Genomic DNA, 105950 nt, shown 5'->3' on the forward strand with positions numbered 1-105950 from the left:
AGAGGCGCGCCCCCGCGGCGGGCCCGGCCCAGGCTGGGCCCGCGCAGGGGATGGGGCGGGCAGGAGCCTCCAAGCGGGGTGGGGGCGCCGCGCGCGCTGGGCATGCTGGGTGCGCCGCGCGCGCTGGGCATGCTGGGTGCGCCGCGCGCGGGGCCTCTCGGGGCGTCCTCGCCTCGCTGCCGGCGCCCATGCGCTGGGCCGTCGTCTCGATGATGGTCGTCGTCCTACTCGCTCTGGCCGCCGCCGCGGGAATCATCGGCAGTGGTCTCATGGCCCCCGCGAAGACCTCCACGACCACGGTCCAGCCGGGCCAGTCCCTGTGGGACGTCGCCGCCGCCACGGGCGCGGCGGACGTGTCCGAGGCCATGGCTCAGATCGTCGACCTCAATGGCCTCGACTCCTCAACGATCCACCCGGGGCAGAGCCTCGTCGTCCCCGCCCACTGACGAATCGCCCAGAGGGGCGGTCGCTGGGTGCGCGGCTCCTTGCGGCGACGGCGGTGGGCGCCTAGGCTCCACGTCACAGGCCATGCTTCAACCCCGAGGAGCCCGCGTGCACTGTCCCTTCTGCCGCCACGACGGCTCCCGCGTGGTCGACTCCCGGACCTCCGATGACGGCCTGGCCATCCGTCGTCGCCGAGAGTGCCCGGCCTGCGGTCGGCGCTACACGACCATCGAGACGGCCAGCCTGTCCGTCCGCAAGCGCTCCGGCGCCGTCGAGCCCTTCTCCCGGGACAAGGTGATCGTGGGCGTGCGCCGGGCCTGCCAGGGCCGCCCGGTCTCCAATGATGACCTCGCGCTGCTGGCCCACAAGGTGGAGGAGGCCATCCGCGCCACCGGCCATGCCATCGTCGACTCCCATGAGGTCGGCCTGGCGATCCTCGGGCCGCTGCGCGAGCTCGATGAGGTCGCCTATCTCCGCTTCGCCTCGGTCTACTCCAACTTCAACAGCCTGGAGGACTTCGAGCGGGCCATCGCCGACCTCCGCGCGGCGCACGCCTGAGCCACCGGGAGAGCCCGCCGCCTCCTTAGCGCTCGTCGATCGCGCGGACCAGCCGCTCCACCAGGGACGGCCACGTCCAGCGATCGATCATGAGTTCCCTGCCGGCGGCGCCCATCCGGGCGCGCGCATCGGCGTCGGAGAGTTGGCGGACGATCGCTTCCACGAGCGCGTCCTGGTCGCGCCCGTCAACCACGTTCCCGGTCACGCCCTCCACGACGGTCTCGGGCGCGCCACCGCTGGTCCCCGCGATGACGGGCAGTCCCGCCGCGGAGGCCTCGAGGAACACGATGCCCAGGCCCTCGACGTCGAGGCCCCCGCCGCGCGTGCGGCAGGGCATGGCGAACACGTCCCCCATGGCCACATGCCCGGGCAGCTCGCCGTAGGGGACCTCGCCGGTCAGGATGATGGAATCGCGCACGGGGGAGCGCCGCTTGAGGAGCGCCAGGCGGCGCGCGTAAGAGCCCCATCCCACGATGACCAGGCGGGCCCCCGGGACGCGCTCCACCACGCGCGGCCAGGCCTCGATGAGGGAGTCCTGGCCCTTGCGCGCCACGAGCCGGGATACGCACACCACCGTCGGGGCGCCCCCCAGCCGGTAGCGGGCGCGGAGCGCGGCGCGGGCGGCAGGATCGGGGCGGAAGCGGTCGACGTCGATGCCGCTGGGAAGATGAGTGGTGAGGGTACCCGATGGCATGAAGGGGCGCAGGCGGCCGAGCGTGTACTCGGAGATGTAGGTGACGACGTCGGCTTCGCGGAGGATGCGGCGCAGGAGCCGGCGGGAGCCGGGCAGCATGGACCAGCCGACCTCGTGCCCGTGAGTTGTGGCGATGACGCGGCTCGCGCCGGCCCCCCTCGCGGTGCGGCCAAGCAGCCCGAGCGGCGCGGCGGCGCCGAACCAGACGGTCTCGATGCCGCGCTCGGCGATGATCCCCCGCATCCTGCTCCGCGCCCCCGGCGTGGGCAGGAGCATGTGGGTGGGCATGCGGATGACGTCGAAGGGGGCCTCGGAGTCGAAGGCCGCGGCGGCCTCGGGGCCCTCGGGGGGAGTGGAGGCCAGGACGGTCAGATCTGAGGGCGGTAGGCGGCGGGTGTAGTCGTCGAGATAGGACTGGATCCCTCCCACGACGGGCGGGAAGTCGTTGGTGACGAGGAGTGTCCGGCGCATGCCGGGAGTCTAGAAGACCTCTCCATCGAGACCGGTCGAAAACAGGAGCGAGACCGGTCGATATCACGAGCGAGACCGGTCGAAAACAGCGGCGAGACCGGTTCCCCGACCTCGCCGACGGTCGACCGCAGGACGACACCAGTGAGGACGGCGGGGCTCACGATGGCCACCGCCGCGCCATCGGCGGCGCCGTAGCGTGACGGGCCGGTCTCGCAGGTGGTTCCCCCGCCCCCTGACCCACGCCACCGGCTGGGTGAGCGGGTGGAACGCGGATGAGGCGAATCGGAGGCGCAGCAGTGGCGGCCCCTGCGGCGGCCCGGTCGGGCGCTACCTCGGCGTGCAGCGACGCTCCGGCTGGTCCGAACGGCATCACGCGACCGGTCTCGCTCTTGTTTTCGACCGGTCTCGGCGCGGGCCGCGGGTAGGTCCGGGGCCATGGCGCCGTCGTGGCGCTCGCAGCTGCCCTACGGATGCTTGACGGCTCCGACAAGACGGGAGATGACTGCCTCTGGGGCCTGGAGCCACTCCGGCATCCAGATCCGCTCGACTCTCGGCCAGCGCATCATGCGTGCGAGCACCCTTGTTGGCAGCACGTCGCGGTCGTAGGAGGTGCGTCGGCCCTCCCACTCCGGGCCGTCGAGCAGGACAGCCACCCGCGGCTCGTCGGGGCGCTCACCAGGGGCGAGGACGAGGTCGATGCGGAAGTCGGACAGGCCGATGTTGGTGCGCACGGCCAGCCCCTCCGCGCGCAGGGCCGCCGCGATCTCCTCACGGTGCCCGTCGGGGCGCGCGCGACCCTCCGCTCGCGCAGGCAGGGTCGCCGTGCCGTGCTCGGCGAGCAGCAGGTAGCGCTTGAGGTCCTGAAGCCCCGTCGAGGCACTGCGCTCCGCGCGGAGCGAGGCCGGGTTGAAGGAGCAGAAGAGAATGACTTGGGCCCGCGCCCTCGTGATCGCGACGTTGAGACGGCGCTCGCCGCCCTGTCGATTGAGGGGCCCGAAGTTGAGCGGGACCTGCCCATCCTCCCTCGCCGAGAAGGCCACGGAGAAGAGGATCGCCTCCCGCTCATCTCCTTGGACGTTCTCCAGGTTCTTGACGAAGATTCCCCCGGCCGCGTCGAGCGAGGCGGTGATCCTCGGGTCGTCGAGCTCGCGCAGGCGGGCCTCGATGAGATCACGCTGCTGGATGTTGAACGTGACGACACCGACTGATGGCCCCTCGGAATCGCTGGGAGCGGCGTCGAATCGGCGCTGGATCTCCTCAACGATGGCCTCGGCCTCCGCCTGGTTCGTGCGATAGGTCCTGCGCGACTGGCCGCGCGGGACGCTGCGCACGAAGTGTCCGTCAACGCGGCGCAGGCTGATGCCGAAGCCGTGGGGACCATCATCCCGCTCCGCCGACACGGGGCTCGGGAAGGAGGACAGCCGGCCCTGGTAGTACGCGGCGTTGGAGAAGGCGATGAGGGACTCGACCCTGCTGCGGTAGTGCCAGGACAGCCAGAACCGCGGGACGTGCGCGGCCACGCACTCGCTGAGGATCGACTCCTCGTCGACGAGGTCGTCCTCGCCGTCGTCATCTCGTGAGAGCTCGGCGAAGGACGTCGGGGGCATCTGCTTGGAGTCCCCGCAGATGACGACACTACGACCGCGCCCCATGGCTCCGATGGCGGAGGCGACCGTAATCTGGGAGGCCTCGTCGAAGACGACGAGATCGAAGTCTTGGCGGTCCGCGGGGAAGAACCGCGCCACCGAGTCCGGGGAGACGAGCACGCATGGGGTGAGGGAGGTGATGAGGTCACCGAACTCACCGATGAGGTCTCGAATCCTCCGCTTCTTGCGCTTGCGCTCGAGAGCGGCGCGCAGATTGGCCAGTCGCAGGCTCTCACTCGCCAGGGCGCGGCCCCGGGCGACAAGAGCGTCCTCGACGAGCGCCTCGGGCAGCATGCCGCGGATCTCGTCGAGCACCTCTGCGTACTGGGCCACAGTGGTGTTCTGCCGTTCGGCATCGAACTCATCGAGGCGGCCCCGCTCCCGCTGCAATTCCAGCGTGGCATGGATGAGGCCGATATCGAGGGCAGCGGAGGCGTCCGAGGAGAGCACCTCGCCTCGCCGGAGCTGGTCGAGGCAGGAGGCGAGGCCGAGGCGGCGGAACTGCGCCCCAGCGCTGAGGAACTCGCTCCAGCCGCGCAGGACCCGTTCTTGGCGCGGGGCGGGCATCGGCAGGAGGGTCTCGATAGCGCTTCGCCCGATGCCGACCCGGCTCAGGGCCGTCAGCCCCTCACGGGCCTGAGCGTACGCGCGCAGCCATCCTGCGATTTCTGCGCGGTCCGGTCGGATCGCGCACGCGGCGACAATCATCCGCGCCCGGCTGTGCTGCCCCGCGGCGGCCAGGTGGGCCCGTTCGAGCAGTTGGCGCAGCCTGTTCCCGGAGGCTGCGGCCATGGGCTTGTCGAAGGGCGTCCAACTACGGATCATCGCAGCGGTCCACGGGAGCACAGTGGAGTGCTGCCGGCGCAGTTCGTCACGTTGGGAGGCGAGGGCGATGAGTTCTTCGACGATGCCGAGCAGCGCGGCCGCGTCGTCGGGCATTGGCTTGCCGCTGCGGTGGCCAGCGAGCCGGGAGAGTGCTTTCTCGGCCTTCTTGGACTTGCCGAAGAAGGCGTGCTTGGCGTCGATGAGACTCTCCCTGACCTCCCTGAGAGGCTCGTCGAGGACGCTCTCCCGGTAGTAGGTGAGGGCCGGGTGCGTGTCAGTGGCCTCGGCATCGAGTTGGTGGAGGAGCCACTGGGCGTCGCGCACCCATAACGGGTGAGCGATGAGGTTGAGAACACGAGCGTCGAGGACGGGATCGGCGAGGATGAGGGCGGCAGTCTCCAGCTCAGGATCCGGCATCGTCTCGACGTCGGCTAGGAGGTCGTGGTCGACGTTCGAGATGACGCTCTTCCAGCGCGCGGTGGCGGCGAGGACTTCTGAGAGGCAGGCGTCGTCGAGAGGATCGGAGATCACGGGCTCGGAGCCGACGAGCACGTCGTGGTAACGGTCCAGGCACGTGCCGACGGATGGGATGGACGTGCGCAGACCAGCGATGTCGTCGTCCGTCATCGCGGCGAGCTGCGCGGACGTGATCGTGAGGCTCCCGACCTTGTGATGGGAGTATGCGATCTCGGCAACTCGGGCACTGTAGAAGGACATACCGCTCGGGCTGCGCCCGTGGAGGGCGGCGCGGTACTCGGCGAGTCTGGCGTTGTCGGCTCCGGCCAGAGCCCTGCGGGACTGCATGGTGACGCGGTCCGGGTGGGCCTCGAGATCCATCGCGGCGAGGATCTTCCTGCGCACGGCGTCCGGGGACTGCTTGCGGTCGTGGAGGTCGAGGAGGAGCCCGCCGATGCCCGCGTCGCGCAGGCGCCTGGCCACGACCTCAAGCGCCGCCTGCTTCTCGGCGACGAAAAGGACCTTGCGGCCTTCCGCGATGGCGCTGACGATGACGTTGGTGATCGTCTGGGACTTGCCGGTGCCGGGAGGGCCCTCGACGACGATCGTGTGCCCGCTGAGCGCCTGGGCGACGACCTCGGCCTGCGAGGCGTCGGCCGCCACCGGGAGCCGGGGCAGGAGCTGCTCGAGGTCGACCACCGGGGCAGGGGCCTGTGGGTCGGCGAACTCCTGGTCGGGCGTCTCGATGAGGTGGCGGACGAGGGGATTGCGGGCGATCTCCTTCCACGACTCCTCGAGGTCCTTCCACAGGCGGAAGGTGCCGAACTGGAAGATGCCGAGGTACGTCGTCGCCTCGACATGGAAGGGCAGGCGGTTGTCCGCGAGCACTCGGCGCACGACCTCGAAGAGGCGCGGGATGTCCAGGCCGGTGGCATCTTCCTCTGGCTCACTCAACTCCGTGAGGTCGAGGCCGATATCGATCCGGAGGCGCTCGACGAGGGAGTAGTTGGGGGTGGTTGTGCCCGAGGGATCGATCCGCAGGCGGAACGGGCTGTGGGCTGAGCGGCGCTCGAGATCGACGGGGACGAAGACAAGGGGGGAACGGATAGTCTTGCCGCCCGTCGTCCAGACGAGTGAGCCGAGGGCGAGGTAGAGGTTGTTGGCGCCGGTCTCCTCGGCGAGGGTCCTGGCGGTGGAGCGCAGACGGCGCAGGATCGGGTCATAGGTGCCCTCACCCAGGTCGATCTCGACCTCGCGGTGGTCCGCCAGCAGCGGGGCGAGCTGTGGAGGATCGAGCTCCGCGCGGAAGAGACCGCCGATGCGGCGCACCTCGGCGGCCCGCTCGCCAGCAGGCCTCAGCGTGATGTCACGCCCGGTATTCACGAGGTCTTCGAAGGATCCGATCACCGCTTCGGGAACCGCGAGCTCGACAATCTTGTGGCTGTGGATCGCACTATCCGAGCAGTTGATGAGGCGGTTGCGCAGGCTGAGATCAAGGAGCCGCGCCTTCCATGCCTCGACCCGATCCGGGGCCTTGCTCCGCGTGGGACGGGGCCGAGTGGTGTGAAGGAGCTCGCCGGCCAGTAGGACGGTGTTCGGCCGTGGCGTGGCGACATAGGTGCTCTCAACGATCTCACCGTCGTCGTTACGGGTCCTCAACGGCATGGGGAGCACCCCGCGCTCGCGGGCCGCCCGCACGGGGATCACGACATCGATCTCGGCGGCGTCGACGCCGATGAGGCGACGGGCCGCTTGATGGAGATGGTCAGCGGTGGCTGAGGCCTCGCCGGTAAGGAGAGTCGTCTCGACCAGGCGGATCTCTCCGAGGTCGATCTGGTTGAGCAGTTCCCACCCGGACATCGTGAGATCTTCGGAGAGATGGTGCTGCGTGCGCCAGTAGCCAAGGAGAGCGTGTCCCGGAAGAAGGATGATCAGCGGCTCGATCTCGAGGTACTCCAGAGCGCTCGCCAGGAGGATCGTGGTGTCGAGGCAGGTGCCGAGACGGTAGTCGAGCACGTCCTCCGCAGTGCGCACCCGCTGGCCCGACTCTCCCCAGGTCGTCGGCGGAACCGCATAGGCCACCTCGGCATCCTGGATGGCACGGCAGACTGCCGCGACGATGGAACTCACCCTCGCGGGGCCGCCCTCGTAGCCGTTGAGGGACGGCGAGCCTGTGGCAGCGCTGAGCAGCTGAGCGGCTTGGGAGCAGAGCGGCGCGAGCCTGGGCTGCTGGGGCTGGACGAAAGCGGCCAACGTGGCGGCAGCCTCCGAGAGACGGCCCCGCATCACCCACTGGCGCGGAGTGAGGACATCCGGACCATCAAGGAGGAGGTCGCGTCGCGCGCCTGCCGACTCGAGAAGCAGGTGGAGACGCGAGGGGCTCTGGGCGTCGACCTGGAGCAGGGCCGCTCGTTCCGGGAGGATGCTGACGGTGAGTTCCTCCCCCTGCGCGCTGAGCCGAGTCAGGGTGACGGGATGACCGGAGGCAACGCTCTCGCCATCAACCTCGACGCTGATGGTGACGCGGACATCCTCGAGGGGAACCCACTGCCGAGCCCCCTGTTCATCGAGGTCGGCGCCACGGGTATCGACCGGTCGCAGGTGGATGGTGGCGGTGAGGCGCGACCCGGCGACGGCGTGGGCATAGGAGACGACCGAGGGAGCGTCGACGGAGACCGCGAGGAGGTCGAGCCCGGTCCCAGTCGGCCGCGGCAGGGGCGGTGGCTCGGGCACCGCGACGCGCGCCGCCTCGTCCTGGGCAGGGGACAGCGGTTCGGCGGCGGATGGAACCGCACTAGACGCGGTGTGCTCGGCGCGCTTGCCCGAAGGCATCGGCTCCTCGTGCGCTGCGTCCGGCTCCTCGAGAGAGCCTGCTCGGGGAGCGTCCAACGGTTCGACAAGGGAGTCGGACCCGGCGGCGGGCTCCGCCCCCAACGTCTCCATCCTGGTTCCGGTATCCGCGTGAGCCGCGAGTTCCTGCCAGACCTGGTCGGATGCCTCGACATCCCCGATGAGCCGGAGGACCTCAGCGATCTCGCTCAGCGCCAGCAGCATCTCGGAGCGCTCAAGGCTGGCGCCGTGGGCGAGCCGGTTGCGCGCCATCCAGATGGCGTGGATCCTGCGGCGCAGGCCTGGCTCGACATTGAGAATCGACTTGCCGCCCCTGTCGCGCCCTGTCAGGGCGAAGAACTGAGTGGAGAGATCATCGAGGTCGGCATCCCACGGCGCCCCGTCCCACGGCGTCGTGGACAACCGGCCCTGGTTCGGGTATTCCTCAGCCAGGCGTCGGCGGACATAGGGGCCGAGGCTCTCCGAGAGCGCCTGAAGGACGCGGGGGAGAGGCTGTCGTTCATCAGGCAAGGGACGGTCCTAGCGCTCGGGAATTGGGCGTGCATAGTTTCGCACGCGAGTCCCCTGCGGAACAGCGGACGTCGGAGGACGTGGGATGGCTTCCGGGGTGCCACCTCGGCGCGCAGCGACGCTCCGGCTGGTCCGAACGGCATCACGCGACCGGTCTCGCTCTTGTTTTCGACCGGTCTCGCTCTTATTTTCGACCGGTCTCGCTCCTGTTTTCGACCGGTCTCGGCGAGGGGGGGGGAGGAGGAGGGGGGAGGAGGGGAGGGGTCAGCCCTCGTCAGCGGTCCGCAGGATCTCGGACAGACGGCGGGCGGCGGCCATGACCACGGCGCCGTGCACGCGGCCCGGCTGGCGGCCCATCCGCTCGATCGGCCCGGAGATCGACACTGCCGCGATCACCTTGCCGCTCGCCCCGCGCACGGGGGCCGAGACCGAGGCGACGCCCGGCTCTCGCTCGCCCACGGACTGCGCCCAGCCGCGCCGGCGCACCGCTGAGAGCATCGTGGCGTTGAAGCGCGCCCCCACCAGGCCCCTGTGCAGCCTGTCCGGCTCCTCCCAGGCCAGCAGCACCTGCGCCCCCGAGCCGCCCAGCATGGACATCGTCGCCCCCACCGGGATCGAGTCGCGCAGGCCGATGGGGCGCTCGGCGTTGGCCACGCACACGCGCACGTCCCCCTGGCGGCGGTAGAGCTGGGCGGACTCGTGCGTCTTGTCCCGCAAAGCCGCCAGCACCGGGCCGGCGGCCGTCAGGAGGTGATCCTCGCCGGCGGCCGAGGCGAGCTCGGTCAGGCGCGGGCCGAGGATGAAGCGCCCCTGCGAGTCGCGCGAGACCAGTCGGTGGTACTCCAGGGCGACGGCGATGCGGTGGGCCGTCGGCCTGGCCAAGTGGGTCGAGGAGACGAGCTGGGCGAGTGTCGCCGGGCCCGCCTCCAGGGCGCTCATGACGAGGGCCGCCTTGTCGATGACGCCCACACCGCTGCTGATCTCTGATTCCAAGGCTTCGTCCATACTCTGATACTGCCATCCCGAGGGCTGAGATCTCAAGTAATGTCGAGGATCTACGGCAACGGTGTGTCACGAAAGACAGTGAGCGACGCTGAAACGGCGCCGAGCGACGCTGAGTGAAGGGGTAACGCGATGGGAATGACTCTCGCCGAGAAGGTATGGCGGGACCATGTGGTCAAGAAGGGGGCGGACGGGGCCCCGGACCTGCTCTACATCGACCTCCACCTCATCCACGAGGTGACCAGTCCGCAGGCCTTCGAGGGGCTGCGCCTGGCCGGGCGCTCGGTGCGCCGCACGGACCTGACGATCGCCACCGAGGACCACAACACCCCCACTCTCGACATCGACCTGCCGATCGCCGACGTCACCAGCCGCGCCCAGATCGAGACGCTTCGGGCCAACTGCGCCGAGTTTGGGGTCCGCATCCACTCCCTGGGTGACGCCGACCAGGGCATCGTCCACGCCGTCGGCCCCCAACTGGGCCTGACCCAGCCCGGCATGACCGTGGTCTGCGGGGACTCCCACACCTCCACCCACGGCGCCTTCGGGGCGCTGGCCTTCGGCATCGGCACCAGCCAGGTCGAGCACGTGCTCGCCACCCAGACCCTGCCGGTGGCCCCCTTCAAGACCATGAGCGTGACCATCGACGGCGAGTTGCCGTCCGGCTCGGGGGCTAAGGACATCATCCTGGCCATCATCGCGAAGATCGGCACCAACGGGGCCCAGGGCCACGTCATCGAGTACCGGGGCCGCGCCATCGAGGGCCTCTCCATGGAGGCCCGCATGACGATCTGCAACATGAGTATCGAGGGCGGCGCCCGCGCTGGCATGATCGCCCCCGACGAGACCACGTTCGACTATCTCAAGGACCGCCCCCACGCCCCGCGGGGCGCCGACTGGGACGCCGCGCTGGAGCACTGGCGCACCCTGCGCACCGACGACGACGCCGTCTTCGACACCGAGGTCGTCCTCACCGCCGCGGACATCGAGCCCTTCGTCACCTGGGGCACCAATCCCGGGCAGGGCCTGCCGATCTCCGCGTCCGTCCCCGACCCCGCCACCATCGCCGACGAGACCGAGCGCCGCGCCGCCGAGCGCGCCCTGGAGTACATGGGCCTCGCCCCCGGAACTCCGCTGCGGGACATCGCCGTGGACACCGTCTTCCTCGGCTCGTGCACCAACGGGCGCATCGAGGATCTGCGCGCCGCGGCCGAGGTCGTGCGCGGCCGCACCAAGGCCCCGGGCCTGCGCATGCTCGTTGTCCCCGCCTCCGCCCGCATCCGCCTCCAGGCCGAGGCCGAGGGCCTGGACCAGGTCTTCAAGGGCTTCGGCGCCGAGTGGCGCAACGCCGGGTGTTCCATGTGCCTGGGCATGAACCCCGACCAGCTCACCCCCGGGGAGCGCTGCGCCTCGACGTCGAACCGCAACTTCGAGGGCCGCCAGGGCAAGGGCGGGCGCACCCACCTGGTCTCGCCCGTCGTCGCCGCCGCCACGGCCGTGCGCGGGAGGCTGTCCACCCCAGCGGACCTGGAGCCGGTGGCCGGGCGGGCCGCCACTGCCGGCCGGGCCGCCTGAGGGACACCGGGACGAGACAGAGAAGCAGGATCACCATGGACAAGTTCATCCGCCACACCGGTATCGGCGCCCCGCTGCGCCGCAGCGCCGTCGACACCGATCAGATCATCCCGGCGGTCTACCTCAAGCGCATCACCCGTACCGGCTTCGACGACGCCCTCTTCGCCGCCTGGCGCGCCGGCGAGCCCGACTTCATCCTCAACCAGGAGGCCTACAAGCGGGCCTCCGTGCTCGTTGCCGGCCCTGACTTCGGCACCGGCTCCTCCCGCGAGCACGCCGTGTGGGCCCTGAAGGACTACGGCTTCAAGGTCGTCCTCGCCCCGCGCTTCGCCGACATCTTCCGCGGCAACGCCGGTAAGCAAGGGCTCGTGGCCGGGGTCGTCAGCCCCGAGGACTGCGAGCAACTGTGGAAGATCCTCGAGAACGAGCCCGGCACCGAGATCACCGTGGACCTTGAGGAGCGCTCCGTGACGTGCGCGGGCCTGCGCACCACCTTCGCCATCGACGACTACGTGCGCTGGTGCCTCATGGAGGGCCTCGACGACATCTCGCTCACCCTCACCGAGGAGGAGGCCATCAGCGCCTACGAGGCCGCGCGCCCCTCCTTCAAGCCCGCCACCCTGCCCGCCCGCCACCTGCCCCCCGCCGAGGTCGTTCCCGCCCGCGGTGCGGAGATGCCCACACCCTGAGGGGGTCGGCCGGGCGCCTGGCCTCGCCTATGCTTGGTTGGCCCGCCGTCCCTGCGCCGGGCGGAGCGCGGACCCAGCCGCGCGGCGTTAAGGAGGTAGGCATGGTCGACGGTCTTCTTCAGGTTGAGGGCGGCCGCCCGCTCAGCGGTGAGATCACCGTGCGCGGCGCGAAGAACCTCGTCCCCAAGGCGATGGTTGCGGCGCTGCTCGGCACGACGCCGTCGGTGCTCGGCAACGTCCCCCTCATCCGGGATGTCGAGGTGGTCTCCGGACTGCTGACCCTCCACGGCGTCCAGGTGGACTACGACCAGACCGCCGGCATCCTCCGCCTCGACCCCTCCCGCGTGGAGGCGGCCCATGTGGCGGACATCGACGCCCACGCCGGCTCCTCGCGCATCCCGATCCTGTTCTGCGGGCCCCTCCTGCACCGCCTCGGCGAGGCCTTCATCCCCGACCTCGGCGGCTGCCGCATCGGGGACCGCCCGATCGACTTCCACCTTGACATCCTGCGCAGCTTCGGCGCCGTCGTCGACAAGCTCGAGGCCGGCATCCGCCTGACCGCGCCCGATGGCCTGCGCGGCACCGTCATCGAGCTGCCCTATCCCAGCGTCGGTGCCACCGAGCAGACCCTGCTCACCGCCGTGCGCGCCGATGGGCGCACCGAGTTGCGCGGCGCCGCCGTCGAGCCCGAGATCATGGACCTGGTGGACGTGCTGCAGAAGATGGGCGCCATCATCTCCGTGGACACCGACCGCATCATCCACATCGAGGGCGTCGAGGAGCTCGCCGGCTACCGGCACACCGCCCTGCCCGACCGCATCGAGACGGCCTCCTGGGCCTCCGCCGCCCTGGCCACCGGCGGCGACGTCTTCGTCCACGGCGCCCACCAGAGCCATATGACGACCTTCCTCAACATCTTCCGGAAGGTCGGCGGCGCCTTCGACGTGCGCGACGACGGCATCCGCTTCTACCACCCCGGCGGGGACCTGCGCTCCATCGTCGTGGAGACCAACGTCCACCCCGGCTTCATGACCGACTGGCAACAGCCGCTCGTCGTGGCCCTCACCCAGGCCGACGGCGTCTCGATCGTCCACGAGACCGTCTACGAGAACCGCTTCGGCTTCACCAAGGCCCTGTGCAAGATGGGCGCGGCCATCCAGGTCTACCGCGAGTGCCTGGGCGGGACCGCCTGCCGCTTCGGGCAGCGCAACTTCTACCACTCCGCCGTCATCTCCGGGCCCACGCCCCTGCGCGGCGCGGATATCGTCGTGCCCGATCTGCGTGGCGGCTTCTCCCACCTCATCGCCGCCCTGGCCGCCCAGGGGACGAGCCGCGTGGAGGGCATCAACCTCATCGACCGCGGCTACGAGCACTTCATGAGCAAACTGGGCTCACTGGACGCCAAGGTGACCCGCCTGGCCTGACGCCGCGCGACACGAGGGCGCCGCGCCCGGTGAGGCGGCGCGGCCGGGCCCGATCCGGCTAGAGTCGTGCCGTGCCTCAGAAGCGTCCTATGAGCCTGTTCTACCGCTTCGCCTCGCGCGGAGCGATCATCCCCTTCCTCAAGATCGTCTCGCGCCAGCGCGTGACCGGTGTCGAGCGCTTCCCCGCCGACGGCGGCTTCATCGCCGTGGCCAACCACCTGTCCAATATCGACGCCCTCACCGCCATGCGCACGCTCGTGGACGCCGATATCCCCGCCTACTCCCTGGCCAAGGCCAGCCTGTTCAAGATCCCCGTGGTCGGGCAGGTGCTGCGCGCCGGCGGCCAGATCCCCGTTCAGCGCGGCACGGCGAGCGCCTCCGACGCCCTGCGCGAGGCCGAGAGGGTCCTCGCCGACGGCGGCGTCATCATGATCTTCCCCGAGGGCACCCTGTCCCGCGACCCCTTGAAATGGCCGATGGTTGGCAAGACCGGCGCGGCCCGCCTGGCCATGAGCACCGGCGTGCCCGTCATCCCCATGGCGCAGTGGGGCGGGCAGGACATCATGGACACCTGCACCGACGCCTTCCACCCCTTCCCGCCCAAGCCCGTCACGGTGCGCGTGGGCGAGCCGCTGGACCTCACCCGCTTCGGCAGCGACACCGACGACCACGACGCCGTGCGCGCCTGCACCGCTGAGATCATGCGCGCCATCACCGCCGAACTCGAGGTCATCCGGGGCGAGAAGGCGCCCCGCCCCTTCGACCCGCGCTACGACATCGACCACGGCCCCGGGGCCTATGGCGAGCGCCGGCCCGACCCGGACCCGGAGCCGGCCCCCGGGGTGGCCGCCCGGCCCGAGCCCGGGGCCGGTGATGCCCCGGGCGGCCGCGTCGAGTCGGAGGAGGCCGGGCTGTGACCGGCCAGGGGGTGCCGGCCCGCGCCGCCATCATCGGCTCAGGGGCCTGGGGCACCGCCTTCGCCTCCCTCATCGCCGAGGCCGGCGGCAGCGCCACCATCTGGGCGCGCCGGGCTGAGATCGCCGAGGAGATCAACGCCGGCGCCAACGAGCGCTACCTGCCCGGCCTGCGCCTGCCCGCCGGCGTGCGGGCGACGACGGACATGGCCCAGGCCGTCAGGGGCGCGCAGATGCTGGTCGTCGCCGTGCCCTCCCAGGCTGCCCGGGGGATCGTCGCCCCCCTCGCCGGGCGCCTTGAGGAGGGCGTCGCCGTCGTCTCCCTCATGAAGGGCATCGAGTTGGGCACCGGGATGCGCATGAGCGAGGTCCTGGGCCAGGCCCTCCAGGCGGGGCCTGAGCGCCTCGCCGTGGTCTCCGGCCCCAACCTCGCCGACGAGATCGCCGCGCGGCAGCCCACCGCCACCGTCATCGCCGCGGCGGACGAGGGCCTGGCCGCGCGCGTGGCCGCCGCCTGCGCCACCGCCGCCTTCCGCCCCTACACGAACACCGACGTGCTCGGCGTTGAGTTATGCGGGGCGGTCAAGAACGTCATCGCGCTGGCCGTCGGCATGGCCGCCGGCCGGGGCTACGGCGACAACTCCAAGGCCACGATCATCACCCGGGGCTTGGTGGAGATCACCCGCCTGGGTCTGGCCCTGGGCGCGAGCCCCGAGACCTTCGCGGGCCTGGCCGGGATGGGCGACCTCGTGGCCACCTGCTCCTCGCCACTGAGCCGCAACCAGTCCTTCGGCCGTCACCTCGGCGAGGGCATGAGCGTTAACGAGGCCGCCTCGGCCTCGCGGGGCGTGGCCGAGGGCGCCAAGTCCGCGCGCGCCGTCCTCGATCTCGCCGCCCGGCACGGCGTTGAGATGCCGATCACCGCGGGAGTGGTGGCCGTCGTGGAGGGGGCGGCGAGCGTCGAGGAGGTCAATGACGCGCTCCTGGCGCGCCCCCGCAAGACCGAGGGCGTCCACGGCGAGCGGATCGACTAAAGGGGCGCCCTCCCGCCCGGGAGCGGGAGGGCGGGACGCACCGCTCAGGGATGCTTGACGTCCACGACCAGGCGCGTGGGAGAGTTAAGCGCGAAGATCCGGTAGGACCGCGATGTGGTGCCCAGGACCAGTTGGTACTGGGCCTCGACGGTCGGGTCGTAGTAGACCGAGGCGATCGCCGGCATGCCCACCTCCGCGCTGAGGGTCTTCTGCACCGACGCGATCTCCTCAGCGGTGGAGGGCATGCGCGCGCCCGTTCCGAAGATCCGCAGGATGTGGTCGCCGGAGGGCTGGATCGGGTCGCCCTTGCCCTGCGTGCCCGCGTCGGCGACCCAGTCCGCCCGCCAGCCGGGCGTCCCCTCGCCGCTCAGGTCGACGACGACGCGGTCGTAGTCCTCATGCGTCCCCGTGCGCACGCCGGTCACCAGGAGGCTCGCCGCGTCGCTGGCCGCCTGCGCGGAGCCCGTCTCCACCCAGAGCGCGTCGGCGCCCGTGGCGGATGACTCCGAGGCGGTGGCGATCGTCGTGGCGGTGGGCAGGGGCTCGCCGGTGGAGGTCGGCCCGGTGGCGGCGGCGCCATCCGCGGCGGCGCTGGTGGCCGGGGCCGCGTCCGGGGCGCTGGGGGTGGGGGGAGCGGGGTCGGCGGCGGAGCCGCAGGAGGCCAGCGCCAGGGAGGACAGGGATACGAGGCCGGAGGCGGTGAAGATGCGGCGGCTGGGCGCGGTGGTCATGGTTCCTCCTCGTGGGCAGTGGTGGGACGACAATAGCGCCTTGTGTCCCATGGCACGTCCCGGGCCGCTCGCGGGCCGAGCCGGTAAGCGCCTCGCGGCCTGAAAGGAGATGAATGATCGTCCGCTCAGTGGGATGAGAGGGAGGGGTGAGCAACAATGCCATCTATTTTCGGTCTCGTTGTGATAACTCCGCTGAGTTAATCTTCGGCCGGGGGTAGATTGATGGTCGGTGTTTAGGGCGCCCATTCCCCTGGGGTGCCCGCATGCCTCCTCTGTCGTATTTAGGGTTGAAAGATGTGGAGGAATGCTCTTGCCATCCCTATCCCATGACCGGATCTCGCGTCATCGCCGAGGTCGAATGACGTCGAGGGCGTCGATTATCCTGGTCGTCGTCGCTATGGCGTCATTGTTGTTCGTGCTCCCGGTGCTCCCCGGCGCGCTGCCCCGCGCGTCGGCCGTCAACTCCTGTGCTGGCAGCTTGTCTGAGTTCGCCTGGCAGCCGGGGCCCAACATCGTCGACGTCAATGGTGAGCAAACTTACCAGAGCAGGGGCGGCCAGCTGGCCCGCCTCCAGTGGAAATGGACGGTTGACGCCGACGCCAATCCAGGCGACACCATCACGATGAAGCTCCCAGAGCTCGTCGAGGTCTACCCCCTTCTGAAGCCTTTCGACGTCTATGACGGCTCGGGTGAGAAAGTCGGCACTGTCACCTGGGGGCCTGGCAAGGGCGCCACGGTTACGCTCACCCTCGGTAGTTACGTGAGCACCCACGGCTCGGTGTCGGGGTCCGCGTTCATCAACATCGTGTGGACGCAGGGGGCGGCTGTCGGCAAGCACGACCTCCTCTTCAAGGGGTGCAGGGGTGAGGCGACGCTGAAGTCCGAGCTCCTGCCCGAGCCTCCGGCCGGCACATTCGCCGTCAGTTCCAAGTACGGCCAGGTCGACTCAGGGAGGAATCAAGTCGTCTGGAGTCTCGGTATTGGCAGCGCCACGAAGCAGAACTACTCTGATGCCCAGCCGGTGATCGAGGATCCGGGTGGTGAGGGCTATGTTCTCAGCTGCGATAAATTGACTATTGACAACATCACGCCGCGCCCGTACACCGAGGTGGTGTACGGAAAGAACTACCTCGACAAGAGCAGGTATAACTGTGAGAAATTCGGTGAGCGCGGCATCAGGGTGACGATCAACAAGAACGCGGATGGCAACTACATTGATCGCTACGAGTCGTACTTCATGAAGATCTATGGAACTCTCGACCCCAATTACAAGGACTACGCGAAGCTCCATAACACCGCGAAGGTTAAGAACGGCCCCGATGTCGTTAAAGGCCCCGACTATGATGTGCCCGGTGAGGCGGAGGTTCCTGACGCTGGCGGAGCGGGCTCCGGCAAGCAGGTCAAGTTCTCCATCCAGAAGGAAGTGAGCGGGCCCGCCCCCGGCGGGACCAAGTACTCCTTCGAGTACAAGTGCCTGGCGGATCAGTTCGCCCCGCTGGGTACCGTGTCCGCCGGCGAGAAGACCACCAGCGCCACAACCAAGTCCTCAGCCAGGTGCACGATCAGGGAGAAGGATGTCCCCAGAGGCGTCACGGTGGCCTATGAGATCCAGAATCCCGAGTCAGGGGCCACGCTCACCCCGGGCCAGAATGGTGAGACCATTCTGACGTTCAGGCTGGATTCTGAGGCCGATGTCAAGATCAAGGCGACCAACACCTTCCCCGCTGAGCTCCCCGCTTTCTCCGTGAAGAAGGAGACCTCCGACGGCAGTTTCGTCGTCGGCTCCACCGCGAGCACCCTGCGCCGCACCTACAGTGTGACGGTGACGAACACGGGTACGGGTCGGGGGACATCCCCGGAGGTCGTGGACATCCCCTCCACGCCCCAAGGATTCTCAATCGACAAGGTCGAGGTCGACGGCGTCAAGGTGGAGAAAAATCAGGCTGGGTACTACGTGACCCGAGGCGATGAGCTCGACGTCAAGGCCTCCAAGACCCACGAGGTGGTCATCACGTACAGCCTTGATCCCACGGCCATGGACTCGGGAAGCTTCGAGCTTCTCGGCCAGTGCCAGACGGGCGGGGCCGCCGCCGACTCCACGAAGGGCCTCTACAACAAGGTCACCATGGACCAGGACTCCGATGGCGATGCCAACAACGATGCCTGCACCGTTGGTGAGGACCGCCGAGGACGGGTCACGTGGACCAAGATCGACGCCGACACCCGCCAGCCCCTGGCCGGATCCGAATGGGAGATGAGCGGCGAGGGCATCCCCGCCGGCACGGTCATCACCGACTGCGTCGCTGATAACGCGGACTCATGCGCTCCTCAGGGCGGCAACGGCGCGACGGCTCTCTACGACCGCGATCCGAAGCCGGGCGCTTTCGATGTCCAGAACCTCCCCCTGGCGAACACCTGGCGGAAGCTCAAGGAGTCCAAGGCTCCCGCGGGCTATGTGCTTAACAAGCGCGCGCAGAACTTCATCACCCACGAGGGCGCTCCTCATCACAAGTTCACTAAGCCTTTCGAGAACTCCAAATCGCCGGTGCCGATGCTCCCGCTCACCGGTGGGATGGGATCGGATGTCTTCCTCATCAGTGGAGGCGTCGTCTTCCTCCTGGGAGTCGCCTGGGAGGCAGCCCGCAGGGTCCGATCCAAGCGACGGCCCGCGTCCCTCTGAGCCTGTGACGGCAGTGAGCGGCGGGTAGCCTGGGCCCATGTCTGAGACCCTGGAACCCGCCGCTCCCTCCGCCGCAGAACCCGCCGTCGACGCCCCCGGGGCGCCTGCCGCCCGCGCTCGTCCCGCGTCCGGCAGGCGCCCTCGCGTCGCAGTCGTCTTCGGGGGGCGCAGCGGTGAGCACACGATCTCCTGCGCCACCGCCGCCGGGGTCCTGTCCGCCATCGACCGGGATCGCTACGAGGTCGTGCCCATCGGCATCACCATGGAGGGGCGGTGGGTCCTCGTCGATGACGACCCCGCCGCCCTGGAACTCCGGGACGACGCCCCGCCCGTGCGCGTCACCGCCGAGGGCATGGGCCGCGGCGAACTCGCCATGCGCATGGGAGGGGGAGCGCCGGTGGCCCTAACCAAGACCGGCCCCAGCGTCCTGGAGGAGATCGACGTCGTCCTGCCCCTCCTGCACGGCCCCTACGGCGAGGACGGCACCATCCAGGGAATGCTGGAGATGCTGGGCCTGCCCTACGTGGGCTGCGGAGTCCTGGCCTCCGCGGCGGGCATGGACAAGCAGGTCACCAAGGTCCTCCTCGCTGATGCCGGGATCGCCACCGCGCCGCACGTCGTCGTCGGCCCGCGCGCCTGGAAGCGCGATCCCGAGGCGATCCTCGCCGCCTGTCAGGAGCTCTCCTACCCGCTCTTCGTCAAGCCCGCCCGAGCGGGCTCGTCCCTGGGAATCACCCGCGTGGAGTCCCCCGAGCGCCTGCGCGCCGCCATCGAGGCCGCCCGCGAGGTGGACCCCAAGGTGCTCGTGGAGTCCGGGATCGAGGGCCGCGAGATCGAGGTCGCCGTCCTGGGGGGCCACGGCGACGACGCCCCGCGCGTGGCCGAGCCCGGCGAGATCGCCATGGACGCCGCCCGCGGCGCCGGCGAGTTCTACGACTACGAGACGAAGTACCTGGCGCACGACGCCGTCGCCATGGTCTGCCCGGCGCCCATCACCGCCCAGGAGCGCGAGCTCCTCATGGGCACCGCCGCCCGCGCCTTCGAGGCCATCGGCGCCGAGGGCCTGACGCGCGTGGACTTCTTCCTGACCCCCGACGGGCGGGCGATCGTCAACGAGGTCAACACGATGCCCGGGTTCACGCCCTTCTCCATGTACCCCTACATGTGGCGCAAGAGCGGCATGACCTACCCCGAGCTCGTCACCGAGCTCATCGAGCTGGCCCTGGCCCGCCCCGTGGATGTCAACCGCTGAGGGAGCGGGCGCGCAGGGCCCGCGCGCCCAGGGGCGGGGCGGGGACGAGGCGCGCCTGACCGTCGCGGACCTCGGCGAAGAGGGCCTGCTCGCCCGCTTCGCCCCCCTGCTGCCCCACGCGGCGGGCGAGGTCGTCGGCACGGGCGATGACTGCGCCGTCCTCGCCGCGCCGGACGGCCGCTACGCCGTGAGCACCGACATGCTCGTCGAGGGACGGCACTTCCGACTCGATTGGTCCACGCCGGAGCAGGTGGGCCGCCGTGCCGCCGCCCAAAACCTCGCTGATGCCGCCGCCATGGGGGCCCGGCCCACCGCGCTGACCGTGGGGCTGGCCATGCCGGGGACCACGCCGGTCGCCTGGGTGGAGGGTATGGTCGCCGGCCTGGGCGAGGCCTGCGCCGAGTGCGGCGCCGGCGTGGTCGGCGGCGACCTCGTGGGCGGCCGCGCCATCGTCATCTCCGTGACCGTCCTGGGTGATCTCCAGGGCCGCGCCCCCGTGACTCGCTCCGGGGCGCGGCCTGGGGACGCGATCGTCCACGTGGGCGCCCCCGGGCGAAGCGCCGCGGGACTGGCCCTGCTCAGCGCTGGGATCGGGATCGGGGAGGCCCCGGGCCTCGCGGGGCGGGGGCCGGCGCTCGCGGGCCTTCCTCGCGCCGTCGACGCGGGCACCCGCGCTGAGGCACTCGCCTGCCTGGAGGCCTTCCGCGCGCCCCGGCCGCCCCTGGAGGCCGGCCCCGCCCTGGCGCGCTCCGGCGCGAGCGCGATGATGGACGTCTCGGACTCCCTGCTGCGCGATGGCGACAGGATCGCCCGCGCGAGCGGAGTCATCCTCGATTTCGACGAGCCCGCGACAGGAGAGGGCGCCCTCGCGGACGCGGTGGCCTCGCTCATGCCGGTGGCCCGCCTGCTCGCCGATGACGAGGCCGCCGCCTGGGCGATGGCCCGCGCGTGGGCTCTCACCGGGGGAGAGGACCACGGGATGCTGGCCACGGTGCCCGCGGAGGCCCTGGGCGCGCCCGCCGGCGCCGACAGGCTCCCGGACGGGGCGCGGGTCATCGGGCGCGTGCGCGAGGCGGGCGACGGCGAGTCGCCGGGCGCGCGCGTGGGAGGGCGCGCCCCCGGGGCCGGCCTCGGCTGGGATCACTTCGGCGGGTGAGGCCCCTCAGCGGCCTTCGCCCGCGCATGACGAAGGCCGCCGCCCCAGGGGGCGACGGCCTCGACGTTGGGCCTCGGCGGGTGGGCGCGCGCTCAGACGTTGCGCGTGACCTTGCCGGCCTTGAGGCAGGACGTGCACACGTTGAGGCGCTTGGGGGCGCCCTTCACGAGCGCGCGCACGCGCTGGATGTTCGGGTTCCACCGGCGGTTGGTCCGCACGTGGGAGTGCGAGACGCTCTTGCCGAAGATGGGGCCCTTGCCGCAGACGTCGCACACAGCAGCCACGGATCTCTCCTGATCTTCCTAGCTTCAACGCTGGGGCCTCCTCGGCCCCGCGCCAGGTCTTACCGCCCGAGGCCGCGCCTCGGGCAACCAGGACACAATAGCGGAACCGCGCGCCGGGCCCCAACCAGCGCCGGCGTGGGCTCAGGCACACGACGACGGTACCCTGGTCCCCAGGCACGCCGCCGATCGGGCGCGCGCATGAGCAACTGGGGAGGACGCCGCCATGGGACCACGCGCCATCAACGACCCCGGCCCCGCCCCCCGCCTGGACGCCCCGGCCCTGCGCCGCTGGCTCGCCCTGGCCGCCTCCGTCGCGGAGCGCTCCCGGAACCTGGTGGACTCCCTCAACGTCTTCCCCATCCCAGACGCCGACACCGGAACCAACGTCCTGCTTACCCTGCGCTCCGCCCTCGACGCCGTCGGGCTCCTGCCCCCTGGCGCCGATGCCGCCCAGACCAGCCGGGCCATTGCCGACGGCGCCATCCGCGGCGCGCGCGGCAACTCCGGACTCCTCGTCTCCCAGGCCCTGGCCGCCCTGGCCGAGGCCTTCGCGAGCGCCCCCGATCCCGCCGGGCTGCGCCCCGTCGAGCTCGTCCACGCCCTGGAGCAGATGGCCTCCAGCACCTGGGCGGCCGTCTCCCGGCCCGTCACCGGCACCCTGCTCACCGTGGCCTCCGACGCCGCCTCGGCCGCCCGCGACGCCCTCGCCGCCGCCGGCCCTGAGCAGCCCGCCACCCCGGTCCTCATCGCCACCGCCGCCGCCCTCGGCGCCCAGGAGAGCGTCGTCGAGACCGGCGGACTCGGGCACGGCCCCGTTGACGCCGGCGGCGCCGCCCTCATGCTGCTGCTCACCAGCCTCGCCGACACCCTCGACACTGCCGCCGGCCCCGCGCCGGGCCCCGTCCCCAGTCCCGCCACCGACGTGTCCCTCCAGATGCTCACCGATCTCGCCGCCGGCGCCCCCCACCAGGGCGCGCCCGAGCACGTGTCCACCGGAGAGTTCGAGGTCATGTACCTCCTGGAGGCCACCAGCGCCCAGGCCTCCCGCCTGCGCGCCACCCTGGAGGGCATCGGCGACTCCGTGGGCGTCGTCGGCACCCCCGACGCCCTCGGCGTGGGCCTCTTCCAAGTCCACGTCCACACCGACACCCCCCGAGCCGCCCTGCCCCGGGCCGGCCGCGCCCGCCAGATCTGCGTCCACCATCTCGCGCCCACCCCGCTCATCGCCGAGGCCGACGAGCCCCCCGCCCCCTGGCTGGAGGCCGGCGGAGGCGACAGCCGTGTCGTCTCCTTCGAGCGGCTCGCCGCGCGCCGCGCCCGCCGGGGCGCCGATGGGCCGGTCCCGCGCCCCTCCCACCCACGCCCCGCCTCGCGCATCGGCGTCATCGCCTGCACCCGCGCCCCCGGCCTCATCGAGCAACTCGCCCGCGCCGGTGCCGCTGTCGTCCTCGATCCCAGGCGCGAGGGCATCACCCGCGCCGCCGGGGACCTCGGCGCCGACGAGGTCATCGTCCTGCCCTGCGACGACGCCGCCACCACCGCCGCTCACGAGGCCGCTCGGGCCCTGGCGGCCCGCGCCGCCAGCGCGTCCCCCGGCGGGGCGGAGGGCACCCACCTGACCATCGGCGATACCGACGACGAGGCCCAGGTCCTCGCCGCCACCGTCGCCCTGGCCGGCCAGGCCGAGCGCCAGGGCGCCCAGATCGGCGATCTGGCCCGCCGCGCCTGGCGCGCCGCCGCCCACGTGCGCACCACCGCGCTGAACGGGGCCGCCGCCGAGCCCGACGCCGTCGCCCGCGCCGTCACCGCCTCCCTGCGCGCAGACGACGAGATCCTCACCGTCATCCTGGGCCGCTCCGCCCTCCCCGACGTCGGCTTCATGGCCCGCGAGGCGGCCCAGCGCCCCACCGGGGCCGCCGCCGACCCCTACGGCGGGGAGGACGGCGGCGGCGCCGCGGACAGCGCGGACGCCGTCGAGGTCATCGTCCTCGCCGGCGACCAGCCCACCCCCGACGTGCTTCTCGCCTTCGAATGACGCGGTGAGGAAGCGCCCATGAGCCCGAGCCCGCCCCACGGCCCAGCCGCCGGCGCCCCCGGCGCCACGCACCGTCCGCCCGGCTCCGTCCCCTTCCTGCTCCGCCCGCTTGACAAGGTCCTGGGCAAGCGCACCGCCGACCAGCTCGCCAAGCAGGGCGCCACCACCGTGGCCGGGCTCCTGCGCCTCCTGCCGCGCCGCTACGACACCTGGGGCGAGCTCACCGACCTCGCTACCCTCGCCGAGGGAGAGCAGGCCACCCTCCAGGCCGAGGTCGTCCGCTCGGCGGCCCGCCGCACGCGCTCCGGTCGGCCGCCAGCCATCCTCGAGGCCACCGTCACCGACGGCTCCGGCCTCATGGACGTCGTCCTCTTCGGCGCCGCCGGGCTCATGAGCGCCCACGCCGCCCAGCTCGCCCCCGGCTCCACCGTCCTGCTCAGCGGCAAGGTCGGCATGCGGCAGGGCCGTCGCCAGCTCGCCAGCCCCCGCTTCCAGGTCCTCACCGATCTCGACGACGCCGAGCGAGAAGCCCTCCTGGCCCGCCCCGTCCCCATCTACCCGGCCACCGACGCCCTGCCCTCCTGGCGGGTCGCCAAGGCCGTGCGCGCCATCCTCGACCAGCTCGGCCCCGAGGACGTCCCCGACCCCATCCCCGCTGACCTGCGCGACTCCGAGGGCCTCATCGACGCCCTGACCGCCTACCGGTGGGTCCACATGCCGCAGGACCCCTCCCAGTGGAAGGCCGCCCGGGCTCGCCTGCGCCATGAGGAGGCCCTCGTCACCCAGACCGCGCTGGCGCAGCGGCGGGCCGAGCACGCCGCCACCCGCACCGCCGTCGCCTGGCCCGAGCCGGAGGCCAGCGGGAGCCTGCGGGCCGCCCTCGATGCCTCCCTGTCCTTCTCGCTCACCGAAGGCCAGAGGCGCGTCGGTGACGAACTCGCCGCCGCCCTGGACTCCGCCACCCCCATGCAGCGCCTCCTCCAGGGCGACGTCGGCTCCGGCAAGACCCTCGTCGCCCTGCGCGCCATGGCCCAGGTGGTCGGTGGCGGGGGGCAGGCCGCCCTCCTCGCCCCCACCGAGGTCCTGGCCGCCCAGCACCGCGACTCCCTCGCCGCGCTGCTCGGCTCCCTGGCCAGCGCGGGCACCCTTGAGTCCTCCCTGCTCACCGCGCCCGGCCAGGCGCCCGCCCCCACCACGGCGCTCCACCTGCTCACCGGTTCCACCCCCGTCCCCGAGCGGCGCCGCATCCTCGCCGCGCTGGCCGCAGGGGAGCCCGGCATCGTCGTGGGCACCCACGCCCTGCTCTCCCAGACCGTTCGGATGCCCTTCCTCGGGCTCGTCGTCGTCGATGAGCAGCACCGCTTCGGCGTGGCCCAGCGCGACGCCTTGCGCGAGCGCCCCGGCATCACCGACCCCGCCACCGGCCAGGTCCGCACCCCCCACCTGCTCGTCATGACCGCGACCCCCATCCCGCGCACCATCGCCATGACCGTCTTCGGGGACCTCGCCACGAGCGTTCTGGACGAGTTGCCCGCCGGGCGCAGCCCCGTGGAGACCTTCCTCGTGCCCTGGGAGCGCCAGAGCTGGGTGGAGGGGCTGTGGCGCCGCGCCGCCACCGAGATTGCCGGCGGCGGGCGGGTCTACGTGGTCTGCCCCCGCATCGAGGCCGGCGACGGTGCCACGACGGGGGAGGAGACCCCGGAGCTCCCCGCCGGGGACCCGCTCGATGGCCCCGCCGGGGGAGCGGGGGATGGCGCCCCCGACCGGGCGCTCGCCGCCGTTGAGGACTGGGCTGAGCGCCTCGCCCGCGAGCCCGCCCTGGGCGGGGCCGGGGTCGGCGCCCTGACCGGTCGCATGACCTCGGCGGAGAAAGACGCCGCCATGCGGGCCTTCGCCTCGGGAACCGCCCCCGTGCTCGTGGCCACCACGGTCATCGAGGTCGGGGTCGACGTCCCCGAGGCCACCATGATGGTCATCCTCGACGCCGACCGCTTCGGCCTGTCCCAGCTCCACCAGCTGCGCGGGCGCGTGGGCCGGGGCGGCAGGCCCTCGGTGTGCATGGCCGTCACCGGGGCCGAGGTCGGCTCGCCCGCCTACCACCGGCTGCGCGCCTTCGCCTCCACCCTCGACGGTTTCGCGCTGGCCGAGGCCGACCTCGATCTGCGCAGCGAGGGCAATGTCCTGGGCTCCGCCCAATCCGGGCGCCGCAGTGACCTCGACCTGCTGCGGGCGCGCCGCGACGCCGCCCTCATCGAGCGCGCCCGCGCCCAGGCCGAGGCCATCATCGCCGCCGACCCGGCGCTGGCCGAACACCGCGCGCTCGCGGCCGCCATCGCCGACCGCCTCGACGACGAGGCCCGCGCCTACCTTGAGCGCTCCTGAGTGCCGCCGCTCATGGGGGAGGGGCCCTCCGCCGCCGAGGAGCCCGGGGACTGCCGCCGATGGCAGCAGGACGCCCGGGGCGGCGACGCGGCCCGCCAGCACGGGCGATCAGCCGTCGTCGGGGTCGGGCTCGGCGAACCAGACCGTGGTCTCGCCGTACTTCTTCAAGGCGAAGCGGCGCAGGCCCGCGGGCCACTCCGGCTCGCCCGAGCGCGCGGCCCGCTCGACGACGACCACCGAGGCCTCGGCCAGCCACGGGTCCTCCGCGCGCGTCAGCGGGGCGAGGATCGCGCCGAGGCCCGCCGCGTCCATGCCGTAGGGCGGATCGATGAGCACCAGGTCCACCGGCGCCCCCGCGACGCCGGCCAGATACCCCGCGGCGCTCGCCTTGACCGCCCGCACGCCCGCCAACCCCAGTGAGCGCGCGTTGCGCCGGCACGCGGCCACCGCGCCCGGCGCCGAATCCACCAGCGCCACCTCGACGGCCCCTCGGCTCGCCGCCTCCAGTCCCAGGGCCCCCGAGCCCGCGCACAGGTCCAGCACGCGAGCGCCATCGACCACCCCCAGGTGCTCCAGGCGGGAGAACAGGGCCTCGCGCACGCGCTCGGAGGTGGGGCGTGTCCCCGACACCGGCACCTCAAGCCGCCGGCCACCGGCGCTGCCCGCCACGATCCTCGTCATGGGCCGGAGCCTACGCGACCCCGCGTCGGCCCGCCCGGCTCCCTCCGGCGCGCGTCCCGCACGCGCGCCGGCCCCGCCGCTAGCGTGGGGCCATGCCCATGCCGTCCGAGTCCGCCCCACCGCCCCCGCCGGCGGCGCCCCTCGCGAGCGCCCTGGCGGTCTACCCGGGCAGTTTCGACCCCATCACCCTGGGGCACCTGGATGTCATCCGCCGTGCGGCCGCCCTCTTCGACGAGGTCATCCTCGGCATCGCCCACAACGCCGCCAAGGCCGGGCGCCACCTGCTCGACATCGACACCCGCGTGAGACTCGCCCGCGGCGCCGTCGAGGGCATCGAGGGCGCGCGCGTCGAGATCATCCCCGGGCTGCTCGCCGACTTCTGCCGGGAGCGAGGGGCCAGGGCCATCGTCAAGGGCCTGCGCAACGGTGCCGACCTCGACGCCGAGGCGCCCATGGCGCTGGCCAACCGGGAGCTCGGCGGGCCCGAGACGGTCCTGCTCATCGCCTCCCCGGCCCACGCCCACGTCTCCTCCTCCCTGGTCAAGGACATCGCAGCCCACGGCGGCGACATCGCCCCCTACGTCCCGCCGGCCGTTGCCACCGCGCTGTGCCAGCGCCTGGCACCACTGCCGGGCCCTGACCGCCCGCACCCGGGCCCTCAGACCACCTCACCCGCCCGATCCTGAAGGACTCAGCCGTGACCAAGCAGCACGACGCGTCAGATGACCTCCTCGACATCCTCGACGCCCTCGACGAGCTCATCGCCACCGCGCGCTCCATGCCGATGAGCGCCTCGGCGATCGTCAACCGGGACGACGCCCTCGACCTCATCGACCGCGCCCGCCGCTCCGTGCCCACCGCCATCCACCGCGCCCAGGCGATCGTCGCCGACGCCGACGCCGTCCTGGCTCGCAGCCATGACGAGGCCGAGCGCATCGTGGTCCACGCCCACGAGGAGGCCGAGCAGATCGTGGCGGGGGAGAACATCGTGCGCATGTCTAATGACCGCGCCGACGAGATCATCGCCGCCGCCGAGGAGCGCGCCTCCTCCCTGCGCAGGGGCGCCGATGAGTACTCCGACCGCTCCCTGGCCACCCTGGAGGCCGAGATCGCCAAGATCTCCGAGCAGATCCGCTCCGGGCGCGAGGTCCTCGCCTCCCGCCTGGGCGCCTGGGACGGCATCATCGGAGGCCAGGGCGACTCCTCAGACTCCCAGCGCTCGTCGTGGTGACGCCACCGGCGCGAGGGGTCCTTCTCACGGCGGCGCTCGCCATCAGAGCGCGCGCGGGGCGCCGCCCAGCGAGTACATTCGGCGCGTTCGCACTCCTGGAGGAATCATGAACGGACTCGTCGTCGACATCCTCGACCTGCCACCGACCATCGGCGCCACCAAGCAGGTCCACCTCGACCTGGTCGCGCCCGAGGACCTGGGCGCCGAGGTCATCGGGGCGGAGCCCGGCAGCCCCCTGGTCGTCGACGCCGCCCTGGTCTCGATGGAGGACGGCGTGCTCGTTCGCGGCACCGCCCAGGCGCGCATCCACGGCGAGTGCGTGCGCTGCCTGACCAGCATCGACGAGGATCGGGAGATCACCTTCGACGAGCTCTACCTCCTGCCTAACAAGGTCGCCGAGGCCCGCGCTGACGAGGAGGATGAGGAGGCCGACGACCTCTTCGTGGCCGGGGAGACCACCATCGACCTCGAGCCGGCCCTACGGGACGCCCTCATCCTGGGCCTGCCCATGCGCCCCCTGTGCCGCCCCGACTGCGCGGGCTTGTGCTCGCAGTGCGGGGAGCGGCTCGACGACCTGCCCGCCGACCATCACCACGACATCATCGACTCCCGCTGGGCCGCCCTGTCCGAGTTGCTGCCCGGCTCCGACGAGGAGCGGGACTGATGGGGCGCCGCACCCCGCCCCCCGCCCGTGACGACGTCGAGACGCTCCTGTACCGCTGGGGCGAGCGGATCGACCCCGACCTGCTGGACCTCGCCCTGACCCACCGCTCCTGGGCCCATGAGAATGGCGGCCTGCCCACCAATGAGCGCCTGGAGTTCCTCGGCGACTCCGTGCTCGGCATCGTCGTCACCGAGCGGCTCTTCCGCTCCCACCCCGACTCCCCGGAGGGCCAGCTCGCCAAGATGCGCGCCGCCACCGTCTCCGAGCCGGCCCTGGCCGCCGTGGCCCGCGACCTGGGCCTGGGGGAGTTCATCAAGCTCGGCAAGGGGGAGGCCCTCTCCGGGGGGAGGGACCGCGCCTCCATCCTCTCCGACACTGTCGAGGCCCTCATCGGCGCCACCTACCTGACGGCCGGCCTGGAGCCCACGCGCGCCGTCGTCGAGAGGCTCGTCTCCCGCTTCCTGGCCACCGCCCGCACCCGCGGCGCCGGACTGGACTGGAAGACCAGTCTCCAAGAGCTCGCGGCCGCCCACTCCATGGGCCTGCCCTCCTTCTCGGTCGACGGCGTCGGCCCAGACCACGACCGCTCCTTCTCCGCGCGCGCCATCATCGACGGCGAGGTGATGGGCGAGGGCGAGGGCCGCTCCAAGAAGATCGCCGAGCACGCCGCCGCCGAGGCCGCCTACGCCGCGATCCTCGCCGCCAAGGGCGATGGCGGCCTCGATCTGCCCGGCGTCAACGAGGCCCTCAGGCAGGACCTGGCCGACCACTCGCGGCGCGCGGCCACTGCGCGGACGACCGCGCGCACAAGGGACTGAGCCCGTGCCCGAGCTCCCCGAGGTCGAGTCCGTCCGCGCGGGCCTCGCCCGGCACCTGACGGGACGGCGCGTCGCCGACGTCGAGATCCTCGATCCCCGGCCCCTGCGCCGCCAGGAAGGCGGGCCGGAGGCCTTCGCCCAGGCGCTGCGCGGGCGCGTGATCACCGGCGCCGTGCGCCGGGGCAAGTTCCTGTGGCTCCCCTTCGACGACGGGCGGGCCCTGTCGGCCCACCTCGGCATGAGCGGCCAGCTCCTCGTGCGCGGGACCGCCGCCCCGGCGGCCGCCGCGCCCGGGGCTCCTCTCAGCCCTTCGGGCGAGTCGCCGCCGGACCTGACCGCCACTCGCGCCCCGAGCCTCGTGCGCGATCTGTCCTCCCACCCTCGGCACCTGCGCATCCGGCTGCTCTTGGCCTCCCGGCCCGGGGATGCCCCCGGCGGTGCGGCGCTGGACCTCGTTGACCAGCGGATGCTCGGCGGCATGCGCGTCACCGAACTCGTGCCCACCCTTGATGGCGCCCCGGGCGGGCAGGGCTCGCCGGAGCCGCTGGTCCCCGCCGATGCCGCCCACATCGCCCGCGACCTCCTGGACCCGGCCCTGGACTGGGAGGCCGCCGTCGCCAGGGCCCGCTCCTCGCGCCGCGCCATTAAGACCGTCCTCCTGGATCAGGGCATCATTTCCGGGATCGGCAACATCTACGCCGACGAGGGGCTGTGGCACGGGGGAGTCCACGGCTCGCGGCGGACCTGCGCTCTCAGCCGGCAGGCGGTGGAGCGCGTCCTGAGGGCCACGGGGGGCGTGATGGAGCGGGCCCTGGCCGTGGGAGGCACCAGTTTCGACGCGCTGTACGTCGACGCCGAGGGCGCCCCCGGCTATTTCGCGCGGTCGCTGGCCGTCTACGGGCGGGCGGGTCGCGAGTGCCGGCGCTGCGGCGCCACCCTCCGCTCCGAGGTGATCGGCGGGCGCTCCCACACGTCCTGCCCCCGCTGTCAGAGGCGTGCGCGGGACGCGCGGGTGACCCGCGCGGGACGGCCTTTGTGACGTAGGTCCTCAGACGCTGCTAGTGTCAGGCTCATGCCGAATGCTGCAACGCCCGGGACGGTCCGCGTCATGATCGTGGACGACCACGAGATCGTCCGCCGCGGGATCGCCGAGATCATCGATCGAGCCGATGGCATGGAGGTCGTGGCCGAGGCCGCCTCGAAGGCGGAGGCCGTGCGCCGTGCCGAGCTCGTGCGCCCCGACGTCATGCTCGTCGACCTCCAGCTGCCCGACGGCACCGGTATCGAGGTCATGCGGGAGATCCGCGACTCCGTGCCCACCGCCCTGCCCATCGTCCTGACCTCCTTCGACGACGATGAGGCCCTCGCCGAGGCGCTGGAGCTCGGGGCTCGCGCCTACCTGCTCAAGACCGTGCACGGCGCGGAGATCAGCGACGTCGTGCGCGCGGTGGCCTCCGGCCGCGTCCTGCTGGATGAGCGCACGGTCACGCGCCGCCGCGCCGACCACGATGACCCCACCGCCGAGCTCACCAACGCCGAGCGCAAGGTCCTTGAGCTCATCGGCGACGGCCTGTCCAACAGGGAGATCGGCGAGAGGCTGGGCGTGGCGGAGAAGACCGTCAAGAACCACATCACCTCGCTACTGGCCAAGATGGGCCTCCAGCGCCGCACGCAGGTGGCCGCATGGGTGGCGGGGCAGCGGGCCTCCGGCTGGCGCAACAAGAACTGAGACTCCGCCCGGGCCCGGCTGGGCGGCCCGTGGCCCCGGATCTAGGCGTGGTCCAGCGGTACGATCCAGGTGAAGATCGTCCCCCGTCGGGGTCCATCCGAGCGCGCCCTGGGCCCGATGGAGAAGTTGCCGCCGTGGCGCCTGGCCCGCTCGGCCATGTTGGCGGTCCCGGAGCGGCGCGTGACCGCGGGATCCACCCCGATGCCGTCGTCGCGGCAGGCGATCGCGACGAGCGGCCCGGACATGCCCGCCCAGCTCTCCTCGATGCGCTCGGAGGCCGGTAGCACGCCGTTGATCCGCACGTGGATCGTCGCCGAGGAGGCCCGGGCGTGGCGGGCCACGTTGCTCAGCCCCTCCCGCACGACGGCGACCATGTCATCGGCGACGTCGTCATCCACGGAGGCGGCGATCGCCCCTGACAACTCGGGGTGGGCGCCCCCGCCCTCCTCGGTGAGGGAGTGGCCGTCGACGGTGATGAGCAGGGAGGGCGCGAAGCCGAGCGAGGTGCGCGCCAGGGAGGCCTCACGCCGCAGCCTCTCGACGAGGCCGACCTCCTCATCGCGGTCCCGCAAGGAGTGAACGATGGCGCGGATCTGGCTCACCGAGTCGTCGACGGCGGACAGGACCGAGTCCAGGATGCCGCGCATCGCCTCGCAATCGGCGTCATCCTCGCGCAGGCGGTCCCGGGCGGCCGTCACCCGCATCCCGGTGGCGAAGAGTTGCTGGATCGCCAGGTCGTGGAGGTCCCGCCCGATGCGGGCGCGCTCATCGAGGAGGTTGGCCATCTCCTCGGCGTGCTGGGCGTCGGCGAGCTCGAAGGCCATGGTGGCCTGACCCGCGACGAGCTCGGCGATCTCCAGGTCGTGCTGCGTGAAGGGGGCCTCCCCGGGCTCGCGCAGCAGCAGCATGACGCCGACCCCCCGGTCGCGGTGGATCATCGGGGCGTAGAGCGCCGGGCCGAAGCGCGCCAGCGCCTCCACCTTGAGATCCGCCGCGCCCCAGGCGTCGATGAGAGAGGGGACGATCAGGCCGGTGCGCCGCGCGAGGGTGGACATGGCGCGCCCGGTGGGAGGGAAGTAGGTGCCGATGAGTTCGTCGGCATGGTGCCCATCGGCGATCTCGCAGATCCAGGTGTCGCCCACGCTGGGCAGCACGAGGGCGGAGGTGCCGGCGTGGGCCACCTCCCGCACGCGTCGCGCGATGAGGGTGAGGGCGTCGTCCTGCTCCGCCCCGGACAGCAGGAGGGTGGTGATCTCCTGGGACAGGGCCATCCACTGCTCGCGGTCCCGGGCCTGGCGGTACAGGCGGGCGTTCTCGACGGCGATGGCAGCCGCCTCGGCGAGTGTCACCACGGCGTGGATGTCGGCGCGCCCGAAGCCCCCCGGGCGGTCGCCCAGGTAGAGGCGGCCGAAGAGCCGCCCGTGGGCGCGGACCGGCACCGACAGCATGGCACCGGGCTCCTCCCCCTCGATGACCCCGGTGAACGCGGTGGTGCCCGACAGGTCGTTGACGACGACGACGCCCCGGGGGACGCCCTCGACCGGCCTTCCGTCCATGAGGCCGGGAGCATCCGGGTCTTCGATGGCAGGGGCGCCGCCGAGGACCCTCTGGAGGATCTCGGGGCGATCCCCCACGAGGTTGGGGACCCGGCCGGTGGACGGGGGAGCGGCCGCGTCAGGTTCGACGACGGCGTCCTTGCTCACGGCGATCGTGCCCCATGCGGCGCCGGTGATCGAGCAGGCCGAGTCCACCAGGCGCCGCAGCGCCTCGGTGACCCGCAGCGAGCTGGTCAGGCGCAGGGCCGCCTGGACGACGTCGGCCGCGCGCTCCCAGGGCGGCCCATCGTCCCGGCCCCCCCTGGCCGCCGCGGGCGCCTGGTGGGCGTGTACGGCGTAGGCCAGGGGGCCACCTGGGCGCGGCTCCCGAGCCTCGTCATGCTCAGTCATCGGCGTCCTCCTGCGAGAGCGACCAGCGGTAGGCCTGAGAGTTCCTCATGAGTTCCTCATGCGTGCCGCGCGCCAGGACGGTGGCGGGCTCGCCGCGATCGCGGTCCGATTTCCCCGGGCGGCCCAGCACGAGGATCTCGTCGGCACCCGCCAGGGCGCTCAGCCGGTGCGTGATGAGCAGGACGCCCCGCTCCCGGCTGCCGGCGTCCAGCAGATCGGCCACGAGACGGTCGGCTGTGGCGGCGTCGAGATGCTCCCCGGGCTCGTCGATGAGGAGCAGCGGCGCGGGGGCGGCCAGGGCTCGGGCCAGGAGCAGTCGGCGCCGCTCCCCGCCTGAGATGCCGGTGGCCCCGGTGCCCAGGGGCGTGTCGAGCCCCGCGGGCAGGGCATCGAGCCAGGATGCCAGCCCCGCCCGCTCGAGGAGCGCGGTGGCGCGCTCGGGCGCCAGGGTTCCGTCGGCCACCCTGAGGTTCTCCAGGACGCTGGTGCCGAAGACGTGGGCGTCCTCCGCGGTGAGCGTGAGCCGGCCGGCCACGTCCCGTCGCTCGGCGCCCCAGGGGGGAGCGCCGTCGATCGTGATCTCGCCGGCCTTGGGCTCGATGAGCCCGGCGAGGGTGAGCAGCAGGGTGGTCTTGCCGATTCCGGAGGGACCGATGATCGCCAGGCGGCGCCCGGGGGCCAGGTCGAGGTCGATGCCCGAGGCGACGACCGGCCCTGCGGGCCAGCCGACGGACAGGCCCCGGGCGCGCAGCCGGGGCCCTCCCTCCACGACCCCGGGGAGGGGTGACGGCTCGGGCACGCGGGCGGCGGAGGCCTCCGCGGCCTCCACGAGCTCGACGACGCGCCGGGCGGCTCCCGCCGAGCGGACGAGCTGGACGCTGGCCGGGCCGAGCGCGGCGACCGCCTCGAAGGCGGACAGGGGCACTAGGACGATGACGGCCAGCATGACCGGCGAGAGCTGTCCACTGCTCACCGCGGGTATCCCCGTCAGGAGGGCGCCGATGACGGCCAGTCCCAGGGCGGCGATATCCAGCGCGGCGGCGACCGCCGCTGGCTGGGCCCCCGCGTCACGGGAGGCGGCAAGGCGCTTCTCGGCGCGCGCCACCTCCTCCATGAGCCGCGGCATGCGCCCCGAGACGCTGAGTTCGGATCCGGACTCGATGGCGGTAAGCGCATGGGCAGAAAGATCCGTTGCCTGCTCCTGGCGCGCCAACTCGGCCGCCCTGGCCGAGCGGATGGTGATGGCCGGCCCGACGATCCCGGACAGGAACAGGCAGGCGGCGAGGATGAGACCCGCGGGCCAGTGGACGATCGTGATCCCCGCCACGGTCCCCGTGCTCACGGCGATGGCTATGGCCATGGGCAGGTAGGCGCGGATGACGATATCCCCGACGGCGTCGATGTCCGCTCCCACACGGGCCAGGACATCGCCGCGGCGCAGCCCCGCCACTGTGTCGGTGCGCGAGCCGGCCAGGGTCTCATAGAGGCGGGCGCGCAGCGCGCTCATCCCGCTCAGGGCGGTGGAGTGCGAGATGAGGCGCTCGCAGTAGCGCAGGACCGAGCGCGAGGTGCCGAAGAGCCGCACCGCGACGGGCGCCACGCCGAGCGCGGCGATATCGGGGATCTCGGCCGCCCGCGCGATGAGCCATGCGGCCACGGCGCTGAGGCTGACGGCGCTGCCCAGGCCCAGGGCCCCGGCGATGACGGACATGGCGAACCGGCGGCGGTCGAGCCCGAGCAGGTCCACGGCGCGCCGCAGCGCTCGCCGCTCGTCGATGGTGAGGGGGGACGGGAGCACGCTCATCGCCCCTCACCGGTCCCAGCGGGGGCGCTCGCGGCGATCGCCTCGCCGGGCGCGGTCATCGCGGCGTCGAGATCGAGGGCCGAGCGGACCTCGATGACGTCGTCGGCGATGGCGATGAGGGCCTGACGGTGGGCGATGACGATGATCGTCCGCCCAGCGGCCCGAAGCGCCTCGACGGCCCGCAGCACATGGGCCTCGCTGGCGGCGTCGAGGTGGGCCGTGGGCTCGTCGAGCACGACGAGGGGCCTGGGCGCCAGGAGGGCGCGGGTGAGCGCGAGGCGCTGGCGCTGGCCGACGCTCAGGCCGACCCCGCCCTGGCCGATTGGGGTCAGCCAACCGCGCTCCAGGGAGGCGATGACCTCATCGAGACCGGTCTGGGTCGCGGCCCGCTCGACCGCCCCGGGAATGGGGGCGCCGGCGGCCTCGAGCGCGGCGGCCTCATCCTCGCCCAGGACGTGGTCGAGGATCGTTCCCGGCAGGATGGCTGGGCGCTGGGGCACCCAGGAGATCTGCTCCCACCAGGTGGTGGGGTCGATGTCCGCCAGGTCGATGGGCGCGTCGGCGAGCGCCCCTGGGGAATCGCCGGGCGGGGGGCTGATGAGCACGCGGCCGCGGTCGGGGGGCAGAAGGCCGAGGAGGACCTGGGCGGTGGTGGTCTTGCCGGCCCCGGAGTCACCGGTGAGCGCCACGAGCCGGCCGGGGCGGATGACGGCGGTGAGGGCGTGGGGCGCCCAGGCGCCCCGGGCGGCGACAGACAGGTCCTCGACGCGGATGGTGGCGGTGGCGAGGGAGGGCGCGGCAGTGGTGCCGCGCTCCGGGACGGGGGTCTCGAGAATGGAGAAAACGGCCTCGGCGGCGGCCACGCCGTTGGCGGAGGCATGGAAGTGGAAGCCCACTTGGCGCAGGGGGTTGAAGATCTCCGGGGCGATCATGATGACGAGGAGGCCGGTGGCCAGGTCGAGGTCGCCGTACAGGAGCCGGAATCCGACCTCGACGGCGATGATCGCGACCGACAGCGTGGTGATGAACTCGAGGACCGCGCCGGACAGGAAGGCGACGCGCAGGGTGGACATCGTGGTGGCGTTGTAGGCCTCGCCCAGTGCCCGCACGCGCTTGACCGGGCCGATCTCGCGGCCCAGGGCCTTGAGCGTCGGCAGGCCCGCGATGAGGTCGAGCACCTGGGATCCCAGTTGCTCCATCGCGGCGAGGCGCTGCGTGGAATGCTTCTGGGTCAGACGGCCGATGAGGATCATGAACACCGGGATGAGGGGGATCGTGAGCACGACGGCGATGGTCGACGGGATGTCGGCCGCGAGCATCACAGCGCCGGTCATCGGGGTGACGGTGGCGGCCAGGAGGAGCTGGGGCAGGTAGCGGACGAAGTAGGGCTCGAGGTCATCCAGCCCTCTGGTAAGGAGGGTCGTGGTGTCGGCGCCGTGGGCGGACTGCCACCGGGGGCCGAGCGCCGCCGCGCGGGCCAGGACGAGGCGCCGAAGCTCGATGATCGTGGAGGTGGCCGCCCGGTGGGCCCGGCCCTCCTGGACGAGCACGACCAGCGCGCGCGCTGCCGCCACGCCGGCCAGCGCCGCGATCAGGCCTCCCTGCTCGCCCAGGCTGGCCTGGTCGAGGATGACGGGGGAGATGATCCGGGAGATGAGCCAGGCCTGGGCGACCACGAGAACCGCTGTGAGGACGCCTGTCGCAGCGGTCAGGACCACGTAGCGCCTAGCGGAGCGCGCGTAGCGCATGAGGCGTGGGTCAAGGGGTTTCACGGCGTCCATCCTAGGGGGAGGCTCTTGAACAACGGTTTATAGGGGTTGACTATTTTGCAGGGCGACTGCGCGGCGTGACGATGATCGCCGCTCGGCCCATCGAGGCCGAGCGGCGATCATCATGCGCGGTGCGCGGGTCCTCCCCGCAAAGGGCCTTCCCCGGCGCGCGGGTGGGTAGGGCTCAGTAGCCGATCACGGCCTCGGGCTGGGCGGAGTCGCGCACCTTCGTGGGATGCAGGCCGCCCACGCCGGGGGTGATGTCCTCGACGCTGACGCGCCCGGCGAACACCTTGTAGGACCAGATCGTGTAGAACAGCACGACCGGGACGAACACGGCGGCCGCCACCGTCATGATCAGCAGGGTGACATCGGCGGAGGCCGCCTGCTGGATCGTCAGGGAGTAGGCCGGGTCGATGGACGAGCGCATGACATCGGGCGCCATGGCGGAGAAGATGAACGCCACGGCGAAGGCGATCGCCGCGAAGTGCAGCCCGAACGCCATCCCGAAGCGGCCGCGGTGGCTCATAAGCAGGGAGCCGACGAGGCTGGCGGCGGCGACGATGAGCGGCAGCCAGGCCAAGGCGTTGGGGGAGTAAGCCACCTGCGCCCACAGGGCCCACACTGCGGTGAGCGCCGTGGAGGCGCAGCCGGAGCGCACGGCGAAGGAGCTGGCGCGCTCGCGAAGCGCCCCGGTGGTCTTCAGGGCGGTGAACAGCGCGCCATGGGTGAGGAAGAGCGCGCAGGTCACCGCGCCGCCCAGAAGGGTGAACGGGGTGAGCAGCGAGAAGAATCCTCCGGTGAGCTGATGCGAGGCTCCGCGCAGAAGCGAGCCGGCCGGGACGCGTGACGGGTCCACGGCCGCCCTGCTCGCCGTCTCGATGACCTCGATCTTCATGCCCTGCACCAGGTTGGCGAAGGCCACGCCCCACAGCACGGCGGGAATCCACGCGCTGATCGTGTGGGCCCAGTCCCACCAGTCCCGCCAGCGCTGGGAGTTGATCTTGATGCGCCACTCGATGGCGCAGATGCGCACGATCAGGCACAGCAGGATGAGGAACAGCGGCAGATAAGCGCCGGAGAAGAGGGTGCCGTACCACTCCGGGAAGGCGGCGAAGGTCGCGCCGCCGGCGGTGAGCAGCCAGACCTCGTTGCCGTCCCAGTGAGGCCCGATCGTCCCCATCATGGCGCGGCGCTCGCGCTCGTCGCGGCCGAGGATCCTCAGGAGCATGCCGACTCCGAAGTCGAAGCCCTCAAGGGCGAGGTAGCCGGTCCACAGGACGGCGATAAGGATGAACCAGAGAGCCGAGAGCGTCATGGTCGTGTTCTTCCTTCCCGACTTCAGTACTCGAAGGACAGCAGGGCGGGGGCGCCCGCGGTCCTCGTGGATTCACTCTGCCCGGAGGCCTTGGACGTGGAGGCGGTCGCCGGATCGACCGGGGTGCGCACGCCCTCGTGGATGTAGCGGCGCAGGAGGTAGAACCAGATGACCCCCAGGATCGCGTAGAGGAGGGTGAAGATCACCATGGAGGCCAGGACGGTTCCCGAGGAGACCACGGTGGAGACCCCGTCGGCGGTGCGCATGTAGACCTGGGAGACCGGGTCGGCCAGGTTGGGGGCGATGAGCCAGGGCTGGCGGCCCATCTCCGTGAAGATCCAGCCGAAGGAGCAGGCGATGAAGGGCAGCCACATCGTCCACAGGGCCGCCTTGCCCAGGGCCGGGCTGCCGATGAGCCGGTCGCGCCGGATGAGCCACAGCGCGACGGCGCCGATGGCCACGGAGATCATGCCGAGCCCGATCATGAGGCGGAAGGTCCAGAAGGTGATCATCTCGTTGGGCGTGTAGTTGCCCGGGCCGAACTTCTGCTCGTACATGGCCTGGGCGTCTTTGAGGCCCATGACCTTGGCCTGCGGGTCGTTGGTGGCCATGAAGGAGTAGACGCCGGGGATCGTCAGGAGGTGCGACGCCGTGCCGTCGGTGCACGAGCCGAAGGCCGCGACGGTGAATCCGGCCCCCTTCTGAGACTCGCACAGCATCTCGGCGGCGGCCATCTTGGCGGGCTGGACCTCCGTGATGATCTGCCCCTGGGCGTGGCCCGAGGCGGCGCACAGCAGGCCGGAGATGATCATGGTGACTGCCCCGAAGCGGGTGAGCCGCCGCCACAACTGCCGGGCCTCGAAGTCCTGGCCGGCGCGCACCGCGCGGGTCATCCACCACACGGCGACTCCCACGATGACGGCCCCCGCCACGAGGAAGGCGCTGGAGATGGTGTGGGCCAGGGTGGTCCACAGCAGCGGGCTGCCCAGCACCTTGAGGAACCCGTTGACGCCGTCGAGCTCGGCGCGCCCGGTCTCCGGGTTGAGGACGGCGCCCACGGGGTGCTGCATCCAGGAGTTGGCCGCCAGGATGAAGAACGCCGAGACGTTGGTGCCCAGGGCGACCAGCCACATGCACAGGTTGTGCAGCTTGGGGGACAGGCGGTCCCATCCGAAGATCCACAGGCCCAGGAAGGTTGACTCCATGAAGAAGGCCAGGAGCGCCTCGAAGGCCAGCGGGGCGCCGAAGATGTTGCCGACGAACCGCGAGTACTCCGACCAGTTCATCCCGAACTGGAACTCCTGGACGATGCCGGTGGCCACGCCCAGGGCGAAGTTGATGAGCAGGATCTTGCCGAAGAACTTGGTGGCGACCTTCCACTGCTCGTTGCCGGTGCGCAGGTAGATGGTCTCCATGAGGGCGACGAGCGGGGACAGGCCGATCGTCAGGGGGACCAGGATGAAGTGATAGACCGTGGTGATACCGAACTGCCATCGAGCCAGGTCGAGGGAGTCCAGCGCCATCGGCGCGAGGGTCATGATCGCACCTTTCGGAAGAGGTGAACGGAAATATAAGTGACGCCATTTGGTGTGATGGCGGCGCATAGGGGCGGGGTCGGTGTCAGTGTAGGGCACGCGCTGACGCCGCGTCGCGATTTCGATGGCGCGCGAGGCCCTGTTTCTCGCCGTTTTTGGTGGGCCGGCCCTGCGGCGCCCCGGCGGGGCCTCCCGACGGTGTGGTCAGATCTCGCGGAGCCCCTGGGCGGAACCGCCGCGGAGGCCGACGTGCGCTACGCCTCGGGCGTGATAGGCCCGGCCGCGCCGTCGGGCGCCAGGGGGTGTGGAATACTCTGACCCGGCCCCGACCCCCCTCGTACAGGTGGTCGGTGCCCGACCCTCGTCGGCTACCCCGGCAGTGGAGACTTGCGCCGCATCGCGCGCCGCCGCACTCCCGCGCCGAGCGGGTGCCCCGACGAGCCGGCGCCACACGGCGCAGACGCAGACTTTCTCTGCCCCTCGCCGAGGGGCTGACAGCGCCCCGGCGCCGCGAGTACGGGCGGTGCGCGGGCATCCGGAGAGTGCACACGATGCCACGAGCCAAGAAGACCAACGAAGCCGCCACCGAGGCCGTCGAGCCCATGAGCGCCGTCGAGCCCGAGGAGGCCCCCGCCGCGCCGGCGCGCCGGCGCCGCAAGGCGACTGCCGCTGCTGCGGCCCCCCAGGCCGCGCCCGAGTCCCGGGCGGAGAAGAGCCCCCGGCGCGCCCCGGAGGCCGACAGGGCCGGGGCTCGCGAGGCCGAGCCGGACGGCGCCTCGCAGGACGACCAGCCCATGCTGCCCGTCGCCTCCCTGCTCTTCCAGGCGCCCGACCCCGCCCGCGCCAGGCGCCGCCGCCGGGCCACCTCGGCCACGACGACCCCGCAGGAGGCGCCCGCCATTGAGCAGCCCGCCGCCCGCGGGCGGGGCGCCGATGATGATGCCGCCCAGGCCGACGGGCCGCAGGGCCCCGATGCCGCCTCCGAGGACGCCGCCGCGCCCGCGGGGAAGGGGCGCCGCCGTCGCAGGGCGACGGCCCCGGCCTCCGCGCCCGAGCACGTGGAGGAGACCGCGCCGGCCGGGCGCCGCTCGCGCAAGAAGAAGGCGGCGGACGCCCTCCCGGAGGCCGACTCCCCTGAGCCCCAGGACGCCCCGATCCCCGCCGAGGATGAGGCCGCCGAGTCCCCCGACGGCGCGAACGAGGCGGATGCCGCCGATGACGCCTCGGAGGCCGAGTCGGGTCAGGGCAGGCGCAAGCGCCGCCGCGGGGGCCGGGGGCGGCGCTCCCGCGCGCAGTCTGCCGAGGACGGCTCCAGCGATGACGCCCCCGGCGCTGAGGGCGCTGACGACGGCGAGCCCGATGGCCGGGCCGTGGGCGCGCCGGTGGGGGCAGCGGAGGACTCCGACGGCGCTCAGAGCGAGGAGGGCGGCGGCTCCTCGCGCCGCCGTCGTCGCCGCTCGCGCACCCGCTCCGACCGCGAGGCCAGGGAGGGCCGGGGCAGGGACGTCCGCGATGAGGTCACCGCCCTCAAGGGTTCCACGCGCCTGGAGGCCAAGCGCCAGCGCCGCCGGGAGGGCCGCGCCGCCGGCCGCCGGCGCCCGATCGTCACCGAGGCCGAGTTCCTGGCCCGGCGTGAGAGCGTCGACCGGCGCATGATCGTGCGCGAGCAGGATGGGCTCAACCAGATCGCGGTACTGGAGGACGGCCTGCTCGTCGAGCACTACGTCGCCCGCCACACGCAGGCCTCGATGGTCGGGAACATCTATATCGGCCGCGTGCAGAACGTCCTGCCCTCGATGGAGGCCGCCTTCGTCGACCTCGGCAAGGGCCGCAACGCGGTTCTCTACGCCGGCGAGGTGAACTGGGACGCTGCGGGCATGGAGGGCAAGCCCCGCCGGATCGAGGACGCCCTCTCCAGCGGAGACACCGTCCTCGTCCAGGTCACCAAGGACCCCATCGGCCACAAGGGGGCGCGCCTGACCAGCCAGATCACCCTGGCGGGCCGCTACCTCGTGCTCGTGCCGGGCGGCACGATGACCGGCATCTCGCGCAAGCTGCCCGACACCGAGCGGGCCCGCCTGAAGAAGATCCTCAAGCGGGTCGTCCCCGACTCCGCCGGCGTCATCGTGCGAACCGCCGCCGAGGGCGCCTCGGAGGAGCAGCTCGCCGCTGACGTCAAGCGCCTCGCGGACCAGTGGGCCTCGATCGACAAGCGCGCCAAGGCCGTCCTGGGCGGCTCGGGGAAGGCCCCGGTCCTCCTCAAGGGCGAGCCGGAGCTTGCGCTGCGGGTCGTGCGCGATGTCTTCAATGAGGACTTCGGCCAGCTCGTCGTGGCGGGACGGGATGCCTGGCGCACCATCTCCGAGTACGTCACCGAGCTCAGCCCCGATCTCGCCGATCGCCTCCAGCACTGGGTGGAGCCGGAGGACGTGTTCACCGCCCATCGCATCGACGAGCAGCTCGCCAAGGGCTTCGACCGCAAGGTCTGGCTGCCCAGCGGCGGCACTCTCGTCATCGACCGCACGGAGGCCATGACCGTCATCGACGTCAACACCGGCCGCTACACCGGCGCCGGCGGCACCCTGGAGGAGACGGTCACCCGCAACAACCTCGAGGCGGCCGAGGAGATCGTCCGCCAACTGCGCCTGCGGGACATCGGCGGCATGGTCGTCATCGACTTCGTCGACATGGTCCTGGAGTCCAACCGCGACCTCGTCCTGCGCCGCCTCGTGGAGTGCCTGGGCCGGGACCGCACCCGCCACCAGGTCACTGAGGTCACCTCCCTCGGCCTGGTGCAGATGACGCGCAAGCGCGTCGGCCAGGGACTGGTCGAGGCCTTCTCCACCACCTGTGACTGCTGCGGGGGCCGGGGCTTCATCGTCCATGAGAGCCCCGTCGAGAACCAGCAGGCCGACCTGTCCGCCTCGGGCTCCCGCTCATCGGGTCGCAAGGGGCGCAAGGGTAAGGATGGCTCGGCGAAGCCCTCCGAGCGCGCCTCGGGCAAGACCAGCGCCAACCGCTCCGATCAGGCGGAGGACGCCGGCGACGACGAGGCGGCGCGCGCCGCCGTCCGCGGGGCCCTCGCTCAGATCGCCGCTGCCGCCGAGCAAGCGCACGAGCAGTCGCAGGACGCCTCCCCGCAATCCGACGGCGACTGATCGGGGCCGGGTGGGCCCAACGTCCCACCGCCTGGGCGTTTCGCCGGAATCGACGTGAAGAATCACGGATCCAGACCCTCATTGTGATGGCGGGCCCCCGAGGAGCCCGTAGCATTGGATGTGATGACGCAATGCCATCAACCGGGGGGATGATCCTCCGGCAAAGTGCGCAGACTCGGGGGAGGGGCAATGGCGGCGGCCACCGTCAGGAGGATTGGCATCGCCGCGATCCTGCGTTGGATCGTGGCATTCGCGATCGGCATCCTCATCGGGCTGATGGCCTACACCTTCGTGTACGCCAAGGGGTTCTCCTACCTCAGCAATGACCCGAAGGCCTGCGTCAACTGCCATGTGATGGAGGACCAGTACAAGTCCTGGCAGGCGGGGCACCACCGGCACACCGCCACCTGCGGGGACTGCCACCTGCCGCACGACAACATCATCCACAAGTACTGGGTGAAGGCGGAGGACGGCTTCCTCCACGGCTTGAAGTTCACCACCGGCGACTACCCCGAGAACATCGTCATCCGCGACGTCAACATGGATGTCGCCAACCAGGCCTGCGTGCACTGCCACGCCGATGTCACCGATGACATTCGCCATGGGGCGCTCAACCGCAACGAGGTCTACGACTGCGTTCACTGCCATTCCGGGATTGGCCATGAGTAGAGAGGATCAGGCCATGGACACCGCCGACCAGAGCCCCGAGGGGCTCGCAGCGGAGGTCGAGCGCGACAGCGCCACGAGCCCAGCGAGGGACGCGCGTCCCGGTGAGAGGGCGGCGCGGCACAAGCGCTCCTTCTTCAGGGGGCCCGTGTTCATGGTGCTGCTCATGGCGGTGGTCGCCGGGGCGACCTTCGTCGTGACCATGCTGCTCATGAGCATCAACAACCACCAGGCTGAGGGCTCGCGCGCCTTCTACAACGTCGCGCAGCTCGATGAGACTTCCTACGACCCCGCCGTCTGGGGTCAGAACTACCCCGTCCAGTACGCGGACTACAAGAAGACGGCGGAGTTCACCCCCGCCGAGCACGCGGGCAAGATGGTGCCCCACTCGGTGGAGGGCGACCCCCGCACCGAGGTCAAGTCCCAGAAGTTGGAGGAGGACCCCCGACTAGTCAAGATGTGGTCCGGGTACGCCTTCGCCGTGGATTACCGGCACGCCCGCGGGCACGCGTACACCACGGTGGACCAGCAGTACACGCTGCGCAACGCCAAGGACCAGCAGCCCGGCACCTGCGCGAACTGCCACGTCTCGGCCCCGGCCCTCTATGACAAGCTCGGCAACGGCGATCGGGAGGCGGGCTTCGAGGCCACCGGCACGATGAAGCTCTCGCAGGTCCTCGCCGACGAGTCGGTGTCCCACCCGGTGGCCTGCATCGACTGCCACGACCCCAAGACCATGGCGCTGCGGGTCACCCGCCCGTCGTTCATGCGCGGCATCAAGGCCCTCAAGGCCAGCCAGGGCGTGAGCGACTTCGAGGTCAACAAGGACGCCACGCCCCAGGAGATGCGCACGTACGTGTGCGCCCAGTGCCACGTTGAGTACTACTTCAAGGGGGAGAACAAGGTCCTGACCTTCCCCTGGGACAAGGGCATCGACATCGACAACATCTACTCCTACTACCAGGAGCAGGGCTTCACCGACTGGACCCATGAGAAGACCGGGGCGCCCATGCTCAAGGCCCAGCACCCCGAGTTCGACATCTGGTCCAACTCGGTCCACGCTGCCAATGGCGTCGGCTGCGCCGACTGCCACATGAACTACAAGCGCGTGGGCTCCGGCAAGGTCTCCAACCACCATGTCACCACGCCGATGAAGGACGTCAACGCCTCCTGCGGCACCTGCCACAAGACCGGCGACGGTGTCATCGAGAAGCGGGTGCGCACGATCCAGGCGAACTTCATCTCCTCGCGCGACCGCGCCTTCGACACCCTGGTCGGTCTCATCTCCGACCTGGAGGCGGCCAAGTCCGATGGCACTTCGCCCGAGCAGATCGCCCTGGCCCAGCAGTACCAGCGCAAGGCGAGTTTCTACCTCGACTACGTCTACTCCGAGAACTCCTACGGCTTCCACGCCCCGGACTACGAGCAGCGGATTATCAACCAGGCTGAGCACGCCGCGCAGAACGGCCGCCTGGCGCTGACGGGCAAGACCGCCGAGGAGCTCAAGGACTCGGACGTTTCGACCGCCAATGCCGAGCACTACCCCTCGGATAAGGCGGCGAGCGGCGCCTCCCGAGGCAGCGGCCACTGATGGCGGGCGCTGAGAGCGGCGACGCGCGGGCCGGTGCCCCAGAGCCGGATGACGACCGCCTCAGGCGAGTCCGCGAACTCCTCGATGAGCTGAGCCCGCAGGAGCGCCAGGAGCTCCTGCGGGCGGGGGGACGGGCCGCGGGGCCCGGGAGCGCTGAGGAGACCTCCGAGGACGGCGCCGAGGGATCGGAGGACGGCGCTAACGCCGCCGATCCAGAGGAGCCGGACGAGTCCGAGGCCTTCTACGCCGGCCTGGAGGACGATGACGACCTCATCGGCTCCAAACTCGCCTCGCGCCGCGCCAAGCGGGGCAAGGACGAGCCCCCGGAGTCGGCTGGCTCAACGCCGAGGCGGCGCGCGCCCTTGTCGAGCGCGGAGCGCATCGCGCTCATCGCCGCCGTCGTCCTCGGCATCGCCGCCGCGATCTGGTACAGCAATGTGGGGGGAGTCTCCTCCGGCTCTCCCCACGGGGGCGCCATGGCCAGCGCTGGCGCGCAGGGCGGTGCCTCCAAGCCGGGCACCGAGCAGTGGGCGGCGGAGGTCTCCACCATCCAGTCGCAGATCGAGGCCGATCCCACGAATGCCGATCTGAAGATCCGGCTCGGGCGCGCCTACGCCGGCCTCGGTGACTACGACCGGGCGATCGAGACTCTCACCGGCGTCACCGATGAGGACCCGGCCAAGACGGAGGCCTGGTACTACCTCGGCTTCATCCACATGAGCACCAAACCGCCGAACGAGGCGGCCGCCCAGGCCGCCTGGCAGAAGGTCATCGACCTCGACCCCGACTCGGAGATGGCCGGCAAGGCGCGCTCGCATATGGCCAACCTGGGCTCGCAGGGCGGCACGGCCGGGCCCCAGGGCTCGCCCGCCGCCCCCACTGGAAGCGCGACCGCCACCGCCGAGGCGGCCCGATGACGTCGGTGTCCGTCCCCGTCGCTCTCCTCGCGGGTCTCATGGCCTTCGCCTCACCCTGCTTCCTGCCCCTGGTGCCCGCGCTCCTCGCCCACCTCGCCGGGCGCGGAAGCGCCGCCGCGGCGGAGATCCCCTCACTGCGGCGCGCCCCCGTGCTCACCCGGGGCGACCTCGCCCCGGGGAGGGGCAGCGGTGCGGCCATCCCCCTGCGGGCCCCGGCCGTCAACGGGGCCGCGCGCCCCGCCACGCCCCGCGTCGTGCTCAACGCCACCGCCTTCGTGCTCGGCTTCTCCGCCGTGTTCGTGGGGCTGTGGGCGCTCGTCGTGTCCGGCGCCGTCGCCCTGGGCCCGCACCGCCGGGCCCTGCGCCTGGTGGGCGGCGCCCTTCTGGTCGTGATGGGCTTGCACGCCGTCGGACTGCTGCGGATCAGGGCGCTGGATCGCGCCCTCGGCGGTGGGCTCGGCGATGCCGGCCGCCCGGGCGGGGGAGCGACCCCGCTCAGTTCGCTGCTCATGGGCATCGGCTTCGCCCTGGGGTGGTCGCCCTGCATCGGCCCAGTGCTCGGCGCGATCATCGCGCTCGCCTCCCAGGCGGCCTCCGCCTGGCAGGGGTTCGCGCTCATGGCCGTGTTCTGCGCCGGGCTCGGCTCGCCGGTGATCGCCCTGGCCCTGGGCATTGACCGCGCGGCGGCCAGAACGGCGTGGCTGCGCGCCCACGGCCGCGCCATCCGGATCGCCTCGGGGGTCCTGCTCATCGTCGTCGGGGCGCTGATGACCATGGATCTACTGGCCCCGCTCTCCGGTCTCGTGAGCACCCCACTATGAGGAGGACTCCATGACAGATAAGGCGCCCAAGGCCGCTTCAGGCGCTGAAGGGCCCGACTCGGCCGCTGAGGTCACCGCCCCCGACATCAGCGGCGGGGAGAGGGACGTGCCGGTGGTCGAGCTGTTCCTCTGGCTCTACCGGCTCTTCTACTCCAAGACACTCGGCCTGACGGTCATTCTCCTGTTCGCCCTGTACGCCTTCATCGGCTCACTCCTGCCGCAGGCCACGAAGGAGGTCCTGGCCGACCCGCGGGCCAAGGAGACCTTCCTCAAGGCCAGGCGTCCCGCCCTGGGGCGGATGACGACGGCCCTCGACGCCCTGGGCCTCTTCCACGTCTTCACCTCCATCGGCTTCTACGTGGTGGTCTCGCTACTGGCCCTGAGCATCATCGCCTGCACGGTCCACCGCGTCCCCGAGCTGGTCAAGCGCGAGAAGGAGCCCCGGGTGCATGTCGCCCCCCGGTTCTTCGACAAGGCCCGCTACCGCGCGCGCGTGCCCAGCCCCGATGGCGTCTCGGCGTCTCTGGAGGCGACCCGGGAGGCGCTGCGCAAGGCCCGCTGGCGGGTCATCCCGGATGACCGCGACCCCGAGCACTGCCTCTACGCCGACCGCAACGCGCGCTCGGGCATCGGCACCGTGCTGGCGCACGCGGCCTTCGTCCTCATCCTGGGCGCTTTCGTCGTCTCCTCCACCTGGGGCGTCGAGGAGGACCTGACCGTTCCCGTCGGCTCCAGCGTCGAGATCGGCCACGGAACGGGGCTGAGCGTGCGCGCCAACTCCTTCACCGATTCCTACACCGACACCGGACAGCCCATGGACTACGTGTCCGACCTGTCCATCCTGAGCGGGGAGACCGAGGTCGCCCGCCAGGAGGTGCGGGTCAACTCGCCGCTGTCGATCGGCGGCTACCGGCTCCACCAGGCCTCCTACGGCACGTCCGCGGATGTCACCATCGCCGACGCCGACGGGAACGTCCTCGCCAAGCGCAGCGTCCCCTTACGGTGGCAGACCCCGAAGAAGACCGAGGTCTATGGGCGGGCCGACCTGCCCGATGGCAGGGTCATCTACGTCTTCCTGCCCGCCTCAGGGCAGGCGGTGTCCAAGATCGCGCCGGGAACCGCCGTCTTCGGCCTGGCCCCCGACGGCTACACCGACCCGCAGTCCCAGCAGCGGGCGGAGGCCGGGGCCACGGCCCAGCTCGAGGACCTCTCCGTCACCTTCGAACGGGAGCGCCAGTACACGGGGCTCACGCTTCGGCGGGACCCGGGCACCCCGATCATGTGGGCCGCCTCGGCGCTGCTGATGATCGGCATGTCGATCACCTTCCTCATGCCCTACCGACGCCTGTGGGCGCGCGTGGAGCCTGACGAGAAGGGCACCGGGAGCGTCATCCGCCTCGGGTCGGTCTCACGCCTCGACATCACCTTCGAGCGCATGTTCGCCGCGCTCGTCGGGCGCATCGAGTCCGCCGTCGGGTCCCAGGACGATCCCGAGGACCCCGATCCCGCCACCACTGCCAAGGAGAGCAAGGAGAAGGAGCCCAGCGACCATGGATAACGTTCTCAGCATCGGCCAGTTCCTCTTGACCTCGGCCATGGCGATCCTCGTCCTGGCCGTCGTCTGCGACGCCGTCGTCCTCACGGGGCGCGGAGCCCGGGCGCAGGCCGTCCCGGCCCCGGCGAGCCCGGGCGGGGCCCACGGCGGCAAGGCCTCCGGCGGTGCGGTGGGGAGCCGGGCGAGCCACTCGGCCCATTGGGCGCGCGCCTCACGCCCGGGCCTGCCCAGGGGGCTGGCGCTGTACGCCACCGGCTTCACCGCCATCGCCCTGGCCCTCATCACCGCCTATCTGGCCCTGCGCGCCAGCGCCACCGGGTACAGCCCCTTCGCTAACCAGCATGAGTTCGCGGTGTCCTTCACCTTCGGCATCCTGCTCATGTACCTCATCGCCGAGTTCCGCTACCGCGTGCGCTGGCTGTCCATCGTGGTCCTCCCGGTGGTCATCGCCCTGCTCATCTACGCCGACAGCCAGGACAAGGCGATCAAGCCGCTCGTCCCGGCCCTGCGTAACTCCCTCATGCTGACCCTCCACGTGTTCTTCGCGGTACTGGCTTACGGGGCGGCCTGCGTGTCCTTCGCCGCGGCGATCCTCTACCTCCTCCACCCCCATCTCAAGAGGTTCCGGTCCCTTCCCTCGCGCGAGGTCCTCGACGACGTCGGCTACAAGGCCGCGACCGCCACCTTCCCGCTGCTGACCATGATGACCGTGCTGGGCGCCGTGTGGGCGAACACCGCGTGGGGCCGCTACTGGGGCTGGGATCCTAAGGAAACCGCGGCCCTCGTGACCTGGCTGGTCTACGGCGCCTACCTGCACGCCCGGGTGACCAGGGGCTGGCAGGGATCGCGCAGCGCCTGGCTCCTCATCCTCGGGTTCGCCGCGGTGCTCTTCGCGTACTTCGGGAACCACTTCTTCGGAGGGCTGCACTCCTATGGCTGACAGTGAGGTGAGGGACGACGAGGCCCTCCTGGACGAGTGCGGGGCGAGCCCCGCCCTGTCGACGGCGCCCGAGGGCGGGGCAGGGGGCGCCGAGCCGGGCCCGCGCTCCCACCACCGCGTCCCCGTGTGGCTGAGCAACATCCTCGTCCTGGCCGTGGCCACGGCGCTCATCCTGAGCGGCGTGTGGCTGACGGGCTCGTGGCGCACTCAGGGCTCCGCCGCCCCGGCCTCCGGCCAGGGCGACGGCGGGGTGACGATGCTGTCGACGGGCGCCCCCAGGGGCGCCGCACCCCAGGTGGGTCAGGAAGCCCCCGCCTTCAAGGCCACGGACATCAACGGCGCCCCGGTGGACCTGACCGATCTGCGGGGCCGGCCCGTGTGGCTGCTTTTCGGCGCCACCTGGTGCACCGATTGCCGCACCGAGGCCCCTGATGTCCAGGCGATCTCCCAGGAGTACGGGGATCAACTGGCGATCATCGCCGTCCATGTCCAGGACAAGACCCAGACCGTCGCCGACTACGTCCAGCGCCTGGGACTGACCTACACCACTGTGGTGGACACCGACGATGCGATCTCCTCGGCCTACGGCGTCTACGGGATCCCCGCCCACTGGTTCATCAACGCCGACGGCACGATAGCGGCCACGCGGGTCGGCGCGATGTCCCCGGACCAGATGCGAGCGCAGGCGCGCGCCCTCATCGGCTAGCCCGGGGGAGCGCCCGTGCCGAAGAACACAGGCGCGCCGCGGTCCTGGGCTTGGAGCCCCGGGATCATTTCACCTAAAGTAGTCAGCCGGTGCGCGTCGCACCGTTTGCCCAGGAGAGCGCCCTCCCGGTGCGGGCCGGTCAGGCCCACCGGAGGCGCTCCGCAGAATCGGAAGAGATGAGCATTCCCGTGGTCTACGCGATCGTCAAGGCTGGTGGCCGTCAGGAGAAGGTCTCCGTCGGCGACGTCGTGGTTGTCGACAAGCTTGCCGGTGAGATCGGCGACGAGGTCACCCTCGCCCCCGTCATGCTGGTGGATGGCGACAAGGTGACCGCCTCCGCCGCTGACCTTGCCACGTCCTCCGTCAAGGCCGAGATCGTCGGCGACGAGAAGGGCCCCAAGATCAACATCCTCAAGTTCAAGAACAAGACCGGCTTCCGCAAGCGCCAGGGCCACCGCGCCCAGCTCACGGCCGTCAAGGTCACCGCGATCAAGTGACGCCCGGCGCCACTGAAGAATCGCATCAGTCAAGAGAGAGAGAAGCCTGAGATGGCACACAAGAAGGGTCTTGGTTCCTCCCGCAACGGCCGTGACTCGAACGCCCAGCGCCTCGGCGTCAAGCGCTTCGGCGGCCAGTTCGTCAAGGCCGGCGAGATCATCGTCCGCCAGCGCGGCACCCACTTCCACCCCGGCAGCAACGTGGGTCGCGGTAACGACGACACGCTCTTCGCCACCGCGGCCGGCAACGTCGAGTTCGGCACCCGCCGCGGCCGCCGGGTCGTCAACGTCGTGCTCCCCGAGGCCTGAGCCTCGCGCACCGGGACTCTCGCGAGGGCGAACGGCTTCGGCCGTCCGCCCTCGCGCTGTTCCCAGGGCCGGGCGCGGCGCCCGCCCCAGCCCAACCACCCCCCGGCCCCATCCATGAGGAGAGACCATGCCCAGTTTCATCGACCGAGTGGTCCTCCACGTCGCCGGGGGCGACGGCGGTGATGGCTGCACCTCCATCCACCGGGAGAAGTTCAAGCCCCTGGCTGGCCCCGACGGCGGCGATGGCGGCCACGGGGGTGACGTCATCCTCGCCGTCGACCCCCGGACCACCACCCTGCTCAGTTATCACCGCTCCCCGCACCGCAGCGCCGGGAAGGGCACTCCGGGCATGGGCGACTGGCGCCGCGGCGTCGACGGCAAGGACGTCATCCTGCCCGTGCCCGAGGGCACGGTGGTCAAGGACGACGAGGGGCGCGTCCTGGCCGACCTCGTGGGCGCGGACGCCCGCGTTGTCGTCGCCCAGGGCGGCACCGGCGGGCGCGGCAACTTCTCCCTGGCCTCCTCCAAGCGCCGCGCCCCCGGCTTCCACCTCCTGGGCGAGCCCGGCCAGGTCCGCGACATCACCCTGGAGCTCAAGACCATCGCTGACGTCGCGCTCGTCGGCTACCCCAGCGCCGGCAAGTCCTCGCTTATCGCCGCCATGAGCGCGGCCCGCCCCAAGATCGCCGACTACCCCTTCACCACCCTCGTGCCCAACCTGGGTGTCGTCGAGGCCGGCCAGACCCGCTACACGATCGCCGACGTCCCCGGCCTCATCCCCGGCGCCAGCGAGGGCAAGGGGCTGGGCCTGGAGTTCCTCCGCCATATCGAGCGCTGCGCCGTCATCGTGCACGTCCTGGACTGCGCCACCCTGGAGCCCGGCCGCGATCCTCTGAGCGACCTGGACACCATCGAGGCCGAGCTGGCCGCCTACTCCGAGCGCCTCGGCGATGACAACGACCCCCTCTTCACCGGCCGCGTGCCGCTGATGGAGCGGCCGCGCGTCGTCGTGCTCAACAAGGCCGACGTCCCCGACGCCGCCGAGCTCGCCGAGTTCGTCACCGACGACATCGCCGCCCGTGGGCTGCCGGTCTTCACGATCTCCGCCGTGGCCCGCACCGGCCTGCGCGAGCTGTCCTTCGCCCTGGCCGAGCGCGTGGGCGCCGCCAGAGCGGCCCAGCCCGCCTCCGCCGCCGAACTCGCCCAGCAGCGCGAGGCCGCCCGCCCCGTCATCCGGCCGGCCGCCGTCGGACGGCGCGGCAAGGAGGACATCGCCGTCGTGCGGCCCATCAACCACCCCACCGAGGGGCGCGTGTACCAGGTGCGGGGGGAGAGGCCCGAGCGCTGGATCCTCCAGACCGACTTCTCCAACAACGAGGCGATCGGCTACCTCGCCGACCGGCTCGCCACCGGGGGAGTCGAGGACCTGCTCGTCAGGGCCGGTGCACGCGCCGGGGACGCCGTGCTCATCGGCGCCATCGACGGCGGCGTCCTGTTCACCTGGGAGCCCACGATGACCACCGGCGCCGAGCTCCTCGGGGCGCGGGGGACGGATATGCGCGTCGAGGACTACCACCGGCGCACCAACGCCGAGCGCCGCACGCGTTACCACGAGCGCATGGACGCCAAGGAAGCCGCCCGCCAGGAACTGCGCGACGAGGCCGCCGAAGGCATCTGGACCGACGCCTCTTCCTGGTCCCGCGGGGGCGGCGGCGATGATGAAGAGGCGGGGTCGTGAGCGCGCGCCCCGCCGCGCTGCCCGAGGGGTCCCGCGTCGTCATCAAAGTGGGATCCTCCTCGCTGACCCGTGATGATGGCGGGCTCGATCTGAACCGCATCGATGTGCTCGCCAGGCTCGTGGCGGGCATGAGGCAGCGTGGCCACGACGTCGTGCTGGTGTCCTCCGGCGCCGTCGCGGCGGGCCTGCCCCCCTTGGGGATCGAGCGCCGCCCCGACGACCTCAGCATGCTCGCGGCGGCGGCCTCCGTGGGCCAGGGCCACCTCATGGCCCGCTGGCAGGCGGCGATGAGCAACCACGGGGTGGTCATCGCCCAAGTGCTCCTCACCGCGCAGGACGTGGCCGTGCGCAGCCATTACCGGACCGTTCGCGCCACCTTCGACACCCTGCTCGGCCTGGGCGCGGTGCCGATCATCAACGAGAACGACGCCGTGGCCACGACGGAGTTCAACCTGGGGGACAACGACCACCTGGCCGCGCTCGTCGCCCACCTGGTGACGGCGGACGTCCTCATCCTGCTCACGGATGTGGACGGCATGTGGACCGCCCGGCCCGGCACGCCCGGCGCGGCCCCCATCCGCTATGTGCCCCGAGGCAGGAGCCTGGAGGACGTCGATGTCACCGGCTCGGGATCGGCCCTGGGCACCGGTGGGATGCGCACGAAGGCCCAGGCCGCCACGATCGCCCGCGCCTCGGGGACCGCCACGATCATCGCCTCGGCGGATGACGCCGCCCGCCTGCTCGGGCCCGGGGGAGTGCCGGCTGACCTCGGCACCTGGTTCGAGCCGACCGGCCCCCACCGGCCCAGTCGGCGGTTGTGGATGGCCCACGCCTCCCGGGTCGAGGGGCGCGTGCTCATCGACGCCGGGGCGGCCGACGCCCTCACGGTGGGTAAGAAGTCCCTCCTCCTGCCCGGGGTGGTGGGGGTCAACGGCGAGTTCGAGTCCGGCTCCGTCATCGAGATCATCGGCCCCGGGGGCCCTGTGGCCCGCGGGATCTGCCGCTACGCCTCGAGCGAGATCGAGGAGGTCCTCGACGCCCGCGGCAGTGGGGCCCCGATGCCCGACCACCTCGCGCCCGTCGTGCACCGCGACGACCTCGCCGAGCTCCCGCGCCTGGCGGGCTGAATCACCGCCGAATCACCGCTGAGTCACTTCGGGGTCAGAGTGAGGGTCCCCTCGGGGCGCTCCAGCATGATGGAGCCATCGGCCAAGCGGGTGACGGAGCGCGCCACGAAGAGGCTCCCATCGCGGTTCGTGATCGTGTAGCCGTGTGAGTCCTGGCCGATCTCCCAGCCGTCGTACTCGGGCAGGCAGGGCGCCGGCGCGCTGGCGACGGCGGATCCGACATAGGTGTGGTCGGCGTTGAACGTGGCTTCCAGCCCGACACACTCGGGCGCGGAGGCCTGGGAGATCGTGAAGGTGGAGCCGCTGAGCGCGGCCGACAGGGCGCCCTTCTCCGAACTGATCGAGGCCTCGGTCGACGCGCGGTTCTCCGTGGCCAGGGCGGAGGGGGCCGGTGACGCCTGCTCAGTGGAGGAGGGGTGGGCGGTGGGGTCCTCGGGGATCGCGCTGGCGCCCACCGCGGGAGGGGGCGTCTCCGGCTGAATCGACGTCGGCGCGTGGTCGGCGCCCGGGGCCCGGTCGGGCTCGCGGGTGGGACCACCGCCGCCGGCGGCGCCCGGGGGGACGACGATCGTCGGCTCCGGGGAGCCTGAGGCCCCGCTGGGGCGCCCGTCGTCGGCCGGCACGCTCTGGCAGGCGGCCAGCGGCGCGAGGATAGCGAGCGCCACGGCGCGCAGCGGCGCGCGACTTCGAGGTCTCATGCGCTGACTCCTCAGGGGACTGGTGCTTCCGCCTATCGCGTGAGCGGTGCCGACGGCACGGGCTGGACGCCGTAAGACGCCACAGCCGCCACTGCGCGACCAGGCGTCATGGCAGTCTACCTCGATGAGGGCCCCCTGCCCAGGGTGAGTATCGTCCGGGGTCAGCGTCTCGACGCCCTCGACCACCCCGTCCCCTCGGGCGCCTCCCGGGGAAACGTAGACTGGTCCCATGACGACGACGCGGTCCACCCAGTCCAGCACCATCGCGGCCCACGCCCCCACTCAGGACCCTGCCGAGGTTTCTGCCGAGGCTCTCGTCCGCGAGGCGGCCCTCGCGGCGCGTCAGGCCCAGCGCGAGTTCGCCGGGGCGACACGGGCGGTCAAGGACGCCGCCCTGCTCGCCATGGCCTCCGCTCTGCGCGCCCAGAGCGGCAGCATCCGCGAGGCCAATGAGGAGGACCTGGCGGCCGCCCGCGAGGCCGGCATGAAGGAGGGGCTCGTCGACCGCCTGGCCCTCGACGAGGCCCGGATCGAGCGGATCGCCGCCTCCGTGGAGGAGGTCGCCGCCCTGCCCGACCCCGTGGGCCAGGTCGTCGACGGCTCCACCATGCCCAATGGGCTGCGGGTGCGCCGACTCCGCGTCCCCATGGGCGTGGTCGGCATGATCTACGAGGCCCGCCCCAATGTCACCGTCGATGTGGCCGCGCTCGCCGTGAAGGCGGGCAACGCCGTCGTCCTGCGCGGCGGCAGCGCCGCCGGGCGGAGCAACGCCGCGATCGTCGCCGCGCTCCGGGCCTCCCTCGCCGAGCAGGGACTGCCCCAGGATCTCGTGACCACCATCGATCCCGCCGGGCGCGAGGGGGCCCAGGCGCTCATGCGCGCCCGCGGCCTCATCGACGTGCTCGTGCCCAGAGGCGGCGCCGGGCTCATCCGCGCCGTCGTCGAGAATTCCTCCGTCCCGGTCATCGAGACCGGCTCGGGCAACTGCCACGTGTACGTCGACGCCAGCGCCGACCTTGAGGCGGCCGTGGGCATCATCGTCAACGCCAAGACCCAGCGCGTCGGGGTGTGCAACGCCGCCGAGACCCTGCTCGTCCACCAGGACATCGCCCAGGAGTACCTCCCCGCCGCCGCCCGGGCCCTGTGGGAGCGCGGAACCACCCTTCACGCCGACGACGCCTCCCGCGCCATCCTCGCTGCTCCCGCCGCCGGGCAGGGCGCCGAGCGCCACCTCGTCGCGGCGGTCGAGGAGGACTGGGGCACCGAGTACGGCTCGCTGGACCTGGCCGTGCGGGTCGTCGACGGCCTCGAGACGGCGATCAGCCACATCCGCCGCTACACCACCGGCCACACCGAGGCGGTCCTCGCCCAGGACGTGGCGGTCATCAACCGCTTCATCGCCGCCATGGACTCAGCGGCCGTCATGGTCAACGCCTCCACCAGATTCACCGACGGCGGCCAACTGGGCCTGGGCGCCGAGTTCGGGATCTCAACCCAGAAACTCCACGCCCGCGGCCCCATGGGCCTGGCGGAACTGACGACGACCACCTGGGTGGTGGAGGGCGATGGGCATGTGAGGCCCTGAGCCGTCTCACACGGTGATGACCTCGATGCCCGCCCGCCGCAGTGGCCCGAGCTGCTCGGGGGTCGCGCCGGAGTCGGTGAGCAGCGCGTCGATGCGATCGGCCCGGCAGATCAGCGCGAAGGCGGCCACGCCCAGTTTCGTGTGATCGGTGACGATGACGACCCTGCGCGCGCAGCGCACGAACGCGGCGCCGACCGCCGCCTCGCCCTCGTGCTGCGCGTAGGCGCCCAGGGCGTCAATCCCCTCGACGCCGAGGAACAGCGTGCCGATGGTGATCTGGGGGAGGATCAGCTCGGCAAGCGGGCCGGTGAGCTCGTAGGAGCGCGCCCGTGCCACACCGCCGGTGACCACCACGCGCACGCCCTGGCGCACGGTGAGCTCGGAGGCGATGTTCACCGCGTTGGTCACCACGGTGACCGGATGATCGGGGTCGGCCGCGCCCTCCAGGAGGGCGATCTCGCGGGCCACCTCCGTCGTCGTGGTCCCGCCATTGAGGCCGACGGTGTCGCCGGCGGAGACCATGGCCGCCGCCGCGCGGGCGATCCTGGTCTTCTCATCGGCCATCCGGGAGTTGCGGTAGCGAAGAGGGAGCTGCGCGGAGGTCGGGTTCGCCGAGGCTCCGCCGCGCGTTCGGGTGAGGAGCTGCTGATTCGCGAGCAGGTCGAGATCGCGCCGCGCGGTGGCCGCTGAGACGCCGAGGCGCGAGACGATGTCATCGATATGGACGCCGCCCTCCTCGACGATGATTTCCAGGATCGCTGAGAGTCGTTCATGCCTGGACATGAGGTTCCTCCTCGTCTCATCAGGGCCCTGCGGGCCGCGCGGCACGGCCGGGGCGCCTCCCGCGGCGGGTCGCGGCGGCGCTGTGCCGCGACCGCATGGAGCCGGCCCAGGAGTTGGCCCAGGAGCCGTCTCAGGTGCCGCCCCAGGTCAGGAATACAACAAATAATGGCACTTCGAGGCGCTCAGCACGCCCGAGCCACGCGGCTCAAGGCTTGAGGAAAATGCCACGAGGCGCACTGGCGCGTGTGGCAAGGCCCCCGATTTGTGTGCGTCATGGCAGGATGGTGGCACCCCGCGTGCGTGCGCGGGACTGACCGGAGGAGTGTTCGTGCCCAAGAGTGCTGGTGAGGCGGGCGTGGCGCAGGGAGCGCCGCGCCAGTTGCGCATCGGCATCATGGGCGGCACCTTCGATCCCATTCACCACGGGCACCTGGTGGCGGCGAGCGAGGTCCAGCACGCTTTCGACCTCGATGAGGTGATCTTCGTCCCGACGGCGACGCAGCCCTTCAAGAAGGACCGCCGAGTCTCTCCTGCGGAGCACCGCTACCTCATGACGGTCATCGCCACCGCCTCGAACCCGCGGTTCACCGTGTCCCGGGTCGACATCGACCGCGGTGGCACCACGTACACGATCGACACCCTGCACGACATCGCCGCGAAATACCCTGGCGCCGCGCTCTACTTCATCACCGGAGCCGACGCGCTCGCGCAGATCCTCACATGGAAGGACAACGAAGAGATCTTTGAGCTCGCCCAACTCGTGGGCGTGACCCGGCCGGGCCACGTTCTGACGGATATGGGCCTGCCTGAGGACAGGGTTTCCCTCATGGAGGTCCCCGCGATGAGCATCTCATCAACGGACTGCCGTGAGCGGGTGAGCGACGGGGGGCCCGTGTGGTACCTCGTGCCCGACGGTGTGGTTCAGTACATTCGCAAGTACGGCCTTTACCGTAGGGCCGGGCGGGCGTCATTGACGACGTCGATGACCGCGCGCGTCGCGCGAGAGCAGTCGCTCAGGAAGGAGAACGAAGGTGAGCCCGGAGCCCACTGACGCCAGGACATCCGATTCTAAAGGCGACCCGGACCACTCCAGCCGCCGGTCCATCCGGCGGGCGGAGCGCGAGGCGGAGCGCGAGGCGATCCTCACCGGTCAGCAGCCCCTTCTGACCCGCCGGGAGATGAAGCGCCTGCGCGAGGAGGCCGAGGCGCTGCGCGCTGCTGTCGCGGCGGGCGAGATCACCATCGAGCAGGCCCGGGCGCTCCAGGACCCACTGGCCGACGACCACAACGTCGTGATCCCCTCGGTAACGGCGGCATCCTCGGCTCCGGCGGCGTCTGAGGCGGCCTCGGCTGAGGCGGCCTCCTCATCCACGGCGGCGTCGTCGGCTGAGGCGGCGTCCTCGGCCACGGCGTCCTCGGCTGAGGCCGCAGCCGGTTCCCACGACTACTCCGCCTCCGAGGGCGCGCTCGGCGTCGGTCACGGTTCGGGGCCCGAGGGCCCCGACGAGCCCGTCGCGACACCCGGCGGCGTCGTCGCCGAGCCCGCCCAGACCGAGGAGAAGGAAGCCTCCTCAGCGCCGGTCGACTCCTTGCGGCACGACTCCGCGCCGCCCGCGGGACGCGCCGGGGACTCAGCCGATCACTCGGCGCCGGCCGATGGGCATCGCGGCCCAACGAGCCATGCGGCGGCCTCCCGGGCACAGGAGCCAGCGGCAGGCCATGATGACGGCCGCTCCGCGGGCGTGGAGCTCCCGTGGGTGCGGGCCTGGTACGCCAGTCACCAGGCCGCCCCTCCCAGCACCTCCTCGGCCGCCGCGAGCGAGCCCGTTGAACCGTCCCCGATGCCTCAAGATGACGCCGAGGAGGCTTCCCCGTCCTCTGAGTCCCACGAGCCCGGGCGATCCCAGGACGGGCAGGCGCAGCGCGAGCAGCAGATCGGCTCCGCGTCCTCGCTGAGCGCCGACCAGGTCGTCGAGATCTCCGGGTTCGAGACCGGGGTCCTCCCCGCGGCCGAGCTCCCGCTCGCCCAGGACGGCCCGCGATCCACTGATGGGGCGAGTCAGGCGGTGCCGACGGCAGGCCTGGGCCCCGGCAGCAACGGCGAGCAGAACCCGCCGGCTTCCCCCCCGCGGCGCTCGCTTATGGAGCGGGGCGCGCAGGCCGACTCGCCGGGCGCCGCCCAGCAGCCCGCGTCGCCCCAGCGTGGCTGGCAGCCGCCTCAGGCCGACCGGGGGTATGAGCCCACCTGGCGGAGGGACGCGCGAGACGGCTCCGCGCTCAGCGCCCCGCAGGCCGAGGCCTCACCCGTTTCGGATGAGGTGAACAACCCCGCCTCCCAGTCCGGCAGTACGACGGCGGAGCCCTCAGCCCCCAGCGCGATCCGCCGGCCGATCGTGCGCATCCCAGCAGCCGCGCAGGGCGTTCGCACGATGAACGCCAGCACCGGCGAGCTCGGTTCCGTCCAGCCCGTCGATGAGGACTTCGATGGGATCGACTCCCCGCAATGGCGCGCCCTGCGCTCCGGGGACGAGGCCCCGCTCGAGGCCGAGGCCCCCTCTCCCGGCAGCCCCGCCGACACCGTGGTGACCACGGTGCCCGCGGACCTCAGGGACGATCAGGCGGACGATCCCGGTCACGTGGTCCCGTCACCCTATGGCTCCTACGCCGGTTACAACGAGCCGGCCGAGCCGTCGGAGCCCGCCGTGGCTGAGCCGCAGGCCGGCCATGCCTCCTTCGGAGCCCGGTCTTCCACTGAGTCGTGGGAGGATGTCACGCGTCCAGGCAAGGACTCCTCCGGATCGCCGGCCAGCCGCCGGACGCTCGCCGTCCTCCTCGCCTTCGTCCTCGCGGCTGTCGTCCTGATCATCATCTGGGTCGTCATCTCGCAGGTCGGGGGTTCCTCCGTCAACGCCGAGGCGGTGCCCGGCTGGAGTCCCCTCCTGACCTGACCGGGCGATGGCCGCAGGGCCATCGCGTGGTCGATCAGGCCAACGCCAATCCGTCCCCCTCGAGAAGGAGCCCCATGGCCGCGACCGAACGCGCCGTCGAATTGACCATCGCCGCCGCGCGCGCGGCCGCCGAGAAGAAGGCGGAGGAGATCATCGCGATCGACGTCTCCGAGCGCCTGGCACTGACCGACGTCTTCCTCGTGCTCTCCGGCGGCAACGACCGGCAGGTGCGGGCGATCGTCGACGCCGTCGAGGAGGCCATGACGCGCGCGGGCGCCAAGCGCCGGATGCGCGAGGGCATGGAGGAGGCCCATTGGGTGCTCCTGGACTACGACGAGATCATGATCCACGTCCAGCAGGCCGAGGACCGGGAGTACTACGCGCTGGAGCGCCTCTGGAAGGACTGCCCCGTCATCGGGCTGCCCTTGGCGCTCCCCGAGGCCGTCCAGGCGGCCGGGGCCCCCGAGGTCGGCGACTGATCCCGGATCCATCATGATCGACGTCATCCTCTGGCGCCACGGGCAGACCGACTACAACGTGGCGGGCCGTGTCCAGGGCCGGGTCGACATCCCCCTCAACGCCACAGGCAGGGCCCAGGCCGAGGCTGGCGCCGAGCGACTCGCGGACGTCCTGCGCTCCCTCATCGGCGCGCGCGAGCCGGGGGCCGGGCAGACGGCCGCGTGCCGGATCGTCTCCTCGCCACTGGCCCGAGCCCGTGCCACGGCGCAGGCCCTGGCCGCGCGCCTCGCGGTCGAGGTGACCACGCATCCCGGCCTCGCCGAGCGCGACTTCGGGCGTTGGGAGGGGCTCACAGCCGAGGAGATCAGGGCGGGTTGGCCCGATGCCCATGCTGTGTGGCGCACCGGCCAGGACCCCCAGGGGGTCGATGTGGAGCCCCGCCGCGCCGTCGGCCAGCGCTTCAGCGAGGCCGTCAGGAGCCTCGCAGACGCCGCGGGGGAGGGGCCACTCGTGATCGTCGCGCACGGGTCGGCCATCACCCAGGGCACGACCGCGCTGCTCGGCATGGACGCCTCCAGCTGGTTCGGGCTGCGGGGCCTGGACAACGCCCACTGGGCGAGGCTGCGCTCCTCCTCTCGCGTTCCCGGGTGGGAGCTCCATGACTGGAATGACGGCGCTGAGCCGACGGCGCTGCTGCCCTGACACTCCGGTCTCCGCGCGGTTCGGTGAGCCAGCACACGCGCGGCGGATTTGCCCAGGAGGCCGCGAGTCCATAGAGTTATCCGCGTCGCCCAGAGGGTGGCGCCCGTGAGGGGCTATGGCGCAGTTGGTAGCGCGCTTCCATGGCATGGAAGAGGTCGGGGGTTCGAATCCCCCTAGCTCCACGATCCGATCGGCTATGCCGGGCGGATGTCCCTTCGGGGCTATGGCGCAGTTGGTAGCGCGCTTCCATGGCATGGAAGAGGTCGGGGGTTCGAATCCCCCTAGCTCCACTCCTTTACGCAAGGTCCGAACCCCCGCCGTCATCGATGGCCTTGGTTCGGGCCTTGTGCGCGTGTTGGGCCCAGATGAGGGCCGCGGCGTCGGGCTCATAGGGCGCCTCGCCTTGGCTGGGGCCGGGATCCTATTGGTCTTGCGGGAGTTGGCCGCGTTCGGGTCGATTCGTCCTGAGCCCGCTCCCGAGTACCCCGCGGGGGTCTGACCGGGGTTCGGTCGTGTTGGAGCCGGGGTTCGGTGCCCGCCGCCGTTCGGTTGTGTTGGAGCCGGGGTTCGGTGCCCGTCGCCGTTCGGTGTGGCCGTTGAGAGCAGCGCTCGGCCGACTGCGGCATCGGTGGACTGGTGAAAGCAGCGTGGGGAGCGCGGCTTTCGATGGTCCAGCGCGGCTTTGGACGGCCCAGCGTTGCTACGGACGGCGCGGCGCGGTGCTGCTTCAGGTGTTCCAGCGCGGCTTTCGATGGTCCAGCGCGGCTTTGGACGGCCTAGCGCTGCTTTGGGCGGCCCAGCGTTGCTACGGACGGCGCGGCGCGGTGCTGCTTCGGGTGTTCCAGCGCGGCTACGGGCGGCCCGGCGCTGCTCTCGATGACCCCGGCGATGGGAGGCAGTCGAACCCTCTGCGCATGTCAACCCCTCGCTGAGACCGGTCGACAAGCGCCTCGAAGCCGGTTCCGAGTTCTCGGGTTGAGCCTCGCTCCCCGGGCCGATCGCGCGCCATCGAAACCCCCATGCCAGGTGCCGCCCGTTCCAGCGCTTCCGCTACCCCTTCATCCCCGCGCGGGCTCGACATCGCCCTCGACGCCAACGCCCCCCGGCGGCCACGAAACCTTTGTCCCGCGTGGGCTCGACACACCCCCACCCCATGAGGGTAGCCTTACCTGTGGCGTGAGGGCGCCCCGCCCGATTGCCGGATGAAGGAGACCGCATGAGTCCTGCCCACGAGCGCCCGGGTACCGGCGCGCCCGGCATCGATGAGCGCGCGCGCCGCACGGCCCGCAGGCTTCTCGCGGGCGCCGGGAGCGCCACCGTGAGCGCCTACAGACTCGACCCTTCCGGGGCCGGCGCCTACGTCGCGCACGCGCTCGACGTCGATGGCTTCATCCTCATCGCCATCCGCCCGCAGCCCGGCACGCCCCTCGCCGATGCCCCGGACGACCGCCTCATCGACGTCCGCCTCGACATCGTCTTGGACTCCTCTGAGCCCGGCATCCGCGTCACCGCCGCCAGCGCCCATGTCCTGGGCTCCCTCCGTTGGGTGCCCTCTAACTGGGTCGAGACCGTCCTCGCCGAGAGCGCCACCCCCGCCTGCCACTGCGCAATCACCGGGGAGGACCCCCTCGGACGCGTCAGCGAACTGGCCCGGACCCCCGGCGCGCGCCTCGCCCTCGTCCAGGGCAGTCGCGTCATCCTCCACGGCCCCGACGGCGTCTCGCGCCACATGGTGGAGGACCTCGCCGGCCAGGGCGACGAGGAAGCCACGACACCCGGGACCGCCTGGTCCCCGCTGGAGGTCCTCGACGCGCATGAGGCCGTGCGGTCCCTTGGAGACCTGTCCCTGCGCGCCCTGTGCGAGGCGGTCATCGCTGACGAGGCGCCGGGCTCGCTGTGCTCGAGGCGGCCCAGCGCCGGGGTGACCCGCAGCCTTATCGAGCGGGTCCTCGTCGTCGACGCCGACCCCTGGGGCGTCACGCTTATGCACGTCGGCGCCGACGAGACCCGCACCGTTCTGGTGGCCCTCCCCGGCGCGCCCCTGGCCCCGGCTGAGATCACCCCGGTCCTGGGCGCCCTCGCCGACGAACTCCTGCCCGCGCGCTTCGAGTTGGGCTGAGCCACGCCCGCGCGCGCCCGGGCTCGCGCGTCAGGAGGCCTCGTAGGACAGGCAGGCGGCGGTGTCACCGCCGATGCTCACGCCGTCGGCGGTGCACATGAGGTCGGAGTTGTGCACGCACTCGAGGCGCTGGCAGGCGCCCACGTGCCCCTCGGCGACGGGCAGGCCTGCCCGGGCGTCCAGGGTGATGAAGGTCGAGCAGGCGGCCTCGCCGTCAACGGTGATCGCGAAGGCGGTGCAGCCCCCGTTGTTGAAGGCGCAGGAGGTGGTGGTGCAGGTGGAGATGGGGGCGACGGCGGCCATGATGGGCTCCTCTCGGATGGCGCCTCGCGGCGCCGGTGAATTGGATATGAATAAGGTGACTCAGTTCCACCGGTGACGCCAAGGAAGGTGGCCCTCAGGGCGCCTGCGGGGAACAGGAAAGTGGCGGAATTCCAGGCATATCCCGAGCTGATCCGCGTGGGCGCGTCGGTGGTGCCGGCCGTGTCCAGCCGCGCGAGTTGAAGCCTCTGGGTGTTGCCAAACAAAGCCAGGTGAGCCTGGGCTGCGGTATTTTCGCAAGCGCGATACCCCTGCGCTGACCTGTCGGCGCGGAACGGACTTGGTCAGCGGCGCGGTGATGGCGGCGATACCCCTGTGCCGACCGGTCGGCGCTGATGGGGGCGTGTGTCCCGGATGATGGACCGCTCGCTGGCGGTGATGCGCGCGGGGCTACGGTGCCGAGGATCGTCCCGGGGCGCGCTTCGCGCGCGATCCCACGGCATCCTCGATTCCCCGCGCCGGGCACCGCCCCGGCGCCTCACCCCAGGAAGGCACAGCATGTCGTCCAGTACCGACGGCGCCTCAGCGGCGCGGGCACCCGAGCGAGAGCAGTGGAGCGGCCAGCTCGGCTTCCTCTTCGCCGCGATCGGCTCGGCCATCGGGCTGGGCAACATCTGGCGCTTCCCCGGCGTCGCCTACACCAACGGCGGCGGCGCCTTCATGATCCCCTACATCATCGCGCTGCTTTTCGTCGGGATCCCCTTCCTCTTCCTCGACTACGCCCTGGGCCACCGCCTGCGCGGTAGCGCCCCAGCGGTCTTCCGCCGCCTGAGCAGGCGCTTCGAGTGGATCGGCTGGTGGCAGGTCTTCATCTGCTTCGTCATCATGACCTACTACGCCGTGGTGGTGGCCTGGGCGCTCAGTTACGCGGTCTTCTCCGTCACCCTGGCCTGGGGGGATGACGCCGGTGGCTTCTTCTCCAAGTACGTCGGCCTGGACCAGTTCGGCGACGCCGCGCCGTCGTTCTCGGCCACCCCCATGGCCGGGGTCATCATCCCGCTGGTCATCGTGTGGGCCTTCGGCATCGTCACCATCTCGCGGGGCGTGAGCAACGGCGTGGAGAAGGCCAACAGGATCTTCCTGCCCCTGCTGGTCGTCATGTTCCTCGGGCTCGTGGCGCGCTCCATCCTCCTGCCCGGCGCCACCGGCGGGCTCAACGCCCTGTTCACCCCGGACTGGTCCTCCTTGGGCGATTTCAAGGTGTGGATGGCCGCCTTCGCGCAGATCTTCTTCTCCCTCTCCATCGGCTTCGGCATCATGCTCACCTACGCCTCCTACCTGCGGCCGCGCTCCAACCTCGTGGGCACGGGCCTCGTGGCGGCGTTCGCGAACTCCTCCTTCGAGATCCTGGCGGGGATCGGGGTCTTCTCGACACTCGGGTTCATGGCCCACGCCCAGGGCATCACCGTGGGAGAGATCGACAAGATCTCCGGGCCCTCGCTGGCCTTCATCACCTTCCCGACGGTTATCTCCCAGATGCCCGGCGGCCCGATCTTCGGCGTGCTCTTCTTCGCCTCCTTCGCGATGGCGGGGCTGACCTCCTTCATCTCCATCATCCAGGTGGTGGTCCCCGGGTTCTCCGAGAAGACCGGCATGTCCATCCCGCGCACCACCCTCCTCGTCTGCCTGCCCTCGGCAGCCCTCTCACTCCTGCTGTTCGGCACCGCCTCGGGGCTGTTCGACCTCGACATCGTCGACGCCTTCATCAACAACATTGGCGTGGTCGGCTCGGCCATCATCATGTGCATCGGCGTCACCTGGGTGCTGCGCCGCGCCAAGCCGCTCCAGCGCCACCTCAACCTCGTCTCCGAGACCCGCGTGGTGGGCGGCTGGTGGCGATTCCTCATCGCCGTCGTCACCCCGCTCGCCCTGGCCTACATGCTCTTCCAGACGGTGCGCTCCTACGTCCAGGACGGCTACGAGGGCTACTCCGATGCCATGATCGGCGCCTTCGGCTGGGGAATGCTCGCCCTGGGCGTCGTCATCGTCGCCGCGCTCACGCTCGCCAGGTGGCGAACCCCGGTGGATGACTTCACCCCCATCGACCTAGATGCCCCTCTCGCCACCATCGAGAAGGAGAACTGACATGACCGGCGCCGCCATCATCCTCATGCTCGTCGCGATCATCATCATCTGGGGCGGTCTGGCCGTCTCCGTCACCGCCCTGTACGTGCGCGGGCGCCGGGAGGAGCGGGAGGCCCGTGAGAAGGCCCTCGCCGCGGCCCACGAGCACCTGCGCGGCGGGCAGGACTCCTGATCCCGCGGCGCCACTGTCCGGGCGCGCCGCGCCGGGCCCCGATCCGTTTCCGCGGACCGGGGCCCGTGGGCCACAATCGCCTCATGACCACCTCATCCGACGCGCCGGCGCTCCCCGCGCTGGTGGCCTTCGACCTCGACGACACCCTCGCCCCCTCCAAGTCCGCGATGCCCGAGCCCATGGCCGCCGCCCTGCGCTCACTGCTGGACGTCGTCCCCGTCTGCGTCATCTCCGGGGGCCAGATCGGCCAATTCCGCGACCAGGTCCTGGCCCACCTCGGCGCCGACGACGCCGAGCTCTCCCGGCTCCACCTCATGCCCACCTGCGGCACCCGCTACTACGCCTATGGCGCCTCCTCCGACACTGCCCGCGCCGATGACCAGGACGCGCGCGCCATCGAGGGCATGCCTGGCTGGCGGCTCGTCTACGCCAACGACCTGAGCCCACAGCAGATCGAGGAGGGCTTCGCCGTCGTCGAGGCTGAGGCCCGACGACTGGGCCTGTGGGAGGAGCGGACCTGGGGCGACATCCTCGAGGATCGCGGCAGCCAGATCACGTTCTCCGCCCTCGGTCAGGAGGCGCCGCTCGACGCCAAGCGCGCTTGGGACCCGACGGGGGAGAAGAAGGGCGCCCTGCGCGACGCCGTGGCCGCCCGCCTGCCCGGGCTCGAGGTCCGCTCCGGCGGCTCGACCAGCGTGGACATCACCCTCAAGGGAGTCGACAAGGCCTACGGGATGACCCGCCTCGCGGAGGTCACCGGCATCCCCGGTGAGCGGATGCTCTTCGTCGGGGACCGCCTCGACCCCGAGGGCAACGACTACCCGGTGCTCGCGCTCGGCATTCCCTGCCACGCCGTCTCCGGCTGGGAGGAGACCGCCGTGTTCGTGGCCGATCTCGCCCAGCGCATCGCCGCCGGGGGCGCCTGAGGGCCCTGGCTGATGACCCACCAGGACGAGGCTCCCCACGAGGCCGGAATCAGCGGCAGGCCGGCCCGCGCCGCTTCGCCGCTGGCCGCGCTGATCAGAACGGTCACGAGGCCCCGGCGGGTCATCTCGCGGGTGTGGTGGTCCCGCGGCGCCGGTTTCCGCCGCGTCGTGCGCGCCCTGGGGCTGCTGCTCGTCTCCGGGACGATCAGCCTCGGCCTGGGCGCCGCCACCGCGCAGGCCTCCTCGCCCGTGGGCCCGCACGAGGCCCACTGGTCCACCAACCTCGACTCCGTCGTCGTCCTCGACCTCGGCCCGCTGGGCAGCGCCTCCATGGACTCCCCGGTCCCGCCGCTCGGGGCGCGCGTCGTGCTGGGGGAGATCCCCTCCTCCATGGGCGTGGCCCCCGTGGACACGGCGAGCCTGGGCGAGTCCCTGTCCCAGGATGCCAACGCCTACCTCACCCTCGCCTCCCGCCCCGGGCTGACCATCGACCGCGGGGTCCACGCGCTTATCGACGACGCCCTGCGCAGGGCCGGACTGATCGAGTCCCTGCTCCTGACCGCCGTTGCCGCGGGCCGCCTGAGCGCCAAGGGCCGCCTGCGCGCGCTCGTCGGCATGGGGCTGCGCCGCCGACCCGCGGCGGCCCTGGCCGGAGTGGGCGCCCTGGCCACGATGACCGTCATGCTCGCCCCCGTGCTGCGCCCCACCACCGTGCCCGGCGAGACGATCCCCGCCCTGGAGGGCACGTCTTTTGCCTCGGCGCGGCTGTCGGGCCGCATCGCCGACATCGCCGCCGCCTACGGCGGCACCGTCACCGGCTTCATCAGGGACAACCAGGCCTTTTATGCCCGGGCCCAGAGCAATCTGCGCGCCGCCTGGACCGCCTCGCAGCGCGTCGGGGGCAGGATCGACGTCACCGCCTCCTCGGGGGGCTCCGACGAGGCCTCGATCCAGTCGGCCCTCTCCCAGTCCCAGGCGGCCCACGAGGCCGCGGCCGCGCGGCCCGCCGCCGGCCCCTCACCCAGCGCCGCCCCCAGCGCCACGGATGCCGCCGCCCCGCCGTGGGCAGGCCCCTCGCCGTCGCCCTCGGCCGGCTCCGCCCCCACCATTCCCGCCACGCCGAGTCAGGCCCTGGCCACCCGGGCCAACGAGGCGCCGGTGACCGCGGTGATGTCCACGGACCTGCACTGCAACCTCGACGTCATCTCCTTCACCGGTCTGCTCGACCAGCTCGCCCGCCCCGACGTCCACATGGACGACGGCGACCTCGCCATGACCGGCTCCAACCCCGAGCAGGTCTGCGTCGACGCCCTCAGCCGGGCGGTTCCCTCCGGCGTCGCGCGCGTGGCCACCATCGGCAACCACGACTCCGAGGCCACCGCCGAGCGCCTGCGGGGCCAGGGGTGGACCGTCACCGGCGGCAAGCCGGTCAAGGCGGGCCCGCTGACGGTCCTCGGGGACGACGACGTCGAGCGCACCACCGCCGCGGGCACCACCCAGCGCGGGGCGGAGGACGCCGCCCAACTCGGCCAGCGTCTGTCCGACCAGGCCTGCCGGGCCGCCAATGCGGGGAGCGCCGTTGACGTCGTCCTCGTCCACCGGCCCCAGGCCTTCGCACCCCTCCAGGCCTCCGGCTGCGCCCCCCTGCTCCTGGCCGGCCACGTCCACGAGGAGCGGGGGATGACCGCCGTCGACGGCGAGAGGGGACGGGTCAACGCCCTCACCTCCGGCGCCGGCAAGGGCGGCACCTCCATCGGCCCCGTCACCCAGGAGGCCTGGCTCCACGAGCTCGCCTTCACCTCTGATGGCGCGCTCATCGCCTGGCGGGCGATCATCCTGCGCCCCGACGCCTCCGTCACCGTGGGCGCCTGGCAGGGACCTCCCCAGCCCACCGGCGCGCCTGTCGCGACCGGTGGCGCCACGGCGGCCCCGGGTCCGACCGGTCCGACCGGTCCCGCCCCGACGCCCGGCACCGCGCCCAGCCGGGGCGCCGCCCCCGCGGCTCCGGCGAGCGCCGGGGACGCGGGGCCCGATCCCACCGATGAGGCAGACACGCGGGGCGCGACGAGGGCCGAGGGCTGAATGGTCGCGTCATCGAGCGCCCTCAGGGTGCACAATGAGCCGGTCGCGTCACCAGGCGCGCGGCCGTCGATGACCCGAGCAGCGAGAGGAGCGCCGTCATGGCCCACGTGCCGACTCAGGCGGAGATCGACGCGATGAGCGAGGAGGAGCTGGAGGCCTACCTCGCCAGCGCTGAGGGCCCCGACTCCACCATCCTCGAGGTTGAGGGCACCGGGGCCACCGCCTCCTCCGGAGCCCCCCGCGGCTACGCCTGGCTCCTCGTCATCGGCTCGATCGTCGCGCTCGGGGCCTGCTGGGAACTCACCGCCGCCCATATCAAGCAGATCAAGGAGCCCCTTGAGAGCCTGTCCTGCGACATCAACCCCCTGGTCTCCTGCGGGGCATCCCTGGACATATGGCAGGGCAACCTGTTGGGCGTGCCCAACGCCCACATCGGGGCGATGGCCTTCGCCGCGCTCCTAACGCTGGGAGCGCTCCTCCTGGGCGGGATGCGCCTGCCGCGCTGGGTGTGGCGGGGCATGGTGGCCGGGACCATCGGCGGGATCCTCTTCGTCGCCTGGTTCCTGTTCGTCTCCGTCATGGACCTGGGCAAGCTCTGCCCCTTCTGCATGCTCATCTGGGCGGTCACCATCCCCGTGGCCACCTCCACCTGGGCGTGGGCCGCCGCCGGTGGGCACCTGGGCGTCAGCCCCGCGACCGCTCGCCGCCTCGTGGCCTGGCGCTGGTGGGGCGCGGCCGTGCTCTACGCGCTCGTCGGCCTCGTGGTCGTCGCCGGCCTGTGGTCCGAGTGGATGACGCTGCTGCGATGAGTGCCCCCGCCCGCCCCGGCATCGAGGAGAGCCCCGCGCGCGCGGCGGTGCCCGCGCGCCCCATCGACGCGGCCGTCCTCGCTGATTCGACCGTCGCCCAGGATTACCTCAAGGCGGTGTGGGCCGCCACGGAGCGGGGCGGCGCCGGCGCCTCCATCACGGGCCTGGCCCAGCGCATGGGGGTGGCGGCTTCCACGGCATCGGAGAACGTCTCCCGGCTGGTCGACGCCGGCCTCCTGGAGCATGAGCCCTATCGCGCCGTCACGCTCAGCGCCGCGGGCATGCGGCGCGCCATGGGCATGGTGCGCCGCCACCGCCTCCTGGAGACCTACCTCGTGGAGGCCCTCGGCTTCGACTGGGACGAGGTCCATGAGGAGGCCGAGGTCCTCGAGCACGCCATCTCCGAGCGCCTCCTCGATCGCATCGACGCCGCCCTGGGGCGCCCCTCGCGTGACCCCCACGGTGACCCGATCCCCGCTGCCGATGGCGCCATGGCGGTGCCCGCCCTGCGCAGCCTCGACGCGCTGCGCGTGGGGGAGACCGGCTCCGTGGCCCGCATCCAGGACGACCCCAACACCCTCCAGGCCCTTGACCGCGCTGGGATCGGCCTGGACTCGCGGATCGTCGTGACGGGCCGGGGCCGGGCCGACGGCGGCTCGGGCCCGCGCCCCAGCCGCGTCCGCCTCGTCAGCGCCACCGGGGAGGGGCGGGGGGGAGCCCCCGAGGCGGTGGCGGCATCCGGTGGAGCACCAGGACCGGGGGAGGCCGTGATCCCGGCGGGCTCCCTGTGGGTCCTCGCCGAGGACTGAAGGATCAACGGGGCCGGGCACGGCCCGCGGCCGGAGCGCCGCCGCGGGCGCCATCCGCCCGAACCGCCGCCTGGAGCGAAGGCCCCCGACCGTCGCGCGCGGCGCCTTCGTCTGGGAGGATTGGGTGCATGAGCACCCTCTTCACCAAGATCATCAACGGCGAGATCCCCGGCTCCTTCGTGTGGGCGGATGAGCACTGCGCCGCCTTCGCCACGATCGAGCCCCACACCGACGGGCACGTCCTCATCGTCCCCTTCCAGGAGATCGACTCCTACGTGGACGCCCCCGACGAGCTCGTCGCCCACCTGGCGGTGGTGGCCAGGCGCATCGGGGCCGCCCAGACCCGCGTCTTCGGTGCCGCGAGGGCCGGGGTCATGGTGGCTGGCTACGGCGTCGACCACCTCCACGTGCATGTCCTGCCGATCCGCGACGAGGCGGACTTGCAGTTCTCCTCCGCCCGCCAGGACGCCGCCCCTGAGGAGATCGAGGCCGCCATGGCGCGCCTGCGCGCCGGACTGGATGAGGACGGCTGGGGGGAGTTCGTCATCACCAGCGCCCCGGGTGCCCCGGGCGCCCGCTGAGCGGGACCGCGCGCCCGGACGTGACCGGCCCCTCAGAGGGAGGGGGCGCCCACCGCTCGGGCATGGCGCGGGCAGGGCCCGGCCGGGCGATAGGCTGGCCCCAGCCACGATCCCTGGGGGATGAAGCCCCTCAGGGCATGATGATCAGGGAAAGAGCGCAGAGCACCATGACCCAGAACCCCGTAGCCGCCCCGGAGCCCACTGACGCGCCTCCCTTCCGGTACACGGCGGCGCTCGCGGGCAGCATTGAGACCTCCTGGCAGGACCGTTGGGAGAGCGAGGGCACCTTCTGGGCGGACAATCCCACGGGCGATCTCGCCGGCCCCGGAGCGAAGCGCGAGAAGTTCTTCATGCTCGACATGTTCCCCTACCCCTCCGGCAAGGGCCTGCACGTGGGCCACCCCCTGGGGTACATCGCCACGGACGTCATCGCCCGCTTCACCCGTATGACCGGCAAGAACGTCCTGTACACGATGGGCTACGACGCCTTCGGCCTGCCCGCCGAGCAGTACGCCGTGTCCACCGGCCAGCACCCGCGCGTGTCGACCGAGGCCAATATCGCCAACATGCGCCGCCAGCTGCGCCGCTTGGGCCTGTCCCACGACTCGCGCCGCTCCATCCAGACCATCGACGTCGACTACGTGCGCTGGACCCAGTGGATCTTCCTGCAGATCTTCAACTCCTGGTTCGACCCCACCGCCGAGCGCCGCGACGGCCGGGGCACGGGCGCCGCCCGCCCCATCGCCGAGCTCGAGGCCAAGCTCGCCTCCGGCGAGGTGCCCACCCCGGACGGCCGGCCATGGGCGGAACTGGGCGAGGCCGAGCGCGCCGAGATCATCGACTCCCACCGGCTGGCCTACGTCTCCCACGCGCCGGTGAACTGGTGCCCTGGCCTGGGCACGGTGCTGGCCAACGAGGAGGTCACCTCCGAGGGCCGGTCCGAGCGCGGCAACTACCCCGTCTTCAAGCGCAACCTGCGCCAGTGGATGATGCGGATCACCGCCTACGGGGACCGCCTCGCCGAGGACCTGGACACCGTTGACTGGCCCGAGAAGGTCAAGCTCATGCAGCGCAACTGGATCGGCCGGTCCGAGGGCGCCGAGGTGACCTACGCGGTGCCCGGAGCCGCGCTCGCGGGAGCCTGCCAGGACTCGCTCACGGTCTACACCACGCGCCCGGACACCCTTTTCGGCGCCACCTTCATGGTGGTGGCCCCCGAGCACCCGATCCTGGGCGGTGCTCCCTTGGCCGCCTCGGCCCGCACCCAGGCCCAGATCGACGACGACGCCGCGGCCCTCACGCTGCCCGCGGCCTGGCCCGAGGGAACGAAGGAGGCCTGGACCGGCGGGCACGCCACCCCGGCCGAGGCGGTGGCCGCCTACCGCGCCTACGCCGCCGCCGCGACGGATGCCGAGCGAACCGATGAGGGTCGGGCCAAGACCGGTGTCTTCACGGGCCTGTTCGGCATCAACCCGGTGGATGGGCGTCAGGTGCCGGTCTTCGTGGCCGACTACGTCCTCATGGGCTACGGCACCGGCGCGATCATGGCGGTTCCCTCCGGCGACCAGCGCGACTGGGACTTCGCCCGCGAGTACGGGATCGACGTCGTCGCCACGATCCAGCCGCCGGAGGGCTTCAGCCTGGAGGAGGCCGCCTGGACGGGGGACGGCCCGCTCATCAACTCCGCCAATGGTGAGATCGACCTCAACGGCATGGGCAAGGATGAGGCCAAGGCCGCCATGACCCAGTACCTGGAGGCCAAGGGAGTGGGCCGCGGCGCGGTCACCTACCGCCTGCGCGACTGGCTCTTCTCCCGTCAGCGCTATTGGGGCGAGCCCTTCCCGATCGTCTGGGACGAGGACGGACTCGTCCACGCCGTCCCGGAGTCCATGCTGCCGATCGAGCTGCCGGAGGTCACCGACTACTCCCCGCGCTCCTTCGACCCCGACGACGCCGACTCCTGCCCCGAGGCGCCGCTGTCCAAGGCCACCGAGTGGGTGGAGGTCGAGTTGGACCTGGGCGATGGGCCCAGGAAGTACTACCGAGAGACCAACACGATGCCGCAGTGGGCGGGCTCGTGCTGGTACGAGATGCGCTACGCGGACCCCACGAATGAGACGGCGCTCATCGACCCGGCCAACGAGGCGTACTGGATGGGCCCCCGGCCCGAGGGGGGCAACACCTCCGGCGGCACGGACCTGTACGTGGGCGGGGTGGAGCACGCGGTGCTGCACCTGCTGTACTCGCGCTTCTGGCACAAGGTGCTCTTCGACCTCGGCCACGTCTCGTCCTCGGAGCCCTACCACCGCCTGTTCAACCAGGGATACGTGCAGGCCTACGCCTTCAAGGACGCCCGGGGGCAGTACGTGCCCGCGGAGGAAGTGGAGGAGAGCGCCGGCGCCGACGGCGAGCCGTCCTTCACCTGGCAGGGCGAGCCTGTGACCCGCGAGTACGGGAAGATGGGCAAGTCCCTGAAGAACATCGTCACCCCGGATGAGATGTACGACGCCTACGGGGCGGACACCTTCCGCGTCTACGAGATGTCGATGGGCCCCCTGGATGTGGACCGCCCCTGGGAGACGCGCGCCGTGGTGGGCGCGCAGCGCTTCTTGCAGCGCCTCTGGCGCAACGTCATCGACGAGTCCACGGGTGAGGTGACGGTGGTCGATGAGGCCGCCGACGACGCCACGCGCCGACTCGTGGCCCGCACGATCGTGGGGGTGCGCGAGGACTACGAGGGGATGCGCCTGAACACGGCGATCGCCAAGCTCATCGTGCTCAACAACCATCTCACGTCTCTGGGCGCGGTGCCGCGCGAGGCGGCGGAGGCCCTAGTGCTCATGGTCTCCCCAGTGGCCCCGCATATCGCGGAGGAGCTGTGGGGCAGGCTCGGGCACGAGGCCTCACTGGCCCGCGAGCCCTTCCCGGCGGTGGCGGACGAGGCGCTGCTGGCGGCGGAGAAGGTGACCTGCGTGGTGCAGGTCAAGGGCAAGGTCCGTGACCGCCTGGAAGTGGACCCGGGGATCGACGCCGCCGAGCTGGAGCGCCTGGCCCTGGCGGCACCCGGCGCGATGCGCGCCCTGGACGGCAGAGCAGTGCGCAAGGTCATCGTCAAGGCCCCGAGGCTCGTGAGCATCGTGCCGGAGTGAGCCGGGCTCCGCTGCTCGGCGCGGATGCCCCTGACAAGCGGGTAATGCGAGCGGCGGTGAGCTGATGCGCTGGGATGCGCTCAACTCACCGCCGCTCGCACCGTTGAGGGCGGTGCGCCGCATGCCCCGCCTTGGAGCCCCTGCCCACCGCGCCGGAGGGCAGGGGCTCCAAGGCGGCGGAGGCCGTCAGCGCCGCCGTCGCCCAGGAAGGTCCCGTTGACGGCGGCGCTCAGCCTCAGCGTTTCCGCAGGACGTTGCCGAGGACGGAGCGCACGATCTGGCGGCCGACGGAGCCGATCGTCTTCTCGATCTCCCGTTGCCGGCGCTCCGCGGCCCGCTCGGCGGCCAGGCGCTGGCGCTCGGCCTCCTTGGCCGCCTGACGCTGGAGCCTCTCCAGTTCCTTGGCCTGGCGCTCGGCCTCCTTCTGGGCGGCCTTCTGCGCCGCGGCCTCAGCTCGCTCCGCCGCCTTCGCGGCCGCGGCCTCGGCCTTCGCCCGCTCCTTCTCCTCAGCGGCGGCGGCCTTCTCCGCCGCCACGCGGGCCTCCTCGGCCGCCAGGGCGGCGGCGGCCTCCTCGGTCTCAGCCGCGATGCGCTTCTCCAGCAACTCGTAGGCCGACTCGTTGTCCACCACGGTGGCGTACTTGCCGGCCAGCGGCGAGCCGGAGAGCAGTGACTGCACCGTCGAGTCCTGCCCGGCGCCCATCACCGAGGCCGGGGCGTCCACCACCACGGCCGTCACCGGGGCCGGGCGGCCCTTCTCATCGAGCACCGAGACCACGGCTTGGCCCGTGCCCAGCGAGGTGAGCACCTTGGTCAGGTCTAGGGGCGAGGTCGGGAAGGTCGAGACCGCCTTCTTCAGGTTCGCGGCGTCGTCGGGGGTATGCGCGCGCAGCGCGTGCTGCACCCGCGATCCCAGCTGCGCCAGCACCTCATTGGGCACATCCGTGGGCGACTGGGTGATGAACACGATGCCCACGCCCTTGGAGCGGATGAGCCGGACCGTGCGCGTGACGGCCTCCATGAAGGCCTTCGTCGCGTCAGCGAACAGCAGGTGCGCCTCGTCGAAGAAGAACACCATCTTCGGCTTGTCCAAATCCCCGACCTCCGGCAGCACCTCGAACAACTCGCCGAGCAGCCACATCAGGAACGTGGAGAACAGCGTGCCCTGGGACTGGATGTCCTCCAACTCCAAGGAGGAGACGATGCCGCGCCCATCGGGGGACACGCGCATGAGGTCCTGCACGGACAGGCCCGGCTCGCCGAAGAACGCGTCCCCGCCGCTGGCCTCCAGGGCGGCCAACTCTCGCAGGATGACCCCCGCCGTCGCCTCGGAGACACCACCGATGGTCTTGAGCTCGGCCTTGCCGGCGTCGGTGTTCACCAGGTAGTTGATGACCGCCCGCAGGTCCTTGAGGTCCAGCAGCGCCATCCCCTGCGAATCGGCCCAGTGGAAGACGAGCTGCAGGGCGGAGGTCTGCGTCTCGTTGAGGCGCAGGACGCGCGCCAGCAGCACCGGACCGAACTCCGTGATCGTCGTGCGGATTGGCGTGCCCTTGCCCTGGCCCCCCAGGGTGAACAACTCCATCGGGAACGACGCCGGCTTCCAATCCTGGCCCGTCGACGCCGTGCGCGACTCCAACTTCGGACTCGTGGCCCCCGGCTCGGCCATGCCCGTCAGATCCCCCTTGATGTCGGAGAGGAACACGGGCACCCCCGCCGAGCTCAGCCCCTCGGCCAGCAACTGCAGGGTGCGGGTCTTGCCGGTGCCCGTCGCGCCGGCCACCAGGGCGTGGCGGTTGAGCAGCGCCATGGGGATGCCCACGCGCACGCCCTTGACCGGGACGGGATCGCCCGACGCGGGGGCGGTCTCCAGGTAGGTGCCCACGGGGAGCATGCGCCCGTCGAAGGCGTAACCGTCGCGCACCTGCGCCGCGTAGCCCTCCGGCTCGCTCGACGACGGCGCCGCGGGAGCCTGCGCAGGGGCATCGGGGGCGGCCGGCTCGGGCTCGGCGGCTGGCTCGGCGGGCGCCTCGGCGGGCTTGCCCTCCGCCTTCCGCCCGGTTCGAGCAACTGGCGCGTCCTGGGGAGTCCCCGTGGCGGCGCCGCTGGCCAAGGCGGCCTCGAGGGCGGCCTGGGCGGCGGCGGCTTTCGCGGCGGCGGCATCGGCGGCGGCCTGGGCGGCCTCGGCCTTGAGACGAGCGATGTCAGGCGTGTCAGTCATGGCGCCATGGTAGAGGAGGGAGTCCGGGAAACGTCGGCGCACGCGGTCCCGAGTCTCTGACGGCGCGGCTGAGCAGGGCTATCGTCGGAGCATGAGCCTCGCCGTCGTCACGGACTCATCGTCGTGCCTGCCGGCCGATCTCGCGCGCGCCCGCGGCATCGGCGTCGTCCCCCTGCACGCCACCACGGGGGACGGGGACCGGCCGGGCAGCACATCCCGGCCAAGTCCCGACGAGCTCGCCCACGCCTACGCCCACGCCGCGCGGGGCGCCGATGAGGTCCTCGCCCTCCACCTGGCGGCCTCGCTGTCGGGCACCGCCGACGCTGCCACGCGCGCGGCCGAGAAGATCAATCAGGCCCTGGGCCGACGGGTCGTCACTGTGCTCGACTCCGGCACCACCGGCGGCGCGCTCGGGCAGGCCGCCATCGCCGCCAGTGGCGCGGCCACCGCGGACGACGGTGTCGAGCGCGCCCGCGACCTCGTCTCCCGCAGCGCCGTCCTCTTCCTCGTGGACGACCTCGCCCACCTGCGCCGCGGCGGGCGCCTCGACCGCCGCACCGCCCTGCTCGGCGGGGCCCTCGGCGTGCGCCCCATCCTGCGCGTCACCGCCGACGGGATCCGCCCCGTCGAAGCCGTGCGCGGCGCCAAGCGGGCGCGCGCCCGACTGGCCGAGCTCGCCGCCGGCCTCGCCTCCCAGGGCGCCGGCGCCATCGGCCAGACCGGCCTCATCATCCACGCCGACGACGGCACGGCCGCCCGGGCCCTGATCGACGCCATCGCCGCGGGCGCGCCCGGGGAGGAGCCCCATGGGCCCACTGGGGCGGATGCCACCGCCGCCGAGGCTGAACTCCAGGCGGCGCCACCGGCCGGTGGGCGGACCGATGAACCGGCGCGCTTCTGGCCCTTCGACCCCGCCCTCTCGGTGCACGTCGGCCCCGGGGCCCTCGGCTGCGTCATTATCTCGCCCGGCAGCCGGGGAACCACAGGCCCCGCCATGCGCACCTGAGACCGCTCTCTTCACAGGCGCCCTGCGAGACGACTCCCGCGCTCCTTAACCTCGGAGGCATGAGCGGCAGCCGGATCGCGGGCGGGCGGGCCTCGCGTAAACGACCCATCGAGGACTACGTGCGCATCGCCTGCGCCACCGATCCCCAGGACCCGCCCATCAAGCCCCGACGAGTCGCCATCACGCCGCGCGCCGCCATCGCCGGAGGCCTTCTCATCATCGTCCTCGCCCTCCTCCTCGCCATCCGTTCCGTCCTCGTCTCCGCCGATGCGCGCGCCCCCGCGCTCGCGGCGGGCACGACCGGCACCCCGGGCGCCACCGGTGCGGCGAGCCCCACCAGCGCCCCTCCTGGCCCGGTGACCCCTGGGGGAGGCGCCGCCGGGCCGGCGGGCGGCGGCGCGGCGGGCAGCGCCGTCGTCCACGTCACCGGCGCGGTGGCTACTCCCGGCGTCGTCACGCTCCCGGCGGGCGCGCGCATCGGCGACGCCCTCGACGCCGCTGGCGGGGCCGCCCCCGACGCCGATGTGGAGCAACTCAACCTCGCGCGCGTCCTCGTCGATGGCGAGCAGATCCGGGTTCCCCGCCAGGGTGAGACGCCGCCACCCGCCGCGCCCGGCCCCACCGCGCCCGGCCCCACCGGGCCAGCCGCCGGGGCGGGCGCCGTCCGAAGCAGCGGTGGTAGCGGGCGAGTCAACATCAACACCGCCGACGCCACCGCGCTCGAGGCCCTGCCCGGCGTCGGCCCGGCCCTGGCCAAGCGGATCGTCGACTACCGTGCCGAGCACGGACCCTTCGCCACCGTCGACTCCCTCATCGACGTCCCCGGCATCGGCCAGGCCAAGCTCGAGGCCCTCCGAGGATCGGCCACCGTATGAGCGCCCATCCGGCTGCTGAGCCCGCGGTCCCCGCCCTCGACCTGCGCCTTCTCGCGCCCTCCCTGGCGGCCTGGGCCTGCGCGTGGGGCGCCACGGGACTGACCGGGGCCCGCGCTTGGCGGGCCTGCGCCGTCGGGGCCGTCGTCGCCCTCGCGCTCGCGGCCGCGCTCATCGGGCCGGTCGGCCATTACCGCCCGCCCCGCCACCGCCACGACCCGCGCCCCGGCAACGCGGGCACCGCCTCCGCTGGCCCCATCGCCGCCGGAGCGCTACTGACCTGCCTGACGGCGGCGGCCGTCCTCGGCGTGTCCTCAGCGGGCCAATGGGCCCGCGCCCGGGACCCGATGACGCTCGCCGTCGAATCCGGGCGCGTCGTCACCGTCGAGGGGACCATCAGCGAGCAGCCGCGCGCCACCGCCTCGCCGCGCGCCACGACCATCCTGACCGCCCTGGACGGGGTGCGCATCGACGGCAGCCCCTCGGGGCTGAGCATCCGAGTCTTCGCGGACGCGTCCTGGCTGGAGGCGCCCCTCGGTTCACGCGTCACCACGCGCGCCAGGCTGCGCGCCCCGGGCCCGGGCTCCTCCGACGGAGCGATCCTCGGGAGGGGGAGCGCTCCTAAGAGGCTCGGCGACCCCGAGGGGGTGCTGGGCGTCGTCGGCGAGATCAGGGAGGGGCTGGCGAGGGCGACCGGCCGCGCCGGTGGCGGGGCCCCCGGGCGTTGGGTCGGGGGAGAAGACGCCGGCGCCCTGGCGCTCGTGCCCGGGCTGGCCCTTGGTGACGACCATGCCCTGCCCGCCGACCTGCGAGAGGACATGCGGACCGTCTCGATGACCCATCTGACCGCGGTCTCCGGGCAGCACGTCGTCATCGTGCTCGGACTCGTGCTCACCGGCCTGGGCGTCCTGCCCAGGCGCTGGCGGGCGCTCGCTGGCGGGATCGTCCTGGGATGCCTCGTCCTCCTCATGAGGCCCAGCGGCTCCGTCCTGCGCGCGGCGGCGATGGGTGCGGTCCTCCTCGCCGGCGTGGCCGCGGGGCGCAGATCAGCCTCCCTGCCCGCCCTGTGCGCGGGGATGATCGTGCTGCTGCTCGTCGACCCGTGGCAGTCGCGCGACTACGGCTTCGCCCTGTCCGTGGCGGCCACCGGTGGGATCCTGCTCGGCTCAGGGCCGATCATGACCGCCCTGTCCCGGCGTCTGCCCCGTTGGGCGGCGGCGCTCATCGCCGTGCCGGGGGCGGCGCAACTCGCCTGCGCGCCGCTGCTCATCCTCCTCCAGCCAAGAGTCGGGCTGTGGGCTGTTCCCGCGAACATGATGGCGGCCCCGCCAGTGCCCCTGGCGACGGTGGCGGGGCTGCTAGCGGCGCTCATGGCGCCGGTATGGGGGACAGCAGCGGCTTGGATCGCCCTGCCGGCACTCGCCTCCTGCGCCTGGATCGCCGGTGTGGCGCGGTTCTTCGCCGCGCTTCCCGGTGCGACGATCCCCTGGCCCGGGGGCGTCGGGGGAGCCCTCCTCCTCGCGGCGGTCGAAGCGCTTCTCATCGTCCTCATCCGTCGTCGTCCCCGTCCCCATCCCCACCCCTTATGAGCGAGACCGGTCGAAAACAGCGCCGAGACCGGTCCCGACCAGTGAATGGGGAGCGGGGCGTGCCGCGCCATCGGCGCGGTAGGCGTGTCGAAGGCGTTGGACTGCGGCCGTGGGCCGTGCCTCATGGCGCCCGCCGACGACGTCGGCCAGGGAGTGCTGCTCCTCGTCGATGAGATCCGTCGCCTCAACCGGGCGCAGGAGGACTCGTTCCTGCCCCATGTCGAGGACGGGGCAATGGTGCTCGTCGGGGCGACCACCAAGATTCCGAGCTTCGAGCTCAACGGGGCGCTGCTTCAGTTGCGCAAGTCGATGCGCGGCAGCGATCCCGACGCTGCTCTCCACTGGCTGAGTAAGGATGCCGCCGAGAAGTGAGGAACCGCTTTTCAGCCCCTGAGGTGATCGTCCGCTTTGCCAGCGAGCATGGGGGAGGACCGACCCCGGTTCCCTGCGGATCGCCCTCGCGATGCGGATACTCCCATCGAGACCGGTCGATATCAGGAGCGAGACCGGTTCGGGAGTGGGTAACTGGTTGTGGTGTTGCTCGGCGTCGTCGGAGTGGTCGGCGCCGGGGTGGGGTCCTTGGTGCTGGCCGTTAGGATCAGTAGTCCTGGGGCCAGGGCGCAGCAGGCCAGGAGGGCTAGGGCGATGGGGCGCGGGGGTCATGGGTTCTGGGGCCTTCCAAGCGAGGAGTCGATGCGGTCGTGGACCAGGGCAAGCGCGAGGCCCCAGGTCGGCCCCAGACGACGGCGGCATCGCCGTCGGGCCCCAACCCTAGGGCCCCACCCACCCTGCCCCACCAGCACCGCCCTGCGGACAGCGAACCGGTCTCGCTCCTAACAACGACCGGTCTCGCTCCTAACAACGACCGGTCTCGCGATTAGGATGGGGCGTGAAGGATCTCAATGGCGTGGGAGGAATGACCGGCATGAATGCTGACGGCGCCGCCGCAGTCGATCCGCAACTCGACGCGGCGCTCGCCGCGCGCGCGAAGATGGAGCGGCTCCTGGCCGCCCCCACGCCCTTCGCGAATGACGACGGCTCGCCGATCCCCGAGGTGACCGCCGCCATCACGGCCACCGATCTGCCGCGCCACGAGTACATGCGCGGCGTCGTCGCCGCCCTGACCGCCACGCGCGTCATCGTCCCCGTCGCCGCTCACGCGCTCACCGCCCCCACCGGCGCCACCGCCCCCCATGCCGTCCACACCAACGACGCCAGCCGCGACGCCGCCACCCTGGCCGTCACCCTGCCCGACGGCCACATCGCCCTGCCCGTCTTCACCTCCGCGGCCGCCATGAGCGCCTGGCGCGATGACGTGCGCCCTGTCCCCGTCGATCCTCATCGTGCCGCGGCGGTCGCCTGCGAGCACACTGACCAGCTCTGGGTCCTCGACCCTGGGACCCTCGACCTGCGCCTGCCCCGGCCCGCCGTGGTCGCGCTCGCCGGGGGAGAGGATTGGATCCCCTCCTGGGCTTCCGACCCCATCCAGTCCGAGGTCCGCGCCCAGCTGGAGGCGGTCGACGGCGTCACCGGCGTCGCGTTCGCTCCCGGAGAGGCCTCCGAGCTGCGGGTCTTCATCCGCGTGGACGCCGGCCAGGGCATGCCCGCCGTCGCCGCCGCGCTCGACGGCTGTCAGCGCGTCATGGTCAATCCCGCCTGGGGTGAGCTCATCGACACCATCGAGCTCTGCCCCATCCCCGCCTGACGCCCCATCGGCGGCCGGCCGATGCCCCTGGTCCGTCATCAGGGCGCCCGCCGTCCCCATCGGAGCGGCGCCGCGGGCATTCTCGGCCGCCGTCGTGGCGGCCTGGGGCATGAGAGCAGAGGAATGGGCTGCGTGAGCAGCACCACGTGGGTCTCCTGGAATCGCGCCGCTCCCGGCTTGGGATGGACGCGCGCGTTCTGGTAGCCTCAGTGGTTGACCGGCCGGGGTCCATCCCCGGCGCGCAAGCGGAGCAATCCCACCTGGGTCCCGTCAAGGGGCCGGGTTTCCTGCCGAGGGCATGCCCCCGGCGCTGGCGCAATGGGCTCGTGCCCGCGCGTCGGCGTGCTCGTACGAGCATATGAGGCCTCCGCTAGCGATGCGCAGCGGGGGCTTTTCCCGTTGCCACGGAATCCGAACAAGGAGTGAGGAACAGCCATCAGCGAGCCCCGTATAAACGAACGGATCCGCGTCCCCGAGGTGCGCTTGGTCGGCCCCAGTGGCGAGCAGGTCGGCGTCGTCCGCGTGGAGGATGCCCTCCGACTGGCCGAGGAGGCCGGTCTCGACCTTGTCGAGGTCGCCCCTGACGCGCGCCCCCCGGTGTGCAAGCTCATGGACTACGGCAAGTTCAAGTACGAGTCGGCCATGAAGGCGCGCGACGCCCGGCGCAACCAGGCGAACACGCAGCTCAAGGAGATCCAGTTCCGGCCCAAGATCGACGATCACGACTACGCCACCAAGATGGGGCACGTGCGCCGATTCCTCGAGGGCGGGGACAAGGTCAAGTGCATCGTCCGCTTCCGCGGCCGCGAGCAGTCCCGTCCCGAGCTCGGTGTGCGCCTGCTGGCGAAGGTCGCCGAGGAGGTCGGCGAGCTCGCCACCATTGAGTCCCATCCGCGCCAGGATGGCCGCCAGATGGTCATGGTGCTGGCCCCCACCCGCAAGAAGGCGGAGGTCAAGTCCGACCAGCGGCGCCGTCGTGAGGAGGCCCGCGCCTCCCGCCGCGCCGAGAAGCACGCCGCCAAGGCCGCGCAGGCCGCCGCTCAGGCGGCTTCGGCCGCTCAGGCGGCTGAGGCCCCCGCCGCGAAGTCGCCCGCCGCCAAGGCGGCCGAGCCCAAGCCCGCCGCCAAGGCGGCCGCGCCCAAGCCCGCCGCCAAGGCGGCCGCGCCCAAGCCGGCTGCTGCCAAGCCCGCGGCTCCCGCCAAGGCGCCCGCGCCCAAGCCGGCTACTCAGGCGAAGCCCAAGGCACCCGCCAAGCCGGCTGCCCCGGCGAAGGCCACCGAGGCCTGAGGCCTCACCCAGACCCACCCCCCGGCCACAGCCGGTGGGGTCCGCAGCCCGGGGCCAGCCGGTCACCGAGCCGACAAGAGGAAACCGACAATGCCGAAGAACAAGACGCACTCCGGTGCCAAGAAGCGCTTCCGGGTCACCGGCAGCGGCAAGCTCATGCGCGAGCAGGCCAACAAGCGCCACCTGCTCGAGGTCAAGTCCTCGCGCCGCAAGCGCAAGCTGTCCGCGGACCAGCCGGTCGCCCCCGCCGACCTTCGCCAGGTCAAGAAGATGCTCGGTCGCTGACCGGCCCAACGTCTGAAGGAGACATCGCATGGCACGTGTGAAGAGGGCTGTTAACGCCCGCAAGAAGCGTCGTTCTGTTCTCGAGAAGGCCTCGGGCTACCGCGGCCAGCGCTCCCGCCTCTACCGCAAGGCCAAGGAGCAGGTCACCCACTCCGGCGTCTACGCCTTCCGTGACCGCCGCGCGCGCAAGGGCGACTTCCGCCGCCTGTGGATCCAGCGCATCAACGCTGGCGCCCGCGCCGAGGGCATGACCTACAACCGCTTCATCCAGGGCCTCGGCCTGGCCGGCGTGGAGATCGACCGCCGCATGCTCGCCGAGCTGGCCGTCAACGAGCCTGCTGCCTTCAAGGCGCTCGTCGAGACCGCCCGCAAGGCCCTCCCCAAGGACGTCAACGCCCCCAAGGCCTGACGCCCACGCCTCAGACGGCGCCGCCGCCCTCCCCACGAGGGCGGCGGCGCCGTTTTAGCTCACGCGCTGATCGCTCCCCGGGGCTCCCGTAGGCTTGCCGTCATGACGCCCGCGACGCCCATCGACCATGACGACACCCCGCAGATCCTCGACAACCCGGCCTCCCAGCGCATCGCCCGCGTGGCTGGGCTCGCCCGCAGGCAGGCCCGCTCCAAGCATGGGCGATTCCTCGTCGAGGGGCCTCAGGGGGCGCGCGAGGCGGTCCGCTGGGCGCCCGAGCGGGTCCTCGACCTCTACATGACCGAGGCCGCCGCCGATCGTCACCCAGAGATCTGGGCCGAGGCGAGGGGCGCGAGGCTCTACTGCCATCTGACAACTGCGGAGGTCATGACCGCGATGTCGGCCGATGCCCAGGGAGTGCTCGCCGTCGTCTCGATGGGGGAGAGCAGCGGCGCCAGCGCCCTGGAGGGAGCCCTTGAAGGCGCGGGCCTCGTCGCCGTCCTCGCCGAGGCCCAGGATCCCGGTAACGCGGGCACGATCATCCGCGCCGCTGACGCCGCGGGCGCCGACGCCGTCATCCTCCTGCGCGGCAGCGTGGAGGCCACCTCCCCGAAGGTGGTGCGCTCGACGGCGGGAAGCCTCTTCCACCTGCCCGTCATCACCGGTGTGAGCCTGGAGGAGGCCGTGGTGGCCCTGCGCGCGGCGGGCCTGACGATCCTGGCCGCGGACAGCCGTGGGGACACGGACCTCTTCGAGGCCGAGGGCTCGGCGGCCTCCGGCGGGCTGCTGACGGCCCCGAGCGCCTGGCTGCTCGGCAACGAGGCCCACGGGCTCACGCCCGAGGCCCTGAGCCGCGCGGACGCCGTCGTCTCCATCCCGATCCTCGGGAGGGCCGAGTCCCTCAACGTCGCCGCCGCGGCGGCCCTGTGCCTCTACGCCTCCGCCCGCGCGCGCCGTGCCGCGGCCAGCCGCGTCTGACGGCCCCCGCCGCTCCTCGGGCGCAGTCCGCTCCGTGGACGACGGGAGACGGCGGGAATGATCCGGGGCAAGGTTGCGTTGCTCCTGCTCGCGGGCATTCCGCCCGCAGCCTCAGCACCGCCCCGAGAACGAGGTCAGCGTGACAGCACCCATGGATACCGGCGCCGGGCCCGTCGGCGGATCCGGAACCACCGGCCCCGCCGCCCCTCTCATCCGCATCAGCGGCATCACCAAGCGCTTCGGCGACTTCACCGCCCTTGACGACGTCTCCCTGGACATCCACCGGGGCGAGGTCGTCGCCGTCATCGGAGCCTCCGGCTCGGGCAAGTCCACCCTGTGCCGCACCGTCAACCGCCTTGAGACCATCGACGCCGGCACCATCGAGATCGACGGCGAGCTCCTCCCCGAGGAGGGCAGGGACCTGGCCAGGCTTCGCGCCGAGGTCGGCATGGTCTTCCAGTCCTTCAACCTCTTCGGCCACCGCACCGTCCTGGACAACATCACGCTCGCCCCGATCAAGGTGCGCCGCATGGACCGCGCCGACGCCGAGGCCCGCGCCCACGAGCTCCTCGCCCGCGTGGGCCTGGCCGATCAGGCGGGCAAGCGCCCCTCCCAGCTCTCCGGCGGCCAGGCGCAGCGCGTCGCCATCGCCCGCGCCTTGGCCATGGACCCCATCGCGATGCTCTTCGACGAGCCCACATCCGCCCTCGACCCCGAGATGATCAACGAGGTCCTCGATGTCATCCGCGACCTGGCCACATCCGGGATGACGATGCTCGTCGTCACCCACGAGATGGGCTTCGCCCGCTCCGTGGCCGACAGCGTCGTCTTCATGGACGCCGGGCGCATCGTCGAGCAGGCCCCTCCCGAGGAGTTCTTCACCGCGCCGCGCACCGACCGCGCCCGTGACTTCCTCGCCAAGGTCCTCTCGCACTGATCATCGATCCTCCTCTCCGCACCATTGATGAAAGGACCCGCCATGACTCTCCCCACGACGCTCCGATCGATCACCCGCCCCGCCGTCTCCCGGCGCGGCCTACTCACCTGCGCGGGAGGCCTCGGCGTCGCCCTGACCCTCGCGGCCTGCTCCGACACCGGCGCCGACGGCAAGGCGGTGGCCTCCTCGACCGCGGGGGCCGACTACGACACCGCGGTCAACTCCGGCCCCGTCGCGGCCGACGACGTCGTGGCGGCCTCCACCTGGGCCAGCGCCATCAAGAAGGCCGGCAAGCTCCGGATCGGCGGGTCCAAGACGGCCCGGGTCTTCTCCATCGAGGACCCCACCACCCACAAGGTCACCGGTTTCGACGCGGCCATCGGCCAGGCGCTCGCCCGCTACATCATCGGGGGCGACCGCGCCGCCGACCTCGTCGAGATCACCCAGGCCACCTCCGACACCCGCGAGACCCTGCTGACCAACGGCACCGTCGACACCGTCATCGCCACCTACACGATCACCGAGGAGCGGGCCCAGAAGATCTCCTTCGCCGGCCCCTACTACTCCTCCGGCCAGGCCGTCGCCGTCCACAAGGACACCACCGGCATCGCCTCCGTGACCGACCTGGCGGGCAAGACCGTCGCCGTCCAGTCCGGATCGTCCTCCCAGGCCGCCCTCGCCAAGGCGTGCCCCGACGCCAAGCCGACCCCCTTCGACGACAATTCCGCCTGCCTGTCGGCCCTGCAGACCAAGCAGGTCGATGCCTATGTCGTCGACGAGTCCCTCCTGCTGGCCGCCGCCGAGAACAGCGCCGACATCAAGATCGTCGGCCAGCCCTTCACCGAGGACCCCTACGGCCTCGGGCTGCCCAAGGACTCCGACGCCCAGGCCTTCGTCAACGGCTTCCTGACCGCCATCGAGGCCGACGGCACCTGGACCAGGATCTGGCAGTCCACCATCGGCGCGATCATCGGGGGCGATGTGCCTCAGCCCCCCGTCATCGGCTCCGTCGCCGGCGCGCGCACAGCCGCCCCGGCCGCCTGATGCGACCGCCCGTTGGGCCGGCGCGCCGGCCCAACGGGCCGCTCAGCGGCAAGGACGCGCGGCAGGGAAAGGAGAACCGCCCGTGCATGTCATCCTCGACAATCTCGGCCTGATCGGTGAGGGACTGAGGACCACCCTCATCATCTCGCTTCTCGCCTACGCGGGGGCGCTCGCCGTGGGCACGATGATCGCCATCTTCCGGGTCGGCCCGATCCCTCCCCTGCGAGCGCTCGGCGCGGCCTGGGTGGCCGTGGCCTGCAACATCCCCACGCTGTGCCTCATGATCCTCGCCGCCTTCGCGGCCCCGCGCGCGGGGGTGCCCATCAGCCTCTTCTGGGCGGCCGTGCTCGCCATCGTCTTTTCCGCCTCGGGGTTCGTCTGCGAGGCCGTGCGCAGCGGGATCAACTCCGTCCCGCGCGGGCAGATTGAGGCGGCCCGCGCCCTGGGGATGCGCTTCGGGGCGATCATCGGCCAGGTGGTCCTTCCCCAGGCCCTCGCCCGAGTCATCCAACCTCTGGTCAACATCTTCATCTCCTGCCTCATCGGCTCCTCCCTCACCGCGGCCATCGGGGTCAGAGAGCTCACCAGCGTCACCCAGCAGCTCAACCTGTTGTACGCCGAGGCCGTCGTCTGCTTCCTGGTCTCCGGGCTCATCTACCTGGCCCTGGCCTTCGCGGCCACGCGCCTCGGCCACGCCCTGGAGCGCCGCCTGGAGAACTCGCGGGGGGCGTCCGCATGAGCGCTCTCACCGCCATCACCGGCAGCCTCACGGACAGGGCGCCCGACTCCCGGCGGGGGCGCGCGGCCGGGGACGCCGCCCTCCTCTTCGACACCCCCGGCCCACGAGGCCGGGCCAGGATCCTGCTCGCCTCACTGGCGGTGACCGCCCTCGTGATCGCGCTCGTCGCCGTCGGTATCCACCACCTCTCGGGCGCCGGGCAGCTCGACTACGCGAAATGGCGCTACTTCCTGGGCGAGTCGATCGTCAGCTATCTGGGCCTGGCGGTCCTCGACACCCTGCGGGCCGCCGCCGTCTCAGCGCTCCTGTCCTTCCCGATCGGCATCGCGCTGGGCTGGGCGCGGATGGCCCGCTCCACGGCGCTGCGCGGCGCCGTCGGCCTGTGGATCGACGCGATGCGCGCCATCCCCATGCTGCTCCTCGTTTACTTCTTCCTCCTGGCCGTGCCCCACTGGGGCCCCACCCTGCCAGCGATGTGGATGCTCGTGGTCCCCATCGTCATGTGCACATCCGCGACGACGGCGGAGGTCTTCCGCTCCGGCGTGCGCTCCCTGGACGCCGGCCAGTCCGAGGCGGCGGCCGCCCTGGGGCTCAGTTCGGGGCAGACGATGCGGCTCGTCCTCGCCCCCCAGGCCCTGCGGCTCATGCTGCCCACCCTGATCACCCAGATGGTGACGATCCTCAAGGACACGTCGCTGGGGTACGTGGTGGCCTACGGCGAACTCATGTACGCCACCAAGGTGCTCACCAACGCCGCGGGCTTCGACATCTACCTGCCCGCCTACGTCGTCGTTGCCCTCATCTACGTGGTCATCAACTGGGCGCTGTCCGCCGCCGCGCGCCGCATCGAGGCCCGTAGCCGCTGACCGCCCGCAGCCCCCGAGCGCGCTGGGGAGGGGCTGGCGCTCACGCCCCCTGGGCGGGCCCCGGCTCGGGGGCCGCCTCATCGTTGGCGGACCAGAAGGCCGTGAGCGCCTCCAGCAGCGCTGAGGGATTCTCCAGTTGGGCGGAATGGGCGGCGTCGGGGATGAGCGTGAAGGACGCGCCGAGCCTCTTAGCCCAGGGCTCGTACCACTGCACTGGCCACATCGTGTCATTCGCGCCGACGACGACGTTCAGCGGCAGCCCGGTGGCGCGCAGTGGCTCGGTCATGTCGGGGAAGCGCGCCACGATCTTCGCGATCCCCCTCAGGCCGGCCATGGGGGTGGCCAGGGCCCGCAGGCGCAGCACCTCCAGATGCGAGTTCCCCTGGGGCTCCTTGGGCATCCTGGGGTGGATGAGGCGGTGCGCGATCCTCGCGCCGAGAGGGCCGTACAGCAGGCGCATCCCGTGCATCATCCACATGCGGGGCCCGGGCTTGGGGCCCGAGGAGAAGATCGTGAGGGTGCGGAAGAGCGTCGGGTCGGCGATGGCCGTCGCCCGGGCGATGATCCCGCCGAAGCTGTGCCCCACGAGGTGCACCGGGACGTCCTGGGCCCCGAAGGACCTGGCGACGGCGAGGGCGTCCTCCACGTAGTTCTCGATCCGGTACTCGCGGGTGCGCTTGGGGGCCGCCGAGTCCGCCTGGCCGCGCTGGGAGTACGCCAGGGCGGTGTAGCCGGCGTCCTGGACCATGGGCAGGAAGGAGGAGAAGTCCTCCTTCGAGCCGGTGAAGCCGGGGATGAACAGCGCGCGCACGGGCTCGGCGCCGCCCTCCCCGGCGGGGGCCGCCTGGGCGAGAGTCGCGGTGAGCCCGCCCGCCGGCGCGGGGATGGCCAGTATCCGCAGGTCTTCGTCGAGGGGCTCCGGTCCGAAGGGGGCGTGCGGGACCGCACCAACGATAGGCGTCAGCATGCGCAAGAGCCTACCGGCCGTGGCATTCGGAGTCGTGCAAGACGGGTCCCAGGGTCCGGCGGGGCTCGGGGGCGGGACGGATTCGTCCCCGTCGGGCCGGGGCACTACCCTGGGCCCAGCACCAGCGGCCACGCCGTCGGGCGCGCTCGCGCGCGATCCCGGCACTCCGGGCGGCGCCGCACCGCACTGGACCTTTCGAGGAAGGCGCCCGCATATGAATGACGCAGCCGCCGCGACCGGCGCACTGTCCCCACTCGACGCCGACGGCATCAGCGCCGTCGTCGAGCAGGGCCTCGCGGCCATCGCCGCCGCCGACTCCCTGCCGGCGCTCAAGGAGGCGCGACTGGCCTACACCGGCGACGCCTCCGCGCTCGTGGCCGCCAACCGCTCCATCGGCGCCCTGCCCAAGGAGGACAAGCCCACCGCCGGCAAGCTGCTCGGCGCCGCCCGGGGCCGGCTGAGCGCCGCCCTCGCCGCGCGGACTGCGGAGCTCGAGGCCGCCGCAGAGGCGGACATGCTCGCCACCGAGGCCGTTGACGTCACCATCCCCACCGGCCGCGTCCCCGCAGGCGCCCGCCACCCGTTGGACGTCCTCATGGATGAGGTCTCCGACTTCTTCGCCGCCATGGGCTGGGCCATCGCCGAGGGGCCGGAGGTTGAGCACGAGTGGTTCGACTTCGACGCCCTCAACTTCGACGCCGACCACCCGGCCCGCCAGATGCAGGACACCTTCTACATCGACGGCGCCTCCGTGGGCGCCGCCCCCGGCGAGCCCTCGAACCTCGTCATGCGCACCCACACCTCCCCGGTGCAGGCCCATGTCATGCTCGCCTCCGATCCCCCCATCTATGTCGCGTGCCCCGGCAAGGTCTTCCGCTCCGACGAGCTCGACGCCACCCACACCCCCGTCTTCCACCAGGTCGAGGGCCTGGCCGTGGACAAGGGCCTGACCATGGCCCACCTCAAGGGAACCCTCGACCACTTCGCCCGCGCCATGTTCGGCCCCGAGGCCCGCACGCGCCTGCGCCCCTCCTTCTTCCCCTTCACCGAGCCCAGCGCCGAGATGGACCTGTGGTTCCCGCAGAAGAAGGGCGGGCCCGGCTGGATCGAGTGGGGCGGCTGCGGCATGGTCAACCCCAATGTGCTCATTGCCTGCGGTATCGACCCTGAGGTCTACACCGGCTTCGCCTTCGGCATGGGCCTGGAGCGCACCCTCATGCTGCGCCACGGCATCGCCGACATGCATGACATCGTCGAGGGGGACATCCGCTTCTCCCAGCAGTTCGGAACCACTGGAAAGGGCCACTGACATGCCGTACGTCCCCCTGGAGTGGCTGCGCGAGCACGTCGACGCCCCCACCTCCACCACCGCCGAGGAGCTCGCCTCAGCCCTCGTGCGCGTCGGCCTGGAGGAGGAGCGGATCGTTCCCCCCGCCATCACCGGCCCTCTCGTCGTCGGCAAGGTCCTCACCCGCGAGGCCAAGGAGCAGTCCAACGGCAAGGTCATCAACTACTGCCGCGTGGACGTCGGCCCCGAGCACAATGACGCCCCCGGCACCGGCAAGGAGCCCAGCGACCTGCCCAGCCGCGGTATTGTCTGCGGCGCCCACAACTTCGAGGCCGGGGACACGGTGGTGGTCTCCCTGCCCGGGGCCGTCCTGCCCGGGGGCTTCGCCATCGCCGCCCGCAAGACCTACGGCCACGTCTCCGACGGCATGATCTGCTCCGCCCGGGAGCTGGGCATCGGGGAGGACCACTCCGGCATCATCGTCCTGGACCAGTGGCTCGCCGCCCACGGGCACGACGGCGAGGAGCTGCCCGCGCCGGGCACCAACGCCCTGCCCCTGCTCGGCCTGGGGGAGGAGGTCCTGGAGATCAACATCACCCCGGACCGCGGCTACTGCTTCTCCATGCGCGGAGTCGCCCGCGAGTACTCCCACTCCACCGGCGCCCGCTTCACCGATCCCGCCGACGGCGCCAACACCGGCCTGTTCCCCGTGGGTGTGGCCGATGCCTCCACCAGCGCCGGCGAGGGCTTCCCCGTCCTCATCGCCGAGGACCCCGCCCCCATTCACGGCCGCCCCGGCTGCGACCGCTACGTGGCCCGCCTCGTGCGCGGCATCGACCCCACGGCCCAGTCCCCGAAGTGGATGGCCGACCGCCTCACCGCCGCCGGCATGCGCCCCATCAGCCTGGCCGTTGACGTGACCAACTACGTCATGCTCGACCTGGGACAGCCCCTCCACGCCTTCGACGCCGACAAGCTCGTCGCCCCGATTGTCGTGCGCCGCGCCCGGCCGGGGGAGTCCCTCACCTTCCTCGATGAGGTCACCCGCGCCCTTGACCTCGAGGACCTGGTCATCTCCGACTCCGACGGCGGACAGGGCGCGCGCCCCCTCGTCCTGGCCGGGGTCTTCGGCGGCGCCGACACCGAGGTCAGCGACTCCACGCGCAACGTGCTCATCGAGGCCGCCCACTTCGACGCCGTCTCCATCGCCCGTTCCTCGCGGCGCCACAAGCTGCCCACCGAGTCCTCCAAGCGCAACGAGCGTGGCGTGGACACGGCCCTGGCCGCCGTCGCCGCCCAGAGGGCCGTGGACCTGCTCGTCGAGTACGGCGGCGGCAGCGCCGAGCCCGTGGCCACCGACATCGACCGCACCAGCGCGCCCGAGCCGATCGTCATCCGCGCCGACGCCGCCGAGCGGCTCACGGGCGTGGCCTACGGCACCGCGCGGGTCACCGAGTTGCTTGAGATGATCGGCTGTGCCGTCGCCCCCGCGGGCACCGACGGCGCCGGCCGCGAGCTCCTCGCCGTCACGCGGCCCACCTGGCGCCCCGACCTCGTGGGCGCCGCCCACTTCGCCGAGGAGGTCGCCCGTCTCGACGGCTACGACGCGATCCCCACGATCGTGCCCACTGCGCCCGCCGGGCTGGGCCTGACCCCCCGGCAGAAGGCGCGGCGCGACGCCGTCGCCGCTCTCGCGCGCGCCGGCCTGACCCAGGTCCTGTCCTACCCCTTCATCGGCGATGCCCACGACCGCCTCGGAATCCCCGCGGATGACCCGCGCCGCCGGGCGGCCCGGCTGGTCAACCCGCTGGCCGAGGACGCCCCCGCGCTGCGCATCTCCATCCTCGACACCCTCGTGGACACCGCCCGCCGCAACATCTCCCGCGGCCTGCCCGACGTCGCCGTCTTCGAGGTCGGGGCCGTCACCCGTCCGGCGGGGACCGTGCCCGCGCCGATCATCGGCGTGGACCGGCGCCCCACCGACGATGAGCTCGCCGCCCTCGAGGCCGGCATCCCCGCCCAGCCGCTCCACATCGGCGTTGTCCTGGCGGGGGATCGTGAGCGCGCCGGCGTGCTCGGCCCCGCCCGCCCCTGGGACTGGGCCGACGCCGTGGAGACCGCGCGCGCCGTCGCCCACGCCGTGGGCCTGGGCGTGGAGGCCGCCGCGCCCGCCGCTCCCGTCGCCCCCTGGCACCCCGGGCGCGTCGCCGAGCTCCGCCTGCCGGCGACCAGGGCCGGCCGGGAGGTCATCCCCGGCCAGGTCGTCGCGCACGCCGGCGAACTGCACCCTCGGGTGGCGCGCGCCCTCGGCCTGCCCGAGCGCTCCTGCGCCGTGGAGATCGACCTCGACGCCCTCCTCGACGCCGCCGAGGGCCGGGGCGTCCCCCAGATGGGCTCGATCTCGACCTTCCCGGCCGCCAAGGAGGACATCGCGCTGGTCGTCGACGAATCCGTCACCGCCTCCCAGGTGGAGGCGCTCATCCGCGCCACCGCCAAGGACCTGGCCGAGGACGTGCGCCTCTTCGACGTCTTCCGCGGCGAGCAGCTGGGCCAGGGGCGCAAGTCGCTCGCCTTCTCCCTGCGCCTGCGCGCCGCCGACCGCACTCTGACGGCCGAGGACACCGCCGGCCTCCGCAAGCGGATCGTCAAGCGCGCCGCCAAGACCCTGGGGGCCGAGTTGCGCGCCTGAGGCCCTGCGAATTCAGGGCCTGGAGTCCCAGCGTGATCCTGGTCTTCGTGCTTGACTTTCCGTCATGACGATCCTCCTGACTTCCTCGTCCCGCCACGGCACCACTGACTCGATCGCCGGCGTCATCGCCCAGCGCCTGCGCGAGGCGGGCTTTGACGTCGATGAGGCTCGCCCTGAGGAGGTGACCAGCGTCGAGGGGTATGACGCCTTCGTGCTGGGCAGTGCGATCTACATGACGCGCTGGACCGAGCAGGCCACCGACTTCACGCGCCGCTTCCGCGAGGAGCTCTCCGCCCATCCCGTGTGGGCCTTCTCCGTGGGCCTGTCGGGAGTGGACAAGGGCGGGGTGAGCGATCCGCTGCGCATCGGGCCTGTGCTCCTGTCCCTCAACGCGCGCGAGCACGTGACCTTCTCCGGGCGCTTGGACCCGGCTCAACTCAACCTCCGCGAGCGCACCATCGCCAGGATGGGCGGCGCCTCCGAGGGCGACTTCCGCGACTGGGGAGCCGTGCGCGCCTTCGCCGACTCCATCGCCTCCTGCCTGCGCGGCCGGCCCTGAGGGAGCCCGGCTCCGTGAGGCCCCGGCCTCGCCGTGTGCATGTCTATGCAATGGCGTGTATGGTTCACGTATGACGTGGACAGCAGCGGTCGCGGGCGCGACCGGATATGCCGGAGGCGAGGTCCTCAGGCTTCTCGCCGCGCACCCCGAGATCGAGATCGGCGCTGTGACGGCCAACTCCTCGGCCGGGGCGCGTCTCGGGCAGATCCACCCCCACCTGCCCGAGTTGGCGATGCGGGAGGTCGAGCCCACCGAGGCCGGGCGCCTGGCCGAGCATGACGTCGTCATCCTCGCTCTCCCGCATGGGGCCTCCGGGCGGGTCACCGCCGCCATTGAGGATGCCGCTCGGTCCTCGGGGCGCTCCCCGATCCTCCTCGACTGCGGCGCCGACCACCGCCTCACCTCGGCCGCGGCCTGGGAGCACTACTACGGCGGTCCCTTCGCTGAGCCCTGGGCTTACGGCATGCCCGAGCTCCTCCACGCCGGCGAGACCAGCCCAACCGCCCAGCGTGCCGCGCTGAGCGCCGCCACGCGCATCGCCGTCCCCGGATGCAACGTCACCGCCGTCACCCTCGCCGCCCAGCCCGGCGCCGCGGCCGGCCTCATCGACACCTCCTCGCTCACCGCGGTCCTCGCGGTCGGCTACTCCGGGGCGGGAAAGTCCCTCAAGCCCCATCTCACCGCCGCTGAGGCCCTCGGCTCCGCCCAGGCCTACGCCGTGGGCGGCACCCACCGCCACATCCCGGAGATCGTCCAGAACCTCCAGGTCGCGGGCCTTCCTGCGGGAACCACGCGCCTGTCCTTCACCCCGGTGCTCGTGCCCATGAGCCGGGGGATCCTCGCCACGGTCATCGCCCCCCTGACCGCGCTCGCGCTCGGCGCCGACGACCCCCAGGCCCGCCTGCGCGAGACCTGGATCGACGCCTACGGCTCAGGCGGCGACGGCGAGGCCCTCATCGACGTCCTGCCCGAGGGCGCGTGGCCCACCACCGGCTCCGTCCTCGGCTCCGGCCTGGCCCATGTGCAGGTCGCCGTCGACGCCGCGGCCGGGGTGGCGACGATGATGTGCGCCATCGACAACCTCGGCAAGGGGACCGCCTCTGCTGCCATCCAGTCCCTCAACCTCGCCCTGGGCCTGCCTGAGACCACGGGCGTCATCATGTCAGGAGTAGCGCCGTGAGCATCACAGCCGCCAAAGGATTCCGCGCCGCGGGAGTCACGGCCGGGCTCAAGGCCTCGGGGAATCCCGACCTCGCCCTCGTCGTCAATGACGGCCCGCTGGCGGTCGCCGCCGGGGTGTTCACCACTAATCGGGTGGTCGCCGCGCCCGTGACCTGGTCCCGCCAGGCCCTGGCCGCCGGCCCCGCGGCGCGCGCCGTCGTTCTCAACTCCGGCTCCGCCAACGCCTGCACCGGCGAGCACGGGGCCGCCGATGCCGCCGCCACCGCCGCCCACGTGGCGGGGCTCCTCGGCTGCGAGCCCACTGACGTCCTCGTGTGCTCCACCGGCGTCATCGGCGAGCCCATCGACATGGGCTCCCTGCTCCCCGGCGTGGACGCCGCGCTCGCCGCGCTGGCCGCCACGCCCGAGGCCGGCCACGAGGCCGCCGTCGCCATCATGACCACCGACACCGTCCCCAAGGAGGCCGCGGCCGTCCGCGACGGATGGGCTATCGGCGGCATGATCAAGGGCGTGGGCATGCTCGCGCCCGGGCTGGCGACCATGCTCTGCGTGCTCACCACCGACGCCGTCGTCGAGCCCGGCGCCGCCCAGGCCGCCCTGGCCTGCGCCGCCGCGCGCACCGTCAACCGCATCAACTCCGATGGCTGCATGTCCACCAACGACACCGTCCTCCTCCTGGCCTCTGGGGCCTCCGGGATCACCCCGACGGATGCCGAGCTGGCCGATGCCGTCCACGAGGTCCTGGGTGCGCTGGGCCGCAGGCTCGTCGCCGACGCCGAGGGCGCCACTCACGACATCGCCATCACCGTGCTGGGCGCGGCCAGCGAGGAGGCGGCCGAGGCCGCGGCCCGCGCCGTCTCGGTCTCCAACCTGCTCAAATGCGCCATCGCCGGTGAGGACCCCAACTGGGGGCGCGTCCTGTCACAGCTCGGGACCGTTCCCGAGGAGGCCTGCCCCTTCAACCCTGATGAGGTGGACGTGACCATCAACGGCGTCACCGTCTTTCGCCATGGCGGCCCGGGCGAGCCCCGGGACTCCGTGGACATGCGCCCCCGGGAGACCCGGATCGACATCGACCTGGGGGCGGGATCGGCCCGGGCGACCGTCTGGACCAATGACCTCACTCACGGCTATGTCACCATCAACGCCGACTACACCACCTGAGCATTCGCGATGAGCATCGAGACATCCCAGATCAGCCCCCAAATTAAGGCCGAGGTCCTCCTTGAGGCCGTGCCATGGCTGCGCAGCTACAAGGGCGCCACCATGGTCATCAAGTACGGCGGCAACGCCATGATCGACGAGGGCCTCAAACGGGCCTTTGCCCAGGACATCCTCTTCCTCCACCAGGTCGGCGTGCGGCCCGTCGTCGTCCACGGCGGCGGCCCCCAGATCAACGAGATGCTGGGCCGCCTCGGCATCGAGTCGGAGTTCCGCGGCGGGCTGCGCGTGACCACCCCGGAGGTCATGGACGTGGTCCGCATGGTGCTCACCGGCTCGGTCCAGCGCGAGCTCGTCTCCCTGCTCAACGTCGACGGGTCCGCCGCCGTGGGCATCTCCGGGGAGGACGGCGGCCTGCTGCGCGCCAGCCAGCGCTCCGCCACCGTCGACGGGGCCAGCGTGGACGTCGGCCTCGTCGGCGACGTCGTCGAGGTCAGCCCCCAGCCGATCATCGACCTGCTCGATCAGGGCCGCATCCCCGTCATCTCCTCCGTGGCTCCGCTGGTCAGCGACTCGGCGACCGTCCTCAATGTCAACGCGGACACCGCCGCCGCCGCCATCGCCATCGCGCTGAGGGCCCGCTCACTGGTGATGCTCACCGACGTCGAGGGCCTTTACGCCGCTTGGCCGGACCGCTCGTCGCTCGTCCCCTTCATCTCCGCCCGCGCCCTGGAGGCGATGCTCCCCAGCCTCGCCAGCGGCATGATCCCCAAGATGGAGGCCTGCCTGCGGGCCGTGCGCGGGGGAGTGGGGCAGGCCCATGTCATCGACGGGCGCCAGGCGCACTCCATGCTCCTGGAGATCGTCACCGATGAGGGAGTGGGCACCGTCATCCACCCGGGGGACAGCCCCGCGCCACCACTGGACGGAGGGAAACGGCTATGACCGAGACGACCACCACCGCGCCGCGGAGCGCGGGCGGCAACGCCGAATGGCGTGACCGCTATGCCAGCGCCGTCATGAACACCTTCGGCACGCCCTCGCGCGTCCTCGTGCGGGGCAGCGGGACGAGGGTCTGGGATGCCGACGGCGCTGAGTACCTCGACCTGCTCGCGGGCATCGCCGTCAACTGCCTCGGCCACGCCCACCCGGCGGTCATCGAGGCCGTGAGCGCCCAACTGGCCTCACTGGGGCACGTCTCCAATTTCTTCACCACCCCCGCCCAGGTCCGCCTGGCCGAGGAGCTCATCGCCCTGACCCTCCCGGGCGCTGAGCCCGGCGCCTCCCGTGTCTTCCTGGCCAACTCCGGCACCGAGGCCAACGAGGGGGCGCTCAAGATCGCCCGCCGCCACGGAGGCCCCTCCCGGCCCCGCGTCCTCGCCCTCGAGCAGGCCTTCCACGGGCGGACCATGGGCGCGCTCGCCATGACCCACAAGGCCGCCTACCGCGAGCCCTTCGAGCCCCTTCCCGGGGGAATCGAGTTCGTGCCCGCCGGGGACGTGAGCGCCCTGAGGGACGCCATGGGGGCCGATGTCGCGGCCCTCATCGTCGAGCCCATCCAGGGCGAGGCCGGCGTGCGCCCCATGCCCGACGGCTACCTCGAGGCCGCCCGTGACCTGACCCGCGACGCCGGCGCCCTGCTCATCATCGACGAGGTCCAGACCGGCATGGGCCGCGCGGGCGCCTGGATGGCCCACCACCTCCTGGCCCCCGGCGTCGTCCCCGACGTTGTCACCCTGGCCAAGGGCCTGGGCGGTGGGATCCCGATCGGCGCGGTGGTGGCCACCGGCCAGGCGGCCGAACTCCTCGGCCCGGGGCAGCACGGCACCACCTTCGGCGGCAACCCGGTGTCGGCCAGCGCCGCCCTGGCCGTCATCAACACCCTGCGCTCCGAGGGCCTCCTGGCTCGCGCGGCGGACCTGGGCCGCAGGTGGGCGTCGGAGATCGCCCGGGTCCCCGGCGTCGCCTCCACGCGCGGACTGGGACTGCTCATCGGCGTCGCGCTCAACCCCGCGGTCGGGCCCGCCCCGGCCATCGCCGAGGACCTCGCCCGGGCCGGGTTCATCGTCAACGCCCCCGGGCTCGACACCCTGCGCCTGGCGCCGCCCCTCATCCTGTCCGATGAGGACGCCGACGCCTTCACCTCCGAGCTCTCGACCCTCCTCGCCAAGCGCCTGGCGAGCGCCTCCGAGGGCGCCTCGACGACTGCGGGGAGCCATGACTGAGCGCATGAACGATCCCGGCGCGCCCGCGACCAGGGCCGAGCACCTCGCCCAAGCCGTTCCGACGGCGCCGGCCACGAAGGCCGCCAGGCACGCCCTCATCCGTCAGATCCTGGGCCACTCCCAGATCCGATCCCAGGCCGAGCTGCGCGAGGCCCTCGCCGAGCGGAGCGTGAGCACCACCCAGGCCACCCTGTCCCGGGACCTTGTCGAGCTGCGCGCCACGAAGATCCGGACCTGCGACGGCGCGCTCGTCTACTCCGTCCCCGAGGCCGGGGCGCCCGGGCAGCTGCGCTCGGCGCAGGCAGTGGTTGAGGGCGCCGATGAGAACGACCTGGGCCCCTACACGACGCACCGCCTGGCCCGCTGGTGCGCCGACCTGCTGGTGACGGCCGAGTGGTCCGGCGGCCAGCTCGTGCTGCGCACCCCGGCCGCCTCGGCCCAGCTGCTGGCCAGCGCCGTCGATGACTCGATGCTCCCCGGGGTCCTGGGCTGCATCGCCGGGGACGACACCGTCCTGGTCATCACCCGCTCCGAGGAGATCGCGGCCCGCGTGGCCACGCATCTGCTCGCCTTGGCCGACCCATCGGGACGACGCTGACGGCCGATCCCCTCCCCGCCCCCCGAAGGAGCGCCACGCCCTGCCCGGGCGCTCCCTCCAACCGACAGGCCGGCCCGCCGGCACAACCCCTCCTATGGAGATCCCTCATGAACAAGAACACTGATCGCGTCGTCCTGGCCTACTCCGGCGGGCTGGACACCTCAGTCGCCATCGGCTGGATCGGAGAGCAGACCGGCCGAGAGGTGGTCACGGTCTCGGTTGATGTCGGGCAGGGCGGCGAGGACCTCGATGTCATCCGCCAGCGCGCACTCGACTGCGGCGCCGTCGAGGCCTACATCGCCGACGCCCGCGATGAGTTCGCCACCGACTACTGCATGCCGGCGCTCAAGGCCAACGCGCTCTACGAGGGAACCTACCCGCTCGTGTCCGCCCTGTCCCGGCCGGTCATCGCCAAGCACCTCGTGCGCGCCGCCCGCGAGTTCGGCGCCTCGACGGTGGCGCACGGCTGCACCGGAAAGGGCAATGACCAGGTCCGCTTCGAGGTCGCCATCACCTCCATGGCGCCGGACATGGACTGCCTGTCCCCGGTGCGCGACCTCGCCCTGACGCGCGACGTCGCCATCGACTACGCCGAGAAGCACAGCCTGCCCATCGAGACCACCAAGCACAACCCCTTCTCCATCGACCAGAACGTGTGGGGGCGCGCCATCGAGACCGGCTTCCTGGAGGACCTGTGGAACGCCCCGACGAAGGACGTCTACACCTACACCGATGACCCCACCTACCCGCCGCTGCCCGACGAGGTCATCATCACCTTCGAGGAGGGAGTGCCCGTGGCGATCGACGGCGCCGCCGTCACCCCGCTCCAGGCCATCCAGGAGCTCAACCGCAGGGCAGGCGCCCAGGGTATCGGCCGCATCGACATGGTCGAGGACCGCCTCGTGGGCATCAAGTCCCGGGAGATCTACGAGGCGCCCGGCGCCGTCACCCTCATCGAGGCCCACCGGGCCCTGGAGGCCGTCACCCTCGAGCGCCTCCAGCGCCGCTACAAGCGCCAGATCGAGCAGACCTGGGGCGAGCTCGTCTACGAGGCGCAGTGGTACTCGCCGCTCAAGCGCTCCCTTGACGCCTTCATCGAGGACACCCAGCGCTACGTCAGCGGCGACATCCGGATGGTCCTCCATGGCGGGCGCGCCACCGTCAACGGGCGCCGCAGCGAGACCGGGCTCTACGACTTCAACCTGGCCACCTACGACTCGGGCGATACCTTCGACCAGTCCTCATCGCGAGGATTCATTGAGATCTACGGCATGCAGCCCAAGCTCGCCGCCGCTAGGGCCGAGCGCCTCGGCGAGGGCGCGGGCTTCTGATCCCGGTGAGCGCGCGGCCAGTGGCGCGGGGGGGCCACTGGCCGCGCGCGGCCCATCGGGACGCGCTGGAGCGCTATGTGGGGCTAACATCTGAGGAGCTCCGTCGTCCGGCATCGCCCGCGGGAGCGCCGATGGACCAGGACCGACAGACACGGATGACAAGAATGCAGCGTGAGGAGATCGACGCCCCCGCGGGGCGCGCCCAGGGGCGCTCGGTCATCCCCGGCCTCGCCGTGTGGGCCTTCTTCCTGACCTTCTCCGGGCAGGGCATCCGCAACGTCGTGGGCTGGACGCCCTTCGGCATCATCGCGGCGATCAGTGGAATCGCGCTGTACGCGGCCTTCCGCCTCGAGGGGCACCGGATCGTGTGGCGCGCGCTGCCCCGCGCGATATGCGCCTACTGCCTGTGGTGCGTGGCCAGCATCGCCTGGACCCAGTTCCCCGACGAGACCCTTCTCGCCTCCGCCCTCATGGTGGCGACCACCGCGGCCGGCATCCTCCTGGCCTGCGCGCTCTCCTTGCGCCAGCTCACGGTCGCCCTGGGGCGCTCCCTTGAGGCCACGATTGCGCTGAGCCTGGTGCTCGAGGCCTACGTGGCGCTCGTTCTCAAGCACCCTCTCATCCCCCTCTACATGAGGGGATGGGAGAGCGTGCCCATCTCCTACTTCTGGAGCGAGGACCGGCTCCTCCAGGGAGGCCCGATCCAGGGGATCGTCGGCAACCGCAACCCGCTGGCCTTCATCGCCCTGCTCGCCCTCATCTGCGTGGTCGTGAGATGGAGAGACCGGCAGATCAGCCGCTCCCACCTCATCGTGTGGTCCTCGCTCTCGGTGCTCACGCTCGTCCTGACGCGCTCGGCCACGGTGACGGTGGCGGCGGTGATCTGCGCGATCCTCGCCGTGGTGATGTGGTGGCTGCGGCACGTGCCCCGGGAGCAGCGCTACCAGGCGATCCTGCGAACCGCCGCGGCCTGCCTGTTGATCGGCCTGATGGCGCTCCTCTTCCGCCACGACCTGGCCATGCTGCTCAACCGCAGCCCCGACATGTCGGGCCGGGCGATCATCTGGGAGCGCGTCATCGACCTGTGGAAGCAGCACTCCATCCTGGGATGGGGATGGGTCATGTACTGGCAGCCCTGGCTCCCGGTGTTCCAGACGCTCGTCGTCCGCCCCGACGGCACCCCGACCATGAGCGCGCATAACGCCTACCTTGAGGCGCTGTTCCAAACGGGCATCGTCGGATTCGTCCTCATCGTCGCCGTCGTCCTGCTGCTCCTCGTGCGCACCGGACGGCTCGCCCTGGTCTACCTCGATTCCGCGCCCTCGGTGCTGCTGCCGCTCCTCGTCTCCGCCGCGCTGGCGATCCAGGCCCTGACCGAGTCCCGCCTGCTGTCCGAGGGAAACTGGATGGTCGCCTGCGCCATCGGCACGTGGCTGGGCCTGCACCGCCTCACCGTCAAGGAGGCCGAGCGGCCCAGCCGGACCAGGATCGGGGAGGACCCCCTGCCGGTGAATGCGTCATGATGGGGGCATGACGCCTCCGATCGACCGCGCTCCCGACGCCGCAGATGCCGCCCCTTCCAGTAACCCCCCGGAGGGCCGGGGCGCTATCAGCCTGTGGGGCGGGCGCTTCACGGGCGGCCCCGCCCAGGCCCTGGCCGCCCTGAGCGTGTCCACCCACTTCGACTGGCGACTGGCCCGCTACGACATCGCCGGCTCTCGCGCGCACGCCCGCGCGCTGGCGGGCGCGGGCCTGCTCGATGACGACCAGCTCACCGGCATGCTTGAGGCCCTGGACCGCCTTGAGGACGACGTCGTCAGCGGTGCCTTCGCCCCCACCCCGGCGGATGAGGACGTCCACACGGCCCTCGAGCGCGGCCTCATGGAGCGCGCCGGTGGGGACCTCGGCGGGCGCCTGAGGGCGGGCCGCTCGCGCAACGACCAGATCGCCACGCTCATCCGCATGTACCTGCGCGACCAGGCCCGCCACGTCGCCGGACTCACCCTCGACGTCGTCGATGCCCTCGTCGACCAGGCCGCCGCCGCTGGGGAGGCGATCATGCCGGGCCGCACCCACATGCAGCACGCCCAGCCCGTGCTCGTCGCCCACCACCTGCTCGCCCACGCCTGGCCGCTCATGCGCGACGTCGAGCGCCTGGAGGACTGGGACGCCCGCGCCGCGGTGAGCCCCTACGGCTCCGGCGCCCTGGCCGGCAACACGCTGGGGCTGGACCCCGACGCCGTCGCCGCCGACCTCGGCTTCGACGCCTCGGTGGAGAACTCCATCGACGGCACGTCGGCCCGTGACGTCGTGGCGGAGATGACCTTCATCCTGGCGATGACGGCCGTGGACGTCTCGCGCCTGAGCGAGGAGATCATCATCTGGAACACCAAGGAGTTCGGATTCGTCACCCTCGACGACTCCTACTCCACGGGCTCATCGATCATGCCGCAGAAGAAGAACCCGGACGTCGCCGAGCTCGCCCGCGGCAAGGCGGGGCGCCTCATCGGCAACCTCGCCGGCCTTCTCGCCACCCTCAAGGCCCTCCCGCTGGCCTATGACCGCGACCTGCAGGAGGACAAGGAACCGGTCTTCGACGCGCTCGACACCCTCGCGGTGCTCCTTCCTGCGGTTTCCGGCATGGTCGAGACCATGACCCTCAACTACAAGCGCATGGCCGAGCTCGCCCCGCAGGGCTTCTCCCTGGCCACGGACGTGGCCGAGTGGCTGGTGAAGAACGGGGTGCCCTTCCGTGAGGCGCACGAGATCTCGGGGGCCTGCGTGCGCGAGTGCGAGGAGCGCGGCATCGAGCTGTGGGACCTCAGCGATGAGGACTTTGCGGCCGTCGACGCGCGCCTGACCCCGGGCGTGAGGGAGGTCCTGTCTGCCGAGGGCTCGGTGGCGGCGCGTCGCGGGCACGGCGGCACCGCCCCGGTGCGCGTCGTCGAGCAGTTGGCCCGGGCGATCGAGCGCAGTGCCGAGCTGCGGGTCTTCAGCTGGGAGGGCTCGCTCCTGGACGGTCCGGCCGGGCCGGGTGCGGAGCCGGAGGACTGACGGTGGGCGCGGAGCCCGGGCTCCGGCCGCAGGGGGCCGGCCTCGCCGAGGAGACTCGGCGGGTCCTGGCCCTCGACTCCCTGGAGGCGGCCCCGCGGCTCCTGGGGGCGGTCTTGTCCGCCACCGACTCCGAGGGAACCGTCTCGGTGCGCTTGACCGAGGTCGAGGCCTACCGGGGTGAGCGGGACCCCGGCTCCCACGCCTACCGGGGCCTCACCGCCCGCAACGCCTCGATGTTCCGCGCGGGCGGTGTCATCTATGTCTACTTCACCTATGGCATGCACCACTGCGTCAACGTCGTCACCGGGCCCGAGGGCATGTCCCGCGCCGTGCTGCTGCGCGGCGGTGAGGTAGTTGAGGGGCTCGACCTGGCGCGATCACGCCGGTTGACGGCGCGCGCCGACCGGGACCTGGCCCGTGGGCCCGCGCGCCTGTGCCGGTCGCTGGGACTGACTCGCGACGACGACGGCGTCGCACTAGGTGCGCCCGGCTCCCGCGTGAGCCTGACCCTGGCCGGGCCCGGCAATGCTCCGGCGCCGAGCGCTATCCGCATGGGCCCGCGCACGGGCGTGGCCGGTCCCGGGGGAGACGGCCAGGCCTTCCCCTGGCGCTTCTGGATCGACGGGGAGCCCACCGTCTCGCCCTACAAGGCAGCCGCGCCCAGGCGGGCCAGGCGAGGAAGAGCCGCGCAGGGAGGGGCGTGATGCCCGGGGACTACTGGAACCCCAACACGGCCTTACATGATGAGCTTCTCGCCGACGCCATCGGACTGTTCGGGCGCTTCGAGACGGTGATATACGTCACTGTCCTACGCCACCTGCCGCTTAAGGCCGGCCTGGAGCGCCTGGCCGAGATCCGCCGGGCGGCGGCGCAGATCCTCCCGGGGTCACGGGTGTGGCGTCGCTTCTACCGCCGCTACACCCTCGCCTGGGACCGGCCCGGAGGGGGCTCGTGCGCGCCGCCGTCAGGTCGCGTCCCTCTCTGTGACGGCGGGGCCCACTGTCACACGGCATACCAGCGATGTGCTACGTGATGCTACAATCCATTCGTGGGAGCAGCGCGAATCAGTCAACGAGACCTGCGAAACGACAGCGCTGTTGTGCTTCGCCGTGTGGAGGCCGGCGAGGATATGACGGTGACTCGCAGGGGCGTCCCAGTAGCGCGCCTTTCCCCGATCGCCACCGATGGCGACCTGAGATGCGTCAAGCCCGCCGGACGCCGCCACAGGTTCTCCGAATTGCGGCGGGTTCGACTCGAGGAGAGCACTGAGGACCTCCTCGCTGGGATCCGTGACGAGCGATGAAGTGGTACCTCGACACCTCAGCGGCTCTCAAACTCCTTGTGGAGGAGGCGGAGTCGGCGGCACTGGCTCAGATGATCGACGAGCAGAACGCTGATCTTGTCAGTGCCCTCCTGCTCGAGACCGAGCTACGCAGGGCGGCCTCGCGCAACCGCCTTCTCACTCAAGGGGCCGTCACGGAACTCCTCGAAGGGGTCTCGCTCTATGACATGCCGCGTTCTCTCTACACGGAGGCGGGTCTTGTCGGAGGACGCAGTCTGCGCTCGTTGGACGCTCTCCATCTCACCGCGGCGATCCGATGCGGCGCCACGTATCTCATCACCTACGACAAGCGTCTCATCGACTCGGCGCGCGACATGGGGGTTCAGGTGCTGGCGCCGGGCGCGGACCCCCCGCTGGACGGCGATTGAAACGGCTCACGGCGCCCAGCGCGCGCTCCGGGCACGCGGCGGCGCGGGGAAGCGGGCGCCGGACGTGGCAGACTTGCGGCGCCGGGGCCTCTCTCCCCGGACCCGGGCTCCACGGGGCCTTGGGTGTCAACCATGGGAAGGCGACACGATCGTGACCGACGTCCTCGACGAGCTGCAATGGCGGGGCCTCATCGCCCAGCACTCCGACATCGACGCGCTCCGCAGGGCTCTCGACGACGGGCCGCTCACCTTCTACATCGGATTCGACCCGACCGCGGCCTCGCTCCATCACGGCCACCTCGTCGCCGTGAAGGTCATGCGCCACCTCCAACTGGCCGGACACCGCCCGCTGGCCCTCGTGGGCGGTGCCACGGGCCTCATCGGCGACCCGCGTGCCAAGGGCGAGCGCTCCCTGAACACCAAGGAGGTCGTCGCCGAGTGGACGAACTCGCTTAAGGCCCAGCTCGAGCACCTCCTGGACTTCGACGGCGACAACCCCGCCCGCATTGTCAATAACCTCGACTGGACCGCCGAGATCAGCGCCATCGACCTGCTGCGTGACCTTGGCAAGCACTTCCGCATGGGCACGATGCTCGCCAAGGACATCGTCGCCCGTCGCCTGGCCAGCGAGGAGGGTATCTCCTTCACCGAGTTCAGCTACCAGATCCTCCAGGCCAACGACTACCTCGAGCTCTACCGCCGCTACGGCTGCACCCTGGAGCTGGGGGGCAACGACCAGTGGGGCAACATCGTCGGCGGCATGGACCTGATCCACAAGGTCGAGGGCGCGTCCGTCCACGTCATGACGAACCCGCTCATCACGAAGGCCGATGGAACGAAGTTCGGCAAGTCCGAGGGCGGGGCCATCTGGCTGAGCCCAGAGATGCTCAGCCCTTACGCCTTCTACCAGTTCTGGCTCCAGGTCGACGATGCGGATGTCGTGCGCTTCCTCAAGGTCTTCACCTTCCTTAACCGGGAGGAGATCGAGCGCCTGGAGGCGAGCGCCACCGAGAACCCCAAGGCCCGCGAGGCCCAACGGGCGCTCGCCCGAGAGGTCACGCGCTGGGTCCATGGCGAGGAGGCGCTCGCGCGGGCCGAGGCGGCCACGGCGGCGCTCTGGGGCCGAGGCGATCTGGCCGGGATCGACGAGGCCACCATGGCGGCGGCCACCGCGGACCTGCCGAGCTCGGAGCTCATCGTGGGGGAGTCGACGATCGTCGACTTGCTCGTCGGCGCCGGGCTGGAGAAGGGGCGCGGAGCCGCTCGCCGGACGATCGCTGCCGGCGGCGCCTACCTCAACAACGCCAAGGTGACCGATGAGGAGGCTGTGGTGACCGAGGCTGACCTGCTCGCCGGGGGAGTGGTCCTCGTGCGCAAGGGGCGCAGGACGCTCTCAGTGGCGCGCAGTAAGTGACGCGGGGGCTCGCGGTCGCGTGGTCGAAGCCCTCTGATCTGGGAAAAGTCGGTGGCGGTGCCTATGTGGGCACCGTCACCGACTTGTTATTTGACGGCGCGGCGGGCGCTACGTAATCTACTCCTCGGCCAAACGCGGCGCCGGGGTCATCCCGGGGTCGACCGGCCGGAACTGAACAGAGGGGCGCGAGATCGGGATCACCGATCCTCGGTTTGATCCAAAGCGCTCCATTCTGTTAAAGTTCCCTCCGCGCCTTCTTGTGATGGTGGCCCTGTTGTGGGGTTGTTGTTGTGGGGTGGGTGTGTTGTTTGAGAACTCGATAGCGTGTCATGCTTGTTTATGTCTTGTTTTTTGTTTGGCCTGTGCTGCTGCTGTTTTTGGTGGTGGTGTGGGTTGGGCCTGGTCTTTTTTTCTGGGCTTGTATGGAGTGGGCGCGTTCTTGGTTTGCTTTGTTTTTGGTGGGCTTGGGGCGTG

At 71.8% G+C, this 105950-nt stretch carries 87 protein-coding genes, 2 tRNA genes and 1 pseudogene; 74 read left to right on the forward strand and 16 right to left on the reverse strand.

Annotation, left to right across the window (positions count from 1 at the left end; genetic code table 11):
* The first annotated feature begins 188 nt into the window (after window positions 1–188).
* Together GVV75_RS04090 and nrdR are read left to right on the forward strand one after the other, a co-directional pair.
* The gene (locus tag GVV75_RS04090; protein WP_159523468.1) at window positions 189–446 is read left to right on the forward strand and encodes a LysM peptidoglycan-binding domain-containing protein; all 258 of its coding nucleotides are present in this window, start codon (window positions 189–191) and stop codon (window positions 444–446) included.
* A 106-nt stretch (window positions 447–552) separates the two neighbouring features.
* Entirely contained in the window at window positions 553–1002 is a 450-nt protein-coding gene (gene nrdR / locus GVV75_RS04095) for a transcriptional regulator NrdR (RefSeq protein ID WP_159523484.1), read from the forward strand.
* A gap of 25 nt (window positions 1003–1027) precedes the next feature.
* Here the strand turns inward: nrdR and GVV75_RS04100 are convergent, their stop codons facing one another.
* The 3 genes from GVV75_RS04100 to GVV75_RS04110 all read right to left on the reverse strand — a co-directional run bounded on the left by GVV75_RS04100 (window position 1028) and on the right by GVV75_RS04110 (window position 9459).
* Window positions 1028–2167 (reverse strand): glycosyltransferase family 4 protein, encoded by a 1140-nt coding sequence (locus tag GVV75_RS04100; protein WP_159813599.1) that lies wholly within the window; start codon window positions 2165–2167, stop codon window positions 1028–1030.
* Between the two features lie 464 nt (window positions 2168–2631).
* Window positions 2632–8454 (reverse strand): DUF4011 domain-containing protein, encoded by a 5823-nt coding sequence (locus GVV75_RS04105; RefSeq protein WP_159813601.1) that lies wholly within the window; start codon window positions 8452–8454, stop codon window positions 2632–2634.
* Between the two features lie 264 nt (window positions 8455–8718).
* Window positions 8719–9459, reverse strand: coding sequence for an IclR family transcriptional regulator (locus GVV75_RS04110; protein WP_159523466.1), 741 nt, complete (start codon window positions 9457–9459; stop codon window positions 8719–8721).
* Between the two features lie 129 nt (window positions 9460–9588).
* Between GVV75_RS04110 and leuC the strand changes: the two genes are divergently transcribed.
* From leuC to GVV75_RS04135, 5 genes are all read left to right on the forward strand, one after another.
* Window positions 9589–11031, forward strand: coding sequence for a 3-isopropylmalate dehydratase large subunit (gene leuC / locus GVV75_RS04115; RefSeq protein ID WP_159523465.1), 1443 nt, complete (start codon window positions 9589–9591; stop codon window positions 11029–11031).
* Window positions 11032–11066: 35 nt separating this feature from the next.
* On the forward strand, window positions 11067–11720 hold the full coding sequence (gene leuD / locus GVV75_RS04120; RefSeq protein ID WP_159523463.1) for a 3-isopropylmalate dehydratase small subunit: 654 nt from the start codon (window positions 11067–11069) through the stop codon (window positions 11718–11720).
* Window positions 11721–11821: 101 nt separating this feature from the next.
* Window positions 11822–13144: a UDP-N-acetylglucosamine 1-carboxyvinyltransferase gene (murA, locus tag GVV75_RS04125; protein ID WP_159523461.1), complete on the forward strand. Its 1323-nt coding sequence runs from the start codon at window positions 11822–11824 to the stop codon at window positions 13142–13144.
* Window positions 13145–13233: 89 nt separating this feature from the next.
* Window positions 13234–14061 (forward strand): lysophospholipid acyltransferase family protein, encoded by an 828-nt coding sequence (locus tag GVV75_RS04130; RefSeq protein ID WP_159813603.1) that lies wholly within the window; start codon window positions 13234–13236, stop codon window positions 14059–14061.
* The gene (locus GVV75_RS04135; RefSeq protein WP_159813605.1) at window positions 14058–15092 is read left to right on the forward strand and encodes an NAD(P)H-dependent glycerol-3-phosphate dehydrogenase; all 1035 of its coding nucleotides are present in this window, start codon (window positions 14058–14060) and stop codon (window positions 15090–15092) included. Before GVV75_RS04130 ends, GVV75_RS04135 begins: the two co-directional genes overlap by 4 nt.
* A 44-nt stretch (window positions 15093–15136) precedes the next feature.
* Here the strand turns inward: GVV75_RS04135 and GVV75_RS04140 are convergent, their stop codons facing one another.
* Window positions 15137–15823 (reverse strand): AMIN-like domain-containing (lipo)protein, encoded by a 687-nt coding sequence (locus GVV75_RS04140; protein WP_159813607.1) that lies wholly within the window; start codon window positions 15821–15823, stop codon window positions 15137–15139.
* A 478-nt stretch (window positions 15824–16301) separates the two neighbouring features.
* Between GVV75_RS04140 and GVV75_RS04145 the strand changes: the two genes are divergently transcribed.
* From GVV75_RS04145 to thiL, 3 genes are read left to right on the forward strand one after another with little or no spacing between them, the layout of a single operon-like run.
* Window positions 16302–18503 carry an Ig-like domain-containing protein gene (locus GVV75_RS04145; RefSeq protein ID WP_159813609.1) on the forward strand — a complete coding sequence of 734 codons (2202 nt, stop codon included), beginning with the start codon at window positions 16302–16304 and terminating at the stop codon, window positions 18501–18503.
* Window positions 18504–18540: 37 nt separating this feature from the next.
* Window positions 18541–19755 (forward strand): D-alanine--D-alanine ligase family protein, encoded by a 1215-nt coding sequence (locus tag GVV75_RS04150; protein WP_159626220.1) that lies wholly within the window; start codon window positions 18541–18543, stop codon window positions 19753–19755.
* Window positions 19742–20911, forward strand: coding sequence for a thiamine-phosphate kinase (gene thiL / locus GVV75_RS04155; protein WP_159813611.1), 1170 nt, complete (start codon window positions 19742–19744; stop codon window positions 20909–20911). The genes GVV75_RS04150 and thiL overlap by 14 nt, the downstream gene beginning before the upstream one ends.
* Before the next feature lie 92 nt (window positions 20912–21003).
* Here thiL and rpmB read toward each other — a convergent pair whose 3' ends face one another.
* The gene (gene rpmB / locus GVV75_RS04160; protein ID WP_017178316.1) at window positions 21004–21195 is read right to left on the reverse strand and encodes a 50S ribosomal protein L28; all 192 of its coding nucleotides are present in this window, start codon (window positions 21193–21195) and stop codon (window positions 21004–21006) included.
* Window positions 21196–21418: 223 nt separating this feature from the next.
* Between rpmB and GVV75_RS04165 the strand changes: the two genes are divergently transcribed.
* Together GVV75_RS04165 and GVV75_RS04170 are read left to right on the forward strand one after the other, a co-directional pair.
* Window positions 21419–23230 (forward strand): DAK2 domain-containing protein, encoded by a 1812-nt coding sequence (locus tag GVV75_RS04165; protein WP_159813613.1) that lies wholly within the window; start codon window positions 21419–21421, stop codon window positions 23228–23230.
* Window positions 23231–23248: 18 nt separating this feature from the next.
* Window positions 23249–25612 (forward strand): ATP-dependent DNA helicase RecG, encoded by a 2364-nt coding sequence (locus GVV75_RS04170; protein ID WP_236266054.1) that lies wholly within the window; start codon window positions 23249–23251, stop codon window positions 25610–25612.
* Between the two features lie 108 nt (window positions 25613–25720).
* Here the strand turns inward: GVV75_RS04170 and rsmD are convergent, their stop codons facing one another.
* Window positions 25721–26293, reverse strand: coding sequence for a 16S rRNA (guanine(966)-N(2))-methyltransferase RsmD (gene rsmD, locus GVV75_RS04175; protein WP_159813615.1), 573 nt, complete (start codon window positions 26291–26293; stop codon window positions 25721–25723).
* A 92-nt stretch (window positions 26294–26385) separates the two neighbouring features.
* Here rsmD and coaD point away from each other — a divergent pair, with 92 nt between their 5' ends.
* From coaD to GVV75_RS04205, 6 genes are all read left to right on the forward strand, one after another.
* On the forward strand, window positions 26386–26979 hold the full coding sequence (gene coaD / locus GVV75_RS04180) for a pantetheine-phosphate adenylyltransferase (protein WP_236263310.1): 594 nt from the start codon (window positions 26386–26388) through the stop codon (window positions 26977–26979).
* A gap of 11 nt (window positions 26980–26990) precedes the next feature.
* On the forward strand, window positions 26991–27524 hold the full coding sequence (locus tag GVV75_RS04185; RefSeq protein ID WP_159523445.1) for an ATPase: 534 nt from the start codon (window positions 26991–26993) through the stop codon (window positions 27522–27524).
* 106 nt (window positions 27525–27630) lie between these two features.
* Window positions 27631–28188, forward strand: coding sequence for a YceD family protein (locus tag GVV75_RS04190; RefSeq protein ID WP_159813617.1), 558 nt, complete (start codon window positions 27631–27633; stop codon window positions 28186–28188).
* On the forward strand, window positions 28188–29006 hold the full coding sequence (gene rnc, locus GVV75_RS04195) for a ribonuclease III (protein WP_159813619.1): 819 nt from the start codon (window positions 28188–28190) through the stop codon (window positions 29004–29006). The genes GVV75_RS04190 and rnc overlap by 1 nt, the downstream gene beginning before the upstream one ends.
* Before the next feature lie 4 nt (window positions 29007–29010).
* Complete coding sequence (mutM, locus tag GVV75_RS04200; protein ID WP_159813621.1) at window positions 29011–30045, forward strand: bifunctional DNA-formamidopyrimidine glycosylase/DNA-(apurinic or apyrimidinic site) lyase; 1035 nt, start codon at window positions 29011–29013, stop codon at window positions 30043–30045.
* 33 nt (window positions 30046–30078) lie between these two features.
* Complete coding sequence (locus GVV75_RS04205) at window positions 30079–30735, forward strand: response regulator (RefSeq protein WP_159523437.1); 657 nt, start codon at window positions 30079–30081, stop codon at window positions 30733–30735.
* Window positions 30736–30776: 41 nt separating this feature from the next.
* Here GVV75_RS04205 and GVV75_RS04210 read toward each other — a convergent pair whose 3' ends face one another.
* The 5 genes from GVV75_RS04210 to GVV75_RS04230 all read right to left on the reverse strand — a co-directional run bounded on the left by GVV75_RS04210 (window position 30777) and on the right by GVV75_RS04230 (window position 39110).
* On the reverse strand, window positions 30777–32681 hold the full coding sequence (locus GVV75_RS04210) for a sensor histidine kinase (protein WP_159813623.1): 1905 nt from the start codon (window positions 32679–32681) through the stop codon (window positions 30777–30779).
* Window positions 32674–34485, reverse strand: coding sequence for a thiol reductant ABC exporter subunit CydC (cydC, locus tag GVV75_RS04215; RefSeq protein WP_159813625.1), 1812 nt, complete (start codon window positions 34483–34485; stop codon window positions 32674–32676). Before cydC ends, GVV75_RS04210 begins: the two co-directional genes overlap by 8 nt.
* Window positions 34482–36257, reverse strand: a complete 1776-nt coding sequence (cydD, locus tag GVV75_RS04220) for a thiol reductant ABC exporter subunit CydD (RefSeq protein ID WP_201288701.1) — start codon at window positions 36255–36257, stop codon at window positions 34482–34484. Before cydD ends, cydC begins: the two co-directional genes overlap by 4 nt.
* Before the next feature lie 181 nt (window positions 36258–36438).
* Complete coding sequence (gene cydB, locus GVV75_RS04225; protein ID WP_159626203.1) at window positions 36439–37572, reverse strand: cytochrome d ubiquinol oxidase subunit II; 1134 nt, start codon at window positions 37570–37572, stop codon at window positions 36439–36441.
* Window positions 37573–37595: 23 nt separating this feature from the next.
* Window positions 37596–39110 carry a cytochrome ubiquinol oxidase subunit I gene (locus GVV75_RS04230; RefSeq protein WP_159523429.1) on the reverse strand — a complete coding sequence of 505 codons (1515 nt, stop codon included), beginning with the start codon at window positions 39108–39110 and terminating at the stop codon, window positions 37596–37598.
* Between the two features lie 548 nt (window positions 39111–39658).
* Between GVV75_RS04230 and GVV75_RS04235 the strand changes: the two genes are divergently transcribed.
* From GVV75_RS04235 to proB, 12 genes are all read left to right on the forward strand, one after another.
* Window positions 39659–42265 carry an Rne/Rng family ribonuclease gene (locus GVV75_RS04235; protein WP_159813628.1) on the forward strand — a complete coding sequence of 869 codons (2607 nt, stop codon included), beginning with the start codon at window positions 39659–39661 and terminating at the stop codon, window positions 42263–42265.
* Window positions 42266–42454: 189 nt separating this feature from the next.
* Entirely contained in the window at window positions 42455–42934 is a 480-nt protein-coding gene (gene nrfH, locus GVV75_RS04240; RefSeq protein ID WP_159523425.1) for a cytochrome c nitrite reductase small subunit, read from the forward strand.
* Between the two features lie 13 nt (window positions 42935–42947).
* A complete protein-coding gene (locus GVV75_RS04245) occupies window positions 42948–44522 on the forward strand; it encodes an ammonia-forming cytochrome c nitrite reductase subunit c552 (RefSeq protein ID WP_235905238.1) in 1575 nt (524 codons plus the stop codon).
* Complete coding sequence (locus GVV75_RS04250) at window positions 44522–45439, forward strand: tetratricopeptide repeat protein (protein WP_159813630.1); 918 nt, start codon at window positions 44522–44524, stop codon at window positions 45437–45439. The genes GVV75_RS04245 and GVV75_RS04250 overlap by 1 nt, the downstream gene beginning before the upstream one ends.
* Window positions 45436–46260 (forward strand): cytochrome c biogenesis CcdA family protein, encoded by an 825-nt coding sequence (locus tag GVV75_RS04255; protein ID WP_159523421.1) that lies wholly within the window; start codon window positions 45436–45438, stop codon window positions 46258–46260. Before GVV75_RS04250 ends, GVV75_RS04255 begins: the two co-directional genes overlap by 4 nt.
* A gap of 10 nt (window positions 46261–46270) precedes the next feature.
* Window positions 46271–47818, forward strand: coding sequence for a cytochrome c biogenesis protein ResB (gene resB, locus GVV75_RS04260; protein WP_159813632.1), 1548 nt, complete (start codon window positions 46271–46273; stop codon window positions 47816–47818).
* A complete protein-coding gene (ccsB, locus tag GVV75_RS04265) occupies window positions 47811–48755 on the forward strand; it encodes a c-type cytochrome biogenesis protein CcsB (protein WP_159813634.1) in 945 nt (314 codons plus the stop codon). The genes resB and ccsB overlap by 8 nt, the downstream gene beginning before the upstream one ends.
* Window positions 48748–49461 carry a TlpA family protein disulfide reductase gene (locus GVV75_RS04270; protein ID WP_159813636.1) on the forward strand — a complete coding sequence of 238 codons (714 nt, stop codon included), beginning with the start codon at window positions 48748–48750 and terminating at the stop codon, window positions 49459–49461. Before ccsB ends, GVV75_RS04270 begins: the two co-directional genes overlap by 8 nt.
* 176 nt (window positions 49462–49637) lie before the next feature.
* A complete protein-coding gene (gene rplU, locus GVV75_RS04275; protein ID WP_080463079.1) occupies window positions 49638–49958 on the forward strand; it encodes a 50S ribosomal protein L21 in 321 nt (106 codons plus the stop codon).
* Between the two features lie 51 nt (window positions 49959–50009).
* A complete protein-coding gene (rpmA, locus tag GVV75_RS04280) occupies window positions 50010–50267 on the forward strand; it encodes a 50S ribosomal protein L27 (RefSeq protein ID WP_159523413.1) in 258 nt (85 codons plus the stop codon).
* A gap of 127 nt (window positions 50268–50394) precedes the next feature.
* Window positions 50395–52005, forward strand: coding sequence for a GTPase ObgE (obgE, locus tag GVV75_RS04285; RefSeq protein WP_159523411.1), 1611 nt, complete (start codon window positions 50395–50397; stop codon window positions 52003–52005).
* Window positions 52002–53132 carry a glutamate 5-kinase gene (proB, locus tag GVV75_RS04290; RefSeq protein ID WP_159523409.1) on the forward strand — a complete coding sequence of 377 codons (1131 nt, stop codon included), beginning with the start codon at window positions 52002–52004 and terminating at the stop codon, window positions 53130–53132. The genes obgE and proB overlap by 4 nt, the downstream gene beginning before the upstream one ends.
* A gap of 23 nt (window positions 53133–53155) precedes the next feature.
* Here proB and GVV75_RS04295 read toward each other — a convergent pair whose 3' ends face one another.
* Complete coding sequence (locus GVV75_RS04295; protein ID WP_159813638.1) at window positions 53156–53830, reverse strand: hypothetical protein; 675 nt, start codon at window positions 53828–53830, stop codon at window positions 53156–53158.
* A gap of 229 nt (window positions 53831–54059) precedes the next feature.
* Between GVV75_RS04295 and GVV75_RS04300 the strand changes: the two genes are divergently transcribed.
* Window positions 54060–55415: a glutamate-5-semialdehyde dehydrogenase gene (locus GVV75_RS04300; protein ID WP_159813640.1), complete on the forward strand. Its 1356-nt coding sequence runs from the start codon at window positions 54060–54062 to the stop codon at window positions 55413–55415.
* 6 nt (window positions 55416–55421) lie between these two features.
* Here GVV75_RS04300 and GVV75_RS04305 read toward each other — a convergent pair whose 3' ends face one another.
* A complete protein-coding gene (locus GVV75_RS04305; protein WP_159523403.1) occupies window positions 55422–56198 on the reverse strand; it encodes a DeoR/GlpR family DNA-binding transcription regulator in 777 nt (258 codons plus the stop codon).
* A 328-nt stretch (window positions 56199–56526) separates the two neighbouring features.
* Here GVV75_RS04305 and nadD point away from each other — a divergent pair, with 328 nt between their 5' ends.
* The 7 genes from nadD (at window position 56527) to GVV75_RS04345 (ending at window position 62426) form a co-directional block, all read left to right on the forward strand.
* Entirely contained in the window at window positions 56527–57249 is a 723-nt protein-coding gene (gene nadD, locus GVV75_RS04315; protein WP_268891837.1) for a nicotinate-nucleotide adenylyltransferase, read from the forward strand.
* Window positions 57230–59146, forward strand: a complete 1917-nt coding sequence (locus tag GVV75_RS04320; protein WP_159718201.1) for a hypothetical protein — start codon at window positions 57230–57232, stop codon at window positions 59144–59146. Before nadD ends, GVV75_RS04320 begins: the two co-directional genes overlap by 20 nt.
* 74 nt (window positions 59147–59220) lie before the next feature.
* A complete protein-coding gene (rsfS, locus tag GVV75_RS04325) occupies window positions 59221–59625 on the forward strand; it encodes a ribosome silencing factor (protein ID WP_159718203.1) in 405 nt (134 codons plus the stop codon).
* Window positions 59626–59638: 13 nt separating this feature from the next.
* A complete protein-coding gene (locus GVV75_RS04330; protein ID WP_159813642.1) occupies window positions 59639–60307 on the forward strand; it encodes a histidine phosphatase family protein in 669 nt (222 codons plus the stop codon).
* Window positions 60308–60416: 109 nt separating this feature from the next.
* Window positions 60417–60489, forward strand: a tRNA-Ala gene (locus tag GVV75_RS04335).
* A gap of 35 nt (window positions 60490–60524) precedes the next feature.
* A tRNA-Ala gene (locus GVV75_RS04340) sits at window positions 60525–60597 on the forward strand.
* Window positions 60598–61523: 926 nt separating this feature from the next.
* Window positions 61524–62426: a hypothetical protein gene (locus GVV75_RS04345; RefSeq protein ID WP_159813644.1), complete on the forward strand. Its 903-nt coding sequence runs from the start codon at window positions 61524–61526 to the stop codon at window positions 62424–62426.
* Between the two features lie 30 nt (window positions 62427–62456).
* Here the strand turns inward: GVV75_RS04345 and GVV75_RS04350 are convergent, their stop codons facing one another.
* A complete protein-coding gene (locus tag GVV75_RS04350) occupies window positions 62457–62729 on the reverse strand; it encodes a DUF1540 domain-containing protein (protein ID WP_159523391.1) in 273 nt (90 codons plus the stop codon).
* Window positions 62730–63245: 516 nt separating this feature from the next.
* On the opposite strand from GVV75_RS04350, the gene GVV75_RS04355 reads away from it, so the two are divergent.
* From GVV75_RS04355 to GVV75_RS04390, 8 genes are all read left to right on the forward strand, one after another.
* Window positions 63246–64832 (forward strand): sodium-dependent transporter, encoded by a 1587-nt coding sequence (locus GVV75_RS04355; RefSeq protein ID WP_159523390.1) that lies wholly within the window; start codon window positions 63246–63248, stop codon window positions 64830–64832.
* Between the two features lies 1 nt (window position 64833).
* Window positions 64834–65004, forward strand: a complete 171-nt coding sequence (locus GVV75_RS04360; protein ID WP_159813646.1) for a methionine/alanine import family NSS transporter small subunit — start codon at window positions 64834–64836, stop codon at window positions 65002–65004.
* Between the two features lie 83 nt (window positions 65005–65087).
* Window positions 65088–65930 carry an HAD hydrolase family protein gene (locus tag GVV75_RS04365; RefSeq protein ID WP_159813648.1) on the forward strand — a complete coding sequence of 281 codons (843 nt, stop codon included), beginning with the start codon at window positions 65088–65090 and terminating at the stop codon, window positions 65928–65930.
* Window positions 65931–65942: 12 nt separating this feature from the next.
* Complete coding sequence (locus tag GVV75_RS04370; RefSeq protein WP_236266055.1) at window positions 65943–68012, forward strand: metallophosphoesterase family protein; 2070 nt, start codon at window positions 65943–65945, stop codon at window positions 68010–68012.
* 98 nt (window positions 68013–68110) lie between these two features.
* Window positions 68111–68821, forward strand: coding sequence for a vitamin K epoxide reductase family protein (locus tag GVV75_RS04375; RefSeq protein WP_159718209.1), 711 nt, complete (start codon window positions 68111–68113; stop codon window positions 68819–68821).
* Window positions 68818–69630, forward strand: coding sequence for a metal-dependent transcriptional regulator (locus GVV75_RS04380; protein WP_159523382.1), 813 nt, complete (start codon window positions 68818–68820; stop codon window positions 69628–69630). The genes GVV75_RS04375 and GVV75_RS04380 overlap by 4 nt, the downstream gene beginning before the upstream one ends.
* Window positions 69631–69758: 128 nt before the next feature.
* A complete protein-coding gene (locus tag GVV75_RS04385) occupies window positions 69759–70211 on the forward strand; it encodes an HIT family protein (RefSeq protein ID WP_159523380.1) in 453 nt (150 codons plus the stop codon).
* 167 nt (window positions 70212–70378) lie between these two features.
* On the forward strand, window positions 70379–73360 hold the full coding sequence (locus GVV75_RS04390) for a leucine--tRNA ligase (RefSeq protein WP_159813650.1): 2982 nt from the start codon (window positions 70379–70381) through the stop codon (window positions 73358–73360).
* Window positions 73361–73595: 235 nt separating this feature from the next.
* Here the strand turns inward: GVV75_RS04390 and GVV75_RS04395 are convergent, their stop codons facing one another.
* Window positions 73596–75581 carry a helicase HerA-like domain-containing protein gene (locus GVV75_RS04395; protein ID WP_159813652.1) on the reverse strand — a complete coding sequence of 662 codons (1986 nt, stop codon included), beginning with the start codon at window positions 75579–75581 and terminating at the stop codon, window positions 73596–73598.
* Between the two features lie 91 nt (window positions 75582–75672).
* Between GVV75_RS04395 and GVV75_RS04400 the strand changes: the two genes are divergently transcribed.
* The 13 genes and pseudogenes from GVV75_RS04400 to GVV75_RS04460 all read left to right on the forward strand — a co-directional run bounded on the left by GVV75_RS04400 (window position 75673) and on the right by GVV75_RS04460 (window position 87298).
* Complete coding sequence (locus GVV75_RS04400; RefSeq protein WP_159523374.1) at window positions 75673–76587, forward strand: DegV family protein; 915 nt, start codon at window positions 75673–75675, stop codon at window positions 76585–76587.
* Window positions 76588–76646: 59 nt separating this feature from the next.
* On the forward strand, window positions 76647–77462 hold the full coding sequence (locus GVV75_RS04405; protein ID WP_442858382.1) for a ComEA family DNA-binding protein: 816 nt from the start codon (window positions 76647–76649) through the stop codon (window positions 77460–77462).
* Window positions 77459–79048, forward strand: a complete 1590-nt coding sequence (locus GVV75_RS04410; protein ID WP_159813654.1) for a ComEC/Rec2 family competence protein — start codon at window positions 77459–77461, stop codon at window positions 79046–79048. The genes GVV75_RS04405 and GVV75_RS04410 overlap by 4 nt, the downstream gene beginning before the upstream one ends.
* Window positions 79049–79186: 138 nt before the next feature.
* Window positions 79187–79342 (forward strand): annotated as a pseudogene (locus GVV75_RS04415) (replication-associated recombination protein A); the annotation flags it as partial.
* Between the two features lie 622 nt (window positions 79343–79964).
* The gene (locus GVV75_RS04420; RefSeq protein WP_413227787.1) at window positions 79965–80753 is read left to right on the forward strand and encodes an SseB family protein; all 789 of its coding nucleotides are present in this window, start codon (window positions 79965–79967) and stop codon (window positions 80751–80753) included.
* A 483-nt stretch (window positions 80754–81236) separates the two neighbouring features.
* Window positions 81237–82040 carry a translation initiation factor IF-3 gene (infC, locus tag GVV75_RS04425; RefSeq protein ID WP_236266056.1) on the forward strand — a complete coding sequence of 268 codons (804 nt, stop codon included), beginning with the start codon at window positions 81237–81239 and terminating at the stop codon, window positions 82038–82040.
* A 90-nt stretch (window positions 82041–82130) separates the two neighbouring features.
* Window positions 82131–82325: a 50S ribosomal protein L35 gene (rpmI, locus tag GVV75_RS04430; protein WP_159523370.1), complete on the forward strand. Its 195-nt coding sequence runs from the start codon at window positions 82131–82133 to the stop codon at window positions 82323–82325.
* 28 nt (window positions 82326–82353) lie between these two features.
* Entirely contained in the window at window positions 82354–82734 is a 381-nt protein-coding gene (rplT, locus tag GVV75_RS04435; RefSeq protein WP_159523368.1) for a 50S ribosomal protein L20, read from the forward strand.
* Between the two features lie 102 nt (window positions 82735–82836).
* Window positions 82837–83712 carry a TrmH family RNA methyltransferase gene (locus GVV75_RS04440; RefSeq protein WP_159813656.1) on the forward strand — a complete coding sequence of 292 codons (876 nt, stop codon included), beginning with the start codon at window positions 82837–82839 and terminating at the stop codon, window positions 83710–83712.
* Between the two features lie 151 nt (window positions 83713–83863).
* A complete protein-coding gene (locus GVV75_RS04445; RefSeq protein WP_159523471.1) occupies window positions 83864–84649 on the forward strand; it encodes an amino acid ABC transporter ATP-binding protein in 786 nt (261 codons plus the stop codon).
* Window positions 84650–84691: 42 nt separating this feature from the next.
* A complete protein-coding gene (locus GVV75_RS04450; RefSeq protein WP_159523364.1) occupies window positions 84692–85693 on the forward strand; it encodes a glutamate ABC transporter substrate-binding protein in 1002 nt (333 codons plus the stop codon).
* 82 nt (window positions 85694–85775) lie between these two features.
* Window positions 85776–86432: an amino acid ABC transporter permease gene (locus tag GVV75_RS04455; protein WP_159523362.1), complete on the forward strand. Its 657-nt coding sequence runs from the start codon at window positions 85776–85778 to the stop codon at window positions 86430–86432.
* Window positions 86429–87298, forward strand: a complete 870-nt coding sequence (locus GVV75_RS04460; RefSeq protein WP_159523360.1) for an amino acid ABC transporter permease — start codon at window positions 86429–86431, stop codon at window positions 87296–87298. Before GVV75_RS04455 ends, GVV75_RS04460 begins: the two co-directional genes overlap by 4 nt.
* A gap of 40 nt (window positions 87299–87338) precedes the next feature.
* Here the strand turns inward: GVV75_RS04460 and GVV75_RS04465 are convergent, their stop codons facing one another.
* Entirely contained in the window at window positions 87339–88265 is a 927-nt protein-coding gene (locus GVV75_RS04465; protein ID WP_159626165.1) for an alpha/beta fold hydrolase, read from the reverse strand.
* Window positions 88266–88479: 214 nt separating this feature from the next.
* Here GVV75_RS04465 and pheS point away from each other — a divergent pair, with 214 nt between their 5' ends.
* The 15 genes from pheS to tyrS all read left to right on the forward strand — a co-directional run bounded on the left by pheS (window position 88480) and on the right by tyrS (window position 105476).
* Window positions 88480–89574 carry a phenylalanine--tRNA ligase subunit alpha gene (gene pheS / locus GVV75_RS04470; protein ID WP_159813658.1) on the forward strand — a complete coding sequence of 365 codons (1095 nt, stop codon included), beginning with the start codon at window positions 88480–88482 and terminating at the stop codon, window positions 89572–89574.
* A 1-nt stretch (window position 89575) separates the two neighbouring features.
* Window positions 89576–92242 (forward strand): phenylalanine--tRNA ligase subunit beta, encoded by a 2667-nt coding sequence (gene pheT, locus GVV75_RS04475; RefSeq protein WP_159813660.1) that lies wholly within the window; start codon window positions 89576–89578, stop codon window positions 92240–92242.
* Between the two features lie 64 nt (window positions 92243–92306).
* The gene (locus GVV75_RS04480) at window positions 92307–92801 is read left to right on the forward strand and encodes a flavodoxin domain-containing protein (RefSeq protein ID WP_159813662.1); all 495 of its coding nucleotides are present in this window, start codon (window positions 92307–92309) and stop codon (window positions 92799–92801) included.
* A 70-nt stretch (window positions 92802–92871) separates the two neighbouring features.
* On the forward strand, window positions 92872–93981 hold the full coding sequence (gene argC / locus GVV75_RS04485; RefSeq protein WP_159626157.1) for an N-acetyl-gamma-glutamyl-phosphate reductase: 1110 nt from the start codon (window positions 92872–92874) through the stop codon (window positions 93979–93981).
* Window positions 93978–95147 (forward strand): bifunctional glutamate N-acetyltransferase/amino-acid acetyltransferase ArgJ, encoded by a 1170-nt coding sequence (gene argJ, locus GVV75_RS04490; RefSeq protein ID WP_159813664.1) that lies wholly within the window; start codon window positions 93978–93980, stop codon window positions 95145–95147. Before argC ends, argJ begins: the two co-directional genes overlap by 4 nt.
* A gap of 9 nt (window positions 95148–95156) precedes the next feature.
* A complete protein-coding gene (gene argB, locus GVV75_RS04495; protein ID WP_159813666.1) occupies window positions 95157–96089 on the forward strand; it encodes an acetylglutamate kinase in 933 nt (310 codons plus the stop codon).
* Window positions 96086–97369 carry an acetylornithine transaminase gene (locus GVV75_RS04500; RefSeq protein WP_159813668.1) on the forward strand — a complete coding sequence of 428 codons (1284 nt, stop codon included), beginning with the start codon at window positions 96086–96088 and terminating at the stop codon, window positions 97367–97369. Before argB ends, GVV75_RS04500 begins: the two co-directional genes overlap by 4 nt.
* Window positions 97362–97967 (forward strand): arginine repressor, encoded by a 606-nt coding sequence (locus tag GVV75_RS04505; protein WP_236266057.1) that lies wholly within the window; start codon window positions 97362–97364, stop codon window positions 97965–97967. Before GVV75_RS04500 ends, GVV75_RS04505 begins: the two co-directional genes overlap by 8 nt.
* Before the next feature lie 107 nt (window positions 97968–98074).
* Window positions 98075–99298, forward strand: coding sequence for an argininosuccinate synthase (locus GVV75_RS04510; protein ID WP_159523342.1), 1224 nt, complete (start codon window positions 98075–98077; stop codon window positions 99296–99298).
* A gap of 155 nt (window positions 99299–99453) precedes the next feature.
* Complete coding sequence (locus GVV75_RS04515) at window positions 99454–100821, forward strand: O-antigen ligase family protein (protein ID WP_236266058.1); 1368 nt, start codon at window positions 99454–99456, stop codon at window positions 100819–100821.
* 7 nt (window positions 100822–100828) lie between these two features.
* Window positions 100829–102352 carry an argininosuccinate lyase gene (gene argH, locus GVV75_RS04520; RefSeq protein ID WP_236266059.1) on the forward strand — a complete coding sequence of 508 codons (1524 nt, stop codon included), beginning with the start codon at window positions 100829–100831 and terminating at the stop codon, window positions 102350–102352.
* 65 nt (window positions 102353–102417) lie between these two features.
* Window positions 102418–103056, forward strand: a complete 639-nt coding sequence (locus tag GVV75_RS04525; protein WP_442858383.1) for a DNA-3-methyladenine glycosylase — start codon at window positions 102418–102420, stop codon at window positions 103054–103056.
* Window positions 103057–103400: 344 nt separating this feature from the next.
* Window positions 103401–103655, forward strand: coding sequence for a type II toxin-antitoxin system Phd/YefM family antitoxin (locus GVV75_RS10500; RefSeq protein WP_159523336.1), 255 nt, complete (start codon window positions 103401–103403; stop codon window positions 103653–103655).
* Complete coding sequence (locus tag GVV75_RS04535; RefSeq protein WP_159718237.1) at window positions 103652–104062, forward strand: type II toxin-antitoxin system VapC family toxin; 411 nt, start codon at window positions 103652–103654, stop codon at window positions 104060–104062. Before GVV75_RS10500 ends, GVV75_RS04535 begins: the two co-directional genes overlap by 4 nt.
* Before the next feature lie 151 nt (window positions 104063–104213).
* Entirely contained in the window at window positions 104214–105476 is a 1263-nt protein-coding gene (gene tyrS, locus GVV75_RS04540; RefSeq protein ID WP_159718239.1) for a tyrosine--tRNA ligase, read from the forward strand.
* The last annotated feature ends 474 nt before the right edge of the window (window positions 105477–105950 follow it).

It is taken from the genome of Actinomyces sp. zg328, from assembly GCF_009829635.1.
GTDB classification, from domain to species: Bacteria; Actinomycetota; Actinomycetes; order Actinomycetales; family Actinomycetaceae; genus Actinomyces; species Actinomyces marmotae.

Excerpts from the sequence above, each read along its gene's own strand:
- GVV75_RS04090 (WP_159523468.1), top strand. The coding sequence starts at position 189 with ATGCGCTGGGCCGTCGTCTCGATGATGGTCGTCGTCCTACTCGCTCTG.
- GVV75_RS04100 (WP_159813599.1), bottom strand. The coding sequence starts at position 2,167 with ATGCGCCGGACACTCCTCGTCACCAACGACTTCCCGCCCGTCGTGGGA.
- GVV75_RS04110 (WP_159523466.1), bottom strand. The coding sequence starts at position 9,459 with ATGGACGAAGCCTTGGAATCAGAGATCAGCAGCGGTGTGGGCGTCATC.
- leuC (WP_159523465.1), top strand. The coding sequence starts at position 9,589 with ATGGGAATGACTCTCGCCGAGAAGGTATGGCGGGACCATGTGGTCAAG.
- leuD (WP_159523463.1), top strand. The coding sequence starts at position 11,067 with ATGGACAAGTTCATCCGCCACACCGGTATCGGCGCCCCGCTGCGCCGC.
- murA (WP_159523461.1), top strand. The coding sequence starts at position 11,822 with ATGGTCGACGGTCTTCTTCAGGTTGAGGGCGGCCGCCCGCTCAGCGGT.
- GVV75_RS04130 (WP_159813603.1), top strand. The coding sequence starts at position 13,234 with ATGAGCCTGTTCTACCGCTTCGCCTCGCGCGGAGCGATCATCCCCTTC.
- GVV75_RS04140 (WP_159813607.1), bottom strand. The coding sequence starts at position 15,823 with ATGACCACCGCGCCCAGCCGCCGCATCTTCACCGCCTCCGGCCTCGTA.
- GVV75_RS04150 (WP_159626220.1), top strand. The coding sequence starts at position 18,541 with ATGTCTGAGACCCTGGAACCCGCCGCTCCCTCCGCCGCAGAACCCGCC.
- thiL (WP_159813611.1), top strand. The coding sequence starts at position 19,742 with ATGTCAACCGCTGAGGGAGCGGGCGCGCAGGGCCCGCGCGCCCAGGGG.
- GVV75_RS04165 (WP_159813613.1), top strand. The coding sequence starts at position 21,419 with ATGGGACCACGCGCCATCAACGACCCCGGCCCCGCCCCCCGCCTGGAC.
- GVV75_RS04170 (WP_236266054.1), top strand. The coding sequence starts at position 23,249 with ATGAGCCCGAGCCCGCCCCACGGCCCAGCCGCCGGCGCCCCCGGCGCC.
- rsmD (WP_159813615.1), bottom strand. The coding sequence starts at position 26,293 with ATGACGAGGATCGTGGCGGGCAGCGCCGGTGGCCGGCGGCTTGAGGTG.
- coaD (WP_236263310.1), top strand. The coding sequence starts at position 26,386 with ATGCCCATGCCGTCCGAGTCCGCCCCACCGCCCCCGCCGGCGGCGCCC.
- GVV75_RS04190 (WP_159813617.1), top strand. The coding sequence starts at position 27,631 with ATGAACGGACTCGTCGTCGACATCCTCGACCTGCCACCGACCATCGGC.
- rnc (WP_159813619.1), top strand. The coding sequence starts at position 28,188 with ATGGGGCGCCGCACCCCGCCCCCCGCCCGTGACGACGTCGAGACGCTC.
- GVV75_RS04205 (WP_159523437.1), top strand. The coding sequence starts at position 30,079 with ATGCCGAATGCTGCAACGCCCGGGACGGTCCGCGTCATGATCGTGGAC.
- GVV75_RS04210 (WP_159813623.1), bottom strand. The coding sequence starts at position 32,681 with ATGACTGAGCATGACGAGGCTCGGGAGCCGCGCCCAGGTGGCCCCCTG.
- cydC (WP_159813625.1), bottom strand. The coding sequence starts at position 34,485 with ATGAGCGTGCTCCCGTCCCCCCTCACCATCGACGAGCGGCGAGCGCTG.
- cydB (WP_159626203.1), bottom strand. The coding sequence starts at position 37,572 with ATGACGCTCTCGGCTCTCTGGTTCATCCTTATCGCCGTCCTGTGGACC.
- GVV75_RS04230 (WP_159523429.1), bottom strand. The coding sequence starts at position 39,110 with ATGACCCTCGCGCCGATGGCGCTGGACTCCCTCGACCTGGCTCGATGG.
- GVV75_RS04235 (WP_159813628.1), top strand. The coding sequence starts at position 39,659 with ATGCCACGAGCCAAGAAGACCAACGAAGCCGCCACCGAGGCCGTCGAG.
- nrfH (WP_159523425.1), top strand. The coding sequence starts at position 42,455 with ATGGCGGCGGCCACCGTCAGGAGGATTGGCATCGCCGCGATCCTGCGT.
- GVV75_RS04245 (WP_235905238.1), top strand. The coding sequence starts at position 42,948 with ATGGACACCGCCGACCAGAGCCCCGAGGGGCTCGCAGCGGAGGTCGAG.
- GVV75_RS04250 (WP_159813630.1), top strand. The coding sequence starts at position 44,522 with ATGGCGGGCGCTGAGAGCGGCGACGCGCGGGCCGGTGCCCCAGAGCCG.
- GVV75_RS04255 (WP_159523421.1), top strand. The coding sequence starts at position 45,436 with ATGACGTCGGTGTCCGTCCCCGTCGCTCTCCTCGCGGGTCTCATGGCC.
- resB (WP_159813632.1), top strand. The coding sequence starts at position 46,271 with ATGACAGATAAGGCGCCCAAGGCCGCTTCAGGCGCTGAAGGGCCCGAC.
- ccsB (WP_159813634.1), top strand. The coding sequence starts at position 47,811 with ATGGATAACGTTCTCAGCATCGGCCAGTTCCTCTTGACCTCGGCCATG.
- GVV75_RS04270 (WP_159813636.1), top strand. The coding sequence starts at position 48,748 with ATGGCTGACAGTGAGGTGAGGGACGACGAGGCCCTCCTGGACGAGTGC.
- rplU (WP_080463079.1), top strand. The coding sequence starts at position 49,638 with ATGAGCATTCCCGTGGTCTACGCGATCGTCAAGGCTGGTGGCCGTCAG.
- rpmA (WP_159523413.1), top strand. The coding sequence starts at position 50,010 with ATGGCACACAAGAAGGGTCTTGGTTCCTCCCGCAACGGCCGTGACTCG.
- obgE (WP_159523411.1), top strand. The coding sequence starts at position 50,395 with ATGCCCAGTTTCATCGACCGAGTGGTCCTCCACGTCGCCGGGGGCGAC.
- GVV75_RS04295 (WP_159813638.1), bottom strand. The coding sequence starts at position 53,830 with ATGAGACCTCGAAGTCGCGCGCCGCTGCGCGCCGTGGCGCTCGCTATC.
- GVV75_RS04300 (WP_159813640.1), top strand. The coding sequence starts at position 54,060 with ATGACGACGACGCGGTCCACCCAGTCCAGCACCATCGCGGCCCACGCC.
- GVV75_RS04305 (WP_159523403.1), bottom strand. The coding sequence starts at position 56,198 with ATGTCCAGGCATGAACGACTCTCAGCGATCCTGGAAATCATCGTCGAG.
- rsfS (WP_159718203.1), top strand. The coding sequence starts at position 59,221 with ATGGCCGCGACCGAACGCGCCGTCGAATTGACCATCGCCGCCGCGCGC.
- GVV75_RS04330 (WP_159813642.1), top strand. The coding sequence starts at position 59,639 with ATGATCGACGTCATCCTCTGGCGCCACGGGCAGACCGACTACAACGTG.
- GVV75_RS04345 (WP_159813644.1), top strand. The coding sequence starts at position 61,524 with ATGAGTCCTGCCCACGAGCGCCCGGGTACCGGCGCGCCCGGCATCGAT.
- GVV75_RS04350 (WP_159523391.1), bottom strand. The coding sequence starts at position 62,729 with ATGGCCGCCGTCGCCCCCATCTCCACCTGCACCACCACCTCCTGCGCC.
- GVV75_RS04355 (WP_159523390.1), top strand. The coding sequence starts at position 63,246 with ATGTCGTCCAGTACCGACGGCGCCTCAGCGGCGCGGGCACCCGAGCGA.
- GVV75_RS04360 (WP_159813646.1), top strand. The coding sequence starts at position 64,834 with ATGACCGGCGCCGCCATCATCCTCATGCTCGTCGCGATCATCATCATC.
- GVV75_RS04365 (WP_159813648.1), top strand. The coding sequence starts at position 65,088 with ATGACCACCTCATCCGACGCGCCGGCGCTCCCCGCGCTGGTGGCCTTC.
- GVV75_RS04370 (WP_236266055.1), top strand. The coding sequence starts at position 65,943 with ATGACCCACCAGGACGAGGCTCCCCACGAGGCCGGAATCAGCGGCAGG.
- GVV75_RS04375 (WP_159718209.1), top strand. The coding sequence starts at position 68,111 with ATGGCCCACGTGCCGACTCAGGCGGAGATCGACGCGATGAGCGAGGAG.
- GVV75_RS04380 (WP_159523382.1), top strand. The coding sequence starts at position 68,818 with ATGAGTGCCCCCGCCCGCCCCGGCATCGAGGAGAGCCCCGCGCGCGCG.
- GVV75_RS04385 (WP_159523380.1), top strand. The coding sequence starts at position 69,759 with ATGAGCACCCTCTTCACCAAGATCATCAACGGCGAGATCCCCGGCTCC.
- GVV75_RS04390 (WP_159813650.1), top strand. The coding sequence starts at position 70,379 with ATGACCCAGAACCCCGTAGCCGCCCCGGAGCCCACTGACGCGCCTCCC.
- GVV75_RS04395 (WP_159813652.1), bottom strand. The coding sequence starts at position 75,581 with ATGACTGACACGCCTGACATCGCTCGTCTCAAGGCCGAGGCCGCCCAG.
- GVV75_RS04400 (WP_159523374.1), top strand. The coding sequence starts at position 75,673 with ATGAGCCTCGCCGTCGTCACGGACTCATCGTCGTGCCTGCCGGCCGAT.
- GVV75_RS04405 (WP_442858382.1), top strand. The coding sequence starts at position 76,647 with ATGAGCGGCAGCCGGATCGCGGGCGGGCGGGCCTCGCGTAAACGACCC.
- GVV75_RS04410 (WP_159813654.1), top strand. The coding sequence starts at position 77,459 with ATGAGCGCCCATCCGGCTGCTGAGCCCGCGGTCCCCGCCCTCGACCTG.
- GVV75_RS04420 (WP_413227787.1), top strand. The coding sequence starts at position 79,965 with ATGACCGGCATGAATGCTGACGGCGCCGCCGCAGTCGATCCGCAACTC.
- rpmI (WP_159523370.1), top strand. The coding sequence starts at position 82,131 with ATGCCGAAGAACAAGACGCACTCCGGTGCCAAGAAGCGCTTCCGGGTC.
- rplT (WP_159523368.1), top strand. The coding sequence starts at position 82,354 with ATGGCACGTGTGAAGAGGGCTGTTAACGCCCGCAAGAAGCGTCGTTCT.
- GVV75_RS04440 (WP_159813656.1), top strand. The coding sequence starts at position 82,837 with ATGACGCCCGCGACGCCCATCGACCATGACGACACCCCGCAGATCCTC.
- GVV75_RS04445 (WP_159523471.1), top strand. The coding sequence starts at position 83,864 with ATGGATACCGGCGCCGGGCCCGTCGGCGGATCCGGAACCACCGGCCCC.
- GVV75_RS04450 (WP_159523364.1), top strand. The coding sequence starts at position 84,692 with ATGACTCTCCCCACGACGCTCCGATCGATCACCCGCCCCGCCGTCTCC.
- GVV75_RS04460 (WP_159523360.1), top strand. The coding sequence starts at position 86,429 with ATGAGCGCTCTCACCGCCATCACCGGCAGCCTCACGGACAGGGCGCCC.
- GVV75_RS04465 (WP_159626165.1), bottom strand. The coding sequence starts at position 88,265 with ATGCTGACGCCTATCGTTGGTGCGGTCCCGCACGCCCCCTTCGGACCG.
- pheS (WP_159813658.1), top strand. The coding sequence starts at position 88,480 with ATGAATGACGCAGCCGCCGCGACCGGCGCACTGTCCCCACTCGACGCC.
- pheT (WP_159813660.1), top strand. The coding sequence starts at position 89,576 with ATGCCGTACGTCCCCCTGGAGTGGCTGCGCGAGCACGTCGACGCCCCC.
- GVV75_RS04480 (WP_159813662.1), top strand. The coding sequence starts at position 92,307 with ATGACGATCCTCCTGACTTCCTCGTCCCGCCACGGCACCACTGACTCG.
- argC (WP_159626157.1), top strand. The coding sequence starts at position 92,872 with ATGACGTGGACAGCAGCGGTCGCGGGCGCGACCGGATATGCCGGAGGC.
- argB (WP_159813666.1), top strand. The coding sequence starts at position 95,157 with ATGAGCATCGAGACATCCCAGATCAGCCCCCAAATTAAGGCCGAGGTC.
- GVV75_RS04500 (WP_159813668.1), top strand. The coding sequence starts at position 96,086 with ATGACCGAGACGACCACCACCGCGCCGCGGAGCGCGGGCGGCAACGCC.
- GVV75_RS04505 (WP_236266057.1), top strand. The coding sequence starts at position 97,362 with ATGACTGAGCGCATGAACGATCCCGGCGCGCCCGCGACCAGGGCCGAG.
- GVV75_RS04510 (WP_159523342.1), top strand. The coding sequence starts at position 98,075 with ATGAACAAGAACACTGATCGCGTCGTCCTGGCCTACTCCGGCGGGCTG.
- GVV75_RS04515 (WP_236266058.1), top strand. The coding sequence starts at position 99,454 with ATGACAAGAATGCAGCGTGAGGAGATCGACGCCCCCGCGGGGCGCGCC.
- argH (WP_236266059.1), top strand. The coding sequence starts at position 100,829 with ATGACGCCTCCGATCGACCGCGCTCCCGACGCCGCAGATGCCGCCCCT.
- GVV75_RS04535 (WP_159718237.1), top strand. The coding sequence starts at position 103,652 with ATGAAGTGGTACCTCGACACCTCAGCGGCTCTCAAACTCCTTGTGGAG.